The 115,343-nt window shown below is 34.2% G+C and carries 95 protein-coding genes, 1 tRNA gene and 6 pseudogenes (2 of these 102 cut by a window edge); 44 read left to right on the top strand and 58 right to left on the bottom strand.

Annotated features, from left to right (window positions below; translation table 11 throughout):
• The 20 genes from P8625_RS11625 to P8625_RS11530 form a co-directional block, all read right to left on the bottom strand.
• Positions 1–261: the 5' end (the start) of a DUF4837 family protein gene (locus P8625_RS11625; RefSeq protein ID WP_279650622.1), read on the bottom strand. It extends 729 nt beyond the left edge of the window; only the first 261 of its 990 coding nucleotides appear in the window; it begins with the start codon at positions 259–261; its stop codon lies off the left edge, out of view.
• A 24-nt stretch (positions 262–285) separates the two neighbouring features.
• The gene (locus P8625_RS11620; protein ID WP_279650621.1) at positions 286–1,803 is read right to left on the bottom strand and encodes a lytic transglycosylase domain-containing protein; all 1,518 of its coding nucleotides are present in this window, start codon (positions 1,801–1,803) and stop codon (positions 286–288) included.
• Between the two features lie 6 nt (positions 1,804–1,809).
• A complete protein-coding gene (locus P8625_RS11615) occupies positions 1,810–2,571 on the bottom strand; it encodes an exodeoxyribonuclease III (protein ID WP_279650620.1) in 762 nt (253 codons plus the stop codon).
• Positions 2,572–2,638: 67 nt separating this feature from the next.
• On the bottom strand, positions 2,639–3,292 hold the full coding sequence (locus P8625_RS11610) for a 3-oxoacid CoA-transferase subunit B (protein WP_279650619.1): 654 nt from the start codon (positions 3,290–3,292) through the stop codon (positions 2,639–2,641).
• A 59-nt stretch (positions 3,293–3,351) separates the two neighbouring features.
• Positions 3,352–3,696 carry a four helix bundle protein gene (locus P8625_RS11605; protein WP_279650618.1) on the bottom strand — a complete coding sequence of 115 codons (345 nt, stop codon included), beginning with the start codon at positions 3,694–3,696 and terminating at the stop codon, positions 3,352–3,354.
• 63 nt (positions 3,697–3,759) lie between these two features.
• Entirely contained in the window at positions 3,760–4,461 is a 702-nt protein-coding gene (locus P8625_RS11600; protein ID WP_279650617.1) for a CoA transferase subunit A, read from the bottom strand.
• Between the two features lie 69 nt (positions 4,462–4,530).
• Positions 4,531–6,825, bottom strand: a complete 2,295-nt coding sequence (locus P8625_RS11595; protein ID WP_279650616.1) for a penicillin-binding protein 1A — start codon at positions 6,823–6,825, stop codon at positions 4,531–4,533.
• The gene (locus tag P8625_RS11590; RefSeq protein ID WP_279650615.1) at positions 6,822–7,313 is read right to left on the bottom strand and encodes a gliding motility lipoprotein GldH; all 492 of its coding nucleotides are present in this window, start codon (positions 7,311–7,313) and stop codon (positions 6,822–6,824) included. The genes P8625_RS11595 and P8625_RS11590 overlap by 4 nt, the downstream gene beginning before the upstream one ends.
• Positions 7,303–8,799 carry a PSP1 domain-containing protein gene (gene ricT, locus P8625_RS11585; RefSeq protein WP_279650614.1) on the bottom strand — a complete coding sequence of 499 codons (1,497 nt, stop codon included), beginning with the start codon at positions 8,797–8,799 and terminating at the stop codon, positions 7,303–7,305. Before ricT ends, P8625_RS11590 begins: the two co-directional genes overlap by 11 nt.
• Positions 8,800–9,026: 227 nt before the next feature.
• Entirely contained in the window at positions 9,027–10,718 is a 1,692-nt protein-coding gene (locus P8625_RS11580; RefSeq protein WP_279650613.1) for a glutamine--tRNA ligase/YqeY domain fusion protein, read from the bottom strand.
• 216 nt (positions 10,719–10,934) lie between these two features.
• A complete protein-coding gene (locus P8625_RS11575) occupies positions 10,935–12,785 on the bottom strand; it encodes a M1 family metallopeptidase (RefSeq protein ID WP_279650612.1) in 1,851 nt (616 codons plus the stop codon).
• A gap of 1 nt (position 12,786) precedes the next feature.
• Positions 12,787–13,191, bottom strand: coding sequence for a hypothetical protein (locus P8625_RS11570; RefSeq protein ID WP_279650611.1), 405 nt, complete (start codon positions 13,189–13,191; stop codon positions 12,787–12,789).
• Positions 13,192–13,255: 64 nt separating this feature from the next.
• Complete coding sequence (locus P8625_RS11565) at positions 13,256–14,896, bottom strand: S8 family peptidase (protein WP_279650610.1); 1,641 nt, start codon at positions 14,894–14,896, stop codon at positions 13,256–13,258.
• 11 nt (positions 14,897–14,907) lie between these two features.
• Positions 14,908–15,753: an MBL fold metallo-hydrolase gene (locus tag P8625_RS11560; RefSeq protein ID WP_279650609.1), complete on the bottom strand. Its 846-nt coding sequence runs from the start codon at positions 15,751–15,753 to the stop codon at positions 14,908–14,910.
• A gap of 56 nt (positions 15,754–15,809) precedes the next feature.
• A complete protein-coding gene (locus P8625_RS11555) occupies positions 15,810–17,459 on the bottom strand; it encodes a S8 family serine peptidase (protein ID WP_279650608.1) in 1,650 nt (549 codons plus the stop codon).
• A gap of 465 nt (positions 17,460–17,924) precedes the next feature.
• Complete coding sequence (locus P8625_RS11550) at positions 17,925–19,580, bottom strand: S8 family serine peptidase (RefSeq protein ID WP_279650607.1); 1,656 nt, start codon at positions 19,578–19,580, stop codon at positions 17,925–17,927.
• Positions 19,581–19,688: 108 nt separating this feature from the next.
• Positions 19,689–19,759 (bottom strand) — tRNA-Cys (locus P8625_RS11545).
• Between the two features lie 55 nt (positions 19,760–19,814).
• Complete coding sequence (gene folB, locus P8625_RS11540) at positions 19,815–20,177, bottom strand: dihydroneopterin aldolase (protein ID WP_279650606.1); 363 nt, start codon at positions 20,175–20,177, stop codon at positions 19,815–19,817.
• A gap of 167 nt (positions 20,178–20,344) precedes the next feature.
• A complete protein-coding gene (gene tamL / locus P8625_RS11535; RefSeq protein ID WP_279650605.1) occupies positions 20,345–22,630 on the bottom strand; it encodes a translocation and assembly module lipoprotein TamL in 2,286 nt (761 codons plus the stop codon).
• A 13-nt stretch (positions 22,631–22,643) separates the two neighbouring features.
• On the bottom strand, positions 22,644–27,647 hold the full coding sequence (locus tag P8625_RS11530) for a translocation/assembly module TamB domain-containing protein (protein WP_279650604.1): 5,004 nt from the start codon (positions 27,645–27,647) through the stop codon (positions 22,644–22,646).
• 688 nt (positions 27,648–28,335) lie between these two features.
• Here P8625_RS11530 and P8625_RS11525 point away from each other — a divergent pair.
• The gene (locus P8625_RS11525; RefSeq protein ID WP_279650603.1) at positions 28,336–28,593 is read left to right on the top strand and encodes a hypothetical protein; all 258 of its coding nucleotides are present in this window, start codon (positions 28,336–28,338) and stop codon (positions 28,591–28,593) included.
• 15 nt (positions 28,594–28,608) lie between these two features.
• On the opposite strand, the gene P8625_RS11520 is transcribed toward P8625_RS11525, so the two are convergent.
• Complete coding sequence (locus P8625_RS11520) at positions 28,609–28,821, bottom strand: zinc ribbon domain-containing protein (protein WP_279650602.1); 213 nt, start codon at positions 28,819–28,821, stop codon at positions 28,609–28,611.
• 97 nt (positions 28,822–28,918) lie between these two features.
• On the bottom strand, positions 28,919–31,735 hold the full coding sequence (locus P8625_RS11515) for a VPS10 domain-containing protein (protein WP_279650601.1): 2,817 nt from the start codon (positions 31,733–31,735) through the stop codon (positions 28,919–28,921).
• Between the two features lie 302 nt (positions 31,736–32,037).
• On the opposite strand from P8625_RS11515, the gene P8625_RS11510 reads away from it, so the two are divergent.
• The 10 genes and pseudogenes from P8625_RS11510 to P8625_RS11465 all read left to right on the top strand — a co-directional run bounded on the left by P8625_RS11510 (position 32,038) and on the right by P8625_RS11465 (position 40,220).
• Positions 32,038–32,925: an ATP-grasp domain-containing protein gene (locus P8625_RS11510; RefSeq protein ID WP_279650600.1), complete on the top strand. Its 888-nt coding sequence runs from the start codon at positions 32,038–32,040 to the stop codon at positions 32,923–32,925.
• A complete protein-coding gene (locus P8625_RS11505; RefSeq protein ID WP_279650599.1) occupies positions 32,906–33,871 on the top strand; it encodes a succinylglutamate desuccinylase/aspartoacylase family protein in 966 nt (321 codons plus the stop codon). Before P8625_RS11510 ends, P8625_RS11505 begins: the two co-directional genes overlap by 20 nt.
• Before the next feature lie 77 nt (positions 33,872–33,948).
• Complete coding sequence (locus tag P8625_RS11500; RefSeq protein ID WP_279650598.1) at positions 33,949–34,197, top strand: hypothetical protein; 249 nt, start codon at positions 33,949–33,951, stop codon at positions 34,195–34,197.
• Between the two features lie 137 nt (positions 34,198–34,334).
• Positions 34,335–35,673, top strand: a pseudogene (locus tag P8625_RS11495) (DEAD/DEAH box helicase).
• A 260-nt stretch (positions 35,674–35,933) separates the two neighbouring features.
• Positions 35,934–36,713, top strand: a complete 780-nt coding sequence (locus tag P8625_RS11490) for a DUF4382 domain-containing protein (RefSeq protein WP_279650597.1) — start codon at positions 35,934–35,936, stop codon at positions 36,711–36,713.
• 83 nt (positions 36,714–36,796) lie between these two features.
• Positions 36,797–37,381 (top strand): Crp/Fnr family transcriptional regulator, encoded by a 585-nt coding sequence (locus P8625_RS11485; RefSeq protein ID WP_279650596.1) that lies wholly within the window; start codon positions 36,797–36,799, stop codon positions 37,379–37,381.
• Between the two features lie 73 nt (positions 37,382–37,454).
• Entirely contained in the window at positions 37,455–38,747 is a 1,293-nt protein-coding gene (locus tag P8625_RS11480; protein WP_279650595.1) for an aminopeptidase P family protein, read from the top strand.
• A gap of 215 nt (positions 38,748–38,962) precedes the next feature.
• The gene (locus tag P8625_RS11475) at positions 38,963–39,421 is read left to right on the top strand and encodes a Panacea domain-containing protein (RefSeq protein WP_279650594.1); all 459 of its coding nucleotides are present in this window, start codon (positions 38,963–38,965) and stop codon (positions 39,419–39,421) included.
• The gene (locus tag P8625_RS11470; RefSeq protein ID WP_279650593.1) at positions 39,422–39,769 is read left to right on the top strand and encodes a hypothetical protein; all 348 of its coding nucleotides are present in this window, start codon (positions 39,422–39,424) and stop codon (positions 39,767–39,769) included.
• Between the two features lie 28 nt (positions 39,770–39,797).
• Positions 39,798–40,220, top strand: coding sequence for a hypothetical protein (locus tag P8625_RS11465; protein WP_279650592.1), 423 nt, complete (start codon positions 39,798–39,800; stop codon positions 40,218–40,220).
• Between the two features lie 149 nt (positions 40,221–40,369).
• Here P8625_RS11465 and P8625_RS11460 read toward each other — a convergent pair whose 3' ends face one another.
• The 4 genes and pseudogenes from P8625_RS11460 to mutS form a co-directional block, all read right to left on the bottom strand.
• Positions 40,370–40,732 carry a cupredoxin domain-containing protein gene (locus tag P8625_RS11460; protein WP_279650591.1) on the bottom strand — a complete coding sequence of 121 codons (363 nt, stop codon included), beginning with the start codon at positions 40,730–40,732 and terminating at the stop codon, positions 40,370–40,372.
• Between the two features lie 108 nt (positions 40,733–40,840).
• Positions 40,841–41,398: a carboxymuconolactone decarboxylase family protein gene (locus tag P8625_RS11455; RefSeq protein ID WP_279650590.1), complete on the bottom strand. Its 558-nt coding sequence runs from the start codon at positions 41,396–41,398 to the stop codon at positions 40,841–40,843.
• A 345-nt stretch (positions 41,399–41,743) separates the two neighbouring features.
• Positions 41,744–42,595, bottom strand: coding sequence for an AraC family transcriptional regulator (locus P8625_RS11450; protein ID WP_279650589.1), 852 nt, complete (start codon positions 42,593–42,595; stop codon positions 41,744–41,746).
• A 243-nt stretch (positions 42,596–42,838) separates the two neighbouring features.
• Positions 42,839–45,447, bottom strand: a pseudogene (gene mutS / locus P8625_RS11445) (DNA mismatch repair protein MutS).
• Positions 45,448–45,551: 104 nt separating this feature from the next.
• Here mutS and P8625_RS11440 point away from each other — a divergent pair.
• Positions 45,552–46,082 (top strand): RNA methyltransferase, encoded by a 531-nt coding sequence (locus tag P8625_RS11440; protein WP_279650588.1) that lies wholly within the window; start codon positions 45,552–45,554, stop codon positions 46,080–46,082.
• A gap of 370 nt (positions 46,083–46,452) precedes the next feature.
• Positions 46,453–46,626: a PH domain-containing protein gene (locus P8625_RS16405; protein ID WP_407704738.1), complete on the top strand. Its 174-nt coding sequence runs from the start codon at positions 46,453–46,455 to the stop codon at positions 46,624–46,626.
• A gap of 89 nt (positions 46,627–46,715) precedes the next feature.
• Here the strand turns inward: P8625_RS16405 and P8625_RS11435 are convergent, their stop codons facing one another.
• From P8625_RS11435 to mutY, 5 genes are all read right to left on the bottom strand, one after another.
• Positions 46,716–47,627 (bottom strand): IS982 family transposase, encoded by a 912-nt coding sequence (locus P8625_RS11435; RefSeq protein ID WP_279650587.1) that lies wholly within the window; start codon positions 47,625–47,627, stop codon positions 46,716–46,718.
• Positions 47,628–47,737: 110 nt separating this feature from the next.
• On the bottom strand, positions 47,738–48,298 hold the full coding sequence (gene gldD, locus P8625_RS11430; RefSeq protein WP_279650586.1) for a gliding motility lipoprotein GldD: 561 nt from the start codon (positions 48,296–48,298) through the stop codon (positions 47,738–47,740).
• Complete coding sequence (gene gldE, locus P8625_RS11425) at positions 48,291–49,619, bottom strand: gliding motility-associated protein GldE (protein ID WP_279650585.1); 1,329 nt, start codon at positions 49,617–49,619, stop codon at positions 48,291–48,293. The genes gldD and gldE overlap by 8 nt, the downstream gene beginning before the upstream one ends.
• A 19-nt stretch (positions 49,620–49,638) precedes the next feature.
• The gene (locus P8625_RS11420; RefSeq protein WP_279650584.1) at positions 49,639–50,073 is read right to left on the bottom strand and encodes a single-stranded DNA-binding protein; all 435 of its coding nucleotides are present in this window, start codon (positions 50,071–50,073) and stop codon (positions 49,639–49,641) included.
• 37 nt (positions 50,074–50,110) lie between these two features.
• The gene (mutY, locus tag P8625_RS11415; protein WP_279650583.1) at positions 50,111–51,157 is read right to left on the bottom strand and encodes an A/G-specific adenine glycosylase; all 1,047 of its coding nucleotides are present in this window, start codon (positions 51,155–51,157) and stop codon (positions 50,111–50,113) included.
• A 135-nt stretch (positions 51,158–51,292) separates the two neighbouring features.
• Between mutY and P8625_RS11410 the strand changes: the two genes are divergently transcribed.
• Positions 51,293–51,583, top strand: coding sequence for an HU family DNA-binding protein (locus P8625_RS11410; protein WP_047787990.1), 291 nt, complete (start codon positions 51,293–51,295; stop codon positions 51,581–51,583).
• Positions 51,584–51,877: 294 nt separating this feature from the next.
• Complete coding sequence (locus P8625_RS11405; RefSeq protein ID WP_279650582.1) at positions 51,878–53,413, top strand: ribonuclease E/G; 1,536 nt, start codon at positions 51,878–51,880, stop codon at positions 53,411–53,413.
• A gap of 66 nt (positions 53,414–53,479) precedes the next feature.
• Here the strand turns inward: P8625_RS11405 and P8625_RS11400 are convergent, their stop codons facing one another.
• The 5 genes and pseudogenes from P8625_RS11400 to P8625_RS11380 all read right to left on the bottom strand — a co-directional run bounded on the left by P8625_RS11400 (position 53,480) and on the right by P8625_RS11380 (position 60,114).
• Positions 53,480–55,669, bottom strand: a complete 2,190-nt coding sequence (locus P8625_RS11400; RefSeq protein WP_279650581.1) for a patatin-like phospholipase family protein — start codon at positions 55,667–55,669, stop codon at positions 53,480–53,482.
• A 5-nt stretch (positions 55,670–55,674) separates the two neighbouring features.
• Positions 55,675–57,461: pseudogene (gene uvrC, locus P8625_RS11395) on the bottom strand (excinuclease ABC subunit UvrC).
• Between the two features lie 293 nt (positions 57,462–57,754).
• Positions 57,755–58,894, bottom strand: coding sequence for an endonuclease (locus P8625_RS11390; RefSeq protein ID WP_279650580.1), 1,140 nt, complete (start codon positions 58,892–58,894; stop codon positions 57,755–57,757).
• Positions 58,895–58,915: 21 nt separating this feature from the next.
• Complete coding sequence (locus P8625_RS11385) at positions 58,916–59,530, bottom strand: FAD-dependent oxidoreductase (protein WP_279650579.1); 615 nt, start codon at positions 59,528–59,530, stop codon at positions 58,916–58,918.
• 2 nt (positions 59,531–59,532) lie between these two features.
• Positions 59,533–60,114, bottom strand: coding sequence for a MarC family protein (locus P8625_RS11380; protein WP_279650578.1), 582 nt, complete (start codon positions 60,112–60,114; stop codon positions 59,533–59,535).
• A gap of 109 nt (positions 60,115–60,223) precedes the next feature.
• Here P8625_RS11380 and P8625_RS11375 point away from each other — a divergent pair, with 109 nt between their 5' ends.
• Positions 60,224–60,796 carry a DUF3109 family protein gene (locus tag P8625_RS11375; protein ID WP_279650577.1) on the top strand — a complete coding sequence of 191 codons (573 nt, stop codon included), beginning with the start codon at positions 60,224–60,226 and terminating at the stop codon, positions 60,794–60,796.
• A 67-nt stretch (positions 60,797–60,863) separates the two neighbouring features.
• Here P8625_RS11375 and P8625_RS11370 read toward each other — a convergent pair whose 3' ends face one another.
• From P8625_RS11370 to trxA, 6 genes are all read right to left on the bottom strand, one after another.
• Positions 60,864–61,568: a hypothetical protein gene (locus P8625_RS11370; protein WP_279650576.1), complete on the bottom strand. Its 705-nt coding sequence runs from the start codon at positions 61,566–61,568 to the stop codon at positions 60,864–60,866.
• The gene (locus tag P8625_RS11365; protein ID WP_279650575.1) at positions 61,568–65,296 is read right to left on the bottom strand and encodes a thrombospondin type 3 repeat-containing protein; all 3,729 of its coding nucleotides are present in this window, start codon (positions 65,294–65,296) and stop codon (positions 61,568–61,570) included. The genes P8625_RS11370 and P8625_RS11365 overlap by 1 nt, the downstream gene beginning before the upstream one ends.
• A gap of 333 nt (positions 65,297–65,629) precedes the next feature.
• Complete coding sequence (locus P8625_RS11360) at positions 65,630–66,967, bottom strand: deoxyguanosinetriphosphate triphosphohydrolase (RefSeq protein WP_279652953.1); 1,338 nt, start codon at positions 66,965–66,967, stop codon at positions 65,630–65,632.
• Positions 66,968–67,093: 126 nt separating this feature from the next.
• Positions 67,094–69,478: a ribonucleoside-diphosphate reductase subunit alpha gene (locus tag P8625_RS11355; RefSeq protein ID WP_279650574.1), complete on the bottom strand. Its 2,385-nt coding sequence runs from the start codon at positions 69,476–69,478 to the stop codon at positions 67,094–67,096.
• A gap of 190 nt (positions 69,479–69,668) precedes the next feature.
• Positions 69,669–70,640 (bottom strand): ribonucleotide-diphosphate reductase subunit beta, encoded by a 972-nt coding sequence (locus P8625_RS11350; protein WP_279650573.1) that lies wholly within the window; start codon positions 70,638–70,640, stop codon positions 69,669–69,671.
• A 304-nt stretch (positions 70,641–70,944) separates the two neighbouring features.
• Positions 70,945–71,304, bottom strand: a complete 360-nt coding sequence (trxA, locus tag P8625_RS11345) for a thioredoxin (protein WP_279650572.1) — start codon at positions 71,302–71,304, stop codon at positions 70,945–70,947.
• Positions 71,305–71,444: 140 nt separating this feature from the next.
• Between trxA and P8625_RS11340 the strand changes: the two genes are divergently transcribed.
• The 5 genes from P8625_RS11340 (at position 71,445) to P8625_RS11320 (ending at position 78,229) form a co-directional block, all read left to right on the top strand.
• Positions 71,445–73,604 (top strand): prolyl oligopeptidase family serine peptidase, encoded by a 2,160-nt coding sequence (locus P8625_RS11340; RefSeq protein WP_279650571.1) that lies wholly within the window; start codon positions 71,445–71,447, stop codon positions 73,602–73,604.
• A gap of 113 nt (positions 73,605–73,717) precedes the next feature.
• Positions 73,718–75,820 (top strand): M13 family metallopeptidase, encoded by a 2,103-nt coding sequence (locus tag P8625_RS11335; protein ID WP_279650570.1) that lies wholly within the window; start codon positions 73,718–73,720, stop codon positions 75,818–75,820.
• A 121-nt stretch (positions 75,821–75,941) separates the two neighbouring features.
• Entirely contained in the window at positions 75,942–76,361 is a 420-nt protein-coding gene (locus tag P8625_RS11330) for an ATP-dependent zinc protease family protein (protein ID WP_279650569.1), read from the top strand.
• Positions 76,358–77,230 (top strand): 30S ribosomal protein S6--L-glutamate ligase, encoded by an 873-nt coding sequence (gene rimK / locus P8625_RS11325; protein ID WP_279650568.1) that lies wholly within the window; start codon positions 76,358–76,360, stop codon positions 77,228–77,230. Before P8625_RS11330 ends, rimK begins: the two co-directional genes overlap by 4 nt.
• Before the next feature lie 63 nt (positions 77,231–77,293).
• Positions 77,294–78,229: an ABC transporter ATP-binding protein gene (locus P8625_RS11320; RefSeq protein ID WP_279650567.1), complete on the top strand. Its 936-nt coding sequence runs from the start codon at positions 77,294–77,296 to the stop codon at positions 78,227–78,229.
• A gap of 221 nt (positions 78,230–78,450) precedes the next feature.
• Here the strand turns inward: P8625_RS11320 and P8625_RS11315 are convergent.
• Positions 78,451–79,344 (bottom strand): annotated as a pseudogene (locus P8625_RS11315) (IS1595 family transposase).
• Between the two features lie 64 nt (positions 79,345–79,408).
• Here P8625_RS11315 and P8625_RS11310 point away from each other — a divergent pair.
• The 3 genes and pseudogenes from P8625_RS11310 to P8625_RS11300 all read left to right on the top strand — a co-directional run bounded on the left by P8625_RS11310 (position 79,409) and on the right by P8625_RS11300 (position 81,396).
• On the top strand, positions 79,409–79,615 hold the full coding sequence (locus P8625_RS11310) for a YrhB domain-containing protein (protein ID WP_279650566.1): 207 nt from the start codon (positions 79,409–79,411) through the stop codon (positions 79,613–79,615).
• Between the two features lie 108 nt (positions 79,616–79,723).
• Entirely contained in the window at positions 79,724–80,161 is a 438-nt protein-coding gene (locus tag P8625_RS11305; RefSeq protein ID WP_279650565.1) for a hypothetical protein, read from the top strand.
• 358 nt (positions 80,162–80,519) lie between these two features.
• Positions 80,520–81,396 (top strand): annotated as a pseudogene (locus P8625_RS11300) (IS982 family transposase).
• A gap of 12 nt (positions 81,397–81,408) precedes the next feature.
• Here the strand turns inward: P8625_RS11300 and P8625_RS11295 are convergent.
• On the bottom strand, positions 81,409–81,903 hold the full coding sequence (locus P8625_RS11295) for a cysteine peptidase family C39 domain-containing protein (RefSeq protein WP_279650564.1): 495 nt from the start codon (positions 81,901–81,903) through the stop codon (positions 81,409–81,411).
• Between the two features lie 243 nt (positions 81,904–82,146).
• On the opposite strand from P8625_RS11295, the gene P8625_RS11290 reads away from it, so the two are divergent.
• Positions 82,147–82,380 carry a hypothetical protein gene (locus tag P8625_RS11290; protein WP_279650563.1) on the top strand — a complete coding sequence of 78 codons (234 nt, stop codon included), beginning with the start codon at positions 82,147–82,149 and terminating at the stop codon, positions 82,378–82,380.
• Positions 82,381–82,387: 7 nt separating this feature from the next.
• On the opposite strand, the gene P8625_RS11285 is transcribed toward P8625_RS11290, so the two are convergent.
• The 10 genes from P8625_RS11285 to P8625_RS11240 form a co-directional block, all read right to left on the bottom strand.
• Positions 82,388–82,651, bottom strand: coding sequence for a helix-turn-helix domain-containing protein (locus P8625_RS11285; protein WP_279652952.1), 264 nt, complete (start codon positions 82,649–82,651; stop codon positions 82,388–82,390).
• Positions 82,652–82,738: 87 nt separating this feature from the next.
• On the bottom strand, positions 82,739–83,950 hold the full coding sequence (locus P8625_RS11280) for a tetratricopeptide repeat protein (protein ID WP_279650562.1): 1,212 nt from the start codon (positions 83,948–83,950) through the stop codon (positions 82,739–82,741).
• A 721-nt stretch (positions 83,951–84,671) separates the two neighbouring features.
• A complete protein-coding gene (locus tag P8625_RS11275; RefSeq protein WP_279650561.1) occupies positions 84,672–85,418 on the bottom strand; it encodes a succinate dehydrogenase/fumarate reductase iron-sulfur subunit in 747 nt (248 codons plus the stop codon).
• Positions 85,419–85,434: 16 nt separating this feature from the next.
• Positions 85,435–87,450 carry a fumarate reductase/succinate dehydrogenase flavoprotein subunit gene (locus tag P8625_RS11270; RefSeq protein ID WP_279650560.1) on the bottom strand — a complete coding sequence of 672 codons (2,016 nt, stop codon included), beginning with the start codon at positions 87,448–87,450 and terminating at the stop codon, positions 85,435–85,437.
• A gap of 15 nt (positions 87,451–87,465) precedes the next feature.
• A complete protein-coding gene (locus tag P8625_RS11265) occupies positions 87,466–88,143 on the bottom strand; it encodes a succinate dehydrogenase cytochrome b subunit (RefSeq protein ID WP_279650559.1) in 678 nt (225 codons plus the stop codon).
• 182 nt (positions 88,144–88,325) lie between these two features.
• Positions 88,326–88,910: an alpha-ketoglutarate-dependent dioxygenase AlkB gene (locus P8625_RS11260; protein WP_279650558.1), complete on the bottom strand. Its 585-nt coding sequence runs from the start codon at positions 88,908–88,910 to the stop codon at positions 88,326–88,328.
• Between the two features lie 16 nt (positions 88,911–88,926).
• The gene (locus P8625_RS11255; RefSeq protein ID WP_279650557.1) at positions 88,927–89,784 is read right to left on the bottom strand and encodes an alpha/beta fold hydrolase; all 858 of its coding nucleotides are present in this window, start codon (positions 89,782–89,784) and stop codon (positions 88,927–88,929) included.
• Between the two features lie 44 nt (positions 89,785–89,828).
• On the bottom strand, positions 89,829–90,509 hold the full coding sequence (locus tag P8625_RS11250) for an alpha/beta fold hydrolase (RefSeq protein ID WP_279650556.1): 681 nt from the start codon (positions 90,507–90,509) through the stop codon (positions 89,829–89,831).
• Entirely contained in the window at positions 90,510–91,130 is a 621-nt protein-coding gene (locus P8625_RS11245; protein ID WP_279650555.1) for a DUF6973 domain-containing protein, read from the bottom strand.
• 4 nt (positions 91,131–91,134) lie between these two features.
• Positions 91,135–91,935 (bottom strand): XRE family transcriptional regulator, encoded by an 801-nt coding sequence (locus P8625_RS11240; RefSeq protein ID WP_279650554.1) that lies wholly within the window; start codon positions 91,933–91,935, stop codon positions 91,135–91,137.
• Positions 91,936–92,248: 313 nt separating this feature from the next.
• Here P8625_RS11240 and P8625_RS11235 point away from each other — a divergent pair, with 313 nt between their 5' ends.
• The 19 genes from P8625_RS11235 to P8625_RS11145 all read left to right on the top strand — a co-directional run bounded on the left by P8625_RS11235 (position 92,249) and on the right by P8625_RS11145 (position 109,226).
• Entirely contained in the window at positions 92,249–95,818 is a 3,570-nt protein-coding gene (locus tag P8625_RS11235; RefSeq protein WP_279650553.1) for a hypothetical protein, read from the top strand.
• A gap of 313 nt (positions 95,819–96,131) precedes the next feature.
• Entirely contained in the window at positions 96,132–98,693 is a 2,562-nt protein-coding gene (locus tag P8625_RS11230) for a YwqJ-related putative deaminase (RefSeq protein ID WP_279650552.1), read from the top strand.
• Between the two features lie 11 nt (positions 98,694–98,704).
• Positions 98,705–99,169 carry an SUKH-3 domain-containing protein gene (locus P8625_RS11225; RefSeq protein ID WP_279650551.1) on the top strand — a complete coding sequence of 155 codons (465 nt, stop codon included), beginning with the start codon at positions 98,705–98,707 and terminating at the stop codon, positions 99,167–99,169.
• Positions 99,170–99,393: 224 nt separating this feature from the next.
• Positions 99,394–100,479: a hypothetical protein gene (locus P8625_RS11220; RefSeq protein ID WP_279650550.1), complete on the top strand. Its 1,086-nt coding sequence runs from the start codon at positions 99,394–99,396 to the stop codon at positions 100,477–100,479.
• 9 nt (positions 100,480–100,488) lie between these two features.
• Positions 100,489–100,884, top strand: a complete 396-nt coding sequence (locus tag P8625_RS11215) for a toxin-antitoxin system YwqK family antitoxin (RefSeq protein ID WP_279650549.1) — start codon at positions 100,489–100,491, stop codon at positions 100,882–100,884.
• Positions 100,859–101,386 carry an endonuclease V gene (locus P8625_RS11210; protein WP_279650548.1) on the top strand — a complete coding sequence of 176 codons (528 nt, stop codon included), beginning with the start codon at positions 100,859–100,861 and terminating at the stop codon, positions 101,384–101,386. Before P8625_RS11215 ends, P8625_RS11210 begins: the two co-directional genes overlap by 26 nt.
• A 283-nt stretch (positions 101,387–101,669) precedes the next feature.
• Positions 101,670–102,029: a hypothetical protein gene (locus tag P8625_RS11205; protein WP_279650547.1), complete on the top strand. Its 360-nt coding sequence runs from the start codon at positions 101,670–101,672 to the stop codon at positions 102,027–102,029.
• A 32-nt stretch (positions 102,030–102,061) separates the two neighbouring features.
• Complete coding sequence (locus P8625_RS11200; protein ID WP_279650546.1) at positions 102,062–102,691, top strand: hypothetical protein; 630 nt, start codon at positions 102,062–102,064, stop codon at positions 102,689–102,691.
• Between the two features lie 3 nt (positions 102,692–102,694).
• Positions 102,695–103,132: a hypothetical protein gene (locus tag P8625_RS11195; RefSeq protein WP_279650545.1), complete on the top strand. Its 438-nt coding sequence runs from the start codon at positions 102,695–102,697 to the stop codon at positions 103,130–103,132.
• A gap of 214 nt (positions 103,133–103,346) precedes the next feature.
• A complete protein-coding gene (locus P8625_RS11190; RefSeq protein WP_279650544.1) occupies positions 103,347–104,441 on the top strand; it encodes an HNH endonuclease in 1,095 nt (364 codons plus the stop codon).
• Between the two features lie 9 nt (positions 104,442–104,450).
• Positions 104,451–104,900, top strand: a complete 450-nt coding sequence (locus tag P8625_RS11185; protein WP_279650543.1) for an SMI1/KNR4 family protein — start codon at positions 104,451–104,453, stop codon at positions 104,898–104,900.
• Positions 104,901–105,115: 215 nt separating this feature from the next.
• Positions 105,116–105,562, top strand: coding sequence for an SMI1/KNR4 family protein (locus P8625_RS11180; RefSeq protein ID WP_322790521.1), 447 nt, complete (start codon positions 105,116–105,118; stop codon positions 105,560–105,562).
• An 81-nt stretch (positions 105,563–105,643) separates the two neighbouring features.
• On the top strand, positions 105,644–106,003 hold the full coding sequence (locus P8625_RS11175; protein ID WP_279650542.1) for an immunity 22 family protein: 360 nt from the start codon (positions 105,644–105,646) through the stop codon (positions 106,001–106,003).
• Positions 106,004–106,171: 168 nt separating this feature from the next.
• Positions 106,172–106,408 carry a hypothetical protein gene (locus P8625_RS11170; RefSeq protein WP_279650541.1) on the top strand — a complete coding sequence of 79 codons (237 nt, stop codon included), beginning with the start codon at positions 106,172–106,174 and terminating at the stop codon, positions 106,406–106,408.
• A gap of 32 nt (positions 106,409–106,440) precedes the next feature.
• A complete protein-coding gene (locus P8625_RS11165) occupies positions 106,441–106,914 on the top strand; it encodes a deaminase (protein ID WP_279650540.1) in 474 nt (157 codons plus the stop codon).
• 2 nt (positions 106,915–106,916) lie between these two features.
• Positions 106,917–107,309 carry a hypothetical protein gene (locus P8625_RS11160; RefSeq protein WP_279650539.1) on the top strand — a complete coding sequence of 131 codons (393 nt, stop codon included), beginning with the start codon at positions 106,917–106,919 and terminating at the stop codon, positions 107,307–107,309.
• Positions 107,306–107,782 (top strand): SMI1/KNR4 family protein, encoded by a 477-nt coding sequence (locus tag P8625_RS11155; RefSeq protein WP_279650538.1) that lies wholly within the window; start codon positions 107,306–107,308, stop codon positions 107,780–107,782. The genes P8625_RS11160 and P8625_RS11155 overlap by 4 nt, the downstream gene beginning before the upstream one ends.
• Positions 107,783–108,000: 218 nt before the next feature.
• Complete coding sequence (locus tag P8625_RS11150; protein ID WP_279650537.1) at positions 108,001–108,882, top strand: hypothetical protein; 882 nt, start codon at positions 108,001–108,003, stop codon at positions 108,880–108,882.
• 8 nt (positions 108,883–108,890) lie between these two features.
• A complete protein-coding gene (locus P8625_RS11145) occupies positions 108,891–109,226 on the top strand; it encodes a hypothetical protein (protein WP_279650536.1) in 336 nt (111 codons plus the stop codon).
• Positions 109,227–109,366: 140 nt separating this feature from the next.
• Here the strand turns inward: P8625_RS11145 and mfd are convergent.
• From mfd to P8625_RS11125, 4 genes and pseudogenes are all read right to left on the bottom strand, one after another.
• Positions 109,367–112,695: pseudogene (gene mfd / locus P8625_RS11140) on the bottom strand (transcription-repair coupling factor).
• Between the two features lie 459 nt (positions 112,696–113,154).
• Complete coding sequence (locus P8625_RS11135) at positions 113,155–113,331, bottom strand: hypothetical protein (protein WP_279650535.1); 177 nt, start codon at positions 113,329–113,331, stop codon at positions 113,155–113,157.
• Positions 113,332–113,333: 2 nt separating this feature from the next.
• A complete protein-coding gene (locus P8625_RS11130) occupies positions 113,334–113,843 on the bottom strand; it encodes a hypothetical protein (protein WP_279650534.1) in 510 nt (169 codons plus the stop codon).
• Between the two features lie 3 nt (positions 113,844–113,846).
• Positions 113,847–115,343 carry the 3' portion of an AAA family ATPase gene (locus P8625_RS11125; RefSeq protein ID WP_279650533.1) on the bottom strand. The gene runs 69 nt beyond the window's last position, so only the last 1,497 of its 1,566 coding nucleotides appear in the window; its start codon lies beyond the right edge, outside the window — the gene reads right to left on this strand; the stop codon is at positions 113,847–113,849.

Here is a 115,343-nt window from a genome sequence, read left to right as displayed (position 1 = left end):
TCTCATAAAACCTTTAAATCCTACTGGATCTATTTGACTTACCGATAGTAGGGTTTCTGGTTGCGGCAACCCTACTTGATGTTCTCCAAAAACAGAACGAATTTCATCTCCTACACTACCTTCCCAATCGTTTCCTTTAATAACTACCAATATTTTATTGGTGTTCCCTGTTGATGTTGGTAAAATATAATCGCCCTTACCTCCTGTTTTACAAGAAATGGTAATAAAAATAAAGGCACATAAAGCTATTAATTTATTCATAGTTCGTATTTTTTGGGCTAGTTGTTAACTTTTAAAAATTTTGAGTTTCATTCCGGGTTTCAAACTCTTAACACTCCAAATATTGTTCCACTTTTTAATTTCTTCTATAGAAACTGACGGGTATTTTTTTGAAATGGTCCACAGTGAGTCTCCTTCTTTAACAATATACACTTCGTGCTTTCCTTTTGGTACTTTATATTCCTTCGTAGATACTGCTTTTGGAATCGCCATTTTCTTAGGGTAAATACTTAAACGTTGCCCTATTTTTAGATGATGATTTCGCAAGCCGTTCCACCGCTTAATATCACTCACTCGTACCCCAAACTTATTGGCTATTTTACCTAGATAATCACCACTTCGTACTTTATAGCGAATGCGCTTGTCCATCTCGAAGTATTTAGGTAGCGGTTTTTCTCGCTTGGCATCGTCTTCATTTGCCAAAGCATAAATTTCTTCTTCCTTTTCTAAAAAATCTACCATGTTTCTTCGAGGTAATCGTACTGCATAGTTTTTTTCTTTAATATACGGAATAATATCTAGTTTATATGACGGATTTAAAAACGAGAGCAACTCTGTATCAATACCTGTTTTTTCGGAGATTTGATCGAAACTAATCGTTCTTTTTACACGTACTGTATCGGTTTCAAAGTTGAAAATTTTTGGTGCTTCTGGGTATAAATGATGTTTGTCGGCATATTCAAAAATATACATCGTTGCGTAAAACGCAGGTACATAGCCTGCGGTTTCTCGAGGTAAAAACGGACGAATATTCCAATAGTTTTTATAGCCGCCTGAACGTTTGATGGCTTTAGATACGTTTCCTGGTCCTGAATTATACGCTGCCAAAGCTAAATCCCAATCGCCAAAAATTTTATATAACTGACTCAAATACTGGCACGCTGCTTTGGTTGCTTTTACGGGGTCTTGACGTTCATCGACGTAGGAGTTTACTTTTAAATCAAACTGAATTCCTGTTCCATACATAAACTGCCACAAACCTGTGGCTCCTACCCTTGAGCGTGCGTCTGGTCGCAATGCAGATTCTACAATAGCCAAATATTTCATTTCTAACGGAATATCATACTGGTCTAAATACTGCTCAAACATTGGAAAATAATATTGAGCACGAGCCATCAACGCTGGATAATACTTCTTTCGATACTTTAAATATCCGTTAATTACCTTTTCTAGCGCTGGATTATACGCTAAATGAAAAGGGGTTTTTACGTCCAAATCACGTAGCCTTTTCTTTAGTAAATCTGTGGTAAGTATGGTGGTGGTATTTCCAAGAATATCTTTGTCGTTAATTACGTACTGAATGCTATCAAATAATGACGAGTTGAATTTTTCTTCTATCAATAAGCTATCAATCATTTTTAAATCGGCGGTAGAAAATAATGCTGGATTTTGTATTGGGTTGATAGAATCATTAACAATTGCAGTTATATTGATACTGTCTTTGGGTACCAAAAGACTGTCTATAGGTTCTTGTGCAATGATTGAGCTTGTAAAAAGTAGTAGTAGTATTTGTAATTTGTTCATGACGGTTTATACATCTAGTTCAACAGCTATTGGGCAATGGTCTGAATGTTTTGCTTCGGGTAAAATATAGGCTCTTGAAATTTTATTTTCTAGCGGTGCTGCTACCATATTATAATCGATACGCCAACCCTTGTTGTTGGCTCTGGCATTGGCTCGGTAACTCCACCACGAGTATTCTTGTTTTTCGGGGTGTAGGTAACGGAAACTATCGATAAATCCGCTATCGATAAATCTCCCTAGCCATTCGCGTTCTTCGGGTAAAAATCCGGATACTCCCTTCATTTTGGGATTGTGAATATCTATTTCTTCATGACAGATATTATAATCTCCACAGATTACTAAATTCGGAATTTCTTTTCTTAATTCGGTTGCATATTCTAGGATTTCGTCCATGTACTTAAATTTATATCCTAAGCGTGCATCGTTGGTTCCTGAGGGTAAATACATGCTCATAACCGAGAACTCATCGAAATCTACTCGTAAATTTCTTCCTTCAATATCCATCGACTCGATTCCTGTTCCATACTCGACATGATTGGGTTCTCTTTTACAAAAAATTGCTACAGATGAATAGCCTTTTTTTTCTGCTGAAAACCAATAATGGTAAGGGTATCCTGCCTGTTCAAATTCGGTTACATCTAGCTGTTCTTTATGTGCTTTGGTTTCTTGAATACAAATTACATCTGGATTTGCTGCTTGCAACCAGTCGATAAATCCTTTTTTTAATGCGGCTCTTATTCCGTTTACGTTGTATGAGATTATTTTCATCTGCTTATGTAAAATACAAAAACGTAAAGCAGGGAGCTTTACGTCTTTTTTTAGTCTTATAATTTTGTTAAATATCCATTTCTGGGATATCTCCTTCTACCACCAAAGTTCCCTCCGTCGCCGCTTTAATTTCTTCAACAGAAACTCCTGGGGCCCTTTCTAGCAAGTAGAACTTATTGTCTTTGACTTCTAATACTGCCAAGTTGGTTACAATTTTAGTAACGCACCCCACGCCTGTTAAGGGTAGCGAGCATCTTTTTAGCAGTTTCGATTCTCCTCGTTTGTTGGTATGCATCATGGCTACAATAATATTATCGGCTGATGCTACTAAATCCATAGCACCTCCCATACCTTTTACCATTTTTCCTGGAATTTTCCAGTTAGCAATATCGCCGTTTTCAGCAACTTCCATCGCTCCTAAAATGGTTAGGTGCACATGCTTACCACGAATCATTGAAAAACTCGTAGCTGAATCGAAGAAACTAGCTCCGGGTAACGTAGTGATGGTTTGTTTTCCTGCATTGATAATATCGGCATCTTCTTCTCCTTCAAAAGGGAAAGGCCCCATACCTAACACGCCGTTTTCTGACTGAAATTCTACTTCGATATCGTCGCGAACGAAGTTGGCTACCAAGGTCGGAATTCCAATACCAAGATTTACATAGTATCCGTTTTTTACTTCTTTTGCGATTCTTTTCGCTATTCCGTTTTTATCTAACATATTTTAATTTGAAAATTTAATAATGTAACAATGTACTAATGTAGCAGTGTAGTAATGGGTTACTTCTTGTTTTTAATACTTGTACTTAATATTTTGTATAAAATTAACCCAAGTTCGTTTATTTTTTCTGATAGAACTATATTTACAGGGTAACTTTTTGATTTTTCACAAAGAATCATCCAGTATTTCGTTTCTTCTAATTCTTTAGCAGCAATTTTTATTTTATGAATAAAATCTGACTTGCTTTCAGCATTTTGCGCTTCATGAATATTTGCTCCAATACTTGTTCCCGATTTCAATAGTTGACGAGCAATTACATATTTTTGTTCTTTTTCTAATTGCTCACAGTATTCAATAACCAACAGTGCAACTTCAATAGATTTATCGACAGCAGGTTTTTTCATAATTACCTATCTAAATTAACACATTGCTACATTGTTACACTGTTACACTTTTACATTGAAAAACTAGTCTCTTTTACGAACGGTTCGTTGTTCAATTCTTTTCTCGTATCGTTCTCCCTGAAAAATACGTTGTACAAATATTCCAGGAATATGAATTTGATTTGGGTCTAACGCTCCTACAGGAACTAATTCTTCAACCTCAGCTACTGTTATCGTCGCAGCACCACACATATTCGGGTTGAAGTTTCTTGAAGTTCCTTTAAAAATTAGGTTTCCTGCGGCATCACCTTTCCACGCTTTTACAAAGGCAAAGTCTGCTTTAAAGGCTGGTTCTAGTACGTACATTTTTCCGTCAAACTCACGTGTTTCTTTTCCTTCTGCTACTTCTGTTCCGTACCCTGCAGGAGTATAAAATGCTGGAAAGCCTGCTTGTGCTGCTCTACATTTTTCGGCTAGTGTTCCTTGTGGTGTTAGTTCTACTTCTAATTCTCCAGATAACATTTGACGTTCGAATTCATCGTTTTCTCCTACATAGGAAGAGATCATCTTTTTAATTTGACGATTTTGTAATAACAACCCCAAGCCAAAATCATCGACTCCTGCATTGTTAGAAATACAGATAACATCTTTTACCCCCATTTTTACTAACTCTGCAATCGCATTTTCAGGTATTCCGCACAAACCGAATCCTCCCAGCATAAGAGTCATCCCATCTTGTACGCCTTGTAATGCTTCTTGTACGTTATTTACTTTTTTATTTATCATTATAGTTGTTGTTTTAAAACTTCACTCTCTGTAACAATTTTAGTTACTTTTTATCAAAGATGAATCGTATTAAAAATCAGTATCATCAGGAGTATCTTCCTTATCTTCTCCTTCTTCTGCTTCTCCTTCTTGCTTAGAACAATCTAGATTGATACTTATCTTCTCGGGCTTTTCAAAATTTTCTTGACTAACGTTTAAGGTCTTATCTTCGTAACATTTTTTCATATATAGCGCCCAGGTAGGCAACGACATGGTGGCTCCTTGTCCGTATCGAATTCCTGCAAAGTGTGTTGCTCTATCTTCACCACCCGTCCATACTCCTGTGGCTAAGTTCGGAACAACCCCCATAAACCAACCATCGGATTGATTTTGAGTGGTTCCTGTTTTTCCAGCTATTGGATTGGTAAACTGATACGGAAAACCAGTAACGGCATCTCCTGAACTCGTATAACTAGAACGTAAACGAGCTCCCGACCCTGATTGGGTAACCCCTTTCATTAAATCTAAAATTACATAGGCAGACTCTTCGCTTAATACTTCTTTTGTTTGGGGTACAAATTCTGCTAACACTGTTCCGTTTTTATCTTCTATTCGGGTAATCATTAACGGACTTACACGCAAGCCTTTATTGGCAAAGGTCGAATAAGCACTTACCATTTCCATCAACGATAATTCTACGGCTCCTAAGGCAATCGACGGATTGGGTTCTATTTTCGATTGTATTCCTGCTGATTCAGCTAATCTTACTACGTTAATTGGTGATACTTTATCAATCAACTGTGCTGTGATTACATTTATAGAACCTGCTAGAGCTTCTTTTAATGTCATTTCACCTCCATACTTACTCATCGCGTTTTCAGGAGTCCAATCTTTCGGCATTCCATACTTTTCTTTCGGAATAGTGTAGGGGGTGTTGGGTAATTTGTAACACGGTGACATTTTTAGCTGGTTAATAGCTGTTGCATACACAAAAGGTTTAAATGTCGACCCTACTTGACGTTTTTGCTGCTCTACTGCATCGTACTTGAAGTACTTGTTGTTAACACCTCCTACCCAAGCTTTTACATGACCTGTTTGTGGCTCGATAGATACCAAACCAGAACGTAAAAATTGTTTATAATAACGAATGGAATCATACGGAGTCATTACGGTGTCTCGATCTCCTTTCCAGGTAAAAATACGCATATCGGTTGCCGTATTAAACACCTTATCGATCTCCTTCTCTGACTTTCCTTCTGCTTTCATTTGTTTATAACGGTCAGAGTTTTGTTTGGCTCTTCTTAATGTTCTATTTATTTCTTCTTTATCGATATCATAAAATGGAGCTGTTTTATTACTCTTTTGTTCTTTATCGAAGAAAGACTGCAAATTTGCCATGTGTTCTTTCACTGCTTCTTCGGCATATTGCTGCATTCGGGAATCAATCGTTGTATAAACTTTGAGTCCATCTCTATAAATATTATACTCTTCACCGTTGGGTTTCGGGTTTTTTTCCACCCATTCTTTCAGTACATTTCTTAAGTGCTCTCTAAAATAGGTTGCTAATCCATCGTTATGACTTTCGGGTGTGAAGTTGATTTTCAACGGAAGCTTTTGCAGCGAATCTTTCTCTTTTTGAGTTAACAATCCGTTTTTTGCCATTTGCGCAAATACTACATTTCGTCGCTGTAGTGATTTTTCTTGAGAAATTTTTCTATGCGGATTGTATTGTCTTGGATTCTTTAACATGGCAACCAAAATTGCCGATTCTTGTAGGTCGAGTTCTTTGGGTTCTTTACCGAAATAAATTCGTGACGCCGAACGAATACCTGTAGCATTGAATAAAAATCCTTGAGTGTTCAAATACATCGTCATTATTTCTTCTTTGGTATACTGACGTTCTAGCTTTACCGCTACCACCCATTCTTTTAACTTTTGAACAAGTCTTATTAATTTATTACTTGCCCCTCCTTTGTTAAAGAGGTTTTTGGCTAACTGCTGTGTAATGGTACTGGCTCCACCACCTGCTCCTAACTTTACAACTGCTCTTGCCGTTCCTTTAAAATCAATCCCTGAGTGTTCATAGAAACGTTCATCTTCAGTGGCTACTAAGGCTTTTATTAGATTTTCTGGTAAATCTTTGTATTTAATAGGTGTTCTATTGGCTTTGATATAGTATTTCCCTAATGTTTTACCGTCTGAAGAGATTACCTCTGTAGCTAAGTCGCTTTTAGGGTTTTCTAGTTCTTCAAACGTTGGGAGGGCTCCAAAAACTCCCCAAGAGGCAAGTAAAAACAAAAGGCATACGAAAAGAAATCCTCCTAAAATAATGCCCCAAAACCACTTAATGTACTTGCTAAAATTTGTTGTTGCTTTCTCTGTCATTCTTCTATTTTTTCTATTCTAAATCCTACATGGGTAATTCCTTCTAGCTCTTCGATGCCTGCTATTGCTCCATTTTTTCGCATTGCTTGTCGAACTTTAAAAGTGTATTCTCCTGTGTTAGGAAATATAATATTTTCTTTGTAAAAAAGTTTGTTTTCTTTAATATCTGAAAAACCTTCTCCTAAAAATTTCCCTGTAACATCAGCCATATCATACTCTAAGGTATCTGTAATTACATTCCCATCAGGAAAAATCATCTGGGTAATTAAAAAAAGATTACTGTATGCATAATCTTTGTTGTTTCTTACATTTATAAAGAGATTTTTCTTGTTAATAGAATCATTTATTGGAAATGTAAATTGCAAGGTGTTCTTTTTATTCCACGCACTATTTGGAAGTGCTAGGTAAGCATCAAAATCACTATTTGAATTACATGAAACAAGCCCTATTATAGCTACTAAAAAGAAAAGCCCAATGTTACTTCTCATTATTGGTGTTATTTTTACGGTCGCTGTTGTTTTTTTTACGTTGATTGTTATTCCTTCTTTGTTGGTTCTTGTTATTTTTAGGCTGACCTTTTTGTTTTTCAGCATTTTTACCTTCTGGTCTAGGTTTTCTATTTCTTGGGTTGTTTTTAGGTTTGGACTTCCTGTTATCAACTCTCTTGGTTTCTGTTTTTGATCCCGCTTCGGGTTTTACTGATTTTCTTTGAGGTTTTCTGTTTGGCCTTTGATTATTAGAAGGTGTTTGATTTGCGTCTTTCTTGTTTGTAGGTTTTTTGTTTGACCTTTGATTATTAGAAGGCGCTTGATTGGCTTCTTTCTTATTTATAGGTTTTCTTTTTCTGCGTCTACTATTTTTACGTCCTTTTTTGGGCGCATCGAAACGGGTTAAACTATCTTGTCCTACCACATTTTCAAAATTAACAGAAACCTCTTCAGTTATTTCGAATTCATACTCTTCTAACGGTAATGCGAGTTCATTATTTTTATTTAATTCTATAATTTCTTGAACTTGCTCTAACGATAGTTTATACCATTTAAAGCTTTCTTCTTTATACGTATACCAGAGTAATTTTTTGAAGATATCCATCTTTACAAAAACAGCTTCTCCTTTTTCTGTATTGAGCACTTTATCTTGCTTCGGAAAGCTTTGTAGTGCGTCTAAATAGGTGTCTAATTCGTAGTTTAAACAACATTTTAGTTTACCACATTGTCCTGCTAGTTTTAGTGGGTTTAATGATAATTGTTGGTAACGAGCAGCTGCTGTATTTACTTTTCTAAAATCGGTTAACCACGTAGAGCAGCATAGTTCTCTACCACAAGAACCTATTCCACCTAAACGGGCGGCTTCTTGACGCATTCCTACCTGACGCATTTCTACTCTGATTGAAAAAGCACTGGCTAAATCGCGAATTAACTGACGAAAATCTACACGCTCATCGGCAGTGTAGTAAAACGTAGCTTTGGTTCCGTCTCCTTGGTATTCAACATCAGAAAGTTTCATTTTTAAGCCTAAACGGCTAATAATTTCTCTTCCTTTTCGTTGAGTTTCTAGCTCCCTTCCTCTAGCTTCTTGCCACACATCGATATCTTTTTGAGAGGCTTTTCTGTAAATTTTCTTTACATCATCGCTATCAGCGGCAACTTTTCTTTTTTTCATTTGAACTTTTACAAGTTCTCCTGCTAACGAAACAATGCCTACATCGTGCCCTGAAGATCCTTCTACAGCAACCACATCTCCCATGGAAATGGTTAGGTTCTCAGAATTTTTATAAAAATGTTTTCGTCCATTTTTAAAACGGACTTCAACAATATTAAATGGTGCTTCACCTGAGGGTAAAGTCATATTTGATAACCAATCAAAAACAGCGAGCTTATTTCCACTTCCACATGTACCTGTAGCACAATTTCCGTTACTCTTACAGCCTTTTGGCACACCGCTTTTGTTAGTTGCGCAACTGCTACAACTCATACAATCTTATATTTTTTTGAACTATTTTTTAAACCTGTGGTATTTACAGTATCAAAAAATATTTTTATAATTTGATTTTCAGCTATATAAAATTTACTTTATAACAACTATCCTTAATCTGTAAAGATACATATTCTAATGAAAAGGGAAAATTGAATTTTTTGTTAAAAAAACGCTGCTTTTCAATTGAAAAGCAGCGTTTTTTATGGTGTTTATATTTTTAGAGATTACTTGTTCTTTTTTGCCCAAGTATCGCGTAGTCCAACCGTTTTATTAAATACTAAATTTTCAGGGGTTGAATCGTCATCTACATTAAAGTACCCTAAGCGTTGGAACTGAAAACGGTCTCCAATTTTTGCTGTTTGCAAGCTTGGCTCGACATACGCCGTAATTTTTTCTAATGAATTCGGATTTAAAAACTCCATAAAGTCTTTGTCTTTATGACTATCTGGTGCTTCGTCTAAAAACAGCCTATCATAGGCTCTTACCTCAGCTTTTACAGCATGTTTTACCGATACCCAATGCAAGGTTCCTTTTACTTTTCGCTTGCTTTCTTCGGTACCACTTCCTGATTTTGTTAAGGGGTCGTAGGTACAGTGAATTACGGTAATGTTTCCGTTTTCATCTTTTTCTACACTGTTAGCTGTGATGAAGTATGCGTTTTTTAAACGGACTTCTTTACCGATACTCAAACGGAAATATTTTCTGTTGGCTTCTTCTTTAAAATCGTCTCTTTCAATGTACAGTTCTCTTGAAAATGGTACTTCTCTTGTTCCTGCATTTTCATCTTCTGGGTTGTTTTCTGCAATGAGAATTTCTTCTTTATCTTCAGGATAATTGTCTATCACCACTTTAACAGGGTCTAAAACTGCCATTACACGATTGGCTGTTTTGTTCAAATCTTCACGGATTTTGAACTCTAACAACGCCACATCAATTACATTTTCTCTTTTAGAAACTCCTACGGTTTCTACAAAACTGCGAATAGCTGCTGGCGTGTACCCTCTTCGTCGTAGTCCTGAAATGGTTGGCATACGCGGATCGTCCCACCCAGAAACGATTCCTTCTTCAACCAACTTCATCAGTTTACGCTTACTCATTACTGTATAACTCAAATTTAAGCGTGAGAATTCACGTTGTTTTGGTGGTAATGGGTATGCTGATTTACTATACTCGTACACATGATCTCTAAACCAATTATACAGTTCACGGTGAGGTTTAAATTCTAATGAACATAACGAGTGCGATATTTGTTCGATATAATCACTTTCTCCGTGCGTCCAGTCGTACATCGGGTAAATTACCCAATCGTTCCCTGTACGGTGATGTTCTTTCTTTAAAATACGGTACATAATTGGGTCGCGCATTAGCATGTTAGGCGAGGTCATGTCTATTTTTGCACGTAGTACATGCGCTCCTTCATCAAACTCACCGTTTTTCATACGTGTAAATAAGTCTAGGTTCTCGGCTATACTTCTATCACGATACGGACTAGCGACTCCTGGTTGTGTGGGTGTTCCTTTTTGTATCGCCATTGCTTCAGAAGTTTGGCTATCTACATAGGCTTTTCCGTCTTTAATTAACAACACTGCCCAATCGTACAATTGCTGAAAATAATCGGAAGAATAACATTCGTTTTCCCATTGATATCCCAACCAAGCAACATCGTTCTTAATCGCATCTACATATTCTTGCTCTTCTTTTGCTGGGTTGGTATCGTCAAAACGGAGGTTTACGGGTGCATTGTATTGCTCTCCTAAACCAAAACTAATTCCTATGGCTTTGGTATGCCCAATATGTAGATATCCATTTGGTTCTGGTGGAAAACGAAAACGCAAATTTTCTTTTGACATTCCATTTGCCAAATCTTCTTCAATAATTTGCTCTATAAAATTCAATGATTTCTTTTCTTCTGACATCTTTATAAATTGTGTACGGTATTCTATTTACAACTTTTTTGCAGCTCTCTCTTAATACGTAATTATTAAAGAACTGCTTAAAAAGGTTTAAACGACAAAATTACATAGAATCTGTGAGATAATAACACAAAGTGAATTACGGATTAAATTTTGCACTAAAAAAACGGAAAACCTATATAGATTTTCCGTTTTTGGTATTTAATATATCGTCTGAATTTACTTCCCGTACGAGTTGTTTGCTTGATTGATATCTGCCATTAATTTTGATGGATCAATTTCAACCGATTTTACCTCTTTACTTGTGGTAAAAGTATAGGTTGGGTGTGCAAACGTCCAATCGGTAATAACCGTAGCACTCGTTGGTTTTTCTCCTCGCATCATGCGTAACGGAATATTGAATGCTTCTTTTGAACCGTTTGTATAGGTTACCTCAACATCTATGGGCATGGGCATTTTTCCGATACGCTCTAACGTGATTTCTTTTCCGTTCACGGATTTAATTCCGTAATCAATAGTATGCGTTGTTTGTGTCCACTCATTCAAATACCAATCTAACTGAAGTCCTGAAACTTTTTCAGCAGTACGTTTGAAATCATTAGGTGTTGGGTGTTTGAATGCAAAATCTTCAAAGTATTTCTTGAGTGTTTTTGCTACATTTTCCTTTCCGATTACATATTCTAACTGTGATAAGAATATGTTTCCTTTTGAATAACTCGCCACTCCGTAAGCCGTATTGGTATGGTACCTGTCTGCATGCGTCGTTAAGGGTTCTTCTAAATTGTTATTTACTACATAATTGTATCCTCGGTAAGAACCTGTATGTGGATTTTCTTTTCTTGCTCCTGAGATTTCATTTTCTGCTTTGTTTGAAATGTAGGTGGTAAATCCTTCATCCATCCACGGGTGTTTGCTTTCGTTCGTTGCTAATAAAAACTGAAACCAAGTATGTGCCATTTCATGGGCAGTAACTCCAAACAAACTACCCAATTTACGTTCACCTGTAATTAAGGTACACATGGCATACTCCATTCCGCCATCTCCTCCTTGAATAACTGAGTATTGCTTGTATGGATAGGCACCGATATGGGTACTGAAATACTTCATCAACTCCGCTGTTTTAGGTTGTAATTTTTTCCAGTTTTCTAAATATTCAGCCTCCATTGTTTTTTTATACAAGAAATGTAAATCGATTCCATTCTCCATGGTGTAGGTATCATGCATAAAATCTGGGTCGGCTCCCCAAGTAAAATCGTGTACGTTTGGGGCTGTAAACTTCCACGTTAACTTCTCTCCTGATGGAAGGTTTAACGGTTTTGTTTTGTCTTCATATCCATGCCCTACTTCTTGTGGGTTTTGCACATATCCCGTTCCTCCAACCACATAGTTTTTATCAATATGGAGAGTTACATCAAAATTACCCCAAACTCCGTGGAATTCTCTTCCTAAATATGGCGGGGTGTGCCACCCTTCAAAATCGTATTCTGCCATTTTAGGGTACCACTGTGCCATTGACAAAGCTACTCCTTCAGCATTGTTACGGCCCGAACGACGGATTTGTTTGGGTACTTGGGCATCAAATATCATATCGAAGGTTACACTTTCTCCTGGTTGAATTGGTTGGTTTAACGTAACTTCTAAAATGGTTCCGACAGTTTCGTGTTTTACTACCGCTCCGTTTTGTTTTAGTGAATTAACTTTAATGTATCCTATTTCTGATGGTGACAATTTACTAATACGGTCTCCTACTCTACTGTCTGGATCTTGTATGTTTCTAGAGCGAACGTCCATTTGAGAATTTGGCTGAAATGCATTAAAATACAGATGATAAAACACTTTGTTCAATACATCTGGTGAATTGTTGGTGTACACTAGTTTTTGTGTTCCTTTATACTGATATGTTTTTACATTCATATCAATATCCATCGTATAATCAACATGTTGCTGCCAATAGGCTTGGCTCAATTCTTTGTGAACTTTTGTTTTGGTTACAGTATTTTTTTGTGTGCTATTTACCGTAGCACAAGAAATAAGCGGAAACAACAAAAGGCTTGCAATTATTTTCTTCATATTAAATTGTTTTAATTCCCATTGAGATTAGTGTTTTCTTAAAATTAATTAGTTCTTCCTTATTTTTTAATGCAGGAAAACTTCGTCTTTTTCCATTATGTAGCTTTAGAAAAACTCGTTCTTTTCCGTAAAGATTTCTAGTTTCAACTCCTTCAATTTCTTTAAGCAAATATTTTGATTTCCAAGATCTTTTTAGAGCGTAATAACATATAACTACCAAAGAAACTATGGCAAGTAACAACATAAAAATAAAAAGAACTTCATTGTTTTTATAATTCATTGTATACAACTGAACTCCCATATTAATTCCATTAATTGCCATTAAACAGATAATTAACCATGAGTGCATTGGCACTTCGTCTTTAATAGTTAACTCTCTTGTATGCTTGTTGAATTCTAATTGCATAATGCTCGTTAAAACAAAAAAAGAGCATCTTATTAATGCTCTTTTTTTATTTGTTCTATTACTATTATTTTCTTCCGTTTATCATTCTATCAGCCATTCTAACTGCATTGTATGCATTTACCACACGTCCTGATACTGATAATTCTGAAAAAGGAACTTTTACAGGCGCAGTACCATATCTAGCTCCTGTTCCTGGTTTATTAACTTCTAAGTCTATCTTCGTTCCTGAATTCATTACAATATGCTTCACTTGACTCGCTGTTAACTCAGGATAGTAAGAACGTACTAATGCAGCAACTCCAGCAGTTGCTGGTGAAGCAAATGATGTTCCATCTAACTTTTTATATTCATTATCAGGAGTTGTCGAATATACTTGTACTCCTGGTGCAAATACATCTACATTCTTTTTACCATAATTAGAGAAGCTTGCTGGTAACTCTTCATTGTACTTAGCACTCATTGCCCCAACAGTTAATACATTGTCTGCTATTTCATCTACTAAGTTTGGTGCATCATTAGGGAAGGTTTTCTCTACGTCAATATTTTTACCATCGTTTCCTGCTGCATTTACAATAAGCACATCTTTAGATGCTGCATACTTAATTGCATCGTACACCCATTCTTTATTGGGAGAGAAACCTTTACCAAAGCTTGTATTAATTACTTTTGCTCCGTTATCAACTGCATAACGGATACCCAAGGCAACATCCTTATCATACTCATCTCCTTCAGAAACAGAACGCACTGCCATAATTTTTACATTATCTGCAACTCCATCCATTCCTTTGCCATTATTACGAGTAGCTCCTACAACCCCTGAAACATGTGATCCATGAAGCTCTCCTTTTTCAGAGTGACCTGTATTCCCGTTTCCATAGCCTGGCTTGTCGTTAATGTCATACGCATCGTCTCCCACAACCGTACGGTAATCTGTTTTTAAATTATCACCATCAATAGTTTTCTGAGCTTTTTTTATCCCTTTCTCAAAGTATTCTTCCGCTTCTTTTAATGTTTCAAAGTATCCAAACATTTGAGTAGCAAAGCCTTTTGCTTGACTTAACGCTGCATCGCTTGTGTTAATGGCTTCCACCTCTTCTTTCGTATATGAAGGCTTACCAAAATATTTTGCCAATAATTTATCAGATTCAATCGCTCCAGTTTTTAAGTTACCATAGCGATTTATGGTGTTCTTCGCTTCTTCAACCTTTTCTGCTTGATAGGCTTTTACTTCTGCCAAGGTTTCAGCATCTGCAATTTCTGGTCTCATTAAAATACGTTCGTATTCTAAATGTTCTGCATAAGAATCTCCTAAGAAGTTCCATCCGTTGATATCGTCTACATATCCATTTTTGTCATTGTCGATTCCGTCTCCTGCTACTTCTTTGGTATTTATCCAAGCAACATCAACTAAATCTTCATGTTTTAAATCGGTACCTGAATCAACTACACCTACCACTACTTCTACGCTCTTTTTTCCTTTTAAGAAATCGTAGGCTTTGTTCACACTCATCCCTGGAATGGTGTCGGTGGCTAAGTCTAAGTGTTGCCAGTTTTCTTGTTCGTAATCGGTTAATTCCGCTTTTTTTGCTGGAATATTCACTACAGTATTACTTCCTGCTGGCACAGGGATTTTGCTTATTGTTTTACAGCTAGCTAAGGTAGCTACTGCAATCGCCGAATACAATACGGGCTTTAAAACTCTCATAATCTCTATTCTTAATTAAAAATATCTGTAAATTTAAATGTTTCTTTTAAGCGAACTCCTTTTTCAGTGTGTTTTACGGTAATTACCTCGTTATAAGCATCGTGCTCTAAAAACAGGTAAAATTCGTTATCGGCAGCTTCTTTTAAAAACGCTTCTTTTTCTTTTAGAGTAAGTAAGGGTCTAGTATCGTATCCCATAACATAAGGTAGTGGAATATGTCCTGCCGTGGGCAATAAATCTGCCATAAAAACTACCGTTTTCCCTTGATATTGTATTTTCGGTAGCATTTGTTTTTCGGTATGTCCGTCTTTAAACAATACGTCAAAACCAACGTAATCTTTTGCGTTTAAGTGCAGAAAGTTAAGTTGCCCGCTTTCTTGAATTGGCAAAATATTTTCTTTTAAAAACGAGGCTTTTTCTCGTGCATTTGGGTGTATTGCCCAATCCCAATGACGTTGGTTACTCCAAAAACGGGCATTTTTAAAAGCGGGTTCGTATCCTGTTCTGTCTTTATTCCATTGAATTGCACCTCCGCAATGATCGAAGTGTAAGTGCGTTAAAAACACATCGGTAATGTCATCTCTATGGAAACCGTGTTTTGCTAAAGAGGTATCTAGTGAAAAGTCTCCGTATAGATAGTAATATCCAAAAAACTTATCGGATTGTTTATTTCCAATACCCGTGTCTATTAGGGTTAAACGATCGCCATCTTCAATAAGCATACAACGCATACCCATGGAGATCATATTATTTGCATCGGCAGGATTAGTTTTTTGCCAAATCGTTTTCGGAACGACACCAAACATAGCGCCTCCGTCTAATTTAAAGTTTCCTGTTTCTATCGGATAAATTCGCATAGCTACAAAGATGCAGATTTTTAACGAATTATTTTGTTAAGGAATGTAAAAAGTATTCAATTTATAGAAATACTATCTGCCATGATTAGTGCATTGTATGCGTTTAAAACTTTTCCTGATTTTGATAGTTGATTAAAGGGTGTGGTTTTGTTTTTATCTTCTTTGGTTGGGGTGCTTACTTCAAAAGTATATTCTAAACCAGAATCCATTAAAATATGCTTTACTTGAGAGGCTGTTAAGTTAGGGTAGTATGCATAAATTAATGCGGCAACCTTTGATGTTAATGCCGCTGAGATTGAAGTACCACTATCTATTTTTCTTTCTCCATCAGGAAATAAAGAATATACTTCATATCCGGGAGCAAAAAGGTCTACATATAATCTACTGTAATTTGAAAAGTATGCTTTTAAATTTTTATTTAAATTGTAAGTTGATGCTCCTACCAATAGGAAATTATCAGAAATTTCTTCTTCTCTATCTAATTTCTGATCATTTGGATATTTATAAAAATTTTCATTCAATTCTTTTCCATTATTACCAGAAGAGGATATAATTAACACATTTTTTTCCTCTGCGTATTTAATAGCTTTATGAACCATTTCTGGATACATCGAAAACTCTTTCCCAAAACTCATATTAATTACTTTTGCTCCATTATCAACAGCATAACGAATTCCCAATGCTATGTCCTTATCATGAGCATCTCCATGTGGTTCTACTACAACTGGCATTACATCTATTTCATCAGCTTGGTTGTTTACCATATTAAGAATAATACTAGTCATTCTAGTGCCATGGGTATAATTATTCGCTTTGTTAAAAAGAATTTCGTTACCATAGCTTCTATTACCAATTTCATCCAAGCTATCTTGTAAAATTCCACGTGCATTATAATTTATATTTAAACGATATTTTATATCATTTTTATAATCATTCAACACTCTTCTCATATTTTCCTCGGAATCGTTATAATCTAACAAGGATTTTATTTCTAAAACATGCTTAGACAAGCCATTCCCGATAGTATCTATCTCTTTCAATTTTTCATAAGTATATTTTCCTTCAGGAAAGTATTTCTTCAAAGCCTCTTTAGCATTTAAAAAATCTTGTAAGATTATTTCTCCAAATTTTACTCTTCTAGTTTTTTTAGTATACTCAGATTCAAGTGTAATCCTAGCTTTTTCATATTTTAGAAAGGTCGGTAATAGTTCTTGATCTATTTCTGATTCTTTTTTATTCCTAAATTGGTTATTATACTTTCTAACAATTCTTACATATTCGTAATTAGCATTTGTAATATTACTCCCTTTGGTATTCCCTAGAAAATTCCATCCATGAACATCATCAATATAGTTATTTCTATCATCATCAATATTATTCCCTAAAATTTCATTAGTGTTAGTCCAAATATGCCCCAAAAAACTCTTATTATTGATATCGACCTGGCTGTCTAAAACTGCAACAATAACCTTTTTAGGTTGTTTGTTTTTCAATATTGTTGTGTAGGCTTTTTCTAAACTAATTCCAGGCAGGGTATCAGTTTCTATGTCTTTGTATTCCCATTTATCTATAGTTTCTTTATCAATTTTTCCTTTCTCTTTCAAATTTGAAATACTAGAAATTTTTATTAGTGCATTTTTTTTGGTTGACAAACTACAAGACATAACAAAAAATATAATTGAAATCAAAAATATAAGTTTTTTCATTATCTATTTAACGTTTTAAAAAGAACACAAAGGAAGATATATCTTCCTTTGTAATTAAAGTCATACTCCTTTGGGTCTATCTAAACAAATTTTTGATGAAACTGGTAAAATAGTATCACCATCTGTACCTATACTCCCGCCAAAAATATGTGAAATATTCCTATTATTAAGTTTAGAAATTGTAAACTTTTAAATACCTAATTTTTTTCTTTTTGTTTTAAATCAATACTGATAAGTGAATTATAATCTTGATAAGTATAATTTAACAAAAATCGTTTACCTCGGTCTTTACACTTCTAATGTTCTTTCTTATTTTAAAAACCATTTCTAACAGTTTTCCCTTGACATTTCGGAGATAGCAATTTTTCCATGTCCTAATTTTCTACACTGCCAAATCGTTTTTCGTATAGCTACATGGATAGAGATTTTTAACGACTAATTTTGTTAAGGAATGTAAAAACTGTTTTAGTTTCTAGAAATACTATCTGCCATGATTAGTGCATTATATGCGTTTAAAACTTTTCCTGATTTTGATAGTTGATTAAAGGGTGTGGTTTTGTTTTTATCTTCTTTGGTTGGTGTGCTTACTTCAAAAGTATATTCTAAACCAGAGTCCATTAAAATATGCTTTATTTGAGAAGCTGTTAAGTTAGGGTAATACGAATAGATTAATGCTGCCACACCTGAAGTGATTGCTGCACCTGATGATGTTCCGCCCATATAACCATTTTCATTATTTGGATAAGTCGTATAAACTTTATATCCAGGAGCAAAAAGATCGACTTCTTTCTTTCCATAATTACTAGATGAATATTTCAACTTCTCATCTAAATAAACTCCTGATGCTCCTATTTTCAAGAAATTATCTGAAATTTCAACACTGCTGTTATGATCTTGGTCTGTTGGATAATTTTGATTTTCATTTAAGTTAAAGTCATCATTCCCTGCACAGTTAATAATTAAGACATTATTCTTTTCTGCATATCTTATAGCATCATCAACCCATTTTTTGTTCAAGATAAACGTTTTATAAAAACTCATATTAATGACTTTTGCTCCATTATTTACAGCGTACCTAATAGCTAAGGAGATATCTTTATCATGCTCATCACCATAAGCGGATATAGCTAAAGGAATTATTTTAATCTCTTTGTTTAGACCTATGTTGGTAATTATACCTGCAATTTTAGTTCCATGGTCTAGTAATGAGGTGTTAACATTAAAATTAGGTGTTCCATATTCAAGATCGTTTATATCTTCTGAATCATCTCCTTGGACTTTTCTGTCATCGAAATTGGTATTTAGTAGCTTGCTTATTCTGCTTTCTGCTTTTAACTTATAATCTTCAATATAATCATCTGTAAATCCGTATTTAATAAAATTAGATTTTCGATGTATTGCAGTTTGTAATTTATCATTTTTAGGATAGATATTTTTCAAGCTATCCAACCTTTCTAAAGTTTGCTTTTCAATAGTAATAAACTTTTCAACAGTATGCTCTGCCTCACTTTTCCATTTTGAAACATTAGTAATGTATGTTGAATCCTCTTTGGCATATTTTAATCTATTAGTATGAGCTTCGAGTGCTCTTTTGTATTTTACAAAAAGTAATGAATCTTCAGACCTAACCTCATTGATTGTTTTATTTTGAAATTTTGAATTATACTTTTTTAAAATCCGTGTGTATTCATAGTTTACAAATTCATTATTTTCTCCTGTTTTATTATTAAGGAAATTCCAACCATTGACGTCGTCAATATAACCATTATCATCATCATCTTTAGTATTATTTGGAATCTCATCAATGTTAACCCAAATATGATTTTCTAGTTCTTTGTGAGTTACATCTACAGCCATATCAATTATAGCGACGACGACTTCTTTTCCTCTTTTATGTATCAACAGGCTGTCATATGCTCTATTCAAACTTATACCAGAAATTGTATCGATAATGACATCCTTAAAATGCCAGTTTTTCAAATTATCTTTTTCTAACGGTTTTTGTTTGTTTGATATAGTGTAGGAAAGCTGAATTCTAGAATATTTCTTTTTTTCACATGAAAAAGCTAATAATATTACTAATACGAGAAAAGCAGTTCTTAAAAACTTTTGGAATTTCATTATACTTACAATTTATTGATGTACTAAATTACTTTAAAATAATATTTTATTTTAAAGTAATTCTATTTTTAACAAAAAAGCTCATCAACAATTGATGAGCTTTCTTTGAGGTGCCGAGCGGATTCGAACCGCTGTAGATGGTGTTGCAGACCACTGCCTAGCCACTCGGCCACGGCACCCTATACTAATAAGGACTGCAAATTTACAGTTTTTATCTTTTTTTGCAAGCTTTTTTTACTTTTTACGCACATCGGATAACACAATAACTACCTCAGCAACATTACCGCCTATAGGTGGATTGATTTTTGCCACGCTAACTTCCACCTCGTCAACGAGTTGTATTTCTTTAAAGATTCTATCTATAATCCGCTGTGCTACATGCTCTAAGAGTTTAGAGCGTATTGCCATTTCTTCTTTTACAATTTTATTCAGATGCACATAGTCTACCGTATCAACCAATTCGTCTGTTTCTGCCGACTTTTGTAAATCGGCTTTTACCTCTACATCTACTCGGTATTCAGAACCTATTTTCGCTTCTTCTTCTAAACATCCGTGATTGGTAAATAGTCGGATGTCGTTTACACGTATAATTCCCATACTACAAAAATAACAATGTTTGCTTAGATAAAAATAGCTATTACACGATATCTTTTTATGACTCTTCTGATATTTTTAGTTTTAAATAAACTACCCCAATGCAAGAAATTATTAAAGAATTTCGAGGCAAGCCTGAGTGAATTGAAAGCTTGGTTATCGACCCACAATTAAAACGAATACCCAATAGCAAAGTTAAGAACTGACTTATCTGCTTGAAAATCCCATCGTTCTTGTTTGGGTAAAGACGGATCGTGTAAAGGCACCGCCAAATCAAAACGAACCACAAAACCTTGCACGTCTATGCGCAATCCTGCACCTGCCCCAATACCTAGCTCATTTATAAAATTCGACGAAAAGGTGTCTTTTCCGTTAAACAACGGATTGGGCTTTGAATTCCATACATTCCCAGCATCTACAAAAAAGGCTCCTTTAAAAAAAGAAACTATAGGAAATCGGTATTCGGCATTAGCCTCCAAACGAATGTTTCCTGTTTGGTCGAAAAAAGTACCATCGCTTAGCTCATCTTCATTTTCATTGTAGGTTCCCGGTCCTAAAGATCGAATTCTAAAAGCTCGCACACTGTACGGACCTCCCGAAAAGTATTGTTTCACAAAAGGAACCACGTCAGAATTTCCGTAAGCCAATCCGTATCCTGCAAACAATCGAGTAGCAAGGGTTTGACGGTTATTCTTTCCAAAATTGAAATGAAGTCTAGCATCTACATCTAATTTAGCATACTGAGCATATTCCAACCCAAAAACTTGCTTCGGTTCTCCCTCATTTTTTTGCTTACTTAACAAGCTAATCGCATTTCCAGCAACGTCTAGAGTAGTCTGCAAATAAAACGGCGTTTGCTTATTTGCATCTATCATTTCGTTGTAGATATAGGAAAATGTCAATCCGAAAATAAATTGCTGCTCAAAACTTCGCTTTAAAAAAGGGTTATTCTCTAAAATAGTTTCAAACTCTTCGCTCGAATTCAATAAGCTGGTATAATTCAAAGATATTGGGTTGAATTCGTAGGTAGTATACCGATTGGCATCCCAAGTATACCCAAAGAGTGCGTTAGCAGAAAGCAGCTTATACAGTTTACTTCGACTTAGATAATCTAATCCCAAACTTGTTTTGGTTTTAGGTATTGCATACTTAAAAGCTGCATCGTTAATACCAAAGGGCTCTATGAGCCGAGGAAAAATAAGTTCTCCCTTTAAACCTAATTCGATACTGTTTAATCCCGCATCGCTACCACTAGCAAACTGAGTTTCATACCCAATATTGGTGCTTATATTTAGTGTTTCACCTCCTTTAAACAAATTGCGATTGCTGTACGTTAATGCCAAATTGGGACCTGTAAAATTATTAGATTTCGTTACCACTTGCAATTCTGCTTGCAGTGCTCTTTTGGTTAATGGTGATAAATAGATGTTGGCTTCAAGGCTAGCAATACTGTCGGTTAATAAACTATCTAATTCGTTGTACTGAATATTAACGTATTTGTAAGCACCTATAGAGGATAGTCGGCGTGCTGTGTTTTTAGAAATCTCTGGGTCGTACAACATTCCGTTTTTTAAGGTGATGAATTTATCAAGGTGCTTTGGTTTAAAAAACAAGCTGTTTTGAAAATAATTCTTCTCATGAAAGCGCTCCACTTGCATTTTAGTCGAGTCTTGAACGTTCTTGTTGGTGTATATATTGATGTTTTCTAAGCGATAAGGAATGATTGCTTTTTGGGGCGTTTTTGCCTTCAGCTTTAAAAACAAATCAAATTTTCTGTTGTCATACCGATTGGTGTCTGCTTCAAAAACGAGAAAATCAGGATTGAAATTATAATAGCCTTTCTTCATTAATTGACTATGAACACGCTTTCTTTCTTGTTTTAACGAAGACAAATCGAAACGCATCCCGTTTTTTATAGGTGAATTAACCAGAGCTTGCTTCACATCGTTATATATAGGTAAGGGTAAAGTATCTAACTGAAATGTTCCTATGGTATAGGGGGCTGGTACTTTAATCTTATAACTCACCTCAGCTTCTTTTTCTTGCTCTTGAAAAGAATTGGTAATACTACTGAAGAAAAAACCTCTGTTATACAATCGGTTTTGCAAAAGATCTTCAACCTCATACGTTTTAACATCTGATTGATATACTGGTTCTTCTCCGAATTTTTTATACAACCAACGATTGATAAATCCAGTTTTCTCTTGTTGATTTTTGTAATAATAAAACAAGCCTAGCCGCATACCTAAAAACGTTGAATTGGGCTCTGGTCGCAATACCTTTTCTAGTTCTGTTTTTAACTCATCTACTTTTTGTACGGTTGAGTCTGCTTCAATAGTAATAGCTGCCCCTGTATACAAACGTTCATTTTCGGGTATATACTTTTGTACACTACACGACCCTAAGAGTATCGCTAAGAAAACAGTTTGTAGATAATATGTGAGGTGTTTCTTCAAATTGAGTTGCGTTTTATTGTTTCGTGTTTGCGTTCTTTTCTTTTTTAGATTTGAAAAGGCTATTCCAAAGTTCTTTAAATTGATTAAATTCTTTGGTAAATAGCAAGCCTATGCCACTAACGATGGTTTGCCCATCAATTACATTTTCAAACTCATTTTTTCTAAAGCCTTTTAGGCGGTAAGTTCCATCTTCAGAAAGCATGTACTCCAAACTTACGTTACCAATAAGCGGCGTTGCTTCACCAGAGGGGTCGCTACCTTGTATATCTACCTCACTACCAACCCTAACAATGAGCCTATCGTCTAATAATTTTTTCTCAACGGCAATGTCTAACTGAGTCCGCTCGGTGGCGGTATTTCCTTGATAATCGGTATAACTGTCAATACCAAAGTCGAGTTCAATGCCCGATTTGCCTAGTAGTTTTTCAGAAAAGCGGTTGAGTTGCTGCGATATCGCATCGTTCACATTGTTGCGCGCCAAGGTTTCAAATCCGCCAGCACTACCATCGCTTACTGAGTTTGAATAAAACCTGTTGAATAATAATAAAGAAAATACCTGTTGATTGAGTTCTGCTTTTTGTTGATTCAGCTCCTGAACGCGTGCGTATATTTGACCACCGAGCGCACCGTGCTCTTCTTCTGGCATATCTAAACCAAATGAAATTTTTGGGCGCAATAGCTCACCGTCTATATTCAGGAATACATTAAATGGCAGTACTGTTTTATAGGTGTTTTGCACCGAAGATCCTGCACTAGAAACACGAGAAGCCATGAGTCCTGAAGCCGAAGCTTCTACATTATAGATAGCACTTACATCCAGTTTTGCACCAAAAGGATCGCCAAGCCAAGTCACTCGACTTCCCGGCGACATTAAAAATTTTCGCTTTACAATATTGTACAAATTAAGCTCATAATGCCCTTGTGATGCTTCATAAACTCCTGAAAGGTTGATAGCTCCATTAGGCGACATTTTTAGGTTTAAATCTCCCTCTCCTGCGACTTTAAAATTATCGCCTGTATCTTTGTTAATAATTACTGTTGCTGCTGCACCTCTATTGAGTTTTAATGCTGTCGCAATATCAAATCCTTTTACTGTTGCTGTTTCTTCTGTGGTTTGTGTAAGTATAGCGTCTGGGTTTTCTCGGTTTACAAATACCACTACCCCATCACGCTCTTCGATATTGGCTACTGTTGAAGGTAGTACGTAGGTAAGGTTTGTTCGCTCATCTACGGTGATATCGGCACGTAATTTCGGAATTTGTAAATCACCGCTTAGTGTTGCGTTTGCATCAAAAAATGCAGTACCATACAATGTATTGTTATCTTTTTTACTGGCATTGAGCACTTGAAAATCAGTTGCTTTCAATGTTAAGTCGAAGGTTGGATTCATAAAGCTCTCGGTTCCAATTTTTCCAGAGAGTACGAGCGTATTGCTATTGGCATCTTTTAGCGTAAAGTTCGTCATCGCAATACCACTATTGTCTATACTTAGGGTTTCGTCTTCCATTGTAAATGGGGTATTGAACGCAGTAAGTGTAAATCCGGCATCGCTAAACGCCAAAGTGCCTTCGTACTTCGGTGCAGATGTAGTACCCGAAATTTTGAACTTTCCTGAAAACTGACCATTACCCTCTTTAATTTTACCCAAAGACAAGCTATTGAGAGCTTTCATCTTAAAAGTATTGATGTTAACGTCTATATCTAGTTCTGATGCTTTCTTTTTGATGAAATAATCACCTGTCAAATCAAGATCAACATCTCCTTTTTTAAGCCCCGCGTTAAAGGTGTAATGATTTTCTGACCGTGGGTTTCCGCTAAGATTAAATTCACCTAGATTTGTGTTGAGTAGTTTAAAATTAGTGATGCCTACATCTGCTACAATACCTGTTCCTGATGAAGTGTTTTCGAGTACAAAACTACCATTTAACGCTCCCGTTGCGAGTTGAATTTTCGGATTGAAATAGTCAAGTAACTCACTGAGCTGAAATTTTTCAAAGGTTATGGCGGAATGCGGTTTCGTAATATTAGGTAGTTGGTTGGTTAATTCAATAGATTGCTTTCCTTTTGAAATTTTAAAATTATGAAATGATAACTGCTCGTTAGATAGTACTATTTCGTTATTTTTAGGTATGGTCCATTTATTTTTGTTGATGGTTAAGTTATCTGGATTTATATTCAACGCCAAACGTTTTCTATTACCTGTAATTTGAGCGTTAATTTCGGTAAGTTTTGCTTCTTCCGTATAGGCTAAAAATTTTAGGGCTAGTTCGTGATTGTTTTGTTCGCCTGTGATCTTTGTTGTAGGAATCTCAAATACGCCAGAAGTAACACCTTTGATTCCTAAGTTAAACTTAAAATCTTTTGGGTTGGTATCCATCGCAAACACCAAGCTGTCTAAAGAATTGTTACCATATTGTATGTGTGGTGCGGTGATATTGGTTTTAAAACGTCTCGCCTTTTCATCAAAATTTATAAAAACAGAAATGGTATCTAAGTCTTTTGCGTTTACGAAAAAAACATCTTTCAATACTGGTGATTGCGATAGTTTACCTTCTAATTGTAACTTTACAGGGTTTTTAACCGAATCTAATACTTCAACGTCTCTGTAAAAGTAACTTAAGATATGCCTTTTCAGTGCTTTGGTAAATGCTTGCGGATTGCTGTTCGATTTTAAATCTAAATTCAACATTTTATTCCGAACTAACACCGAAGTTGTGTCTTTTGTCGTATGAGCTCTTGCATTAAAATCGTCTAAAATATAGGTGTTGTTATCGTACACGATGGTACCATCGGTAATTTTTGTAGTGGCATCAAAAGCGTTTACGTTGCCTTTAAAATTGGCATGAATCTTCATCGCTGTTTTAACGTCTCTTTGCATTAATCCTAGCCTTTGTAAATTGGCTCCAATAAGGTTTAGCTCGGCTTTAATTTTTGGCGCTATACTGTCTAGTACCACAAAAGAATCTAGCGTAAAGTTGAGGTTTTTATCTTTGTATGTGGATGTTATCTTCCCTTTACCTCTTTTAATTTTTCCATTGATGGCAAGGTCTTTTATGCTGTAGTTATTCAGGGTTAGTTTCGAAATATTTGTGTCTAAAAATACATTGAGGTTATTTATGTTCTTTCCACTACCACTGGATTTTAAACTGAGGTCTAAAGCACCTATTTGTGGATTGTTGAAAAGCGTACCCAACTCTACATTATGAGTCGTAAGTGAAGCATCGTAACGAAAGGTATTTTGATTTGATAGTTTAGCAGTGGCATTGACTATACCTTGTGTAGTGGTTAGTGTTGCTTCTGTTACTACATTGTTCAGTGTTCCTTTTGCATTTGCTTTAAGAGAGATGCTATCTGGAAAACGAATATTCAACTTCTTTTCATCGGCAAACTGTAAAAAATCTGAACGTGTTGAAGAAATTTGTAAGGAAGGAATCGTAAATTCTAACTCCTTCGGTCTTATCATATTTTCTATGGTCGCAGAAGCTGTGATACGTGTGTTCTCTCCCCAATTTAATTGTGTGTTTTCTACATGCATCCTAAGAAGGTCTCCAGAAACTTCCAATTGTCCTGATAATGGCTTCTCGCTCAGCGTTTTTAAATAGTCGTTGTTTTTTAATTTGGGCTGCAATGCCAATACCTCTTCTATGTCTAGTCGGATAACAGGAACGGACAGCTTGTACATAGCTTTTTCTGGTACTTGCAAAAATGCTGAAACAGAGGGATATTTTACACCTGCTTTTCCTTCTATTACATTATTATTCATTTGCAATTTGAGGTTGTTTAGGTGTAAGTGGTTGTCATCCATATCTAAGCTTACACCGAACTGTTTTAAGTTAAGGCCCGAGGCTTCATTGAATCTAAATTTATTGAGTGCTAGTGACGCTTTTTTTTCTTTGAACAGCAAATCTGTGAGGTTCAGCGACAAATCACTTAACTTAATGTTATTAACATCAAAAGAGGGTGCTTTAGAAATCGTATTGGCTACACGATAGCTAAATTGGTTATTACTAAAATCAATCTTTGCAATGTTTAAGGTGATTTCTGGCCATGTAAAGGGTTGTGGATTTTCCGCTTTGGATGTAGTACTACTATCTTTAGTTGTGGCCGAGGTTTCTACATTGAATTGTGAATCTTTGAGTAGTATATCGTTTATAGTAATCTCCTTATCCTGTAAGTTTAAATTCGGTTGTATTATTTGAAAATCTGAAAAATTAAGAGCTGTACTAATTTTATCAGGCTGTGATTGGTAATACAACTCCGTGTTAGTTAATACAATACTTTCAGCTGAAAACTTGGGTAAAATGGTAGTTTTTGGACTCTCTTCTTTTTCATCATTTTGTCCTTTTTTGTTTTTAATAAGTTTCACTCGTGAATCGCTCAACACCATGTCCGAGGCTTTGAATACCATCTTTTCGATATCTGTCGTTTTAAAACGGGTTGCAAATTCCCCTACATAAATCTCACTATCAATACCTATAACGTCATCTTTAAATACAATGTTTATATCTGAAAATCGTAATTTACCAATGTTTACCTTAGGAGGGCTTTTAGAAATCGTGTCTTGCGCAACTACGATAGTATCTTTTGTTGTAAAAGCATCAATTAAAAATTGAAAATTGTACCCTTTCACCTTGTCTTTTCTAGTAATGTTCGCCTGTAAACCTTTCCAATGCAACATCTCAACACCTATTTCGCCGTTTTTTATTATTTTCCATAATTCTAAATCGGCTTCCAAGGATTTTGAAAACACAAGTGTATCGCCTTTTTGGTCTTTCAAGAAGAAGTTTTCCAACTGTAAATTGCCATCAAAAGTGATAAACAATCGGTCAATATCAATTTTGGCATCTGTTTTTTTAGCAATATAGTCACTAATCTTATCAACAATGAAACTTTGCCCCCATTGACTTTTCAGAAATAAAAGACTTAGAAAAATGATGAGAAGTAATCCCAAGATTACTCTTAAAATACGTCTTAACCAACGGTATTTTCTTTTCTCTTTTTTTGGTTTGTTTTCCATGTCATTAGACTCGTTCAGGACTTGAATTATCTGTTACTTTTTATTTATTCTCAGATGATATGCTTTTCTAAACTAAGGTACACGTACCTATCGTATAGGGTAACCTCACTTTCTTTCTGTAAGGTTTTACCTTATTTCGAATATGTGGTAATGATTTTGTGACCTTTAGTGAGGGAATTCTTACGGAAATAAATGCACCGCATTTTTTGAAACCTATCCCTTAAAGATTTCTTCTTCATTTTGCTAACATCGTGCATAAACAGGCTTTAACAAAAAAACTGACCTCCCCTTTTATGTATATTACACTTCGCACGCTTGCTACCATAAAATACTAGTGATGAAATGCTATACTTACCAAAGATATGAAAAATTCAAACCAAAGTCTTTGCTGTTAAACAATTGATTTTACTTCATTTGCTAAATGAAACTGCTCCGATACTAGGGTACTGGGTATTCAAAAAAATTATTGAAGAATTTCAAGGTAAACTTAGAGTAGTTAAACCCTTGTCTATTGGCTGCGATTAAAATAAGCGGTATCAACTTCTTTAACATAGCAGTTAAGCATTCACTAAAAAGCTAAATGAGATGTATATGGGTTACTACATAAGTTTTTGTGAGGTTTTTTAAAATTAGTTTTTGTCTGTAATTTATGTTCCACTTATTTTTTTACCTTTATCAAAAAAATACTATGAACAATCCTGAACAAATGATTTATTGCGAACAATGCAAAAACAGAAAACTAGATATTGCTACCAACATCGTTTTGTGTTCTTTAACTAATCAAAAACCTAATTTTGAACATGATTGCGATAAATTTATAGCTAATCCAGAAAATAAAACAGAATTAAAGAAAGAAAATAAAGTCCCCAAAAACTATTCTAGAGATATTATTGCAGTTATCATCTTTTTTGTTGCCTTGTACAGACTCATTCGTTTATTTTTTTGATATCAATGACTCATTTTAACTCGTAAAGAAATCAAAAATATTACTCAATGCCCCTGTTTTTGCCTTGTAAAACTCGGTATAACTACATCTTTTGCAGGTTACACTGGTAAATTTTTTGTTTTGAACATCAAAAATTTTAGACAAGGTACCTCCTGTAGCTCTCATTTCTGCTACTTCGTAGGTATTGTTATGACATTTCGGACAGGTGTAGTTTAATGGCTTATTCATAAATGACTCTTTGTTTTATGTATAAGAGTCTAAAAAATCAAAAATGTTACAGTTTGCCCGCTAAGTTAGGTTTAGTTTTCCGATACTTTTAACGAGTTTACTCTATTTCAAATGTTTGGTTAAATTCTCCCATCACTACTTTATAGATTCCTTTAGGTAAGTAGTATTGGTCGTTTTTTGCTTTTTTAATACTCGCGTCTTTGTGCGCTTTTAGGTACTCTTTTCTGCCTTTTTCTGAAAAAGTAACGTCGTATACTACTTCATTAAATCCTTTAGATGCTGCTGTTTTTACCGTGTTGACTAAAACATCTTCAGCATAAATTTTTAGTGTTACTTCTCTATTACTATTTACATAAAACGGAATGGTAAGTTTTGGCGTGTTGGGTTTTAACCATTTACTCCAAGTACTTCCCCAAGAAGCATTCTTTCTCATATTTTCGATGCTAAACAAGGCTTCTTTGTCTTTAAATTCTTGTAAAGCTGCAATGTTGGCTTTGTATAAACTGCGTCCGTGTGTGCCCACTATTAAATGTTTTGCGCTTGGTTGAATTACCAAATCGTGTACGGCAACATTGGGCAATCCGTTACTAAAAGCTTCCCATGTTGCCCCTTGGTTGAAAGACACATACAAACCGTTATCCGTTCCTACATACAGGATGTTTTCTTTTTCGGGGTCTTCTTTAATTACATTTACAGAAGACATTGGTATTGTGCTACTGATATTTTTCCATGTCTTTCCGTAATCATCAGAACGATACACATACGGCGTAAAGTCGTCAAAACGATATCCGTTTAGCGTCACGTACACGCGTTCTTTTTTATGTTTTGAAGCAATTACGCGACTTACCCACAAGTTTTGAGGTAAGGTATTTGAGATGTGCTCCCAGCTTCCACCCCCGTTTTTCGTTATATGCACCAATCCGTCATCAGAACCTACATAAATCAAACCAAATTGAAACGGACTTTCAGAAATGGTGGTTAAGGTTCCGTAGGCTACATTTCCTTTTTTTCCGCCTTGGGTTAAATCGTTAGAAATAGCTTCCCAATCGTTTCCTTGATTTAGAGAACGGTGTAATTTGTTTCCGCCTAAATACAAAATATCTTGATTGTGTTTCGATAAATGAATTGGGGTTTGCCAATTAAATCGGTACGGGGTCTCTCCTAGCTCATGTTTTGGTTGAATGTATGTACTTTTTCCTTTTTCCCTATCGATTCTGTAATAATTTCCGAATTGATATCCTGTATATACGATATTCGGATTTCTATCATCTACAGCTACTTGCATGCCATCACCGCCCATAATACTTTCGTAAGGGTTTTTTCCTGTTTGATGCCAACGCTTATCTATTTTCGCATTGTGATTCGCTACCCAAACTCCGTTATCTTGTAATCCGCCATACACTTTGTAGTTTTTTTGATTGTCGGCATATACCGAGTAAAATTGCCCTACTGCTGGTTGATTGAGCTTTATCCAACTCTCGCCGTCATCGTACGAAATATTTAATCCCCCATCATTTCCATCAATCAAATGTCCTTGTTTTGTAGCGTTTACCCACAATGCCTGATGATCGGCATGTACATTTTCTTTACTGATAGAGGTAAATGTTTTTCCGCCATCTTTCGATTTTAAGATAGGAACTCCCAATACGTAAATCCCGTTCTCGTCTTGTGGGTCTACACGAACCTCTCCGAAATAATATCCGTAAGAATAATATAAATCGTCTAAATAGCCTTGGTGTGTTTTTTTCCATGTTTTACCACCATTAGTGGTTTTAAAAACTTCTGCGCCTACTACGGGAGTATCAAATAATAAGGCGTTGGCATCTTCTAAATACTTTGCCAAATCGATAGGTTTTACCGTACCTGAACGGACCATTTGTTTCACATTTTCGGCACGATATTTTTCTTGAAAACCATTCATTTTTAAATAGCTATTCAGTTTTTTGTCTTGTAGGTTTAAAAACTCCGTTACCGACATGGTTTTAAAATCTTCCTTCGTTAACGCATTAGAATCGTCTTCTTTTTTGTCGTCTTTTTTTCTTCGGAATTGACTATCGTGAAAAGCATATACAGTATTTTCATCATACACTGCTAAGCCTATTCTTCCTACCCCATCTCCATTTGGAAATCCATTGTTTTCCGATATTTTTGTCCACGTAGTTCCTGCATCGTTAGATTTATAAATTGCTGAATTTTTTCCGTCTCCATCAAAATTCCAAGCTTTACGTTCACGCTCCCAAGCGGCTGCATACAATATGTTAAAATTATTGGGTGCGTATTGTACATCTATAATTCCTGTGTTTTCGTTAATAAATAAGGTGTTTGTCCATGTTTTTCCTCCATCGGTAGTTTTAAAAATTCCTCTTTCATTGTTTGCCGAGTACAGGTGTCCGATAACACCTACGATTACCTCATCAGAATTGTTGGGATTGATTAAGATACGACCAATATGATGTGAATCAGTTAAACCCATATTTTTCCAGGTCTTTCCTTTGTCTGTAGATTTTAAAATACCGATTCCTGCGTACGATGAACGAGAAGAATTGTTTTCTCCTGTGCCTACCCATAGCGTTCCTTTTTTCCAGTCTACCGCAATATCTCCTACATTTTGTGTAGGTGAACTGTCTAAAACGGGCGTAAATGTTGTTCCGTTATTGTTGGTATACCATAGCCCACCCGAAGCATATCCTACATAAAATTCGGTAGTGTTTTCTGGGTTTACATCAACATCCACCACACGACCACTCATGATGGTAGGCCCTATGCTTTCAAACGCAATATTTTTTACGGTAGAAGTTACTGTTAACTGCTCTTTTTGTTGCAATGCTTTGCGAATTTTTTCTGCGGATGTAGGTTGCTGTGCAATTACCGTAATTGGAAATAAAGCGATCAAAGCTTTGGTAAGAATTTTCATGGTTAGTTTTATTTTAGGCGAAGTGAAAATACTGTAAGTTAATGCTATTTCAAAAAAATTAACAAAATATTCAGATTCGTGTTTTAATAAGAATTATGTATTAGAACTTCGTTATAAGGGCTGTAAACGGAATAGATTTTCTAATACATCATGCAGTTTTCAAGACCAATTGCTTCTAAAAAAATTAAACAGGCATTCAGAAAAACATCTCTGAAAAGTTTCAATATGAACGATGTAGAAACATAAAAGCTCACTTAATGTATAAAAAATTAGTAGTTTTGTTTTACCTCAATTCTTAGTAGATGACTATTTTTATTCTTTCTGTTAGTGAACATATTTTTTCAACGCAAAGAATATACAAGGAAGCACGTCGTCGTGGACATGAGGTAGCGATTATAAACCCCTTAGAGTGTTCTGTAAAACTAAGTAATGGCAAGCCTGCCATTATATATCAAGGTAAAGATATTATTGACATTCCCGATGTTATTGTTCCTCGAATAGGTGTTTCTACCATGAAACACGGAACTGCGGTAGTACAACAGTTTGAAATGAATGGAAAGTATAGTACTGCTAGCTATTCAGGTATTGTAAATGCTCAAAACAAGGTTCGCACCTTACAAATAATGAGCCAGCACGGACTTCCGATTCCGCATACCGTCTTTTCTGTGAATACCGAAACTATTAGTGAGCAAATAGATTTGGTGGGCGGGGCACCTGTTATTATTAAGCTACAAGAAGGAACCCATGGTTCTGGGGTGATTTTAGCCGAAAGTAAAAAATCTGCTATCTCTATTATCGACACCATGCATAGCACCCGTAATAGCATTCTATTACAAGAGTTTATTAAAGAAAGTAATGGTGAAGATATTCGTGCTTTTGTAGTAGGAGATAATATTGTTTCGTGTATGAAACGCAAAGGGGTAGAAGGTGATTTTCGCTCTAACATTCACAAAGGAGGTAGTGGTTGTAAAATAAAGTTAACCCCAGAGGAAGAAGCAATTGCTATTCAAGCGACTAAGCATTTAAAGCTTGATGTTGCTGGTGTAGATATGATTCGTTCAAAACGAGGAGCTTTGTTAATTGAAGTCAACTCTACCCCGGGCTTACAAGGAATTGAAATGTATACAAAAGATAATGTTGCGAAAGCTATTGTTAAATTTTTAGAAAATAATGTTCGAACAAAACTTTAAAAATGAACGTATTGAAATTCGTGGGCAAAAAATTGGTTTGGGGGAATCTAAACTGATCAAAATACCCTTGGATAGATTGCCTACCGGAACCTTAATTGAAATTCCCGTTTATGTTTTTAATGGTAAAAAACTAGGCCCTACCATTTTATTACAGGGAGGTTTACACGGTGATGAGGTAAATGGTGTTGAATTAGTTCGTAGAATGTTAATTGACAAATCGTATAAAATTCGTAGAGGCTGTGTTATTGTCGTACCGTTATTGAATATTTTTGGGTTTTTAAACATGTCTCGCGATATGCATGGAAAAGACGTTAATCGTAGTTTTCCTGGTTCTAAAACAGGTTCATTGGCTAGTAGAATGGCGTATTACTTAATGAAAGAAATTACGAATAATGTAGATTTTGCTATTGATTTCCATACTGGTGGAGAGCAGCGAAACAATTTTCCGCAAATACGATATACACCAAAAGACGAACCAAGCGTACAACTGGCTCATGTTTTTAATGCTCCTTTTATATTTGGTTCTAATCTTATTCCAAAATCATTCAGAAATCAATGTTATAAAAACAACATTCCTGTAATTGTGTATGAAGGAGGGGAATCTTTACGTTTAGAAGAAAATGCTATTCAGCAAGGTATTAACGGAACACTTCGCATTTTAAAACATTTTAAAATGATTAACGACAAGGTAAAAGTGCCTGAAAATTCTTCTTCAATACACATTACGAAGAGAAAATGGATAAGAGCCAAGGTTGCAGGATTGTTTACCGCCAAGGTAAAAAATGGTGAAAAGGTAAGAAAAGGACAGGTTTTAGGGCATATCATGGACACCTATGGAGCAACTCATTTTTCTATAAAATCTCCTAGCGAAGGCTATATCATTGCTAAAAATAATTTCCCTATTATTAACATGGGAGATGCTCTTTTTCATTTAGGGCAAGTATAACAATTTGATTTTATTTGTTTTACCCATTATTTTTTACTTCCTTTAGGTTCTTATTAACTATTAAATATATATACATTATGGATTTATTAATTAGCTTATTAATTGGTGCTGTTGGAGGAAATTTAGCAGGTGCTTTGTTAAAAAAGTATTCTTTAGGTTTACTTTGGAATTCAGTAGTAGGAATTATAGGAGGTGGTCTTGGAGCCGAAGTATTAGGAATGTTAAATGTTGGCATTTCTGGTATTGTAGGTAGCATTTTAGCGAGCCTTGTTGGTGGAGCTCTTTTATTGATTATCGTTGGGCTTATTAAAAGTGCCGTAAAGTAAGCAACTAAAAAAATTAAAACGCTTAAAAGACATCTGTATACAGGTGTCTTTTTTAGTAATAAACATCTCCAATAAAATAGCCGTATCTTTACCAGCTTATAGAGATCTCTTTTTTAGAGATTACCGAAGAAAGATATATGACATTTACATCGTTAGGGTTATCGAAAGCTTTAGTAAAAGCGGTAACTGAAAAAGGGTATACAACACCCTCTCCTATTCAAGAAAAAGCAATTCCCGTTATTTTAGAAGGCAAAGACGTATTAGCTTCTGCACAAACAGGAACCGGAAAAACTGCAGGGTTTACTTTGCCTATTTTACAAAACATATCCGAAAAAAAATCCGAAATATCGTCCAATTAAAGCATTGATACTAACTCCAACAAGAGAGTTAGCTGCCCAGGTTTATGATAATGTACGCGAATACAGTACGCATTTGAATATTAAATCTACTGCTATTTTTGGTGGTGTAAAACCAAGTTCTCAAATAGCAACCCTTAAAAACGGAATTGATGTTTTGGTAGCTACCCCTGGTAGGTTAATTGATTTACACGAACAAAATAAACTTTCTTTAAAGCGTGTAGATATTTTAGTTTTAGATGAAGCCGACAGAATGCTCGATATGGGTTTTTTACGAGATATTAAAAAAATCATCTCTTTTTTACCTCAAAAACGTCAAAACTTATTGTTTTCGGCAACTTTTTCTAAAGAAATAAAAAAATTAGCACAAGGTATTTTACACAACCCTGTATGGGTTGAAGCGACTCCTGAAAACACTACTGCCGAAAAAGTAAACCAAAAGTTATACAAAGTTCCGAAGAGCAAAAAAACAGAACTGGTTGGTCAATTAATTTCAAAAGGAAACTGGAATCAGGTATTGATTTTTACCCGAACTAAACACGGTGCCAATAGGTTGGCTGAAAAACTGGTTAAACGAGGAATTTCTACCGCTGCCATTCACGGTAACAAAAGTCAAGGAGCAAGAACCAATGCTTTACAAGGTTTTAAAAACAATTCTATTCGAGTATTAGTAGCAACTGATATTGCTGCTCGTGGGTTGGATATTCCTTTGCTACCACATGTTATTAATTTTGAATTACCAAATGTTCCTGAAGATTATATACACCGAATTGGTAGAACAGGAAGAGCAGGTGCTAGCGGAGAAGCAATTTCTCTAGTAGCCCAAGAAGAGGAAACGTATTTAAGAAGTATCGAAAAATTAGTAGGACAGAAAATTACTATTTCTGAATTCGAAGATTTTGATGTATCTACCCTAAAAAATGAGGTAATTACAGAACGTTCAAAACCAACAAATTCTGAAAAAAACACCTCTAAGAAACCATTTAAATCGAAAAAAAGAAACCTACAACTACTTCAGAAAAAACAAAAAAACACAGCCGTAGAAAACGAAATAACCTTAATAGAAAGAATAATTATAAGACACCACAATAATAAACTTATCTCAATCTCATTAATATGATTTAAGAATACGATAGTATTGATTTTTAGTTTTCAAAACCATTTAAAAGTATTCTTCCCAACAAAGGGGGAAACCGTAAGGTTCAGCAACACTAAATCTTATTATTTAGATGTCTCATCACTCATACTTCATGCTATCGACATGACACACTATGAGTTTTTAGTTTATTTAATTTGATGTTGAGCTTATGTTCATTAAATAATACTATATCTTTTTATAAACCTTGTTATATTTACTGTCTATTACAAAAACCAATAATCATGAAAAAAAATGTTTTACTACTTGTTGTATTAGCAACTTTTTTCACGGCATTTGTTAGCTGTTCTAAAGACGATTCTCAAACCTCTCAAGTAAGAGTTCGCTTAGTAGATGCTGCTGGAGATTACGATGAAGTAAACATCGACGTACAAGACATAATGATGAACGTTGGAAACGAAGAAAATGGTCGGCAAAGCCTCGGAAATGTCGTTCCGCAAGTATATAACTTACTTGAATTAACTGGTGGTATTGATGCTTTGTTAGTAGATACTGAAATTCCTGCTGGTAAACTTAGTCAAATTCGCTTAGTTTTAGGTAAAAACAATTCGATTGTAGTAGATGGAAAAACCTTTCCATTAGCAACCCCTAGCGCACAACAATCAGGATTAAAATTAAACGTACATCAAGATTTAGTAGGTGGTGTAGCCTACACGTTTATTTTAGATTTTATTGTTGATAAATCAATCGTAGTTAAAGGTAACGGTACCTACAGTTTAAAACCTACTATTAGGGTTGCTACTGAAGCTACTTCTGGTGCTATTTCAGGAATGGTAAATCCATTTGAATATCAAGTAGAAGTAAGTGCTGTTTCTGAAACCAAAGAAGCAATCACTACCTTAACCAACGAGAAAGGTAAGTTTATGTTACACGGAGTGCCTACGGGTACTTATACCCTAACTTTTACTCCTGATAAAGCTTCTGGATTGAATGCTAAAACAGTTGAGGGAGTTACCGTAGCATTGGGTGAAAATACCGCTATGGGAACAGTTGAGTTGGAATAACTCACTGACATAAATTATTATAAAGGATGCTGTAAAAAGCATCCTTTTTTTTATACTTTTAAGCTAAAATTTATTCCGCAAAAATGGAAGCTTCCAAAAATATAGTAGCACAACAACTTCAAAAAATTATAAATGACGATAGCTTGGATAATCTTATTCCTGAGATTCTCGATTATTTTAAAGAGCTTTCTTTGTCAAAAAACCAATACTTTGTTGAAACAGGAGAGGTTTGCTCTTATTTCTGTTTTGTAGAAAGTGGTATTTTACAACATGCGGTTTCTGTTTCTGGAGAAGAAAAAACTACCTATTTGGCGTTAAAAAATAGTTGTACCTCATCGCTAAAAAGTTTTTTACAACAAACTCCTTCACCAAAAAGTATCAAAGCCTTAAGTGCGTGCAAGCTTTGGATTATTACCATTGATGATTTTAAATACTTAATGAAATACAACAATGCTTTTCATCAGTTTTATTACAATTTAGTAGAACAGCAAATTTTTTTAATTGATGATTACCGTATTGATTTGCTAACCTTAACTCCTGAAGAACGTTATAAAAAATTACTTGTAAATGAACCAAAGTTACTTCAAGAAGTTCCGCTACATTATTTAGCTTCATTTTTAGGAATTTCTACCCGCCACATGAGCAGAATTCGAAAAAATATAAATTAGTGCCAAATGGCTCATATTTCCACCATTTCTTTCCGTATTTTTGAAGGAATCTTATCCATTTAACTGAATTATTATGAAGTACGACGCAATAAACAGTCAATTATTTATAAAAAACCGTAAAAACTTTATGGCACAAATGAAGCCAAATAGTTTAGCTGTTTTTAACTCAAACGATATTTATCCTGTAAGTGCCGATAGCACTCTACCTTTTGAACAACACCGCGATATTTTCTTTTTAAGTGGAGTTGACCAAGAAGAAAGTGTTTTAATTTTATTTCCAGATTGTCCGAAAGAAAATTTGCGTGAAGTCTTGTTTTTACGTGAAACGAATGAGCATATCGCCGTTTGGGAAGGGGAAAAACTAACCAAAGAAAAAGCATTTGAAACTAGCGGAATTAAAAACGTACACTGGTTACAAGATTTAGAAAAAGTATTGGCTGAAATGATGGCGTTGGCAGATACTGTATACATCAATACCAACGAACACTATCGTGCTACTGTAGAAACTGAAACTCGCGAAGCACGTTTTACCAAATGGTTATTAAACAAATATCCTGCCCATTCAGTAGCAAAAAGTAATCCTATTTTACAACGCTTGCGTTCTGTAAAAGACCCTATAGAAATTGATTTAATTCAAACGGCTTGTAACATTACCGAAAAAGGATTTAGACGCGTATTGGGCTTTGTAAAACCTGGTGTTTGGGAATACGAAATTGAAGCAGAATACATTCACGAATTTATTAGAAACCGCTCTAAAAAATTCGCTTATACGCCAATTATCGCTTCGGGTAACAACGCCAACGTGTTGCATTATATTGAAAACAACCAACAATGTAAAGCTGGTGATTTACTATTAATGGATGTTGGTGCTGAATACGCTAACTATGCTTCTGATATGACGCGTACCATACCTGTTTCTGGTCGTTTCTCTGACCGACAAAAAGCCGTTTACAATGCGGTGAACCGTGTAAAAAATGACGCTACTAAAATGTTGATTCCAGGCACGCTTTGGGCTGAGTATCATGTAGAAGTTGGTAAGTTAATGACTTCGGAATTATTAGGCTTGGGCTTATTAGATAAAGCAGATGTACAAAACGAAGATCCTAACTGGCCAGCCTATAAAAAATATTTTATGCACGGTACTTCTCACCACATGGGCTTAGACACGCATGATTACGGATTGCTACACGAACCCATACAAGCGAACATGGTGTTTACGGTAGAGCCTGGTATTTATATTCCTGAAGAAGGTTTCGGTATTCGTTTAGAAGATGATGTAGTAGTTCAGGAAACAGGAGAACCATTTAACTTAATGCGCAACATACCGATTGAAGCAGAAGAAATAGAAGATATTATGAATATGTAGTATCATTTCCCATATTTAAAACGTCGTTAAACCTTCTTTTATAGAAATTTAATGGCGTTTTTTTGTTATATTTACTCCATGTAGTTATGAACTAAACCAGAGATTAAACACGCAATTAACTACTTTTATAATATATTAATAATATTTTGTAATTTTGTCGTAGATTGCTTATATTAAGGCGACTAAGAATTTTATATGTAAAACAAAGACTAATTATGGCTTACAGCCCTACAACCGTAGCAAATTATTTTGTACAAGAAAAAGCTAAATTTGGTAAATTAACCTCTATGAAGTTAATAAAACTAGTTTACTTAGCTTACAGCTGGTACATAACCTTAAATGGTCAGGAACAACCTTTAACTACTGAGAAACCCCAAGCTTGGAAATATGGTCCTGTCTTTCCCTCTCTTTATAAAATAATTAAAAAAGAAGGTAAGATTGAATTATCTGAACCCCTACCAAATGATGTAGAGGAGGTTATTTCTAATGAAGATACAGCGTTTTTAGAGAGAATTTGGGATTTATATGGAGAATACAATGGTATTCAGTTAAGCGCAATGACACATGCTGAAGGCACTCCTTGGAGAGAAGTTTATAGTATAGGGAATAACTCTGAAATTCCTGATGAATTTATAATCAATCATTACCAACCTAGATTAAAACCAGCATCGTAGTTGATTGATTTAAGTAGACTTCCTGATCAAAATCCAGATGAATATAAAGACGCAGACATTGATGAAGCTGTATCTGATATTAAAGATTGGAATAAAGATATTACACCTGAAGAAGAAAGATTTAGAGGAGAAACCAAACTACGAGAAAATTTAGCAGTTACATTTACCATTATTATAGCTTCCTGGTTATTATCTGTATTATTGTTGTTAGTTGGAAATGAAAATTACTATAAGTTAAGTGATGGGGTTTTAAAAACCCTTTTAATAACCACTACTGCCAATGTAATTGGAATGATGACCATTATACTTCGTAATCTCTTTCCAAAAAGAGACACAACAAAACAATAATCGAATTATTACATATAAAACTCCCTTCATGAAAAATCTATTGTATATAGTCGCTTTTGCACTGATTTCATGTGCTTCTAGCCAAATACAAAATATTAATAATTCTGATTTCGTTGGAATATGGAACTGGACCAGTACCGATGGTGGTTTTGGAAATCATATTCATAAAACTCCCGAAACATTGGGTAAAAAAGTACAACTTTCCTTACAAAAAAACGATCAGTTTTCTATTATTGAAAACGGTAAAGAGGTTTCAAAGGGCACCTATACTTTGACAATGAAAAAAGCAATTTATTCAAATACACAAGAACGATATATACAGCTTTCTAACGATGAGCATTATGATGGAATTGTACTTTCAGGAATTATCAGGCTTGTAAAACCAGCTACTTTAGAGATTTCTGATAATAATTATGACGGATTGGGAAGTAGCTTTGTAAAAGTGAACTAAACTACCCCGATGCAAGCATACTAGGCATTCAAAAAAAATAATAAAAATTTCGAGGTAAGCCTTCTAGAATTAAACCCTTGCCCATCGCCCCAAAACTAAAAAAGCCCTGGTGTAGGGCTTTTCTCATAAGTATTCGTCAATCTATATCTTTATTTTACCGTTAAAGTATATTCTGGTGTTGGGTTTAACGGACAAAAGTACACGTACTCTCCTTTGGTTAAGGTCACTTTTTTAGAGTTCGACTTGCTATTGTTTTTTACCAAAGAAGTAACATAGGCATTTTTTATATGGTGCTCCTCATCAGTCTTTCCTTTAGGTGCTAATACAAAACCTACATCGTGCCCTACATTGTTATTTGAAATTTCAAACACATAGGTTCCTTCAGAAAGAGTTAACGATTGTTGTGTAAACTTTCCTTTGGTTTGCTCTAAAGAAACCGTTTTTGTTTTTTGCGCATTTGCCGTAAATGCAAATCCTACGAATACTATTAAAATAGCTACTACTTTTTTCATGTTTATTAATTTTTATGGTTTTACTTTTTATGAAAAACAAAATAGCCTTGTAGCCAAAACAATCTCACAACTACATATCGTCATGCAGCTACAAAAGCTATTCGTTTTTTATGCGTTTTGTATGAACTTTCCTGCTTCTACTTTAGGAAAGTCAATTTCGGTTTCTGCAATATGGTTTACATAATTCGTTAAGGTATTCGCTACCACATTTAATACAATCTCTAAAATATCTCCATCTGTATATCCCGCTGCTTTTACCTGTGCCAATTCTTCAGAAGTTACATTCCCCCTATTTCTGGTAACACTTTGTGCAAATTGCAACCCTGCTTTGGTTTTTGCATTAGAAGCTTCTGCTTGTCTGTTTTGCTCAATTTCTTCTTCTGATAAACCACTGTTTTTTCCTATGGCTGTATGTGCAGATAAACAATAATTACACTCATTTTCTTCTGCAATAACCAACGCCAATTGCTCTCTAAACTTATTTGAAAAGTTGCCACTTCCGTTTAATTCTCCTATACTCAAATAAGATTGTAACAATGCAGGCGAGTTTCCCATTACTTTAATTAGATTGGGTATAAACCCTAATTTGTTTTGAACGGCGTCAAACAATTCTTTTGATTTTCCTGTCGTGGTTTCTGGGTTTAATGTTTCAATTCTTGTACTCATAATTGTAATATTTTCTAAATTATTTTTTCACAGTTACACAGCTCTCTTTCTGAGAACTGTTCGTCGTATTCTTGATATCCCCAACAATTAGGACATTGATTTACTTCTACTCTCATAATGTGTGATTCAAAATTCTGATACAAAGATGCGACAGAGATGCTCCTTGAAAAATGGACAAAAGTTCTTAACGTTTGGACAGTTTTGCATTTATTAACCTATGTTAACGCATTTCTTAACCTATGTTAATTACCTGATTTAAAACTAGATATATATTTGCAGCGTAGTTTAGATTAGTTTTTTGTATAATTCCCCTCGAATGAATAGCCCCCCATTAACTCGTAACAATTATTTGTTGCGAGTTTTTTCTTTTTGAAATTTTTTTGGAGACATTCCGGTACCTTTGGTAAAAAATCTTGAGAAGTAAGCAGGATCGTTAAACCCCAGATGAAAAGCAATGTACTTTACCGTTTCATTTGAATACAATAATTGCCTTTTGGCTTCTGTGAGCAAACGGTTTTTTATATAATCGCTAGGAGTTTGTGTTCCTAGTTTTTGAAAATGTTTGGTTAACGACTTTGGTGAAATTCCCAATCGATGTGCATAATCGGTAACACTGTGTAGTTTTTTAAAGTTCTGCTCTACCAGTACACTAAAATCTTTGAAAAGCTTCGTTTCAATATCTTCTTTTATCACATCCTTTTCTTTTTTAATACGAACAGTGTATACAATAAACTGTTTCAACAACGATTGCAACATATCGTATTGAGCAGTTGCCGCTAATTCAAACTCTTCGATGAGACTTTGCATGATAAAATCTAATTTCAATATTTCTTTTTCTGAAGGCACAACAAAAGGCGTTTCGTAGATATTGTTAAATAATACACCGTTACACGCTACCTCAGCATCGTGTGCTTGTATGCAATAAAAATCTCTAACAAAGCTTAGTTGGTAGGCTTCCTTAATTTTTTCAGAATCCACAGAAAAAACTTGTCCTGGCGATAAAAAAAACAAGACTCCATTTGCAAAAGAGTAGCTTTTAAAATCGACTTTATACACCCCTTTTCCTTCTTTTATCCAAAATATTTTGTACTGATTTATTTGTTGGGGTGTATTCACCACACACGATTTTTCAAACTGTACTGTTTGTAACGAAAAAATATTTTGAAAAGAATAGTGTTGAATATTTTGTACTGCCATGTATGCACCATTTTATGCTTCGTCGAAAAAAATAAAGAGAGTTAACAAGTTTTTTAGACGAATTCAATAGCGTATTTAGAAAATAACTCGGCTCTCTTTAAAGTACACATCTCTAAACTTGCCTTGTAAAGTGCCTCGATGCCTTATTGTTGCAAAAGCAAGGTGCTTTTAAGGTGTTGTCTCAAGCTTATTCGTAGCAATTTAGACGGACTTCTCTAGCTTTCAGTAGCGTTTCTAAAAGTCTTACTTCTTTGTTAACATTCGTTTAATTTCATTCAGCTTCATAAGCGCTTCAATAGGTGTTAGCGTATCGATATTCGTGGTTAAAATTTCTTCTCGAATATCTTCCAACAAGGGGTCGTCTAACTGAAAAAAGCTCATTTGCATGTCTTTATGCTGAGTTTCTTTCAAGGTTTCTTTTACCTCTTTGTGTGCATGTGAGTCTTCTAATTCTTTTAGAATTTTGTTTGCTCTATGAATTACCATGCTTGGCATTCCTGCCAATTTTGCTACATGAATTCCAAAACTATGGTTGCTTCCTCCTGCTACTAGTTTACGCAAGAAAATAATGCTACTATCTAACTCTTTTACCGATACGTTAAAATTCTTAATGCGTTCAAAAGTCGACGTCATTTCGTTCAATTCGTGGTAATGTGTGGCAAATAAGGTTTTTGCTTTTGATGGATGCTCGTGTAAGTATTCGGCAATAGCCCAAGCAATAGAAATTCCGTCGTAGGTCGATGTACCACGCCCAATTTCATCTAACAAAACCAAACTACGCTCAGAAATATTGTTTAAAATAGATGCTGTTTCGTTCATTTCTACCATAAAGGTCGATTCTCCCATCGAAATATTGTCACTTGCCCCCACTCTGGTAAAAATCTTATCTACCATACCTATACGAGCATTTTGTGCGGGTACATAACTTCCCATTTGTGCCAGTAATACAATTAAGGCGGTTTGACGTAAAATAGCTGATTTACCTGACATATTCGGACCTGTAATCATAATTATTTGCTGCTGATTACGGTTTAGCACGACATCATTGGCGATGTACTCTTCTCCAATAGGTAGTTGCTTTTCAATAACAGGGTGGCGCCCGTTTTTAATTTCAATATCGGTGCTCTCATCTAGTAACGGACGCACGTAATTGTTTTCAGTAGCTAAGGTTGCGAAAGATTGCAATACATCAATCTTGCCTACATTTTGTGCATTTTGTTGTACCAATGGTACAAATTTGATAATATCGCTGACTAGTTTGGCAAAAATCTCGTTTTCTAACTGTTGTATTTTTTCTTCTGCTCCTAATATCTTTGCTTCGTATTCTTTCAGTTCTTCAGTAATATAACGTTCGGCATTTACTAAGGTTTGCTTACGAATCCATTCTTCGGGAACTTTGTCTTTGTGTGTATTTCTAACTTCAATATAGTATCCGAATACATTGTTAAACGCGATTTTTAAACTCGGAATTCCTGTACGTTCGGTTTCTAGAGCGAGCATGGTATCTAAATATTCTTTTCCTGAGTTTGAAATCGTACGTAGTTCGTCTAACGCTTCTGAAACACCAGTAGCAATCGCGTTTCCTTTATTAATGTTTACAGGAGCTTCTTCTATAACAGTGTCGGTAATTTTAGCAATCAACACCTTACAATCGTGCAATTCTTTTCCGATTTGTTGTACCGATGTATTGGTGCTTTTTTCTGCGGAATCTTTTATAGGAAGAATGGCTTTTAGCGAGTTTTTTAACAAGATAACTTCGCGTGGAGAAACCTTACCTGTAGCTACTTTCGATATCAGGCGTTCGATATCAGAAATTTGTTTGAGTTGGTAGCTCACAGTTTCAGAAAAAGCGTCGTTATCGATTAAGTATTTTACCCACTCGTGTCGCTGTTGAATTTCTGCTACCTCTTTTAATGGAAGTGCTAACCAACGCTTTAACAAACGTCCTCCCATCGGAGAGATTGTTTTATCAATTATATCTAATAACGAAACTGAGTTTACCGAATTACCCCCGTATAATTCTAAGTTTTTTACGGTAAAGCGATCCATCCACACATACTTGTCTTCCGCAATTCTGCTAATAGATTGTATGTGTTCTATTTTGTTATGTTGGGTTTCCGACAAATAGTACATCGCTGCACCTCCGGCTACAATACCTTGTTCTAGCTCTTCAACACCAAATCCTTTAAGCGTTTTTACCTTAAAATGGTTTCGTAATAATTCCTCACCATAATCTTTTTGAAACACCCAATCATCTAGGTAAAACGTGTGAAAACGGTTGGTAAAAATTTCTAAAAATCGCTGTTTGAATTTTTTTCAACCAAAACTTCACTTGGCGAAAAGTTTTGCAAAAGTTTATCGATATACTCCTCATTTCCTTGTGCAATGAGAAACTCACCAGTTGATACATCTAAAAAAGAAACCCCCAATAATTTTTTTCCGAAATGAACGGCTGCTAAAAAATTGTTCGATTTCGATTGTAGTACCTCATCGTTTAAAGCTACCCCTGGCGTAACCAACTCCGTAACCCCACGTTTTACAATCTTTTTGGTCATTTTTGGGTCTTCCAACTGGTCGCAAATAGCCACTCGTAACCCCGATTTTACTAGTTTTGGAAGGTAGGTGTTTAGAGAGTGGTGCGGAAAACCTGCCAAGGCCGTTTCACTTTCGCTACCATTCCCCCGTTTCGTTAAAACAATGCCCAAAACTTCCGATGCTTTGATGGCATCTTCTCCAAAGGTTTCATAAAAATCACCTACCCTAAATAACAACATGGCATCGGGGTATTTTGCTTTAATCCCATTGTATTGTTGCATTAATGGAGTTACCTTTTTTGCCTTTGTTTTTGCCAAGTTTCTAGATTTTTTGGGTTAGTTTTGCGAAGATATAAAAGTTTAGAGTTTCTTTTGTTTCAAGTTATTCACAACTTTAAACTTTTGAACCTGAAAACCACTTTATGAGAAAATTAAGAAACAACGAACTCGGCAGAAAAACGGTTGAAGAATTTAAGCAAACTCAAAAAACACCTGTAATCGTAGTGTTAGATAATATTCGTAGCTTGAATAATGTGGGTTCGGTATTTAGAACTTCGGATGCTTTTTTAATTGAAAAAATTTATTTGTGTGGTATTACCGCCACCCCTCCTAACAAAGAAATTCACAAAACGGCTTTGGGTGCTACGGAATCGGTAGATTGGGAATACGTTGAGAATACATTACTTCTGATTGAAAAATTAAAAGATTCAAAAATTAAAGTACTAAGTATTGAACAGGCTGAAAATAGTACCATGTTAGATACGTTTGATCCTAAACCCAACCAAAAATATGCAGTGGTATTTGGCAACGAAGTAAAGGGAGTACAGCAAGCTGTAGTTTCTGCTTCTGACGGATGTATTGAAATTCCGCAATTGGGCACCAAACATTCCTTAAATATATCGGTAAGTTGCGGTGTGGTGTTGTGGGATTTTTTCACAAAACTAAAGAAGTGATATCGTTATGAAGGAAATACTGGATCAAGTAATTTATCTGTTGAAACTAAATACTTAAAGCTTCTTTCATTTACCACTTTTACTTCGCTCAGCATCCAATCGAAATTACGGGTGGCTACCGTCATTGCTTTTATACCGTCATTGCGAATGAAGCGAAGCAATCTTTCTATTCAGAGTTCCCAAGAAACAGATTACTTCGTCGTATCCTCCTCGTAATGAACTGTTCAATCTTTAAGCATTAGGATAAAGGGACAAGCATTTCGAACTGTTTTGGAAACTAATGACGGATTTTTGCCTTGTTCTTTATCCTTTCTACTAAAGTTTATAAATATATAAATTCAATAGAAAATCCTAACAATACAAACATAGGATGAACCATAGTCAAATTGAAGCAATATTTGTTAATCAAAGTATTCTTGGTCGTGTATTCAATTCAGGCTCAATAGAAATATCAGGTATAGGTGGAACTAGGGAACGGTTTCATCAAATCGCAAATCCATTAATATTTAGAAGAGTATTTCAAGAAACTACTTCAAACAATTAATTATGTTTTTTAGGAAAAAGAAAGTTATACATATAGAAAAAAATCTTAATTTAACCTAAAACCTATCTAAAAGAAAGGGGAATATTCAATTAATATCGATAACCTACAAAGAATATGAAACTATCCCGAACTAACGTGATATTAGGTTTAGTTGGATAAAACGAATAAGCGATTAACCCTGCGACTAAATTTAAGATAAAGTTATCGAAGCTTCTGTGTCTTGTGTGCTCTATTTGACATACGTTTTTCAAAATATCATTCACACTTTCAATAACAGCCCTTTTTCTAAGCATAATTTTATCATAGATATGCATAAGAGTATTTTTCATATTCTTTCTAATTTTTGTAACCAAATGTATTCCATCTACAAAAAGCTGTTCAAACAGTTCTTTACCTACATACCCTCTGTCGGCAAATATTTTTCCGAACACACGATTATGAAAGGCTTTATCTTTAAGTGGTTGCCTGTCATCTATATTACCTTGCGTAATTAAAAAGTCAACGATATCGCCCTTTTCATTGATAATAATATGAAGTTTAAAGCCAAAGAACCACCCCATGGTTCCTTTCCCTTTTTTTGCGGTGTTTTTAAAAACTTTGTTCTGCTTTTCTCTTTTATAATGACATACTTTAATAGTGGTAGAATCTAAAAAGGAGATCCCTGTACATTGACCTAAACAGTGCATTTGAAGAAACAGTATCATAGGCACTGAACAACGCTTTTTCAATTCAACAAATCGGTTATAGGAAACTAAATCTGGAAATTCTTTTGACAAGTGTTTGCTAACATATTCGATATAAAAGTGTTTAAAACACCTAAAACCACTAAAATGGAAAAGCACCATAATTGTGATTATTTCACTTTGGGTGAGTTTAGGCTTTCTTCGTCTAACTATCTTTGAACAGGTTTCTAAAGCATTTTTATCAATAACTTGATTAATTTCGGTACAAAAATCATCAATTAAACAGAAAAATTCAGTAATTTTAAAATCAGAAATCATAGTGGAAAATTTAGTTATACAATTAAAAATCAGTAATTTAATTTACTAAATTTTTCGCTTTTTTTCGTGTAATTAAAAAACTTTTTTATCCCGAACTCACGTTAATTAACTCACTCACTATCTTTCCACTCTAAAGTTTCCATCATGTGAATCATATCTTTTTTAATGTATTCAACAGCTGGTAAAATGGAGTCGTAATTAGGCTTGGTATAAAAAAACAACGAGCCTTTTAAAAAATGCTTCGTGCTATCGGTGGCATGAAATTGTACTTGAGAAGCAGCATTTCCGAGAATTTGATATAAACTTCCGTATACTTTTGTATTAGGATTGGCATACTCTACTGGGGCAGTAATTTGATCGGCTTTGATAGCGTGCTCAAACACTAATTTTTCAGACTCTATAAGCAGCTCTCTCAAATTTCCCTCTATAGCACGGTATGTAATATCTACTGATGCTTTTAGAGCAGGATATTCAACATTCATCCAGTTTTTCGGCAAGTCTTTAGATTTGGCAATATTATTTATTTCAAATATATAAGGCCTGTATAAGTTTATTTTTTTATAAGCTTTATCGGGGTATTCTAAACTTAAATATCCTTTAGGTTTTGGTAACGTTTCTTCCCCACAGCTTATTAAAAACAGGATTGATATCAATAAAAAGAATTTACGCATTTCGGGTAACTTTTACTTGTTTTATACGTTTTTTAGCCAAGGCTTCAATAGTAAACGTATAATTACTAAAGTTTATTTTTTCGCCCTTTTTAGGAAATTTTCCTGAGACTTCTAAAATAAAGCCTGCTATGGTTTCACTTTCTCCTTTAGCCTCTTCAAATTTTTCTTCGTCTTCATCTTCTAATACGCGACAAAAATCTTTAATGGTTATTTTTCCTTCAAAAATATAATTATTCTCATCTAGTTTTGAATAGGTTAGGTCTTCATCATCAAATTCATCGTTAATATCGCCTACAATTTCTTCTATGACGTCTTCTAAAGTTACAATTCCGCTGGTGCCTCCATATTCATCAACCACCACGGCTAAGTGTTTTTTCTTTTCCTGAAATTCTACTAATAAATCATCTAATTTTTTGTTTTCTGGCACAAAAAATGGTTCTCTTAGTAACTTTTGCCACTTAAACATTTTTTTGTTTAAATGCTCTAATAGATCCTTAGCATATAAAACCCCAACTATATTATCAATATTTTCATGGTATACGGGGTTTCTTGAATATCCGTTCTTTAAAATTGTTTTCAATACCTCTTCATAACTAGCATCGTCAGCAATCGCGCATACGTCGGTTCGAGGCTTCATAATTTGTACTGTTTCGGTATTTCCAAAGCTTACAATTCCCTCTAGTATTTTTTGTTCTTCTTTAGTCGTTGCATCATCAGAAGTAAGTTCTAATGCTTGCGACAAACGCTCTACAGAGAGGTTGTTATTTTTATTTCCTAATTTGTTTTCAACAATACTTGTAAGTTTAATAAGAGGTGAACTTAATGGAGTTAATACCGTGTTTAAAAACTGGATAGGTTTTGCCATGAATGTTGCAAACTGCAATGATTTTCGACTTGCGTATACTTTAGGAAGTACCTCGCCAAATAATAAAATTAAAAAGGTAATAAGTACTATTTCAGTTAAAAAAAGTACCGATACTTTAAAATATCGAAAATCTAAATCATAATCTAAATTTGTAAAAAGTACTTTACCAATACTCGCAAAAAGCAATACAATAAGAATGTTAATAAAGTTATTGGTAATTAAAATAGTTCCTAATAATTTCTTAGGATTTTCAAGTAGTTTTACTACGGTATTTTTTTCTTTTGAGTTCGTTGAAAGCTCGTGTAACTCGGTTTGTGAAATAGAAAAGAAGGCAACTTCTGTTCCTGAAACCAATGCCGAGCAAATTAATAATAACAATAAAAGCAAACAGTTGACGAAGGTCAACCAATCGAAACTTAATAATAATAAAAGTATAGGTTCAGGTTCTGGATCCAATTTTTAAAATTTAATTAAACTAAAATGGTAAATCGTCATCTTCTTCTTTGGCTATACTAGTAGGTGGTATAGAATTGTTTTGTGTTGCAGCTTCGCTAGATGACGTATTATTTGGGTCTTTTTTTGTTGATAAGAACGTCATGTCTTGTACCTGAATTTCTGTAGCATATCTTTTTTGCCCATCAACTTCGTACTGACGTGTTTTTATTCGCCCTTCACAATACACACGGTCTCCTTTGGTTAAATATTTTTCGCAGATTTCAGCCAACTTATTACGCACTACAATATTATGCCATTCAACATTCGTTATTCTTTCTCCTGTTTGTCGGCTGGTATACGTTTCATTAGTTGCCAAGGGAAAACGGCCTATAGAATTTCCTCCCTCAAAATAGTGCATTTTAACCTCATCTCCTAAGTGCCCTATTAAAATAACTTTGTTTATTGTTCCTGCCATAGCATTAAAATTTTGTGTACAACCAAATATACAAAAATTAAGATTTCTCGTTTAAGTATTCTTGTAAAAACTTATCAATAAGCACTGGTACTGGGTGTTTTTTAACCTCTGCCCAGTTTATCATTTCTTTGTTTACTATCTCCGTTTTCACAATCCAAAATCTCGTAATTAAATGTTGGTGAGATAATTTGTGAACAATGTCTTTGTTGTAAAATAAGGAAATGGTGGTTTCCTTCGGAAAAAGTGTCGTGAATTGTTTACTTTCTATCAATTCTTTTTCGCCTATTTTCTTAGTAGTTTCTATTAAAGGAAACTGATACAATCCTTGCCAAATACCCTTTCCTTTTCTTTCTTCTAAAACAGTTTCGTTCTGCGGTGTAACAGGTACTATATAATTAAAGTATCGTTTTTTTATTTTTATCGTTTTTTCTTTTACAGGAAGGTTTTTTACCTGATTTTTTGCCAACGCTACACAGCTGTCTGCGAGCGGACACTCATGACACAACGGATTTTGAGGTTTGCAATGCAATGCTCCGAAATCCATAATTGCCTGATTATATACGCCAGGTTGTGAGGTATCTATTAAGGTTTGTGCCAATTCTTTAAATTCCTTAACCCCTTTGTTGGAATTAATGGGGGTATCTATCCCAAAAAAGCGCGATAAAACTCTGTATACATTACCATCAACTACTGCTACGGGTTCATTATAGCATATAGAAGCTATGGCAGAAGCTGTATAATCTCCCACTCCTTTTAAAGTAAGCAACTCTTTATATGTTTTAGGAAATACCCCGTTTAATTCTTCTGCTACATACTTAGCTGTAAAATGAAGGTTTCTTGCTCTTGAATAATAGCCTAAACCTTGCCATAATTTTAGCACCTTGCTCTCGTTTGCTTTTGCTAAATCGAACACGGTCGGAAATTCTTTTGTAAACGCCAAAAAATAGGGCAATCCTTGGGCAACTCTTGTTTGTTGTAGCATAATTTCACTTAACCAAATATGATACGGATTCTTTGTTTTTCTCCAAGGAAGTTCTCTTTTATTTTTTAAATACCAATATATTAATTGCTTAGCTAAAACCATTTATGTAAATTGTGGCTGCAAACTTAGTACATTTAATTTAGATATTTTTGCTCTTATTTTTTTCGGAATAGATTAATTATCATATATTTGCACCCTCAATTTTTTAAAGAAAACAAACAAAAAAATATATTTAAAATGACAAAAGCAGATATCGTATCTAAAATTTCAGATAAAAGTGGAATTGAAAAAGCAGATGTTTTAGCGACTGTTGAAGCATTCATGGAAGAAGTAAAAGATGCATTAGAGAATGGAGATAATGTATATTTAAGAGGTTTTGGTAGCTTCATTATTAAAACCAGAGCAGAAAAAACTGGTAGAAATATTTCTAAGAATACAACTATCAAGATTCCTGCACACAATATCCCTGCTTTCAAGCCTTCAAAAGTGTTTACCGAAGGAGTGAAGACTAAGGTGGCTGTAAAGTAATTAAAAAAATATTAACCCAAAACCTTTATTTTTAAGGTTTTACAAAAACATTTTAACTATGCCAAGTGGTAAAAAAAGAAAGAGAGCTAAAATCTCTACACACAAAAGAAAAAAACGAGCGAGAGCAAACCGTCATAAGAAAAAGTAAGCAATAGCTTACTTTTTCGTTGCTTTTATAAGCTAAGTTCATTGACATTAAGGTTTTAACACCTTAAAATGGTATAAAATAATATACCTGTTTACAAATTTTAATCCGTCTTCGTAATTCTACGTTGGCACAAAACTATATTCAGAATGAAAACAGAATTAATAATTCGTTCCAATTCTTCTGATATTGATTTCGCCTTACTAAGAGATGGTAAACTTATTGAGTTAAACAAAGAAACAAGCGACAATAATTTTTCAGTCGGAGACATTTTTCTAGCTAAAATAGGAAAGGTAATGACTGGATTAAATGCTGCTTTTGTAAATGTTGGATATCCAAAAGATGGTTTTTTACACTATCACGATTTGGGACCGCAAGTGCAATCTTTAAACAAATTCATTAAGAAAGTAAGCACAGGTAATTACAAAGAATTCACTTTAAAAAACTTCCGATTTGAAGAAGACATCAACAAAGATGGAAGTATTAACGATGTACTAAAATCAGGTCAAAATTTACTAGTACAAATTGTAAAAGAACCCATATCTACCAAAGGTCCGCGCATTAGCTCAGAGCTTTCTATTGCAGGTAGATTTTTAGTTTTAGTTCCTTTTTCTAACCGTATATCGGTATCGCAAAAAATAGCAGATCCGAAAGAAAAGGAACGTTTAAAAAAATTAGCAAAAAGTATCAAACCAAAAGGGTTTGGACTTATTTTACGTACTGTTGCTGAAGGTAAAAAGGTAGCAGAACTTGATAAAGATTTACAAAATTCACTCGAGCGTTGGAAAACGATGTGCAAACGCATAGCCAACAACAATACACCAACTAAAATATTGAGCGAGTTAAACAGAGCATCGTCTATATTAAGAGATGTAATGAACGATTCTTTTACAAGTATAGTAACCAACGATGAAACCTTAAAGGTTGAAATTAAAGAGTATTTACAAGAGATTTATCCTGAAAAGGAAAAAATTGTAAAACACCACCGTTCTGATGTTCCTATTTTTGAAAAATATGGTATCGAACGACAAATAAAAACATCGTTTGGTAAAACAGTTTCGATGAGCAAAGGAGCTTATTTAGTTATTGAACATACCGAAGCTTTGCATGTTATCGATGTAAACAGTGGTAATCGTTCAAACAAATCCTTAAATCAAGAAGAAACAGCTTTAGAAGTCAATTTAATTGCTGCCAGTGAAATAGCTCGTCAATTACAGTTACGAGATATGGGCGGAATTATCGTAGTTGATTTTATCGATATGAAGTCTGCCGAAAACAGACAAAAGTTATATCAACATTTAAAAGAAGCGATGTCTTTAGATCGTACGAAGCATAAAATTTTACCTCCAAGTAAATTTGGTTTAGTACAAATTACAAGACAACGTGTACGACCTGAATTAGAGATAAAAACACGTGAACCAAACCCAAATAAAAATGGAGAAGTTGAGGCTCCTATCGTTTTATTAGATAAAATAGAAGCCGAACTAGAACGCATTTTAAACAATGGCAAAAACTATAAAGAGATTACGTTAAACGTACACCCATTTATAGCTGCTTATTTGACAAAAGGCGTGAACTCAATCCGTTTTAAATGGTTTGTACAACACAAAAAGTGGATTAAAATATTACCTAGAGATGCTTACCAATACTTACAGTACAAATTCTACTTAAAAAAGAAGGCATAAAGTAAGTAAGGCAATCTTATTATGAAACAAAAATCCCATATCGACTGATATGGGATTTTTTTATTTCTAAAACCAAAAACCCAAGTTAAATAACCAGTAGTTTTCGGTATGATCTGGCGACCAACTGTATTTTAATTCGATGGGGCCTAAGAAAGTTTCTAAACTATACCCAAGTGCATAACCAGATTTGGCGTTTTTAAGCAGGTTTACACCCTCGAAAACATCTTCTTCTACTCTCGCATAATTTGCAATGAACACTGCATAATGCTTTTTATAAAAATTGTAACGAAAATTAAATTCTGATCTTAAATACGATTGGTTGTTTAGTCCTCCTGTATCGTAACCATACATTGGAATAAAGTTGTTTATATAATTTTGATTATACCCTCCTAGGTGATAATCGAAAATTTCAGATTCTTTTTTTCCTAACGTATAGCCTATCTGCGAGGTGTATTGAAGCGTTAATTTATTAAAAAAGGTGGTTGCAAAACCAACACTACCTCCTATTTGAGAAAATTGTTGAAAAGAAGCACTGTTTTCTATTAATTCATCAAGCCTATTATTTCTATCAGACCACAAAAACCAGTTAAAACCTACGTCTACATAAAATCCTTTTGTAGGAAACATTTCTTTGTTATACGTATCTAACTTTATAAAAGAGTATGCATTTATATAGTTACTTTTATCAAAAAAATCTTCTTTTCCTTCTGCTGAAATATTTTGTGTACTCGCACTTATGTTTTTATGTTCGACACCAACTCCTACGGCAAATTTTTTATCATAGGTTGTTTGCAAGTATAGCGAGGTAGAAAAATCGGTGTATTCTCCATTTATGAAATCAGAACTATAAATAAAGTCGCTACTAAAAGTGTTGTATCGTGTTCTAAAACCATAGCTTGGTAACAAACCATTGTCTACAAAATACTCTAAATTATACCTAATCTTATCTCCTATGCCAATATCGAAAGAAAAATTGTCGTTTTGAAAAAGTAGTTTTTTATGGTTATAGTTTAGCAATACTGCCGATTTGTATAGTAAATCGTAATGTAAGCCTAATCTTAAATAAGAGTTTATCTCATCTTCTTTTACACTAATTTCTAACTTTCTACCTTGAAAAGATTTTTCAAAATGGTAATCAATTCTCTTAAAGTTTTTCGATGCTGTTAGGGTGTTAATTTTTTTAGAAATTTGTTTGTAAGACACGCTATCTCCCTCTCTTAGTTGTAATTTTCCTAAAATGTAATTATTGGTGTAATTTTTATTTCCTATAATGTTAATTCTATCTACAATAAATTTCTCTTCTTTAGGAGTTATTTTAGGCAACTTTTTCTTGTTAGGTTGCATTTTGGCAATACTATCAAAAACAGCTCTGTATGGCTTTGCTATTCTTTCTCCTTCTGCTAAAATTTCATCTTTTTTGTCGAAAGAAATCACACTATAATCAACAATATCAGGTCGAATATAAATATCTAATAGCTTTACTTGTTTATCAGATTTATCGTACATCTGAAAATTAATTATTTGTGATAAAAGTGCTGCTATAGAGGTTAATTCCTCTCTTTTTAACAGTTCTCCTTGAACACTAACCCCTATGATGATGTCAACCTCTTTTTCTTTCATTACATCGACTGGGAAGTTGTTTACAACGCCCCCATCTATTAACAGTTTATTACCTATTTCAACAGGGTTTAATAGTGATGGAAATGCAGCACTCGCTCTTACAGCTAGGGGCAATGACCCGCTTTTTAACACCTCTTCTTCTCCTGTTTCAATATTGGTTGCTATGCAGTAGAAGGGTATAGGCAATTTTGAAAAATCAGTAATATCGTCAACAGGTGCTAGGAGTTCTGTTAAGAAATTAAGCACATTTTGACCTTTCGATAGCCCCAAGGGGAGTCCTAAACTTCCATCTTTTATGGGTAAAGAAATTGCATATTTTTCTCCGTATTCTTTATTGAAAAACGGTTTTTCTCTTCTCGGAACTTTATCTTGTAATAGATACATAAAGTTTGTTTCAAGAATTTTTTCTTCAATTTGTGCTGCCGTATAACCCGATGCATACAAACCACCAATAACGGCACCCATACTTGTACCTCCGATATAATTTATTTCTACTCCCGCTTTTTCTATCTCTTTTAAGATACCTAAATGCGCAAATCCTTTAGCTCCGCCACCACTAAGTACCAAGCCTACTTTTGGTTGGTCTTGTGCCAGTATGAAAGCTGGAAACAGTAGTAAAAAAAGCAATTTTTTCATTTTTTTTATTTTTGATAATAGGTGTATATTTTTTGAGCTCTTGCATTTCCAACGACTTCTTTTAATTCTTCTAAACTGGCTGCTTTCACTCTTTTTGCTGATTTAAATTTACGCAATAAATTGGTAATTGTTTGCTTGCCAATATCAGGAATTTGTTCTAACTCCGATTGAATGGCACTCTTACTTCGTTTGTTTCTATGGAACGTAATTCCGAAACGGTGTGCTTCGTTACGTAAATATTGAATTATTTTAAGCGTTTCTGATTTTTTATCTAAATACAACGGAACTGGATCGCCTGGATAATAAATTTCTTCCAATCGTTTTGCAATACCTATAATGGCTATTTTTCCTCTTAAATTTAAGGCTTCTAAGCTTTTCAAAGCAGATGACAACTGCCCTTTCCCTCCATCAATTACAATTAGCTGAGGTAATGGTTTTTCTTCGTTTAGCAGTCGTTTGTATCGTCGGTATACGACTTCTTCCATCGAAGCAAAATCATCGGGGCCTTCTACGGTTTTAATATTAAAATGGCGATAATCTTTTTTACTGGGTTTTCCGTCTTTAAAAACTACACAGGCAGCTACAGGATTGGTTCCTTGAATGTTGGAGTTGTCAAAACACTCTATATGACGCGGTTCTTCTTTTAATCGTAAGTCTTTTTGCATCTGTGCCATAATTCGTTTTACATGACGGTCTGGGTCTACAATTTTTATTTGTTTAAATTGCTCTTGTCGGTAAAACTTCGCATTTCGCTCTGATAATTCAACAATTCTTTTTTTGTCTCCTAATTTAGGTACCGTAACTTTAACATCGTTTCCTACTTTTACTTTAAAAGGCACATAGATTTCTTTTGACAACGAGTGAAAACGCTGACGGGTTTCTATAATAAATAACTCTAACAGCTCTTTATCTGTTTCGTCTAATTTTTTCTTAATTTCTGTAGTGTACGACTGTACAATGGCACCGTTCATTACTTTAAAAAAGTTGGCATAGCCATGGGTTTCATCAGAAATAATTGAAAACACGTCTACGTTGTTAATTGATGGATTTACTATAGTTGATTTTGCTTGATAGTTTTGTAACGATGCTAATTTTTCTTTGATTTTTTGGGCTTCTTCAAACCGCATATCGGCTGCAAAATCGAGCATAATTTTTTCAAGTTGCTGTAAACTTTCTTTAAAATTTCCCTTAATAATGTTTCGGATTGCCTTAATATCTTCTAAATAATTTTCTTCCGTTTGGTATCCTTCACAAGGTCCTTTACAATTGCCTAAATGGTATTCTAGGCACACTTTGTATTTGCCTGTTGCAATCTTTTCTTGACTTAAATCATAATTACACGTTCGTAGCGGATACAACTCTTTAATAAGGTCTAACAGCGCATATACTGTTTTTACATTGGTATAGGGCCCAAAATATTCTGAACCGTCTTTGATAACTCTTCGTGTAGAAAATATTCGTGGAAATCGCTCTTTTTTAATGCAAATCCACGGATAGGATTTATCATCTTTTAAAAGTACATTGTACCGTGGTTGGTATTTTTTTATCAGGTTGTTTTCAAGTAGCAGTGCATCTGTTTCTGTGTCTACTACGATATGTTCTATTCGAACAATTTTTTTACCAACACTCGGGTTTTTCCATTTTCGTGATTTTTGGTAAAATATGAAGAAACTCGCTTTTTTAAGTTTTTTGCTTTCCCTACATAAATAATTACATCGTTTTTATCAAAATACTGATAAACGCCTGGTGAATTAGGTAATGTTTTTATTTGAAGTTCAAGTGATGTTGGCATATAACGAAAATACGGTTTTTTAAAACTATATTTTCGTGATCTTGTATATTTTGTTTTGTATAGGTTAGTAACCGATATAAATTAAACTGATTCCAAGGTTCTTTGTTTGTAATACATGATATAGTGACTGTAAAGAGGTTAAACCATACAATTCTCGAAGAGTTCTTCTATATGGTATTACTTAAACCTAATCTATACAGGCTGATACAAATGTTTCTATAGTATCGGCCATTTTAGTATGCTTAGAAAATAGCATAAGGTTTTAGAGGTTTCTGTTTAATTCTATTTGCACGCTATTTCCAAGTATTTTCTGCTTCGGTACCATTCCAAATTACGGTTGCTAAGTAAGGATTATCGATGAATGGATTTCTGTTTCCTTGGTCGTTCGCTACTACATTATTACGTTGTTTTTCTAAATCTGATACTGGATCTTCTGCATTCCATTCTAGTAACAAGCTAACCATATTACTATCAGACGCCACGGCAGATCCTACAGCAACATTTTTGGGCAAGCATTGGTTTCCGTAACGCAAATACATATACATCATCATACGAGCTACATCGCCTTTCCATTCATCGCCTGGATACCAGTTTCCAGAGACGTCTCCAGCATTTCCTGAGCCCGCCGCAAACAACTTACTTCCTCTTTGAGAATTAAAAGTTACATCTGATGGTCTTAAATGGTGTGCATCTGCTCCTGGACCAGAAGTTCCTAAATTAGGATTCCCCAATGATTTAGGGTATACATGTTCTCTATTCCAATCTGTTCCTGCTGTGCCTCCATTAGCATCTTTACTACGGGTTCTATCAGTTACATAGTTTCCGTCAGTATCATCATATCCATAAATTAAAACAACTTTACTATTATCCGTAATATCAAGGTCCGATTGTTTTAAGGTATTCCAAACACCTGGCGTATAGTCTAAAAAAGTGGTATGTGTGCCAATTACTGTTGTTGCTAACATATCTTTTAAAGAGCTTCCTGTTAATGTAAAATCAACATTTTTATAATAGGCTGAAATTTCCGAAGGAATTGAAAAACTCCCTGGGTTACCTGTGGTTGTTGCTTTTACAGTAATTACTACGGTTGCTGTAGCACAACTATTAGTATCAATAGTACTGCAAATTGTATACTTAAAAGAATCTGCGCCTACAAAGTCTTTTGCTGGCGTATATGTAAACACATCGTTGTTTCTTACAATAGTTCCGTTTCTAGCTGAGGTTGTCTCAAACGTTACTTTTACCTTTCCTGAGGTATAGGTATCATTTGCTAAAAAACTTGGCAATGCTGTTTCTGTATTCTCGTTTACTTCAAAAGAATCGTTAACAGCAACTACTTTATCTTCTTCAACAGGGGGTACTACTTCGCTATCACTACCACCACAATTCATAAACAATACTAACATTGCCATGAGTCCAATTACTTTTTTCATAATCTTGTTTTTAATAAATACTTATTCTGTTTTATGTTTATCATGCACTTTAGTCGGTACATGTTCATTCCATATTGTTAAAATATCGGTTGCAACACTGGCTCCACTTCCTGCTGCAATAGCAAATTGACTTCTCCAACCTGCTAACGTTCCGCAAACATAGAGTCCTTCTTTAATTAAGTGGTTAAAGTTACGCAACTGTATTCTGTCTTTCATAGCGTTTGCTCGAATATGACGTTCTACATATTGTTCTAAACCAGCAATATCAAAGGGCTTTGAATAGTTGAGTGCTATAACTACTTTTTTACTATGATACTCTTCTTTGTTACTCACTATTTTATACCCTTCATTTTCGTCTAATACCGCAAGAACTTTTTCGTTCTCTATCTGAACTACTTTTGGATATAATTGTTTTAACTGTTTTTTACCTTGCACTAAAATATCTTTTCCTAAGGTTCCGGGAGCTAAGCCTAGAACATTATTAAATAGTGCATCTTGTAAATGTGAGGAGCGTTGGTGCAGTATGATGCCTATTTTTTTTCCTTTAGCGTATGTTTTAGAAAGTGCAGAGCCTAAAACTAAGGCACATTGCATGCCTGAAACGCCTCCTCCAACAATAAGCACATCATAAACCATACTTAGTTAATTAACATTTTAAAATTAGCGGCAAACAGTTTTACTGCAATTGCCAATAAAATTACACCAAATACTTTTCTTATGATTTTAATTCCGTTAGGACCTATGGCTCTTTCTATTCTAGAAGATGTTTTTAAAACGATATAAATTACGATTACGTTTAGCAACACTGCTATGATGATATTTTCTAATTTAAACTCTGCTCGAAGCGAAAGTAATGTTGTTAAGCTACCAGGACCTGCTATTAATGGAAAAGCTAATGGAAAAACGGTTGCGCTTAGCGCTTCTTCTTCATCTTCTTTATACAGCGTTACTCCTAAAATCATTTCCAAGGCGATGAAAAATAAAATAAACGATCCTGCAACCGCAAAAGAATGCACATCGATACCAATTAAGTTTAATAATCGCTGACCAACAAATAAAAACAAAATCATAATAAAACCAGCTATAACTGCAGCTTTTTCTGACTGTATGTGTCCTGCCTTTTTTCGTAAATCAATGATAATGGGAATATTTCCAACAATATCAATTACAGCGAATAATACCATAAAGGCTGTAAAAATCTCTTTAAAGTTAAAATCCATAATTGTTTTATTTTCGCCTGCAAAATTATATAAGTAATGTTACAATCTACTACTTTTGCAATCAAATTTACATGAAGTTACAGCAAACTTCAAAATTTAACTACAATTTATGTTTCAATTAGGTAAAACAATCGTATCTGAAGATATACTAGAAAAAGAGTTTGTATGTAATTTATCAGCCTGCAAAGGTGCTTGTTGTATAGATGGTGATGCAGGTGCTCCTCTTGAAAAAGAGGAAACAACGATTTTAGAAGAAATCTACCCAAAAATAAAGCCGTTTTTGCGAAAAGAGGGAGTAGAAGCTATTGAAAATCAAGGAACTTGGGTAACCAGTGATTTTGGTGAGCTAGAAACTCCTTTAATTAATGATGCCGATTGTGCTTATGTTATTTTTGATGATAAAGGCACTGCCTTATGTGCGATTGAAGAAGCTTATAATCAAGGCATTGTTGATTGGAAAAAACCTATTTCTTGTCATTTATACCCTGTTCGAGTAAAAGATTTTAGCGAATTTGCCGCTGTAAATTACCATAAATGGGAAATTTGTGACGATGCTTGTTCTTTAGGGAAGGAATTACAAGTTCCTGTGTACAAATTTGTAAAGCAAGCTCTTGTGAGAAAATTTGGTCAAAATTGGTACGATGAATTGGAAAAAGTGGCTGAAAAGCAATTAAACAAATAGTTTTATAAAACCAAAAAGCGATGCTGAATAAGCATCGCTTTTTTACGTTAAATTTTTGTGTATTTCTTTAATTTACGGTAAAACTCCAAATTTGTCCTATTGATTTTGCTCCAAAGTTATCTTTGGTATTAACTTTCCAATAGTAGGTTTTACCTGTTTCAACAGATACCTCAAGAGTATTCGTGTTTAGGTTTTCTTGTTTTAACGTAGTTGGATTCGCTTCTTCACCAAAGTATACATCGTACGTTAATGTATCACTGGTATTTGAGTCTGCTCCTTTCCACTCGAGAATTATTGTAGCTCCAGATATCGTTCCTTCATCTTCAGGTTTTACCAATTCGGCTGTAAAGGGGGCTATATTTGTTTCTCCTTCACCTTTTGTATAAAAAGCAAATACTTCTGATGGAGCTCCTTCTTTTCCCTTGCTATCTACTGCTGTAACCCTCCAGTAATGAGCTTTCCCTTTGTCCAAGAGAATCGTTGCTGTCGAGGTCGTCGACGTTTGAGATTTAACGATATTTGTTAGTTCTCTATTGGTTGCTATTTCAACTTTATAGCTTATATTATCTTGATTTGGATCAGTAGCATCGCTCCAGTCAAAAGGAATCGTATTATCAATACACAACAGATTTTGTGTAGGATAAGTTAAGGTAACTTTGCTTGGTGCTTCGTTAACAACTTCTTCATTTCCTCCATTACCACTTCCTCCTCCACAATTAAATAAAAGTACTGTTGTAGAGAACAACCCTACTATTTTGAGTATTCTTTTCATTATTTTATTATTTTAAATGTAGTTGTTTCTTCTGTTCCTAATTTCAAAATGTAAATTCCTGATTTGAATTGACTGAAAGGAATAGATAATTCATTCCCTTGCGTATTCATCTTATCTTTTATCACCATTTTTCCTGTAACATCATACACCGTAATTTCTATAGATAATGTTGTATCATTAGGAACTAATAAGTCAATAGATTCTGAAACAGGGTTTTTCTTAAGGAAAATATTATCGATAATCGTTTCGAATTTTCCTTCACATTCTTTCGCTGTCTTAACTTCTAAAATACCGCCTCCTTGAACATTGATGTCGAATGTTGAGGTATGATATGTATCAATCCATTTCCCGTTTAAATACACGTTGTAAGGTGCTGTACCCGAGGTAACATTGATTGTATATCCTTTAGACGCATTGTTTTTAGCAACTTTTAAAGAAACTGGGCTAGATGCTGCTATCGTAACCTCAAAGCATTGAATATAGTCATCTCTGTCATTTACCTTTACACATACCTCGTATGTTCCTGGTGTTAAGTCTGAAAATGTTGTTGACGCAGTTGTTAATTGCTCAGATACCTCTGTTGATGCTCCTTTTAGTGTTACTGTATAACTAACAAAGGTTTGCTTCACATTTACTGTTATTTTTCCATCATTTTCATCTGTACAAGTTTCCGAAGTCGTTGTGATAGAAATATTATCTGGATTTTTATAACTTGTATCGCAAACATCGCCTACTCCATCGTTATTTCCATCTGCCTGATCTGGGTTCGCTGTGTTCGGGCAGTTATCAACATTATCCATTACTCCATCTCCATCAGTATCTTGACAAGCATCTCCTATTTTATTTCCGTCTGCATCTGCCTGGTCTGGATTTGAGGTAGTAGGGCAGTTATCGTTGATATCTAAAATACCATCTTCATCGGTGTCTTGACATACATCGCCAATTCCATTATTATCAACATCTGCTTGATCTGGGTTTGCAGTAGTAGGGCAATTGTCTACTCCATTTAAAATACCATCTCCATCTTCATCGCCATTTGCATCGAAGGTAAATTTTCCTGAGAAGACCCCTCTTCCATAAGTAGCAGCAAAAACGGTATTATCGTCTCTTAAATCTAAATCTAACACCGGTACGTTACTCATTCCGTTATACGATTGACTCCAGTTAGGAGAAGTGGTATTAAAATTATTGGTTTTCCAAACCCCTAGGTCAGTTCCTATGATTACTTCATTTTTACTCAACGGATTTTGCAGGATTGCTTTTACTGGAATATCTGGCAAATCACCTTCTTTATTCACCCAGTTTAGACCTCCATCATTAGAGTACCAAACATTTTTTACACCATAATTGTGCATGGTAACAAAAATTTGATTTTCTGTTTCTCCAAACTCTATATCTGATATTGAACCAACAAAATCAGCACCTGTAATATCAGACCATGTTCCTACCCCTACATTCGCATTTTCTACTTTTAAAAGTTTTCCGTTTTTTAATCCTACAAATAATGTACTGGAAGTTGTAGTATGAGGAGAAACTTTTAAGGCTGAAGGTTCGGCATTCATTAATACATTGGTTAATAATGCTTTTTCTACTGAACCATCTACTAATATATTTGAATACCTTCTTATCCCTTGAGTTATCGAAGCAGAATAGTTTGAATACAAAATGTTGAGGTTAGAGTCTAATTCTTCTTGATTAATGAAATCTCCATTGGCAGAGTTCTCATCGTTAATAGTAACCCATTGATTGGTTGCATAATTATATAAATAAATACTTTGATTGTACACATAATTTGTGATAAAATAAGTATCGGTTCCGTCAGTGTCAAAAAAACTAGCTGCTCCATCACCCGGTGCTACTTTTAATGAGCTATTTATTCCTTCAGATGCTTCTTGGATTAACTGAGTTCCATTATCTTGTGCCCCTGCTAAAAAATATTCTTTTCCTTTAAAAGCAGTCGTCGGAGCCACCCCAAGCGTGTAAAATTGTACTGTATTATAGTTGTTATTTCTGGCACTTATAGCAGATCCTGAATTATCAGAAAAATACACTCCACCGTCGTTACCAAATACCATTTTATTAGAAGAAGCAAACGCTAACCCATGCTGGTCGGAATGTACTAAAGGAACTGCTAAAGATGATAGAAGGTTATTGTTCGACCATTTTGATATTTGTTGCCATGTTTTTGCTCCATCTATAGACTTGAATAAATCTATCCCTCCTACATAAAGGGTATTTTCATCATTAGGGTCTACTTTTAGTAGCAAATTAAAAAAAGTTTGTCCTCTCGTAAAATCATTAGCTGGTATGCCGGTATCTGCATCATCAGGTAATGCCGTTTCAGCTACTGTGGTAAATCCATCGGTGGTTTTTAAAATTTTTACAGGAGTATTGGAATCGTTAATGTCTACTAGTACATATACAACATCTGGATTGGTAGGTGATGTGGCAATTTCTGTTCTGAGTCCTTTTACTACAGAATAAACTACGTTAAAATTCTCTCCATCGGTTGATTTTAAAATAGTTCCTCCTCCATCTCCAAAAGTAAAACTTCTTGCTGTACTTAAATAGATAGCGTTGTCTGAAGTAAGTTCTAAGTTGTTGGGTTCGTATGGATTACCTCCTAAAGTTTTTGGAAGATTCAATTTCGTAAAGTTTGTGCCATCTACCGATTTATATACTCCTATGCTCTTTCCTCCTAAAGAGGAAGCTGTTAATCCTGCTATATGCATTGATTCTGCAGCAGCTACATATACTTCAGATATGCCTCCATTATTTCTTACTATTACATCATTAATATGTTGTATACCTGGAACTAAATATGATCCTGTAGCACCTTCTTCTCCTTTAGTTAAGTTAACATTTACTCTTTCAGAAGACAACGTGTTTATTATTGACTCTCCTAAACTTTTTGTAATCATTAAAACAGGAATTTTAATTGTTGAATCAGATCCATTTATTCTGACAGGGTTTCCTGCTTCATTATTAACAATAATAACTGCGATGGCTCCAGCATTTTGTGCTTTTTTTGCCTTTGACGTATACTCACACAAACCTCTTCTTATAACTGCTATTTTTCCTGTTATTTCTGAAGTGTTAATAATTTCTTCACATGCATTGTCTGCAGGCTCTTTGCCATCATCAACAAGAGCCAAATCTCCTGTAACAGGAGTTTCCAAACCTCCTCCCCAAGCGATAGACAACAAAGCTGAGTAATCTCCTACTAATCCTATTGGTGAATTGATTGTTAATCTAGAGTTAAAATCTACAAAACTTTCTCCTGTGACTCCTCCGAATACTTTTGCCCACGAGTTCCCTCCATCGGTTGATTTCCACAAACCATCGCCATTTACATCGCCATTTACGTACGATTCTCCTGTACCTACATAAAAAGTTTTAGAGTCGTTGGGGTCAACTGCAATACACGACACTGCTAAGTTCTCAGGTATTCCAACACGAACCCATTTTGATTCTGAATTTGAGATATTTGTATTTTTCCATAAACCTCCACTAACGCCTCCTGCAAAAACTGTTTCTTTGGTAGCATCATTGGGGTCAAAAATAACTGCCCTTGTTCTTCCTCCTACATTATCAGGACCTCTCTCTACCCAAGCGTTATCTGCTTCTCCTGGCACTTTCTGTGCTGCTCTTTGTTTGCTTAATTGCTCTTGGATTTTGTAAACGTTTTCTTTGTGTGTTCGTCCTGTACTAGGATTGATTTCACTCAAGTACTTTTGCTCAAAATAAGCATTGGGCGGCAACCCTTGTGCTTTTCTTTCTTTTTTAGGAAGTTTTCTTGTTTTTTGAAAAGGGTGTTCTCTTAAAAATTTTGCGTGCTGCTCTCGTAACCTATCGGTTTTTGTTCCGTTAGTTATATAAGCTTTGAGAACAATACCACAAATAGCTATAATTAAAACGCTAAAAAAAATATTTTTTTATTCATGTTAAAAAGTAATTGATACATATTATAACAGGTAATTTACGATTTACCCTAACTACCTTATCTAAAGGTACAATAAACGACTTGTTTTTTAGGAAGTTGTGTGTTTTTTTAACATTTTCTAAGTGATATTTCCCATGAGTTTTCTGTGTAAACGGATAGCATACCCATCTGATAATCCTGCAATGTAACTCGACACCTGCATGATTCTGTCATACAACTTTTCTTGTTCTTGCTGATATTCTTCTGGTAATAAGTTTAATACTAATTTGTCGTAATTAGATTGACTCCCTTCAAACTTAGTGTTCAAAGCGCTTACAAAAACATCTAACAAATCTGCAATAATTTTATAACCTGCAACTTCTTTTTCAACCACTTCTTTACTTCTATAAATTTTATCGACACTTATTTTTATAATATCGTTAATTTGTGCTTCATACTTGCACTTATCTAACAATCCTTTATCGAATTTTCCTTCTAAAATAGCGTCTTCATTTTCTAAAAAAATAGCTACTGCTTCGTTAATTAGTACTCCTATAGCCAACGCTCGTAAATAGCTTACACGATCTTTGGTGTGTTGTAATGAATGGTATTTTTTACTATCAATTACATCTTTTACCAGTTTAATCATGTACTCCAAGGCATAATCTTCCTCTATTAGTCCTAAATTAATACCATCTTCAAAGTCGATAATGGTATAGCAAATATCGTCTGCTGCTTCTACCAAATAAGCTAACGGATGTCGGTAGTAAGAAACTCCTTCAGCCTGCTTTTTTAATAAGCCTAAATCTTGTACTACATCTAAAAAGGCTTCTTTTTCTGACTGAAAAAAGCCGTATTTCTTATCTACTATGTGGTTGGTTGGTTTCTTTGGAAGACTTTCTTTAGGGTACTTTAAAAAAGCTCCTAGTGTAGCATACGACAAACGCAATCCTCCTTGAATTCCTTCTCTATTTTCTGTAAGAACTTTAAATCCATTTGCATTTCCTTCAAAATCTATTAAGTCTTGGTATTCTAAGTCGGTTAATTGATTTTTATACTGGTGTCCTTTTCCTGTTTTAAAGTATTCTCCAATAGCTTTTTCTCCTGAGTGGCCGAACGGTGGGTTCCCAATATCGTGCATTACTGATGCAGCCGCTACTATGGCTCCAAAATCGTTAAACGTATATCCTAATTCCTTTAAGTTTGGATGACGCTCTAACAGCTCTTTACCTACTCTACGCCCCAAGGTACGTCCTACCACAGATACTTCTAAACTGTGTGTTAAACGCGTATGCACGAAATCGGTTTTTGAGAGTGGAATTACCTGTGTTTTGTCTTGTAGGCTACGAAAAGCAGACGAAAATATAATTCTATCAAAATCTACCTCGAAACCTAAGCGAGTTTCGTCTTGTTCTGCACGTAAACGTTTTTGGGTATCGCCAAAACGTTTTAAAGAAAGGAGTTGTTCCCAGTTCATCATCCGTTAATAAAATTTTGTCGAAAATACTAAAAAGAGAAGCCTTTCGACTTCTCTTTATCACTTTTAATTTTGCTTCGACTATGCTCAGCAATCATTTAGATAATAAATAATTAAAACTAATTTTTAAGATCCACACATTAAACAATCGTCTGGACCTGCATTTTTAGAAGCGTCAACCATTGCCTTAAATTCTTCTGGGCTCATTGGTTTGTCTTCTTCTTTCTTTTCTACGTTTAGTGTAAATTGCTTGGCATTTACGGCAGATTTTGTTCGTAAGTAGTACATTCCTGTTTTTAATCCAGATTTCCATGCATAGAAGTGCATAGAGGTTAACTTCGCATAGTCAGGATCTTTCATAAATAAGTTTAGCGATTGAGATTGGTCGATAAAGTAACCTCTATGGCGTGCCATATCGATAATATCTTTCATACTCATCTCCCATACCGTTTTGTATAGATCTTTTAACTCTTGTGGAATGGCTTCAATATGTTGAATAGATCCGTTTGCACGCATAATATCTTCTTTCATATTATTGTCCCACAAGCCTAATTCTACCAAATCTTCTAGTAGGTGTTTATTCACAACAATAAATTCTCCTGATAATACTCTACGTGTATAAATGTTTGAGGTATAAGGTTCAAATGCTTCGTTGTTTCCTAAAATTTGAGAGGTAGATGCTGTAGGCATCGGTGCTACTAATAATGAGTTTCGAACACCGTGTTTTTTAACATTCTTACGAAGTTTTTCCCAGTCCCATCGTCCGCTTAATTCTTCATCTTTTATTCCCCACATATTGTGTTGGAATTCTCCTTGTGACATTGGAGACCCTTCAAAAGTTGAGTAGGCTCCTTTTGCTTTAGCAACTTCCATTGATGAGGTTACCGCAGCAAAATATAGGGTTTCAAAAATTTCTTGGTTTAGTTTCTTCGCTTCATCTGAAGTAAATGGTAAACGCAACATAATAAAAGCATCTGCTAGACCTTGAATTCCTAAACCTACTGGTCGATGACGGAAGTTTGAATTTTCTGCTTCTTTTATTGGGTAATAGTTACGATCGATTACTGTATCTAAATTTCGTACTACCTTTTTAGTTACTTTGAATAGTTTTTTATGGTCAAAAAACTTATTTCCGTTTTCGTCTTCTGCTACAAACATGGGTATTGCAATCGATGCTAAGTTACATACGGCTACTTCATCTTCAGCAGTATATTCCATGATTTCTGTACATAAGTTTGAAGAGCGAATCGTACCTAAGTTCTTTTGATTTGACTTGCGGTTGGCTGCATCTTTATACAACATGTATGGCGTACCTGTTTCTATTTGCGATTCTAAGATTTTCTCCCATAAATCACGTGCTTTGATGGTTTTTCTTCCTTTACCCGCTGCCTCGTAGCTTGTATACAAACGTTCAAACTCTTCACCATAGGTGTCGTATAAGTGAGGACATTCGTGCGGGCACATCAACGTCCAATCTCCATCTTCTTGCACGCGCTTCATAAACAAGTCAGAAATCCACATAGCATAGAATAAATCACGCGCACGCATTTCTTCTTTACCATGGTTTTTCTTTAAATCTAAAAAGTCGTAAATATCGGCATGCCAAGGCTCTAAATACATGGCAAAAGAGCCTTTACGTTTTCCTCCTCCTTGATCTACGTAACGTGCTGTATCGTTAAACACACGTAACATCGGTACGATTCCGTTAGAGGTTCCGTTCGTTCCTGCAATATAACTCCCTGTAGCACGGATGTTATGAATAGACAACCCTATTCCTCCTGCCGATTGTGAAATTTTTGCTGTTTGCTTTAAGGTATCGTATATTCCATCAATACTATCGTCTTGCATTTGTAATAAGAAACAAGATGACATTTGTGGTTTTGGTGTACCTGAGTTAAACAAGGTAGGTGTAGCATGAGTAAAATATTTCTTACTCATTAACTCGTAAGTGGCAATGGCTTCGTCGATATCTTCTTTATGAATTCCTATAGCAACACGCATTAACATTTGTTGCGGACGCTCAACAATATTTCCGTTCAATTTTAATAAATAAGAGCGCTCTAAGGTTTTAAAGCCAAAATAATCGTAGTTAAAATCACGGCTATAGATAATGGTTGAATCTAGCTTATCAGCATTATCCATAATAATCTTGTAGACATCATCTGCTAATAATGGTGATTTTTTTTCGGTTCTTGGGTTGATGTACTCGTATAAATCGGTCATCGTTTCCGAAAACGACTTTTTGGTGTTTTTATGTAAGTTTGATACGGCAATTCGAGCGGCTAATTTCGCATAATCTGGGTGTGCTGTTGTCATGGTTGCAGCAATCTCAGCGGCTAAATTATCTAATTCAGACGTAGTTACTCCATCGTACAATCCCTCAATAACACGCATAGCTACTTTTACTGGATCAACAATGCTGTTTAATCCATAACACATTTTTCTAACCCTTGCTGTGATTTTATCGAACATCACAGGCTCTTTTCTGCCGTCTCTTTTTACTACATACATATTTGATCTTATTTTTTTGGTTAATGGTGTCGTAGAAACATAGTTGTTTCTTAGACAACATGAAAATGTTACTGTTTATTTTGTTGTTTCTTTTTTTGAAACAGATTATAACAATAAAACACTACTCTTACTTACTGTTTGGTGTTTTAAAGTAATTACTGCATGTAGGGGAATAGCAGTTTATTAGGTCCTAGAAATCTGCATCAAAGCTGATGCTTCCTGTACCTCCAGATTTTACTCCAGCCTTTTGATATTCTGATACTCTCTTTTCGAAGAAATTCGTTTTTCCTTCTAACGAGATCATTTCCATGAAATCAAATGGGTTGGTAGACCCGTATTCTTTTTCACATTCAAACTCTAAAAGTAATCTGTCGGTAACATACTCTAAATATTGTGTCATTAACGTAGCATTCATACCTATTAAACTCACAGGTAATGACTCTGTAATAAACTCTCTTTCAATATCTAAAGCTGAAATAATTATTTCTCTAATTCTTTCTTTAGGCACTTTATTTACTAAATGATTATTGTGCAGGTGTACTGCAAAATCACAATGCATTCCTTCATCACGAGAAATCAACTCATTTGAAAAAGTTAATCCTGGTAGCAATCCTCTCTTTTTTAGCCAAAAAATAGAACAGAAAGACCCTGAGAAGAAAATTCCTTCTACAGCAGCAAAAGCAATTAGTCGTTCGGCAAACGAATCTGATTCAATCCATTTTAATGCCCAATCTGCCTTCTTTTTAATGGCAGGAAAAACTTCAATGGCTCTAAACAATTTGTCTTTTTCTTCTTCATTTTTAATGTAAGTATCAATTAGTAATGAATACGTTTCAGAATGGATATTTTCCATCATGATTTGAAATCCATAGAAGAATTTTGCTTCTGAATACTGAACTTCGTTTACAAAATTTTCTGCTAAATTTTCGTTTACAATTCCATCAGATGCCGCAAAAAAGGCTAAAATGTGTTTTATAAAATAACGCTCATCATCTGTTAGCTTAGAATTCCAGTCTGTTAAGTCTGAATGTAAATCAATTTCTTCTGCAGTCCAAAAACAAGCTTGCTGTTTTTTATACCACTCCCATAAATCGTTATGTTGAATTGGAAAAATTACAAATCTGTCTTTGTTTTCTTGTAAAATTGGTTCAATCGATGCCATGCTTTTTGAGCTCTTTTTAATGTTCTTTTTGTACCTGCGTGAGGGTGAAACAAAGATTGGAAAAAATGCTAAATTTTAAAAGCTATACTTATTCACAAATCCCTTGAAGTTTTTAACAAATTGCTTTTTTATGTCGAGATTATAAAAATTTTGGCTTTTTGTAAAAAATTTAAAATCAATAGTTTAAAAAACTGAAAATAGCTTGACAAGTGATATTCACTGAGTTTCTTGTTTCGTGTCTTTTTATAAAAAAAGTGACACTTTTTATGTCACTTTTTAACAGTCAATTTATTGGGTTTAGACACTATTTTTTTACCTTTAAAACATCTTCAATAATTTGTTCAATTTGTTTTTTTGGCAATGCCCCATGAGCCATTTGAGGTTCTTCGTTAACTGGGCAAAATAACATAGATGGAATACTTCTAATGCCGAAGGCTGCAGCTAATTCTTGCTCTGCTTCAGTATCTATTTTATAAATCGTTACTTTTCCTTCATATTCATTACTCAATTCTTCTAAAATAGGAGCAAGCATTTTACAGGGGCCACACCAATCGGCATAAAAATCAATTACAGCCGGTAGCTCTCCTTCAAACTTCCATTCTTTATGTTCTTCATAATTGAACACTTTTTTTAAAAAAGCTTCTTTATTTAGATTCTCTGTCATGTTTACATATATTTAATTGTATAAATGTAGTCGTTTTATTTCAATGGCTTTACAAACGTGTTTTTGTTAAAATCGTCTTAAAATAATTAATCATCGGTGTTTTTCTTCTAACTTTGATAAAATTAACCAATTTTTTAATCATGAGAAAAATACTTCTTCCTATTATTTGTGCAGGAACGATCTTCGTTTCTTGTAAAGAAGAACAACAACCTAAAAAAAATATTAGTGTGAATTACCCAGAAACAACCAAAAAGCCTGTTGTAGATGATTATTTTGGCACCAAAGTAACCGACAATTATCGTTGGTTAGAAGATGATAGAAGTACCGAAACCGAAGCGTGGGTAAAAGCAGAGAATGAAGTTACCTTCGATTACTTAGACAAAATTCCTTACCGTGAACAATTAAAAAATCGTTTATCAGAATTATGGAACTACGAAAAAATAGGAACGCCATTTAAAGAAGGTGATTATACTTATTTTTATAAAAATAACGGATTACAAAACCAGTATGTTTTATACAGAAAAGATAAAGAAGGTAACGAAGAAGTTTTTTTAGATCCTAATACCTTTGCCGAAGATGGAACGACCTCATTAGGTTCTGTAAATTTTACTAAAGATGGAAAAACTGTAGCCTATGCTATTTCTGAAGGAGGAAGCGATTGGAGAAAGGTGATTGTAATGGATGCTGAAACGAAAGAAATTAAAGGAGATACGCTAGTAGACGTAAAGTTTTCTGGAATTTCTTGGAAAGGAAACGAAGGTTTTTACTACTCTAGTTACGATAAGCCTAAAGGAAGTGAATTGTCGGCGAAAACAGACCAACACAAATTATACTTTCATAAATTAGGAACTCCTCAAAGTGCTGACAACGTTATTTTTGGAGCTACGCCAGAAGAAAAACATCGTTATGTTCGTGGATATTTAACAGAGGATAACAACTATTTAATAGTATCTGCTTCCACCTCAACTTCAGGAAACAAATTGTTTATTAAAGATATAACCAACCCAAACAGTAAATTAACCCCTGTTATTGATAACTTTGATAGCGATACCTATGTAATTGATAATAGAGGAAGTAAACTGTATTTAGTAACGAACTTAAATGCACCGAACAAAAAAATAGTTACTGTAGATGCGGCGAATCCAACTCCAGAAAACTGGGTAGATTTTATTCCTGAAACAGAAAATGTATTATCTCCATCAACAGGCGCAGGGTATTTCTTTGCAGAATATATGGTTGATGCCGTTTCAAAAATATTACAATACGATTTTGACGGAAAATTAATCCGTGAAGTAAAATTACCAGGAGTAGGCTCTGCTGGTGGTTTTGGAGGAAAAACCGAGGCAAAAGAGTTGTACTTTTCTTTTACAAACTACAACACGCCTGGTTCTTCATATAAATTTAATCCGAAAGATGGAACCTATGAATTATACTGGAAACCAGCTATTTCTTTCAATTCAGAGGCTTATGAAAGCAAGCAAGTATTTTATACTTCAAAAGACGGAACCAAAGTTCCTATGATTATTACCTATAAAAAAGGATTAGAATTAAACGGTAAAAATCCAACTATTTTATATGGTTATGGTGGGTTCAACATCAGCTTAACGCCTAGTTTTAGCATTGCTAATGCTGTTTGGATGGAACAAGGAGGCGTGTATGCAGTACCTAACTTACGTGGGGGTGGTGAATATGGTAAAAAATGGCACGATGCAGGAACACAGTTAAAGAAACAAAATGTATTCGACGACTTTATTGCTGCTGCTGAATATCTAATTAAAGAGAATTATACGTCATCTGATTATTTAGCCATTAGAGGAGGATCAAATGGTGGTTTATTAGTTGGTGCAACCATGACGCAGCGTCCTGACTTAATGAAAGTAGCGTTGCCTGCTGTTGGCGTATTAGATATGTTACGTTACCACACATTTACAGCTGGAGCTGGTTGGGCTTATGACTACGGAACTTCTGAGCAAAGTAAAGAAATGTTTGAATATCTTAAAGGGTATTCTCCTGTTCACAACGTAAAAGAAGGAGTGCAATACCCTGCAACTATGGTTACCACAGGAGATCATGACGACCGTGTAGTGCCTGCACACAGTTTTAAATTTGCTGCCGAATTACAGGAAAAGCAACAAGGAAACAATCCTGTATTAATTAGAATCGAAACCAATGCTGGTCACGGAGCAGGAACTCCTGTAGCAAAAACTATTGAGCAGTACGCTGATATTTTTGGATTCACCCTATTTAATATGGGATTTGAAGCATTACCAAACTCAACAAAATCTAAAATTAAGAGTTAAAAACTGTAACATTTCTGTAAAAACAGGCTCTTATTAAAGTAATATAAACTACCTCGAGGTAAAACCCTCGAGGTAGTGTGTTAAAAACTAACATTCATTTAAAAAATAATAAAATGAAAACCATTCACAAAATGTTGTTTACTACTGCAGTTGCCTCTTTGGGGGTTATCGCATGTAAAACAGATAAAAAGCCTGAAGAAAAAGTACAGGCAATTGTTTTAGAAAACATGGATACTTCAGTAAAACCTACCGATGACTTCTTTAGGTATGTTAACGGTTCTTGGGTTGATAATACTGAAATTCCTGCCGATGAAACGTCTTGGGGAGGATTTAATGAATTGAGAAAAACGACCACAAAAGACGTGTTGACTATTTTAAACAAAGCTATCGAAGAAGGAAACTTCCCAAAAATAAAAGATGCCGAAGGAAACGAAATAGATTCTGACCAAGAAAAAGCGGTAAACTACTACGAAACCATTATGGATACTGTAGCTAGAAACAAAACGGGTAATGCACCTGTTCAACCTTTTCTTCAAAAAATAGAAGAAATTAAAGATTTAAACGACGTACAAACATTTATTACCAACATGGCTCCTTATGGTGGTGCTGGTTTTTATGGTTTTGGCGTCTACAACGACCTTAAAAATAGTAGTATGAATACTGGTTATATGGGAGCTGGCGGACTTGGTTTATCAAGAGATTACTACGTCGATGAAAAAGTGAAAGACAAACTTGAAAAATACGAGGTGTTTGTAGCTAAAATGTTACAAGAGTTTGGTGATGATGAAGCAACCGCCAAAGAAAATGCAGCCACTATTGTTGCTTTTGAAAAGAGTTTAGCTGAGCCTAGAATGACCAAAGAAGAGCGTAGAGATACTCGTAAAATTTACAACCCAATGACTCTTGCTGAATTAACTGAACTAGCTCCTATAATTGATTGGGAAGCTCATTTAAAAGGAATTGGTGTTGATCTTGAAGGACTAGATGATGCCAAAGGTCTTGATAAGATTATTGTTACAGACCCAGGGTATTTCAAAGCAATGAATGACATCCTTAAAAATAGCCCTATTGAAACGGTTAAATTGTCATTACGTTGGAATGCTATTAACAACTCATTAGGTTTATTATCAACCGATTTAGAAAAAGCTAATTGGGAGTTTTATAGTAAAGAAATGCGCGGAGCTAAACAACAACGCCCAAGAGACGAGCGCGCTTTGGCAAACTTAAATGGAGCTATTGGTGAAGCTTTAGGTAAGTTATATGTAGATGAAAAATTTCCGCCAGAAGCAAAACAAAAAGCTAAGGAGATGATTGATAACGTTATGTTAGGTTTTGAAAAACGTATTGCACAATTACCTTGGATGAGTCCTGAAACTAAAGAAAAAGCGTTGGAAAAATTACATAAACTTACGGTTAAAATTGCGTATCCTGATAAATGGAAAGACTACTCAACTTTACTTGTAAAAGGATTAGATGAGGGTGGTACGTATTTTGACAATGCTGTAAATGTTAGTAAATGGAACTTTGAAAAAAACATAGCTAAATTAGGTAAAGAGGTAGATAGAACTGAGTGGGGAATGTCTCCTCAAACAGTAAACGCTTACTTTAATCCTGTAAACAACGAAATCGTATTCCCAGCAGCTATTTTACAACCTCCTTTTTATAATTACAAAGCCGATGAAGCTGTAAATTATGGAGGAATTGGTGCCGTTATAGGGCATGAAATTTCACACAGTTTTGACGATTCTGGATCTCGTTTCGACGGTGATGGAAACTTAAAAAACTGGTGGACTGAAGAAGATTCAGAAAAATTTAAAGAAGCAGGTGCTAAATTAATAAAACAATACAGTGATATTGTTGCTATCGATAGTATGCACTTAAATGGAGAATATACGCTAGGAGAAAACATTGGTGATTTAGGAGGTGTGCAAGCTGCTTATGAAGGATTGCAAATTTTCTTAGAAAAAAATGGTCGTCCTGAAAAAATTGACGGATATACACCAGAACAACGTTTCTTCCTTTCTTGGGGAACTATATGGAGAACAAAAATGCGCGATGAAGCATTAAAAAACCGTATTATGACAGATACACACGCTCCTGGAATGTACAGAGCTTATATGCCACTTAAAAATGTAGACGCTTTTTATGAAGCTTTTGAGGTTAAAGAAGGTGATGAAATGTACCTAAAACCAGAAGACCGCGTTAGAATTTGGTAAGTTATAATAAAAATAAGTACCTTTAAACCAGCGTATATACGCTGGTTTTTTATTTTTAAAACAGGTATTGTATATTTCAAAAAATAGTAAGTAATTCGCTCTCCTTAACTTTTAAAATAAAATGAAATTAATTGGAAGAGTTGAAAAAATATCCTTTTTAAGATGGGATATTGAAGATTTACCTGCTAAAATAGATACAGGTGCATATACTTCTGCAATACATTGTAAACATATTGAAGAAAATGATGGGCTGCTGAGCTTTATACTCTTATGTCCAAAAACAGAAAAATACAATAACAAATTGCTACAAACAACCAATTATGAGGTAAAAAAAATACGAAGCTCTAATGGTAAAAAACAAAAACGATATGTTGTCTCTACCTCAGCTGTTTTTTACGATAAAAAATATAAAATAAAGCTATCTTTATCAGATAGAGGTAAAATGAATTATCCTGTTTTGATTGGCAGAAAATTTTTAAACAAAAAATTTATAGTTGATGTTTCACAGAAAAACATCGCTTCAAAAGAAATAAAAAAATGAAAATCGTTATTCTTTCTAGAAACTCAAAATTATACTCAACCAAGCGCTTAGTTGAAGCAGGAAAAAAAAGAGGGCATGAAATGCTCGTATTAGATCATACCAAATGCGATCTTATTATCGAAAAAAGGAGGCCTGCTATCGTGTATAATCATGAGCTTGTAACCGATGTTGATGCCATCATTCCACGAATAGGTGCTTCTGTTACATTTTATGGTACCGCTGTAGTTCGTCAATTTGAAATGATGAAAGTGTTTTCTGCCGTAGAATCTCAAGCTTTGGTTCGTTCTAGAGATAAATTAAGTAGCTTACAAGTGCTTTCAAGAGCAAATTTAGGGTTGCCAAAAACGGTTTTTACAAACTACTCAAAAGATACTTCAGAAATTATTAAAAAAGTAGGAGGTGCGCCTCTGATTGTGAAACTTTTAGAAGGAACACAAGGCTTGGGTGTTGTTTTAGCTGAAACCAAAAAAGCTGCTGAATCTGTAATAGAAGCTTTTAATGGTTTACAAGCCCGTGTAATTGTTCAAGAATATATTAAAGAAGCCAAAGGCGCAGATATTCGTGTTTTTGTAGTAGATGGCGTGGTAGTTGGTGCTATGAAACGCCAAGGTAAAGAAGGAGAGTTTAGATCAAACCTCCATAGAGGAGGAACTTCTGAAATTATAGAATTAACAGACGAAGAAGAAAATGCTGCTTTAAAAGCTGTTAAGGTAATGAAGCTGGGTGTTGCTGGGGTAGATATGTTACAGTCTGACAGAGGTCCGTTAATTTTAGAAGTAAATTCCTCTCCTGGTTTAGAAGGAATAGAAAAAGCCACAGGAAAAGATGTGGCTAAAAGTATTATACGTTATGTAGAAAGAAGTGCTTAAAAACAAAACCGATGCATTGAGTATCGGTTTTTTGTTTCTCTCAAAACAGTTATTTTTGTTGCTATGCTACATGTAAATAATATTTCATTCACTTATCCTTCAAAAGAAAAAACGCTAGAAAATATTCAGTTTACAATGCAAAAAGGCGAACACCTTTGTATTATGGGTGAAAGTGGCTGCGGAAAATCTACCCTTTTAAAAATAGTGTACGGTTTGCTCGATGTTGATAGTGGTGATTTGTATTGGAACAACACGCAAATTTTAGGACCAAAACACAACCTCGTTCCTGGTGTTGCGTTTTTTAAATATGTGGCTCAAGACTTCGACTTAATGCCATTTACCTCGGTAAGTGAAAATATAAAAAAATTCTTGTCGCGATTCTATCCAGAAGAAGCAGAAAACAGAACTCAAGAATTGCTTGAAGTTATTGAAATGACCGAACTTGCTCATGTGAAAGTTAAAAACTTAAGCGGGGGGCAACAGCAACGAGTAGCGATTGCTAGAGCCCTGGCAAAAGAACCTGAATTGTTGTTGTTAGACGAACCGTTTAGTCAAATAGATAATTTTAAAAAAAACGCATTAAGAAGACGCTTATTTACCTATTTAAAAAAGAAAAATATTGCTTGTATAGTTGCCACACACGACGGAAATGATGCGCTTTCTTTTGCTGATATGATGATGGTAATTCGTAACCATCAAATCATTGCATACAACAGTCCATCAAACCTGTATAAAAATCCGAAGCAGAAGTATATTGCCTCTTTATTTGATGATGTAAATGAACTCACGATTAACGAACAAACATTACTACTATACCCTAGTTTGCTTGAGATTACTCAGCAACCATCAAAATTCAAAGGAACTGTTTTAAAATCTTATTTTAAAGGAGGGTATTGGTTACTAGAAATTGCTTACAATAATCGATCTGTTTTTATAAATCATTTTGAAAACATTGAGTATAAAAAAACAGTCTCTTTTAAATTAAAAAAGACTGTTTAAAACCAATAATAACTATCTCAATTATTATTATTTAATTATATTACAATAAACACATTTATAAAAAAATACACTCTCATCGTCTAAACACCAAAAGATAAAAGTGTATTAATAGGTTCTTTTTCTAAATGGTTATAACAACCTTTCCTTACTATATAAACAGTTATCTTTTTGTTTACCCTACCTATTTTATAGAATTTTTTTAATTTTATAGAGGTCAGTAGTTAGTTACTTATAATTTTGGACAGATAAATTTTATCACTATTGACCATTCTGGTTATTAAGTTATTGAATATTGAGTTCTTACTTTGAGAACGGTTCATTCTAAAACAAAACTCATTGAAATAGCGATTAACATTAAAATCACTTACCCAAGAATGAGTTGTTCTTATCCATGATTTTAGTTGATGTATCATTGTATGGATAGCCTTGAAGTTAAGTCCCTTGTTGCTTTCTACTTGTGTAATATTATATGCCTTTGCAATGGGTCTGTAACCTCTCCATTTGTCCGTTGTAACAGTTGCTTCTCTGTTAATATGGTTTACAAAAATATACTGTAGTGACCTTGCTGAAAAATCCTCAATGCGCATAGTGTACATACGTTTTATCTTGCCATCATCTGTTAGTTGCACGGCTGTGACCGCTTTCTTTTTCTTGGCATCGTAACTACGTCCTATTTTACCTTGTTCATGACCTCCCAATACGAACTCGTCAACATGAACATTGCCGTCCATAGGGTTGTTTCCGCTAGAGGACATGGCCTCTCGTACCTTAAGCATAAACAAACGTGCTGTCTTTTCTGTAACTCCATAGCGAACGCCCATATAGCTAGCTGAAAGACTCTTAGTACTTGTCGCCATCTCAAAGCAGATAAAAAATGCTTTACGGACTCCAAACTTGACCTTGTGGAAAAGCGTGTTTGCCGTAGCTCACTCTATATGATGACAGATATTACATTGCCTTGAAAAATCCTTGCGAACTTGACATGCTTTATGCCCACATTTTAAACAACTGTAGGCTGTATTTGCTTTTAAATAAGCCAGATATTCTTTGCAATCTTAGTCCGTTTTAAACCGTTCAGCAAACTCTAGAAGATTTTGACCCTTAAATATTTTCATAAGAACCTTATATTTCCTGAAATCTAATATACGTATTTATCTACTGACCTCTATAAATTTAAATTTGGTAATTTCAGATAATGTAGAAAAAACTGATTATGGTATCATTTTCTTTTACAATAGTAAAAAGCATATAGAAGCTGGGGAGATAAGATATGCTCTTGCAGGAAATGCTCCTTTTCTAGTAGAAAAAGAAACTGAAAAAATAGTGGAGTTTGGTACAGCACTTCCTTTGGAAGAGTACATCAAAGAATATCAGGCAAATCTATAGTAGATATTAAAAACCCATATTCAAAAAGTGAGCATACACTTGTAAAAAGTCGTTATTTCGGTAACGGCTTTTTTGTTTGCTACGTTTTGGCAAAATATATTAAAAGGAGTGGAATATGCTGTAGATATTGTAAGTACACTTTCAGGGGTAGGAAACCTTCTTAAATCAGGGCGTTTGGTACGCTTACTAAAAAATGGCAAAACCTTACTCTTCAAAACCAAACAGCTTACTACAGCCATTACAGCGACAAAAGCTGCAGTAGGTTTTATAGAAACAAGTGCAGGGAAGGTAAACATCTTGTTTAAGCTTACAGGCATTGAAGATACCGAACTAGGTAAAACCATTACCAAATACCTGTTTTACCTAGAAATGGCATATTTAGCAGGGGAGGTTTCGGTGTTTTTAAAAGATAAACTGGCTAAAACAGCGAAAGAAATTGTAGATAACCCTAAATTTACAAAAGCGTTGGATAATTTGGTTGAAAAAGGGGAACTTGATGAATATGGTAAAAAAAGAATAAATGAGAAAATTAATGGAATTGCTTGAGATATACACCTCTCATCTAAAGCAACTATAGACCCCGTAAAGGTAAAGGCATTTGAAGAAGGGTTGAAAAAGCTTTCTAAAATTAAGCCTGAAGAAGCGTTACCTTATTTTAACCATAAAGTTTTACATGGAGAAATAGTACAGGTTTCAGAAACGAATTGTGTAAATATAGTCCAAGTATTGGAAGATTTTTTAAGAACAGGGAAAATCAAATTAGCAGAATCTTTGGGTTTACAAAGTATGGACATATTAAAAAACGTGAGTTCGGGATAAAAAAGTTTTTTAATTACACGAAAAAAAGCGAAAAATTTAGTAAATTAAAGTACTGATTTTTAATTGTATAACTAAATTTTCCACTATGATTTCTGATTTTAAAATTACTGAATTTTTCTGTTTAATTGATGATTTTTGTACCGAAATTAATCAAGTTATTGATAAAAATGCTTTAGAAACCTGTTCAAAGATAGTTAGACGAAGAAAGCCTAAACTCACCCAAAGTGAAATAATCACAATTATGGTGCTTTTCCATTTTAGTGGTTTTAGGTGTTTTAAACACTTTTATATCGAATATGTTAGCAAACACTTGTCAAAAGAATTTCCAGATTTAGTTTCCTATAACCGATTTGTTGAATTGAAAAAACGTTGTTCAGTGCCTATAATACTGTTTAGGTCAATGTACAGGGATCTCCTTTTTAGATTCTACCACTATTAAAGTATGTCATTATAAAAGAGAAAAGCAGAACAAAGTTTTTAAAAACACCGCAAAAAAAGGGAAAGGAACCATGGGGTGGTTCTTTGGCTTTAAACTTCATATTATTATCAATGAAAAGGGCGATATCGTTGACTTTTTAATTACGCAAGGTAATATAGATGACAGGCAACCACTTAAAGATAAAGCCTTTCATAATCGTGTGTTCGGAAAAATATTTGCCGACAGGGGGTATGTAGGTAAAGAACTGTTTGAACAGCTTTTTGTAGATGGAATACATTTGGTTACAAAAATTAGAAAGAATATGAAAAATACTCTTATGCATATCTATGATAAAATTATGCTTAGAAAAAGGGCTGTTATTGAAAGTGTGAATGATATTTTGAAAAACGTATGTCAAATAGAGCATACAAGACACAGAAGCTTCGATAATTTTATCTTAAATTTATTCGCAGGGTTAATCGCTTATTCGTTTTATCCAACTAAACCTAATATCAATATCGATAACTTACAAAGAATAGGATAAACTATCCCGAACTCACGTTAATGTATATAAATGTATCGTGTTTTGATATAATACAATCCCCATTAACCCAATCAATAGACTAAAAATTATGGGTTTGATAAAATTTGATTTTCTTTCAATTACTATTTTTTCTTCATCTTTTTCAACAGCGACGATAATACCCGTGAATATTTCTAAAAATTTCTCTTCAGAGTATTTTTCTTTTTTATGGTTAGCGTCGTAAACGAAATAGGCTAGCTTACTTCTTTGAACAACCACTAAATCTTTCCCTTTATCTGTATTTATTTGAGCTAGAAAACAATCTGGTAATTGTATAAGAGTAGAGTTGTTTACGGGTACATCTGCAGCAATATTTTCGATATTAAAGTAATCTAGCACGCCTGTGATAGCATGTAAACTAGGATATGAAGGATGGCTTTGAATTTGAAAATCCAGCTCTTCTTTATCAAAAGAGATGCTGTTGTTTTTAAGTAGTCTTTGTACTGAATTGTTTAATGCTTGTTTCAAAATTAAGGTAAATTAGAAGCACAAATCTTCAATATAAAAAGCAATAAAAAAAGGGAATGAGGTTGCCGTTTATAAATCGAGGGGGGCGTAATTTTAAAATTGCGACCCTTTAATTGAATAGTTAACAAATTGACTTATAGAATTTTATAATTATTGTTAACGGTTTTAAAATAACCCTAAAGTAATCTTTTCATTAAAAGATATAATTTAGCCAAACATTAACTTTATTAAAACTATAAAATTATGAAACAATCAATTGAAGCATTGAGATATATGGAGATGACAAAAGTAGAACAACTAAATGTTATGGCTAAAGGAGGAGGAGTAGTTGGTAAACATGATACAGATGGAGAGGAAAATTGTAAAAAACTACAACCTTTTAACTCTGGTGAGTATTCTAAAGAAAAGTTACGAAATTGGCTAGAACAGTGTATTGATATTGATTTACCTCTTCATCTTCCAGTTGTTAAGTTTTAGTTAACCTTTAAATACTATTCTCCTTACTAATTTTTTCTATAAATTGGTAAGGAGTTATTCCTGTATAGTTTTTAAAAATACGAATAAACGATTTTGCATTTTTGTATCCTCCTATTTCACCTATTGCCTGTGTGGTATATGCTCTTATTTTTCTTTCTTCACTTAACCTACTAATAATATAATTTATTCTAAGTTCATTTGTATATTCACTAAAGCTCATTTGCTTCCACTCCTTTATTCCTTTTGATAGGTAAGTAGTATTGGTTCCTATCTTTTTAGCTACATTATATAAATTGAAATCGTCTTTTAGAAAGTCTAAATTTTCTTCAATTTTTAATAACCCTTTTACAATCTGTTCTTACTTTTCAGTTCTAATTTTAATAGTGTTCATACTAATAGTTGAAAAATCTTTTTCTTTTTTAGAAACTTTAATCAGTAGCTCTTCCAGTCTCTTTTTTGCTTTCTTTTTTTCATTTTTGTTTTTTACAACTAAGAAAATTATAAGTATAAGACTTATAATTAGACTAATAACCGCAATGTTATAATAATAAGATTTTTTACTAATATTGGTGTTTAACGTGTTGATTTTCTTGTTAAAATCAACTTCTTTATCAATTTTGTAAATATCCTTAAATTCTTGTCTTTCTCTTTCAGATATTCTATTATATGCGTTTAAAAAAACATTCAAATAATATGCTGCCGAATCACTCTTTTTTTCATTAGAATAAATTTTAGCTAAGAAATTATGTATGTTTATATAGTTATAATCTAAAAGAGTATCATTTTTTATGTTAAGGGCTTCTAAAAAACTATTTTTTGCATTTTTAAAATCATTTACCATATAGTAGTTTACCCCTATGTTGTAATACCCTTTGTATAAATGAGATTGCAGCTTGTTTTCTTCGAAAATTTTTAAACTTTTTTCAAGAAAAAGATTTCCTTTAGTATAGTCTTTTTTCAAACTATATAGGGTTCCTAAGCTGTAATAAACTCTACCTAAATTATATGAATTCTCTTTATACTTATTATTATTAAGTACTGAGTTATAGTAATACATAGATGAGTCTGCATAATTATATTTTCCAGTATCACTCTTATATAATGTAGCATAAATAGCACCAATATTTAAAGAAGTTTTATTTTTATGAATTAAATATTTGGCTCCTAGTCGTTCTTTATTTTCTTCAAGAATAGAATCTTTTTGTTTCATTTTATATATAGCTTCATTTAACTCATTTATGTCTTGATAAATTAATGCTATATTTCCTTTTATCTTGATAATCCGTTCAATGTCTTTTGCCTTAATAGCATAATTTTCTGCCTTAATGTAATGAAGTAGGGCCGATTTCATTAAACCTCTTCTTTTATTTGTATTTCCTAAAATAATATGGATATCAAATAAAATAGTATCGTTTTCTGGTGTTTTACCTATCTTAGGAAGGTATTTTGTAATACTATCTTTAAAAAAAGCAATATCTACAGGTTGTTTTTCTCTCGTTTTTAAATACTCTATCGCTGTGTAGGCAAACGTTTTATATGCTACTGCATCCGTATTTACCAGTCTGTGCATGTAGTACAATGAACTATCAACTCCAATTTTTCGATTTGCGTAAAATTTTTTTATACTCTTCTAATTCAGCCTTGTTAAGGTTTTGGTTATAACAAGGAATCTTTATAAAAAAGAAGATAAAAAAAGAAGTAGAAATATTTTGACATATACTTTTTGAAGTTAGAGTATAATTACATCAAAGATATAAAATATTTAAAAGAAGACTTATTACATACTTTTCAATGGGTTTTCCATAAACTTATCGCAGATAATTTTAGCTAAAAACCAAGACTTTAGTCTACTTAAAGTCTAACCTTCCTTTACTAATGTAATAGCACTCAACATTGAACTGTAAAACACCTCCTGAAAAAGAATTAGAGATTAGAATTGGTAAGTAAGGTTTAAACAGCAATCACCCAAGCAGGTGCTTATGGACTAAGACCATTGCAAAAGCTGTGTTTTTTAGGGTACTGTCTCAGGATGTTTTTTACGTGTTTATTTTTGCAATAGAAAAGAAAAGCCTAAGTTTTAAAACAACCTAGGCTTATTTATTTCACCCTATAAGGTGATTTGATTAATTTACGATAGTCCCCCACAGATTATCATATGCAACAAATATAATTAACCTGCTACCATCTTTTGTATTAAAAGGCATAAGTGTAGTATGATTGAGCATGAGAGGTAAAAATAAAAACCGAAGCTTAAGACTTCGGTTTTTTTTAATATGTATAAGACTTTATTTTTATCCTTTAAAACTTGCTTTTAAAAACTCAGAGTTCATACGAGCAATGTTTTCTAAAGAGATTCCTTTCGGACATTCAACCTCACAAGCTCCTGTATTGGTACAGTTACCAAAACCTTCTAAATCCATTTGCGCAACCATGTTTTTAACACGCTCTGTAGCCTCTAATCGTCCTTGAGGTAATAAAGCATATTGAGATACTTTTGCTCCTACAAATAACATTGCAGATGAGTTTTTACAAGTAGCAACACAAGCACCACAACCAATACAAGTTGCCGCATCCATAGCTTTATCTGCATTTTCTTTAGGAATTAAAATGGCATTCGCATCTGTGGTGTTTCCAGAAGTATTTACTGAAATGTACCCCCCTGCTTGTTGAATTCTTTCAAAAGAACTTCTATCAACAACTAAATCTTTAATTACTGGAAAGGCAGCAGCTCTAAATGGCTCAATCGTAATGGTATCACCATCGTTAAACATGCGCATATGTAATTGACAAGTTGTGATACCACGATCGGGCCCGTGTGCTTCACCATTAATATACATAGAACACATACCGCAAATTCCTTCACGACAATCGTGGTCGAATGCTACGGGTTCTTCACCTTTATTTACTAGTTGTTCATTTAGTACGTCCATCATTTCTAAGAAAGACATATGTTCAGAAATATCGGTCACTTTGTATTCGACCATTTTTCCTTTATCACTTGCGTTTTTTTGACGCCAAATTTTCAGTGTTAAATTCATATTCATAATCCTCTTCTTATTTGTATGAACGTTGTTTCAATTCAATATCGTTAAACTCTAATTCTTCTTTGTGTAAAACCGCATCGCCTGGTTCACCTTTGTATTCCCAAGCAGCTACGTAAGCAAAGTTTTCATCATCTCTTTTTGCTTCTCCTTTTTGAGGTCCGTCTAATTCAACAGATTCTTCTCTAAAATGTCCTCCACAAGATTCTGTTCTGTTTAGAGCATCTTTTGCAAATAATTCTCCTAATTCTAAGAAATCGGCAACTCTACCTGCTTTTTCTAACTCTGGGTTCATTTCATTAGCACCGCCAGGTACCGTAACATTTTTCCAGAAATCTTCTCGTAATTCTTTAATTTCAGCCATGGCTTCTTTTAAGCCTTGTTCGTTACGAGACATACCACATTTGTTCCACATGATATTTCCTAATTTCTTATGGTAGTAATCTACCGAATGCGTTCCTTTATTGTTAACAAAGAAATCAATGCGATCTTTTACTTCTTTTTCGGCTTCATCAAACTCAGGGGTATTTGTCGGAATCTTGCCTGTACGAATATCATCAGCTAAATAGTCACCAATGGTATAGGGTAATACAAAATACCCGTCTGCTAAACCTTGCATTAATGCAGAAGCCCCTAAACGGTTCGCTCCGTGGTCAGAGAAATTAGCTTCTCCAATAGCATACAGCCCAGGTACTGTAGTCATTAAGTTATAGTCTACCCATACACCTCCCATAGTATAATGTACTGCTGGGTAAATCATCATAGGCGTTTCATACGGGTTTTCATCCACAATCTTCTCGTACATCTGGAATAAGTTTCCGTATTTGTTCTTAATAACTTCCTTTCCTAATTTTTTTACTAAACTAGTATCATTTACATCTAAGCCTTTAATTGTTGCTTGCTCTTTTCCATAACGTTCGATGGATGCAGCAAAATCTAAATACACGGCTTCACCTGTAGCGTTTACACCAAAACCAGCATCACAACGCTCTTTAGCAGCACGAGAAGCTACATCACGAGGTACTAAGTTACCAAAGGCAGGATACCTTCTTTCTAAGTAATAATCTCTATCTTCTTCAGCAATTTGAGTTGGTTTTAATTTACCCTCTCTAATTGCCAGCACATCTTCCATTTTCTTCGGAACCCAAATACGACCATCGTTACGTAACGATTCAGACATTAAGGTTAGTTTAGATTGATAATCACCTGAACGAGGTATACAAGTAGGATGAATTTGTGTGTAACAAGGATTTGCGAAAAACGCTCCTTTTTTATGAATTTTCCAAGCAGCGGTTACATTAGAACCCATAGCATTTGTTGATAAGAAATATACATTTCCATACCCCCCAGATGCTATGACTACAGCATGTGCTGAATGACGTTCAATCTCTCCAGTAACCATATCACGGGCAATAATACCACGTGCTTTTCCATCGACAATAACTACGTCTAACATTTCATGGCGATTGAACATTTCAATTTTACCACGAGCTATTTGACGGTTCATTGCTGAATAAGCTCCTAACAATAACTGTTGCCCTGTTTGACCTTTCGCATAGAATGTACGAGATACAAGTACCCCACCAAACGAACGGTTATCTAACTGCCCACCATAATCACGAGCAAAAGGAACTCCTTGCGCAACACATTGGTCGATAATATTAGAAGAAACTTCTGCCAAACGATACACGTTTGCCTCACGAGAACGGTAATCTCCCCCTTTTACAGTATCGTAAAATAAACGGTAAAAAGAGTCACCATCTCCTTGGTAGTTCTTTGCTGCGTTAATACCTCCTTGTGCTGCAATAGAGTGCGCACGACGAGGTGAATCTTGGTAAGCAAAGGCTTTTACGTTGTATCCTAATTCTGCTAACGTTGCAGAGGCAGAACCACCTGCCAAACCAGTACCCACTACAATTACGTCAATTAAACGCTTGTTAGCAGGGTTAACCAAGTCAATTTTATCTTTATAAGTTGTCCATTTATCTTTTAACGGACCTTTTGGAATTTTTGAATCTAAAGTTGCCATACTTGTTGTTGCGTATTAATGATTGAAATGATGAAATAATGCAATAATTACGAATCCTAACGGAATTAAGATTGCGTAAAGCTTACCAAAAGTTTTCAATCCTTTAGTATATCTATTATTTGCTCCTACTGATTGGAAAGCAGAATCAAATCCGTGTAGTAAATGCAATGCTAAGAACACAAAAGCAATTACGTAAGCACCAACTCTAACGGGGCTTAAGAACTTGTGTTGCAACTCATGGAAGTATCTAAACTCACCATCGTGTAACCCACTCCAATCTCCTTGAATAAATTTGGTATTGATTTCTGGAAACCAAAAATCAATAAAGTGTAATACAATAAATGCTAAAATAGCAGCTCCGGTCCAAATCATGTTTCTACTCATCCAAGTAGAGTTTGCAGCTCCATTATTTTTAGCATAACTAACTTTACGTGCACTGTTGTTTTTAATTTCTAAGACGAATCCCATTACAAAGTGAAACACTACCCCAAAAATTAATATGGGTTGCATTACATATTGAATTAATGGATTTGTTCCCATAAAGTGCGACACTTTGTTAAATGTAGCTCCGTTATCTGGAAAAATCGAAGTAAGGTTAATAGCAAAATGTTGTAATAAGAAAAACATCAGGAAGAATGCCGAAAGTGCCATGGCAAACTTTCTTCCGATAGAAGATTTTAGTAATCCGCTCATTATTTTGTTTGTTGATTAAATAGTACCACAAATTTAAGAGTAACACAGTACTTGAACAAACTTTACGAATTGTTTTCTTAAATATTTAGAATGGGTTTAAATAAAGAGCAGAAAAGCCTTTTTCTAGTAGGTAAAACTATACAAAATGCTGTTTGTTTAAAAGTTAGATACGATTGAGGATATTAAAAACCGTATTTTCTAAAAGTTAGATTAATTCTTGGGTTTACATAGATAGAATTTTTTGGTAAACTGTGTTCAAAGTATTCTTGGCAACCTTTTTTCATTAGTAACAAACTTCCATGTTTTAAAAGGAATTGTGTTTCTTTTTTTGTGCTGTTTTCTCTTACACAAAAAACACGTTCTTCTCCTAAACTTATGGAGGGAATAACATCAGTGTCTCCAAAAGCTATTTTATCTGAGTGATAACCGACACCAGAGTTCCCGTCGGGGTAATAAATACAAACACAAGTTTTAAATTCACAACCTGTAAATTCTTCAATTTTCTTTTTTAACGGCAGTATAAATGCTGGCCATTCTGTAGTATTTCCCCATAGTGCTTTTGGAAAAGCATTTTTTTCTATTAAATCGCGGTCTAAGAACATCAACTTACCAAAATTGTAGGTAATAGTATCTGCTTGGGGAACTTTATTTTTATGCATATTAATAAGTTCAGGAAACTGCATTAATTTTTGAAATAGTTTAGTAGCTTCCTCTAAGCTTAAAAAGTTTTGATTATACCGAATAACGTGGCTTATTTTAGTAGACATTTTACAGAAGAATGAGTTAACTTGTTTTGAATTTATGTAAATGGTGCAAGATGGCAGCTTCTATCTTTTTATATGCTGTTTGTATTAACCAATGTCCATCATCTAATGCTATAAATTCATAATATCCCTTTACATATTCGTGTCCTTCTTCTACGGCATAACTACCAATTGCCATGTCTTTTTTCCCCCAAATAAATAATGTGGGAACAGTAATAGTACCAAGTATGTTACTTGTTGTCGCCTTTTTAAATAAAGCATAATTACTTCTGTAATAGCTTATTGCAGCAGTAAGTTGTTTTTTGTTTTTGAAAATAGATAGATAATTTGCAACCTCATCAGCATCACTATGTACCCAAAGTTTTTTGAACAAGGCAAAATTATTCTTTCTAATTTTAAGTTCAGGAAGAAAAGGGAGTTGAAAATTTTTTATGTATTGACTCTTTTGTTGTTGTTCGGCATCGTTAAAAATGGCAAAACAAAAAGCTTGTATGTGCGGAACAGAGAGCGCTGTCCAGCTTATAATAAAATCTTTATAATCATGCGCTACTTTCCAACCAATTGCTGCTCCCCAATCGTGACCAATTAAATGAAATTTAGCAGTGCTAAAGTGCTTGGCAATACCTACAACATCAGATACTAATTTGGTTAGCGTATAGTGTTTTTTTCCTTTAGGGCACGCATTTTTGCTATACCCTCTTAAATTTGGAGCAACACAATAAAACCCATTGTTAGCAAGTACTTTCATTAAATCTCTCCACATATAAGAAGACTCTGGAAAACCATGTAAAAGTACAACTAGTTCGTTTTTTTTATCTCCTTCGATTAAACAATCAAATGTTAATTGATTAACAGTAACGGTTGTAGTTTGTTGCATAGTAAAGATATTTTAAACCAAGTTATTGAAAAAGAGTGGTAACATCAAATTAAGTTTAGTAAAGAAGTCAACTCCTTATGTTTTTCTAACGGAATCATGTGTCCGCAATTTTTAATCATTGTGAATTTTCCTTTTTTAGTTTTGTTGGCAAAATCTTTAAGTTTTTTAGGATTTACAAGCACATCGTTTTCGGCAGCAATAAAAAATATAGGAATAGTAAGTTCTAAGATTTTTTGTGAAATATTCAGTCTAGATGAAGTTGCTTTTAATTGACGAAGCAATACTTGTTTTCCTAAATCGGCATCCATTTTTTTTATGACAGCAACAATTTCAGAATTGTTATAAGCATCTGGATGAAGAAACTGTTGAATTCGTGCTTGTGAAATTCCTTTATACGAATGTTTTTCTAAAAAATCAATAGTGCTTTTTCGCAATTTAATTTCCGAGTCACTCAGTCCGTCGGTATTGGCAGCTATGACAACTAATTTTTTTACTTTTTCAGGATAATGAATCGCAAAATTCATTGCAGAAAATCCGCCTAAAGAAAACCCGAGAAGTATTGCAGGTTCTTCAATATGATTCAGTATAATTTGATTGATTTCCTCGAAAGAAGCCGCTGGAGCAATATCGATATGAATAGGAAATATAGTATTCAACTTAGGAAAAACAAATTGCCATAAATCTACGGTACACATCGTACCTGAAAGCACATATACCTTTTGCATTTATGGGTTGTAGTTAGAATCGACTAAACATTTATCATTTTCCCATGTTCCAATAAGTGTTTTTTCAGGAATAAGTTTACCGCTACAGGTTAAAAAGCGCCCCAAAGTATCTTTTTTAATTACTTTTAACTTTCCTTGATGTAGGGCGTTAATTACCCTGTAAATTAATCCGTTTTTTGGAAGATTACCCCCTTCCTTAGAAAGAGACAGTCCAACTTCGTTATTAAACAAATCCATTTTCGAAGAAATTTGATCGGGAACAACACCGTCTTCTCGTTTTTGTTCTTTATACGTTTTGTAATTGTCTTTTTCATGCGCTTTCCCAAGCGAGCGAGCTGCTTTTTCTCCTATTTCTTGTTGTAGCAAGGCCATCCAAAAGGCATGACGAAAGGCATCAACTTTCCCTCCAGCTGCATCTCCGTCTAGTAGGGGAGAAACTTTTAGAGAGTCACTTATTCTAGACACTTCAAGTGAAAGTGCATAGGCTTTTTTCGCTTTAAAAGGATGCAGTAAAACCCACGTTTTTTGAGCTCCTTGTAGTTTTTTAAATGCTTGCCAGTTCGATTGGGCATTTAGGCAAGCAGGAAGTATAAGAACTCCAAGCAGTAATTTTTGAAGCATACAACTAATTTTTACTGCTAATTTGTTCTTCCAATTCAACAATTTTACTCTCTAAATCGTGAAGCCTATCGTAAACATCAATCGGTTCGGGCATTTGCTTAGAAGCAAACATGGTTACATACCAAACCTCCATAATTTCTTCTGCATTAATGGTATAGGTAGGGTAGTTGCCGTCTTTATTATCACTTTTTAAAATAAGCTTTCCTCGTTCTTCAATTCTATTAATAACACGTTTTAAGACAATACCATCATTTTTACTCACAATTATATATACCCGACCATCTTTAATATCGCGGAGGTCTTCTACATACTTTCCAAACACCAAATCTCCATCAAAAAACGTACGCACCATAGAGTTTCCTTGTACTTCAAAACAACGAAACGTACCGTTGGTAAGATGCGGCATGTGAAAAGAAGGCAATTGTTCTATATAATTCGAATCACCATACCCATTCAAATACCCGGCTCTTGCCTGTATGGGTACATATACCACATTTTCATTTCCTGAAGGATTGACAGAAACTACCTGAGGTACTCCAGAATATGTTTGAATATTTGCGGTTTCTGATTGTAACATCACGTCACTCTTTCCAAATAAATAATCGGGATTGATGTTAAATTCATTAATAATTGCTGTAAGCACATCGTACCCTGGTTTGGTTCTTTTTCTACTGCCATCAGGCTGCGGCCTACCATTAACAATGCTATCTACTGTGGTTCCTGTAACACCAATTCGCTTTGAGAACGAAAAATTATTCAAATTAAAAGCATCTCTAATCGCTGCTATTTTTTCAGATATTCCCATAATTACTTGTTTTTTACATATTGCAAAAAATATTCAACTTTTGTTTGTTTTATATTGTAATATGTTATATATTTGTCCCGTTAATGAATGGCTAATATACAAAAAAATTGTGATTATCAAACATTTGTGTAGTTTTAGCGATTGCGTTTTTAAGATTTCGACTTGAATTTCTTCACTTTTTTGAAATCTATACTCGTTTATTCAAACATTTTTTTGAATAAAACCAAACATCAAGAAAAAAAGAACTGTTAGAAAAGCATTACAACAGGGCTCTTTTTGAGCTTGATTAAGAATTAATTAAAATTTTATAACGATGAGTAAAAAACCAATCAAATCAAACCTTTTTAGGTTTGTAACATTGCGTAGTCCGCAATTAATTGAAGACAAAGAAATGGGATTTGTTTCCATTCCAGAAGAAAAGAAAGCACAAAGTTTAGCGTTTCAATCGGTAACAGGCGTTACCACCGATGCTGAAAGAAAAACAGCCTTAAAAGGAGCGTACAGCACTAGCACTGGTTTTACCCCAATAGCGAGCAGATTTGAACTTAAAAGCATGCACCCAGCATTGTATACTTTTTCGAGTTGGTTACAACGTAACAAAGCAGTGTTGTCGTATGCAAGCATTGAGGCTAACCTAGCAGGAGCTCAAGAACTTACCACCGATGAAGAATTTGTATTGTGGGAAAATTTATTTTACCAAACAATTGACAAACAGTCGGTAGCTGTAAGAGAAGCCTTAATTCAGGTATTGGTAGCCAATAAGTTTTTAAAAGCATTTAATGTGTTCACCAATAGCTTTTCAGCAGGTACTGAGGGAGAAATTGTATTTACCGAAGAAAACGAAACAGCATTTGTACGCTTAGCCAATGCAAGTGTGATTGTACCGAAAGAAGTAATTATTGCTGCGCAAAATGAGTTTTCGTATACGGCTCCTACAGTATCTAAAACGTCTCAAGACTATATGCAAGCGCAGTTGGATGTAGCTCTGGCAAAAGATAGAATTCAATTACACGAAGCTGCATTGAAAGATTTAGAATATGCAGAGACGGTATATAGAAAGGCTGAAAGCCTACGATATGAAACAGCGTTGAAGGCGTACGATGCGAGTATTGAACAACTGCAACAAGAGGCAGTGCCTGAAGTTCAAAGAATTATTAACGAAGACGGTTTTTCAAAAGAATTAGTTGTTTACCCTGATTTACAGTTACCGAAATTTGAATTTGAAAGTGCTCTAGAAATTGACAGAGACGTAGCAACTACAAGCTTATCTACAGAAACATTGAACCTGTTAAATACTAATAGCTTAAGCGTGTACGACACCTACAACGAAATAAAGCCAGTTTTAAGAGATCGAATTAAAAAAGATTACCAGTTTATATACGATACGACACCGCAAGAAACTCAAAAAATTAGTGTAGGAGATACGACTGTAACCCTTAGTGCAATGAAAGGAGCACAGTTATATTCGTATTCGGGAAGCATACAATCCGCTACTTTAATAGATCGTTTTGTAATTTCTATGGGTATCCATGTAGGTTATTCAAATGCCTTTGTAAAATCGGCAACTTATACCTTGCAAGATGCGCTTGGAAATACCATGACAGGAAGTACTGTAAAAAGATTGGCAAGCGCTGACAATCTTTTAAACCTTCAGTTTTTCTCTCAAGGAGAAGTTTTTACATTGGGAGACCATACCTTTTCAGGAGAATTAACATTGAATAATGGTGTAACCGTACAGTTTAGTTCGTCGTTATATATTACAGGAAATTCACCGAGTTTTGAAGACAGGTACTTTAACCCTATAGAATTAGGAGATTTGGAACGCCGAGGGGTGTATTCAGGAGTTGCTACTAAAACAGGAGATACCTCTACAGGAGGAACTGGTGAAGGAGCTACAACAGAGGAAACTACCAATACTACAGAAACTGAAAACACAGTGTTATACGGAGTTTCTCAGTTGGGAATTGCCGATTTTAGACGGGTAGAACAAGAAGTATGTTGTTATGTGCCAGGCGAAGTATCGCATATCGAAAACATTATGGCACGCGAATACAAAGAGCGTTCAACGAAGGTTAAAGAATTATCTGAGCAAACTACGGAAAGAACTTCAGAAAAAGAAGTAGAAAACCTAACCGATACCACTTCTACTGAGCGCAATGAATTGCAAAATGAAGCGTCGTCTATTGTAAATAGCGACCATGCGACCAGTTTTGGGGGCAATGCAAGTATTACTAGTAAATTAGGGTTTGGAACGTTGACAGCAGGTACAAACTTTAACTCTTCTTCTGCCAATTCCACCTCTAATTCTAACCTACAAGCGCAAACCTATGCACAGGAGGTTACCGAACGAGCGTTGGAGCGCGTGGTACAAAAAATCAGTACCAAACGTAGCTCACGTGTCTTACGAGAATACGAAGAAAACAATACCCATGGCTTTGACAATCGTAAAGGAGACAAGCACGTTACGGGGGTGTATCGTTGGGTAGATAAAATTTACAAAAACAAGTTAATCAATTACGGAAAACGCTTGATGTATGAATTTGCCTTACCCGAACCCGCCAAGTTTTATATAAAATCGTATTTTGAAAAGATAGAAAATGACGATAAAACTTCAGAGGGATTAATTATTCCAAAAAAACCAGTTCATCCTGAAGATTTGATTAATGGTAGAGTTAGTAATGCTAGAGAAATAAATGAAAGCAATTACCAAAGAATATCGTCTATTTATGGAGCAAATGTTAATGCGCCTATTGAAAGTAATATAAAAATAGGTAGGGCTTTTAAAAAGGATGACAAGGATTATACATCTACAGGATTTTCCTCAAATGAGATAAAGATACCGAAAGATTATGCCGCATATAGAGGAACAGTGTATTGGGCTATTACTCATAAAGTAAAAGAAAGCACATCATTGACTATTGGGTTAGGAGATTCTTTAAAAAAGGTAGTAGGAGATAGTTCAAATAAAACTGCTGACTATGACTTTTCAGATAAATATGTAGAATCTGTTCCATTTTCATATCGTGCGTGGGAGATACATTCAGGGAGTTTTAATGTGACTATTCATTGTCAAAGAACAGATGAAGCCTATCAAAAATGGCAAAATGAAACCTATAAAGCGATTATGAATGCTTATCATGAACGTTTACAGGAGTATAATAATTTTATTGCCAATCAAAACATAGGAGGTGAACCATCTGAAAAGAAAAAAGAATTGAGTTCTCAAATTAACCGTAGCATAGAAAAGCGTGAGTTAAAGCGTATTGCAATTCAGTTAATGAAGCATGAAGGTGTTGAAACCGCTCGTGATAACTACGATGGTGAAAGTTCAAAAGATATTGCAAAAAATTCCAAGTTTCAAGAACATGCTGAAACAGTTAAATTCTTTGAACAAGCCTTTGATTGGGAAATTATGGCGTATACTTTCTATCCATATTTCTATGGAGCTGAAGATAGTTGGGATGCTAATTTTGAGTACAACGAAGGTAGCGACCCTATTTTCCAAGCCTTTTTACAAAGTGGGATGGCAAGAGCTGTGGTACCTGTACGTCCTGGTTTTGAAGAAATGGTAAACTGGTATATGAAAACTGGTGAGATTTGGTACGGACAAGGCATGGTGACCGATATGGACAATGATTTATATGTTTCAATTGCTGAAGAAATGCAAACCATTGAAGGCGAAGTTGAAGGTACTTGGGAAACGCGTGTACCTACCACGTTAACGGTATTGCAAGCAGATTCGGTAGTGTTGAATGAAGGTGGCTTACCGTGCAATCCAGATTGTGAAGGGCAAGGTTTATTTGATGTCAGCACCTATAAAATTGGTGACGGACCAGATGGAGTAGATTACGATATTGTGGGTGATACCAACAACGTAGCATAAGTGCAGTAAGAGACTGTACCTAAAAACCAGCCAATTATTTTTTAAGCATTCAGGATAATCGCTTTTTTAGGCAGTCTCTTCTTTACACACAGTCACAAATCTTTCCCGTAAAATTCAACGAACATTTTTACGATGTTTTTATCCCCTCCTCTTGGTGTTGTGAGGAGGGTTGGGAAAGGTTTGTTTTTAATCGCAAGGCGATAGCCAAGAATTTAACTATCAAAGGCTTGCCTTGAAATTCTTAACTAATTTTTTTGAATACCCAGTATGCTTGCATCGGGGTAGTTCATGTAACACGTAAAACACAAAAATTATGCATGCCCATGAATACGGAAGCAAACACTTTAAACACAAAACCAATTTTGAAGGTTTGGTGGTGTTTTCAGATGTTCAGCAACAAAAAATAAAGGAAACAGAAAATCCGAGTCCCAATATCTATGTAGAAATAGAAAAAGGAGTACAAAATCCCAACAAGTGGTTTTTACATATCAACAGCACTTTATCAGGAGAGTATGGCGATTTCTTTTTGCAAGAGAATCCGCAACCTGTAGGTGAAATCGTTAATGACTTTGATTATGATATCAGTCCAGAGAACACAGCTTTTATAGAATCATATTACGATTTTAATCTAGGAGTCATTTCCTATTATAAAATCCATGAAAAGTTTTATATAAAGCTTTGGGGAGACATCCTTAAAGAAGAAACTTTTTTCGAGATTCAGAACAGCTCAAAGTCAAAAACGAAAGAAGAAATCAGTATCGAATACGATGCGTTTATTACCCTATTTGTATCCGATAATGGTGCAAAGCTAGAAAGGGCATATCAACGCATTACCAAAGTCAATCCACACCAAATAGTCGTGTTTATAGAGTCTGGTGGGGGCACCAATGCCTTGGGTACTGTATTTAGAATTCACAAAGGAAAAAACGTACAAACCTTACCCGAAGTAGATAGGTTTACCCTTGCCAAAGTAGCGCGTGCTTTTGGAGTAGAAGTACAAGCCAATGACTTTTCTGAAATGGTACGAGAAGAGTTAGCAACAAAAGACAGCCTATTTTATTTGTTGGTCACCAAAAAGTTCCTCAAAGGAGGAAAAATTATACGATGGTCTGCTAATGAGGTTTTTACCGACATCTCAGGTGATTTAAAAAATACCAGTAGGCAAATAAACGAACTTAAATTAAAGGAACAACGTTGGAATACCGCTTTTAAAGATAAATCAGGCGCTGCCTACGATCCGTTACTACCCAAATTACGAGGAAAAGATCGTTTGTTTGATGCAGAAAAATTTAGCAACGAGGTGTACAAAACACACCTACAACCAGTAGCTACACAAGCTAGCTCTATAGCAAAGTTGTTGCTTACCAAAAGACAATTTGCTAAGTTGATACCGTTTGATATCAGCAAGTTTATAGAAGTATTAGATGCCATTCCTAAACTATTGCAAGATTTTTTTAAGGAAGTATCGAACTATTTAGTAGATTTATATGAGTATATTAACGGACTCATCGTTGGACTCATTAATAGCATTATTGAGTTTATTAAATCGTTTGTTGATATTTTAGCCATGCTGTTCGATGTGCTCAACGCAGCCATACAAAGCAGTACGTTCTTTGAAAATCCAGCGAGTTACCTAAGTCTTTTTGCAGAGAGTTTTGAAAACCTTATCGATGGTTTTGTAGCGCTGTTTAGTTTAGAGAATCTAAAGGCGGTTGTTGGCTTTTTAGCCAGTGTACCTATAGAAACGGCTAAACTTTTAGTACGCTTTTTAGCGTCTGATACAAAAGTACGTATAGACCCCGGTGCTTTAGGCTATTACATCGGATTGATAGCAGGGTTTATTGCTTCAGAGATAGCCATGTTCTTTTTAACAGGAGGTACAGGAACGATTGCAAAAGCGGTCAAAGAAACCTTACGCTCGTACAAAGCCCTAGCTGAAATACCCGCAAAAGTGGCTGACAATGTTGGCAAGTTAATAGAAAAGACATTTAAGTTTGGTATCGATACTTTTGTAAAACTGGCAGAGGTGATTGCCGATTTTATAAAAAATATTCCCAAACATTTAAGCGACCTTAAAAAATGGATAGGGGAGTTTTTTGAAGGCTTGTCTAAAGCAGTCAGAACTTTTTCGGATGAGGTCTATACTATTTTTGAAAAGTTAGGTGTAACGATTAAAAAAGTACCCCAACCACCTGTCTTAGCAAGTGGGATTCCTGTACCTATAGGAGACAATGTGTATGCTTTAGTAAAAGACGGTAAAGAACTTTTTAGAGGCACTAAAAAGGAAGTAGAGGAATTTTCAAAGCTTTTAGATAAGATTGATGAGAAAAAACAAAATAAACTCATTAAGAGGGTTTTACAAAAAGCAAAAAAATCCATTAAAATAAGTAAACAAGGACTTTTAAAACTTGATATATTTGTTGATGAAGCTTTGCAAATTCATATAGATAGAAGACCTGGAGCTGCTGCAATTTTAGAGGGAACAATTAATGGGAAATTAAAAACTATTGTAAGTTATTCATCTAAAGGATTGAGTAGAAAAGAAATAAGAAATAGTAGACATAAACTAGTGGATGAATGGTTAGAAGTAATTGCTAAAAGTAAGTACCCAAAAATATATAAAAGGAAAAACCATGGGAGATGTGCAGAGCCGAATAATATTTCTGAATGGTTATTTCAAGTAGAAAAATCATTAGGAATTAAAAATAATAGTATATCGATAGAACAAGCAAGAGTTGCTTTTGCCGATGTGGTTTCTAAAGCAAAAAGGATATATAATTCAGAGAAAAGTAAATTAGCGCACGGGTTACATAAAAGTGCTTGTGACTCTTGTAATCCTCTCTTAGAATATTTTAACATTAAAGAAATTTTTTAAAAATAAAAATTATGAAGTTTAAAAAAGAAGTGCAAGAATTATTTAAAAAAGCTGGTTGGTATGAAGGTAGAAATGTACAAGAAACTTTCGACAAAATACCAAGATTTAACGAGTACCCAGAATTTTTAAAGGAGTTTTTATATGAATACGGAGATTTAAAAGTAGAGACTGATACTGAATTTGCAAAAGCATTTTTAGATTTTACGGTTATCCCTTCAGGCTTTTATGAGATAGAGGAAAGTTTAGATAATCCAAGATATTATGGTGATATTATGACTTTTCCTTTAGCGGATTATCATTTAGATTCAGCAGCATTAGAGTGTGACTTGGAAGGAAAAGTATATATGGTAGGAGACTTTCCTACATTAATGTCAGAGGATTTTAAAACAGGTATAGAAAAAGTAATTATGGAAGATTATTCTGATACTAAAGAATGGCATCCAGATGTCAAAGAATGGAGAGAAGAACCGTATTAATTATTATTTAGAAGCACCCGATAGTGCGGATTTGTAATCCGTGCCAAGGATGATAAGCAAAACAAGACTAAACTTAAAAACTACCTTAGTATAAAAATTAAGGTAGTTTTTTGTTGCTTTTGAAAGCAATTGTTTTTTCTTAAACGATAGGCACAGTAACGATTGCAAAAGCGGTCAAAGAAACCTTACGCTCGTACAAAGCCCTAGCTGAACTACCCGCAAAAGTGGCTGACAATGTTGGCAAGTTAATAGAAAAGACATTTAAGTTTGGTATCGATACTTTTGTAAAACTGGCAGAGGTGATTGCCGATTTTATAAAAAATATTCCCAAACATTTAAACGACCTTAAAAAATGGATAGGGGAGTTTTTTGAAGGCTTGTCTAAAGCAGTCAGAACTTTTTCGGAGGAGGCCTATACTATTTTTGAAAAGTTAGGCGTAACCCTTAAAAAAGTACCCCAACCACCTGTCTTAGCAAGTGGGATTCCTGTACCTATAGGAGACAATGTGTATGCTTTAGTAAAAGACGGTAAAGAACTTTTTAGAGGCACTAAAAAAGAAGTTGAAGAGCTTGCTGAAAAACTAAAAAACCTAAGTGATACCGATGCAAGAAAGTATTTGGATGAGTTAAGTAATGTGTTAATTACTTTAGAAGAAGCGTATAAAAAAGGATATAAATACAGAAAACCTTTTTTGCTCGAAATTGATGAAATAAGACTTTTATTTGGCGAAAAAGGAGTAGATTTATATAGTAAAGTTACAAGACGAGTAAGAGGTATTAGAAATACTACATCTTCTAATAATAAACTTAGAGATATAGTTTTGGTTTCTGGGATAAGAAGTAAAAAGCATATTAAAGAGGTTATATTACACACGAATTTTCCAAATAAAAAGTTAGAAAAGTTTTTATCAAAAAACAATATAAATAGACAGAAATCTTCTTTGGAGGATATTAAAAAAATTTATAAGTATTTTCTTTCAGAAGGACACATCAAATATGATATGCACCCGTTTATAGAAAAAAGACTAAGTATACATTTTGAAAAATTAGGAGATTTTCACAACGGAATAAAGCATTCTGCAAACTACAGATGGAGAAGAACAGGAGACTTACCAGGAATTCATGCTGAAGTGTTATCTTTGAATGAACTTTTATGGAAGATGGAAGCGAAGGGGCATAAGATTAGTAATGATATATTAAAAGAACTGATAGGGTTTAATAGGAATTTATTGTATAATGATGTAATGGTTAGATGTGGAGATTGTAATTTTATTACTCATGGTATCAGGTTTTTAGAAAAATTTATTTAAAAAAGTATTATGAATCAAGAATTAAAAAGATCAGAAAAAACAAGGATGTTTTATGAAGACTTAGAAGCTAAGGGGTCTGGAAAGTATACGGGAGTGGAGTTTTGGTACAAAGGGAGACCTTTTACAGGGTTTGTAGTGTTTGCTTACCATGATAATGGATTTGTAGCTTCTGAACAGGAATATGTAGATGGGCAAACCATGGGTTGGGCGGTAGATTATCACGAAAACGGAAAAATAGAATACGAATCTTTAAGGTATGGAGCTTCTTCGGTAGTTTTTTACGAATATGATGACAAAGGAGAACAAACCGATGGAGGTTTTGTGAATACAAAAGCCTTATATAACTCAGTTGCTCGTTGTACAGGAATGCCAACAATAGATGAATATGGATATACCGATGAGTAAAGAGTTATTACTAGCCATAGATGTTTATTATTATGAGCAAAGCGCCAAGGTAGTTGGTGCTTTGTTTTCATGGCAAGACAAAACTCCAAAAGAGATAATTATAACGATTAAAGAGGAAGTAGAGGCATACCAATCAGGAAGTTTTTACAAACGAGAACTTCCTTGTATTTTAAAGCTGTTAACCTTAGTCGATATGAATAACTTAGAGGCTATTATAGTTGATGGGCATTGCTATACAAATAACCAAAAAGAGCTGGGTTTGGGTGGATATTTATGGAAAGCGTTGGGAGAAAAAGTCCCTGTTATCGGCGTTGCAAAAAACAAATTTCACAATACCGAAAAGGTCTCTTTTCCCATTTACAGAGGAGAAAGTAAGAAACCATTATACGTTTCATCTATTGGTTACGATATTGACAAAGCAAAAAACAACATTCTTACAATGAAAGGAAACTATAGAATCCCCGATATTTTAAAAATAGTAGACCAAAAAACGAGAAATTAATAGCGACATTAAAAGCTATCTTTTTGATAAAATATTATGAATAATAAAAAAGTAGATATCCATTATTTAATGATACCCGATAGCTCGGATTTGTAATCGGTGCCAAGGATGATAAGCAAAACAAGACTAAACTTAAAAACTACCTTAGTATAAAAATTAAGGTAGTTTTTTGTTGCTTTTGAAAACAATTGTTTTTTCTTAAACGATAGGCACAGAAACGATTGCAAAAGCGGTAAAAGAAAACTTACGCTCGTACAAAGCCCTAGCTGAAATACCCGCAAAAGTGGCTAACAATGCTGGCAAGTTAATAGAAAAGACATTTAAGTTTGGTATCGATACTTTTGTAAAACTGGCAGAGGTGATTGCCGATTTTATAAAAAATATTCCCAAACATTTAAACGACCTTAAAAAATGGATAGGGGAGTTTTTTGAAGGCTTGTCTAAAGCAGTCAGAACTTTTTCGGATGAGGTCTATACTATTTTTGAAAAATTAGGTGTAACGATTAAAAAAGTACCCCAACCACCTGTCTTAGCAAGTGGGATTCCTGTACCTATAGGAGACAATGTGTATGCTTTAGTAAAAGACGGTAAAGAACTTTTAGAGGCACTAAAAAAGAAGTTGAAGAGCTTGCTGAAAAACTAAAAAACCTAAGTGATACCGATGCAAGAAAGTATTTGGATGAGTTAATTAAATTATCTAAAAGGGAAAAATTAAACGTTTCAAACATAGATGATTTAGGTAAGTTAGGAAAAAATGGAGCTCCTGTAAAGTTAAGTTTAGTAAATACTTTAGGTAAAAAAGTTGGAGAATTAACGAGAAACCTTAAAAACAATAATTTAATTTACTCCTTGAAATTGAATAACAATAAAAGAAATGTTCATTTAGAAGTTTCGTTATTTGAAAAATCTAACCCCTATAATCTACCTGTAAAAGAAGGAGAAAAAATACTATACGGAGACTTATTTATTCCAACAAAAATTACCGATGAAGTGACTGGAATTGGAAAAATAGTATTAGACGACTCTTTAGCATTTTTTAAAAACCACTCTAATTTTGGTAAGGTAGATGGTAATTTTGGTGTATGGTTAAAAGATGATGATTTGTATAAGACCTATGGTGGAGAATCGATTAATTTGAAAAAGTTTTGGCAAGCGATGTCTAAAAACAATAATAATGTAGAAATATCAGCTTTCGAAACATTTACAGGGAAATGGGCAAAGGAAAATGGGTTTACTAAAGTTTGGTATAGACCTACACAGGATATTACTCCTGATGAAGTAATAATAAAGTTTTTAAAAGAATAAGTTATGAGTGAAGTATTAATAAGTAATGTTAGTTTTTATGATAAGGATTATTTTAATGAGTTTTTGAAAAATAATAATAAACATTTTTCAATAGGAAGTCCTGCAGATTTTTGGGTTTCCTTCTATAAAGATTTACTAAGAGAGGTTATAAACGATGAAGTAGATGAAAGTTTTAGAGATAGAGAATTGGGTAATAAACAAATTAAACAGATTCAAAAAGTTTTTGAAAGGGAGTTAGAGAACAAACTTCCAGATATTGAGAGTATTCCTGAAGCAGGAGGTCCGATAAATGAAGTAATTGAATGGAAAGGACAAGAATATCGTTTATGTCTTTCTTTAACAAAGCCTATAAGTAGGCAAGTGTCAGATTTTTATAAAATAATTTCTATATGTAAAGAGTGTTTATTAGAGAGCAAGCCGATGTACTTGTCTATAGAGTGAAAACACGCGATAGCTCGGATTTGTAATCCGCGCCAAGGATAAGTAGGCAAAACAAGGCTAAACTTAAATACTACCTTAGTATAAAAATTAAGGTAGTTTTTTGTTGCTTTTGAAAGTAATGGTTTTCTCTTAACCGAGAGGCACAGGGACGATTGCAAAAGCGGTCAAAGAAACCTTACGCTCGTACAAAGCCCTAGCTGAAATACCCGCAAAAGTGGCTGACAATGTTGGCAAGTTAATAGAAAAGACGTTTAAGTTTGGTATCGATACTTTTGTAAAACTGGCAGAGGTGATTGCCGATTTTATAAAAAATATTCCCAAACATTTAAACGACCTTAAAAAATGGATAGGGGAGTTTATAGCTAGTTTAAAAGGTTTTGTAAATCAGATTTTTAAAGGTTTAGAAGCGACCCTTGATTTATTATATGATTTAGGAGTTATTATTACTCAAAAAATTGACCCTAACACAGATAAAGTAATTACTCAAGGTGCTGATGGAGTTATTTATACCATTAAACAAGGCGATAAAACCATTCTTGAAGGAACGGAAGATGCCATTCGAAAATTTGCTCAAAAAATTGATGAAATTCGTTCTAGTGGAGGGAATACTCGAAAAAAAGTTCAGAGTTATTTGGATGAGTTGGCGGAGAGTTTGAGTTTAAAATATAGTGACGTTCTTGAGTTTAGAAGTTTAAAAGTAATAAAAGAAAAAGGAGCTAGGTCTAATATTTCAGTTTTAGATAAGGAGGGAGATGTTGTAATGAAAGGAAAGCAAAACGACATTGAACTATATCTTCAAATGATGAGGAAAAGTGATAAGGAAATATTATCAAAATACGATGAGCTTCTGGAGTTGGCAGTAAGAACAGACAATAAACGTTTTAATCCTTTTAAAGAGGCTTTGGAAGAATTTAGGAGAGCTGGAATTAATATTTTGCCTAGTGGAAAAAAAGGAGGTGTTATCGGAGGAAAAGGACTTGTTCCTGATTATCTGCATAATCCTGAGTTCTTATTCAACAAAGATAAAAGGTTCGGTTCAATAAAAATTAAAGTTACAGGGGTTGACAGAGATGATTTTAAATTATGTAATGAGATTGCAGAAAAAATTAGCCCGGGGTTTAAAAGTAAAATAAGTAAAGGAGCGGATAAGCCAGATGGATATGCCTGGCACCATATGGATGATTATAACCCGTTGACTGGTGAGTGTACTATGCAGTTAGTTTTATCAGATGTTCATACTTCATGCTTTCCGCATAAAGGAGCACCTGGTTTAATTGAACTATTATTTGGGATTAAAAGAATTAAATAAGATATAATTATGAAAGAATTAACTATTAGAAAAAGTGAAAAACCAATAACTAGAGAAGAATTAAATTTGTTTATTGATACATATAATTTAAAATTACCTAATTCGTACATTGAGTTTATACTAAAAAACAATGGAGGGTATTCTTCGGAATCACTATTTGGTTCTTCTATTGAAGAAGGGGTTGTTATAGATTCATTTTTTTCAATACGTCCAAATCTAGGAGATTTTTCTAATAATCTTGGTAGATTGGTCAATGTAAAGAAAATTCTAGAAAATAATATTAAAGATAAAGATTTACCTTTTGATATTTATCCTTTTGGAGATGGAGGAGGAGGTACTTTTTTATGTATTTCAATGAATAATGAGAGCTTGGGAAAGATTTATAAATATTACTGGGATGGTAGTGGGCTGCAGTATGTTTGTGATTCCTTTGAGGAATTTATAGAAGGATTAGAATAGTTTATCAATTAAATATTGAGAAAAGTATAGTTTTTTTATCGGCGCTCATATAAAGTGAGCGCCTTTATATTTTAGTTACAGGTGACTTATTAGATAAAATTATGATTAGTAAATTGAGACCTCATAGATAATTATAATACAATAACTGGTGAATGTACTATGCAGTTAGTTTTTAAAGCAACTTATAAGCATTTTGGTTCAGCAGGGCAGTCTGTATTTTCAATATTATTAACAAAATATTTAACATGATTAGTTTTATTTTAGCAGAGAAAAGTATCAAAAGTGAAGATTTAGTAGCTTTTGAAAAGAAATTTGAACTCATTTTACCTGAAAGATACAAGGAACATATGTTGAAATTTAATGGAGGTTTCCCCGATAAGGATTATTATAAAGGCGTAAATATAGCTCATTTCAATCCAATCAAATATGGAGATGATACCCTAGAACATAATATTTTAGATTTACAGGATGTTTTACCTGTCGGTTATCTTCCCTTTGCATATGACCTTGGGGGAAATCAAATATGTATGGATTTAAATGAGGGAGAAAATTACGGCAAGGTGTATTACCTACCTATGGATATGGGAGATATAAGGTCAGAGTTTCTCTCAGATTCCTTTGAAATTTTTTTAAATGGACTTTCAGAAGAAAATGATTATTAAAAAACAAGATACCCACTTTAAAGAGTACCTTTTAGTCTTAATTACAAACTTTTAGAAAGGTTAAGTGAATATTTAATAACAATGGAAAAACAAGGAAAAGTATCTCTTTGGGTTGGAAAGTTTGACTCAAGAGAGGTTTTAGATAGTTTCTTAAATGAGACATATGATGAAGATGGAGAGTTATCTTCTGATTTCATGAATGAATTTGAAATTGATTTTATTGATAATCAATTTCAAGAGGTTTATTTTTATGAAGGAATATCTGATAAAAAAGAAATTTTTGATGGATTTTCGTATATAGATTCATTTATTAAGAATATACCTGACATGAACTGGGCAGAGAAAAATACTATCTTATTGCTATATAATTTTGAATACTCTAAAAAGATAGATGATAAAAAAATAGAGTTTATTGATTGTTATGATTTTATTGAAGATTAATTTTTTTAATATTACAAAGATTTCAAAACCACCGAAATTTCGGTGGTTTTCCTTTAGAAAACATTCCGATTTCCATGATAAAAACAAGTAAAAAAGAATAAAATTTAAGCAACAGTTTTCACGTAAGGCTGTTGCTTTTTAATTACAGCACAGACTCTATGAATAAGTTTGTTTAGGATAGGGGAGTTTTTTGAAGGCTTGTCTAAAGCATTCAGAACTTTTTCGGATGAAGTCTATACTATTTTTGAAAAATTAGGTGTAACGATTAAAAAAGTACCCCAACCACCTGTTTTAGCAAGCGGTATTCCAGTCTCTGTAGGAGACAATGTGTATGCTTTAGTAAAAGACGGTAAAGAACTTTTAGAGGCACTAAAAAAGAAGTTGAAGAGCTTGCTGAAAAGCTAAAAAAACCTGAGTGATACCGATGCGAAAAGTATTTGGATGAAATACTAGATGTAAAAAAAATCACAAAAAACTTTGAAGAGTTAGATAATTTTAGAATAAATAGAAAGCTTCCAAAGTATAGCATCAAAGATGGAACAACAGGAACTACTGCAAAAGTTGAAGTTAATAATCAATCATTTTTTGGAATTAATTCTTCATTTGTTCCTGAAAGTTTGGATTTGCGAAGAAAATGGTTTAATAAAATAAAATGGGTACCACCCAAAAAGAAACAACCAAAGCATTTAGGGCAGGCACAAGCTTTAACACATGCAGAAGCTCATTCTTTAATGAATGCACATGAAAAATTCGGAAAATTACCTAAAAAAATAGTTATGTATGTAGATAGACCGACTTGTAATATGTGTAAAGGAGAATTACCAGCATTAATGAAAACAATGGGAATAGATGAATTAATAATATTTAGTGGAGATAAAAAAATCCCTCTAATTTTAAAAGTAAATTTTTAATTATGAAATATATTTTAACAGATAATTACGGTAAAGAAAAAGAAGAAAATGACATCAGCGTACTTAATGACTTTTTAAACCAACCTTTCGAATATTGGCAAGAAGGAACAGGAGACTCCTCTATTTCAATTAAAAAAGATGAAATGATAATTTTCTTTAAAGTTGAGTCAGGTGTTTTTTTAATGCAGCATCCTGATTATTTAGCACCATTGATTGATAATGAAAATGATGGTGAAATAACGCATTATGTTGGAGGACAAGAGATGATCATACCTAAAAAGTTTATTATTAGTGATGTTGAAACATCATTTAAAATCCTAAAAAGGTATATTAATGAAGGGCTTTTTTCAAATAAGTATGAATGGAAAGATATTTATGAGGAAGAAATAAAATGAAAGATATAAAAATAACAGAAAGTGCAAAACCTGTTAGTTTAGATGAGTTTAATAGTTTTATCAATAAATATAACCTTAAACTACCTGAGACCTATAAGAGTTTTATTTTGAAATACAATGGAGGTTATCCTAAACTATCAGCTTACGGAAACCCCTATGAAGACGGTTCTGAAATTGATAGCTTTTACAGTGTAACTTTGAAGGATAATAATGAAATTGATGATTTAATTATTTCATCAAGAGATGTGATTAAAAGTCATCAAATAATGGAAGATAATATACCTTCTCATTTTTATCCTTTTGCCGATGATTCAGGAGGAGCGAAGTTTTGTTTATCAATGAGACAGGAGGATTTTGGGAAAATATACTTAGTGTTTTTAGATGGAACTTCGAATGAACCAACTTTAATATGTGATTCTTTTGAAGAATTTATTAACGGATTAGAAGATATAGAAAAGTATGAAGAAGATTAGTTTTTTTAAAGAAAAACCCAATAGCGCGGATTTATAATCCGTGTCAGGCATAATATGCATAGCAATACTAAATTTAAAAGCTACCTTAATGATATATTGAGGTAGTTTTTTGTTTTGTAATTTCTGAAGCAGCTACTTTCTTTTTAAAAGGAGGAATTGGAACGACTGCAAAAGCGGTAACGCTAACCGTAGAAACCTTTTTTGCGGTAATTAGAAAATTGAAAGAGTTTGCTAAAAGTTTACCGAAACACTTAAAGGACCTTAAAAAATGGATACGAGAGTTTTTTGCAAAACTAGAGGCGAAAGCTTTGGTAATAGATAATGCAGCGTATTCTTTTACAGACCCAATAACAGCTTTAGGAAAAACCTTTTTCGATATTGTAAGAAAGAATGCTTGGAAAAAGCTCAATAAGCTTGGAGTAAACATGCTAAAAAATGAAGAAGGGTTGTATTCATTTACTTATAATGGCAAAAAAATAGAAGATAATTTGTCTATTAAGGAAGCTCGTGAATTTCTAGAGGAATTACTAGGGGATGTGAATACATATTCTAGAGAAAGTATGCTTGAATATTTAGATGAATTAATTGAGGTAGCTAAAAAATCTAGAATAAGTGGATTTAAGTTAAAACCCATGTTAAGAAAGTATTTAGGGGAAGATATTGGAATTCATCCTTATACGGGAAAGCCGAGTGAGTTTAGCCCATTCAAAGTCAGTTATTTGAATAAAAAAGATTTAATAAAGTATGAAATAAAGGTAAAAAATGGTAAGTTGGTAGATTACAAAGGAGAATTGTTTGATTCTATGGATGTGTCAAACATAACAAACAATGGAAAAGCAATTTTTGTAATGGATGAAGTAGGTAAAATTTATGCTTCAAAATATCCTTGGATGGGAGAATTCCATCATTCTAGTTTTTTAGGAGGAGGTCCAGTTGTAATGGCTGGCGAACTAGCAGTTTTTAATGGTTTATTAATAAAAATAACAAATAGTACAGGTCATTATAAAACAAAAGAACGTCATTTGAACCAATTTCTAGAAGTACTAAAGAAATTAGGTGTAGACACAAAAATAGTAGATCTTAGTGAAATATTTAAATAACGAATAAAATGAAAGAAAATGAAAATTTATTAATGTCCCCATTGTGGATACTTCATAATAAAAAAAAGGAGGAAAAATTAGATAGGAATATTGCAGAGCAATTTAAAGATATACATGAATTGAAAATCAGAAAGATGATTTATGATTCTTTAAAATGGGCAGAAAAAAATGCTTCCTATGAGTTTTCTAAAATTTTCGAAAGAATGCCGAACATAATTAAAACGAAATATGATAATGCTTTTATATATAATTACCTGATAAGGTTTAAAGGGTTTATGGAAAACGAAGAGTATGGTTTGTTAACAGATGACAGACCTACTAATAAACCCTGGGAGCAGGAATAATTTATATGATAAACCCACCGAAATTTCGGTGGGTTTTCTTTTGAAAGCCTTTCCAAACATTTAGATACACTAAAAGGTTGGATTGATGAGTTTCTGACAAACAGCTTGCTTCGCTCGTTCCTCGCTCGCAATGACATTTTTTATATTTTCTGCAACGTTTCTAACGCCTTGTGTACACTATCAATTTTTATAAAGGTGATGAGTAAACGCAATCCGTTTTTGGTTTTCTTTTCTTTCATTACACAACGTTGAGGATGTTGCTGTACATACTTCAACATCTTCGTAAATGCTTCGGTTTGATAAAAAGCACTTTGCTGATCAGACACAAAATACCCAATCATGCGTTTTTGCTTTAAAATCACCTTTTCTAAGCCCAGTTCTTTCGCTAACCATTTTATGCGAACGCTGTCTAATAAATCGGCAACTTGGGTAGGATATTCCCCAAAACGGTCGATAATTTCTCGTTCAAAATTTTGCAATTCCTCTTCGGTGGTTAAAGTGCCTAATTTGTTGTACAAACTCAAGCGTTCGGTAACAGAATTTACATAATCGTCTGGAAACAGAATTTCAAAATCGGTATCAATCTGCACCTCTTTTACATACTCTTTTGGCGCATTTTCATCCGTAGGATATAAGTCTTTAAACTCATTCTCTTTCAGTTCTTCAATAGCTTCCTGTAAGATTTTCTGGTAGGTATCAAATCCAATATCGTTGATAAATCCACTTTGTTCCCCTCCTAACAAATCTCCTGCACCACGAATTTCTAGGTCTTTCATGGCAATGTTCAATCCGCTACCCAGATCAGAAAACAGTTCCAACGCCTGAATTCTTTTGCGGGCATCGTCGGTCATATGATGATAGGGTGGCGTGATAAAATAACAGAACGCCTTTTTATTCGAACGTCCTACACGACCTCGCATTTGGTGCAAATCCGACAGTCCGAAATTATTGGCATTGTTGATAAAAATGGTGTTGGCATTCGGTACATCCAAGCCACTTTCCACAATCGTGGTCGACACCAATACATCGAACTCATTATTCATAAAACCAAGCATGAGTTCTTCTAACTTTTTTCCGTCCATTTGTCCGTGCCCAATTCCAATTTTTGCACTGGGCAACAAGCGTTGTAGCAATCCGGCTACTTCTTTGATATTTTCAATACGATTATGGATAAAAAATACCTGTCCCCCCTAGAAATCTCGTACGAAATGGCATCGCGAATGGTTTCTTCGCTAAAGCGAATCACATGGGTTTCTATCGGATGACGGTTGGGTGGCGGCGTTTTAATGACCGATAAATCTCGCGCTGCCATCAAACTAAATTGCAAGGTACGCGGAATCGGAGTTGCCGTTAAGGTAAGGGTATCTACATTCTCCTTAATCGTTTTTAGTTTGTCTTTTGCCGCGACCCCAAATTTTTGTTCCTCATCAATAATGAGCAGTCCTAAATCTTTAAACTGAACGGCTTTATTCGTTAACTGATGCGTTCCTATGACGATATCAATACTTCCATCGGCGACGCCTTCTAAAACAATTTTACGCTGTTTTGCGGTCTTAAAACGGTTGAGGTAGTCAATCGTGACCGGAAAGTCTTTTAAACGCTTAGAAAAGGTTTTAAAATGCTGAAATGCCAAAATCGTGGTGGGTACCAACACGGCGACTTGTTTTCCATTATCCACCGCTTTAAAGGCAGCTCTAATGGCGATTTCTGTTTTTCCGAAGCCTACGTCACCACACACCAAACGGTCCATGGGTTGTTCTTTTTCCATATCGGCTTTTACCTCTTGGGTAGAAGAAAACTGATCGGGTGTGTCTTCGTATAAGAAACTCGCTTCCAACTCGTGTTGCATGTGCGTATCGGGTCCGAACGCAAATCCTTTTTGAAGTTTGCGTTTGGCGTATAGCTGAATAAGGTTAAAGGCAATATGCTTGACACGGGCTTTGGTTTTTTGCTTGACTTTTTTCCAAGCATTTGAACCCAGTTTGTATATTTTAGGCGGCTTGCCGTCTTTTCCGTTGAATTTAGATATTTTGTGTAGCGAGTGAATGCTCACATACAAAATATCACGGTCGCCATAAATTAACTTGATGGCTTCTTGCTTTTTGCCTTCTACATCAATTTTTTGGAGTCCGCCAAACTTTCCAATTCCGTGGTCGATATGGGTTACGTAATCGCCTACCTCTAATTTGGTAAGTTCTTGTAGGGTGATGGATTGCTTTTTGGCATAACCGTTTTTGAGTCGGAATTTGTAATATCGTTCAAAAATTTGATGGTCGGTATAGCACACGATTTTGTTGTCGATATCTACAAAGCCTTGGTACAACGGAAACACGATGGTTTCATAAGATACTTCTTGTTCTCCATCGTCAAGAATATCGTGAAATCGTTGTGCTTGCTGCTCGTTAGAGCATAAAATATAATTGGTAAATCCTTTTGCTGAAAATTCGTTGAAATTCTCAATCAACAAATCGAATTTTTTGTTGAAAGAGGGTTGAGGGTGGGTGTTGAAGTTAATACTTACGATACTTTCATTGGTGAGATTTAGCTTCGCTGAACCTTGCGGTTTCTCACCACGTTCGGAATGACGGTTGTTACCAATGTCGATAGTGGTGAATTCTTGTAATTGATTTCGAATCAGCTCGCCGTTGCAAAACAATTCTTCGGGTGTGGCGTGTTTGATTTCGGTGGATAATTTGCTAAAAGACTCCTCGGCTTTTTGGTAGAATTTGTCCAGCGAATCGCTTAATAAATCTATATTCTTAACAAAAACAGCCGTTTTAGACCAAATGTATTTTAAAAAACTTTCTCGGTTTTCTTGTAACGCTTTGTTTTCTACATTGGGCAGAATGCTTACTTTCTTTAGTTTTTCTTTCGATAGCTGCGTTTCTACATCAAACGTTCGGATGCTGTCTACCTCATCGCCAAAAAACTCAATGCGATAGGGTTCGTCGTGAGAAAATGAAAATACGTCAATAATACCCCCACGTACCGAAAACTCGCCCGGTTCGGTCACAAAATCGACCCGTTTGAATTGGTATTCGAACAGCACTTCGTTGACAAAATCGAGCGATACTTGCTCGCCCACTACCAGTTTTAGCGTGTTTTTTTCCAACTCTTTTTTGGTCACTACTTTTTCAAATAGCGCCGTAGGGTAGGTGACAATAATCGCTGGTTTTTTACGAGAATTGATACGGTTTAACACCTCTGAACGCAAGAGTACATTGGCATTGTCGGTTTCTTCTATCTGGTAGGGTCTGCGATACGACCCCGGATAAAACAGCACATTTTTATCGCCCAACAACTGCTCTAAATCGTTGAGATAATAGGCAGCTTCTTCCTTGTCATTACAGATGAACAAGTAGGGTTTATCGGCTTGTTTAAAGGTTTCGGAAATGACAAAAGACAACGCAGAACCGACCAAATTCGTTATTTGAAAATGGTTCTGTTCCTGTTGAAGCTGTGTAACAATCTGTTTTACCTGCTCAGATTGTTGGTAGTGGTTTACAATAGCTTGCTTGCTCAACGTACAAAAATTTTGTGCAAAGGTACGAAGGTTTATTTTTTTGTGTGGGGAGCGTTTAACAGATATGTTTCGAACATATCTTTAAAAACCCCTTTTTCACTCCATTTCCGATAATAATAGTAAACCGTTTTGCAAGAAAATAGCAACTTACAACACTCTATATCAATAAATAAGAAGCTCCATTGGTAACCAGTCTTGAGTTTGTGAACGATACATTTGAAAATATCAACCATATCAAAACTACTGGAAATCCTCTCTTATTTTTTGGAATAAAGCATAAAATGTGTTTTTCTATTAGCTCTTTTTGTAAATTTGTGTACTTACAATTCGATGAATTGTAATTGATTGGTTATCAACTCTAAATTACTAATTTTAAACTGCTTGTTTTTTTATAAAAAGTTTAAATTACTTCATTAAATAAGTAGTGAATATATACGAACCAATCAATGATGAAATAACTCCAACAATAAAACTTATAATTATAGTTTCTTTTCTTCTTTTACTAACTGTATAATCATTATTTGAGTTTTCAATTTTGCTATTTCCTTTAGCTACTTGTGAGCCTTTTATCTTGTCACCCATTATTATTCATTTTTTGATTTATTAATTGTTGAATTTTCTTTAGCTACTTGAGAATTAGTGATTATATCTCCATTAACTACTGTTTTATTACTAATAAGTTTTTTTGCTGTATCTCTATCCAATATTTCGATATCAATTCCATCTACTTCTAAAGTGTTGGATTGTAGTTCAAATTTCTTAATGTTTTGTAAAGAATATACTACCATTTTACGCTCTCCGTTTGTGTTTTTACATAATTCAACGAAAAAACTTTCATTGCAATCAATACCATCAAGATCTACATCAATTTTTTCAAATGATGAAGGTGAGAATGACATTAAGTCTAACCAAACTTTTACATATTCAAGATTTTCTTTTATGTTCTCATATTTTTCAATAACTAAACTTTTTTTATCTTTCGTTACTTTATGGTCATTGGTTTTACTTGTGAATACCATTAATAAATCAGAAAAATATATAAGTTCATCTTTCTCTATATTTTCTAACAAGTCAGAAGAAATTGTACAAACCATAGTTTATTGATTCTTTAAAAATTCAGTAGTGTCTTTAAGAAGTTCTCCGCCATAAAATTCTAATGGCCATTCAAAAAAGCCTTTCTTTTCTATCTCTAAGTTTTCGATGTAAGCTGGTTTGTCTTCTGAAAAAGGATGAAACAAGCATATACTAACATCATTTGATGATATTTTGCCCTCTGAAATTCTTCTTCTAAGTCTTTTCAGTAAATATTCACTATGAGTTTCAATAACTAATTTTTTCTCTCTATTATTTTTAATTATATCAATAAACAAGTCGGCTAGTTCTGCTTGTATTTTGGGATGAAGATGTATTTCTGGTTGTTCAATAATAGTGGTAGAGTCATTAGAAGAAAGGAAGCCTTGTATAATTACAGGTAAAAGTTGAGAAATTCCAAAACCTACATCAGTGATATCTAAATCTAAATTATTCTGTTTTATTTTTAAGTGATGAATTACCTCTTTAAACTCTTCAACGTTAACTTGAAGTTTAAACTTTTCCAACCAATTGTTTACTTTCTTTTTTATGTTTGAATTATCTTTTAATACATCAGCAATTGCATCACCATCAAGTGTATCAAGAGTTACATTTATTTTATCCTTATCTAACATATAATATCTTTTTGGATGAGCTCTTAAAGGACTTACATAATTTATTTTTGACTCTGTAAACTCCTCTCCAAGTTCTTTTAAAGAATAATTCAAGACTTCTATCAAAACTTGAGCCAACGATGAATGTATAATTTCACTTCTTCTAAAATTAAAAATTGAAAAAATAGTATTGTAAGGATTAAAAACTTCTTTTATTTCTTTAATAACAAAATCATCTATTTTGATAAGATCTGATGTAATGTTAAATTCTTCTTTATTTTTTATTGAAATTAATACTATATCCTTTTGCTTTAGAATTAAATCACTGACATAAAAATTATTATCACTATGCGTGATTTTAATTGAAATATCAAAAGTTTCTATTTTAGAATTTTTTGAGAGTAGGTTCAAAAATTCATATGTATTGATTAAATCGTTTTTTGTTTTTCTATTAATATTACCAATTCTGTAAAATGAGCGATTATCTAATAACCATTTTACTTCCTCTATAAAGTCTTTAGCGTTTTGATTTTCTAAGAGTTTAATAAAAGCATCTATAAAAAATTTTAAGTCATCTACTGAATTGATTTTCTTGTTTCTGATGTCTTTAAAAGCTGTAACAGGAATATATCTTGGAATTGACTCAAAATTATCTACAAAACTTTCTAATAATGCTTTGCCAAAAATATTTTTGAGCTTCTTGCTTCTTAGTTCAAATTCCAGTTTAATATCACTCTTTTTATCTTTATTGTGTATTAAGTTTATTGAATCCCCAAGATTCACATAACCACCGTAAAGTTTAAGTGCAGATTTATAAGATTTTAAGCTCTCTTTGCCTGTTTGTTGCAATAAAAGAAGTAATTGTATAATAGAACTTTTCCCAACACTATTAGCTCCCAGTAAGATAGT

This window comes from Tenacibaculum tangerinum, assembly GCF_029853675.1.
Lineage (GTDB): Bacteria > Bacteroidota > Bacteroidia > Flavobacteriales > Flavobacteriaceae > Polaribacter > Polaribacter tangerinum_A.
Note: the sequence above shows the minus strand (reverse complement) of the source record. Positions and strands in the feature narration are given on the sequence as shown.

What these genes read in the sequence shown, in the direction of transcription:
- P8625_RS11620 (WP_279650621.1), bottom strand. Translation starts at nt 1,803, where the DNA reads ATGAACAAATTACAAATACTACTACTACTTTTTACAAGCTCAATCATT.
- P8625_RS11615 (WP_279650620.1), bottom strand. Translation starts at nt 2,571, where the DNA reads ATGAAAATAATCTCATACAACGTAAACGGAATAAGAGCCGCATTAAAA.
- P8625_RS11610 (WP_279650619.1), bottom strand. Translation starts at nt 3,292, where the DNA reads ATGTTAGATAAAAACGGAATAGCGAAAAGAATCGCAAAAGAAGTAAAA.
- P8625_RS11605 (WP_279650618.1), bottom strand. Translation starts at nt 3,696, where the DNA reads ATGAAAAAACCTGCTGTCGATAAATCTATTGAAGTTGCACTGTTGGTT.
- P8625_RS11600 (WP_279650617.1), bottom strand. Translation starts at nt 4,461, where the DNA reads ATGATAAATAAAAAAGTAAATAACGTACAAGAAGCATTACAAGGCGTA.
- P8625_RS11595 (WP_279650616.1), bottom strand. Translation starts at nt 6,825, where the DNA reads ATGACAGAGAAAGCAACAACAAATTTTAGCAAGTACATTAAGTGGTTT.
- P8625_RS11590 (WP_279650615.1), bottom strand. Translation starts at nt 7,313, where the DNA reads ATGAGAAGTAACATTGGGCTTTTCTTTTTAGTAGCTATAATAGGGCTT.
- ricT (WP_279650614.1), bottom strand. Translation starts at nt 8,799, where the DNA reads ATGAGTTGTAGCAGTTGCGCAACTAACAAAAGCGGTGTGCCAAAAGGC.
- P8625_RS11580 (WP_279650613.1), bottom strand. Translation starts at nt 10,718, where the DNA reads ATGTCAGAAGAAAAGAAATCATTGAATTTTATAGAGCAAATTATTGAA.
- P8625_RS11575 (WP_279650612.1), bottom strand. Translation starts at nt 12,785, where the DNA reads ATGAAGAAAATAATTGCAAGCCTTTTGTTGTTTCCGCTTATTTCTTGT.
- P8625_RS11570 (WP_279650611.1), bottom strand. Translation starts at nt 13,191, where the DNA reads ATGCAATTAGAATTCAACAAGCATACAAGAGAGTTAACTATTAAAGAC.
- P8625_RS11565 (WP_279650610.1), bottom strand. Translation starts at nt 14,896, where the DNA reads ATGAGAGTTTTAAAGCCCGTATTGTATTCGGCGATTGCAGTAGCTACC.
- P8625_RS11560 (WP_279650609.1), bottom strand. Translation starts at nt 15,753, where the DNA reads ATGCGAATTTATCCGATAGAAACAGGAAACTTTAAATTAGACGGAGGC.
- P8625_RS11555 (WP_279650608.1), bottom strand. Translation starts at nt 17,459, where the DNA reads ATGAAAAAACTTATATTTTTGATTTCAATTATATTTTTTGTTATGTCT.
- P8625_RS11550 (WP_279650607.1), bottom strand. Translation starts at nt 19,580, where the DNA reads ATGAAATTCCAAAAGTTTTTAAGAACTGCTTTTCTCGTATTAGTAATA.
- folB (WP_279650606.1), bottom strand. Translation starts at nt 20,177, where the DNA reads ATGGGAATTATACGTGTAAACGACATCCGACTATTTACCAATCACGGA.
- P8625_RS11530 (WP_279650604.1), bottom strand. Translation starts at nt 27,647, where the DNA reads ATGGAAAACAAACCAAAAAAAGAGAAAAGAAAATACCGTTGGTTAAGA.
- P8625_RS11525 (WP_279650603.1), top strand. Translation starts at nt 28,336, where the DNA reads ATGAACAATCCTGAACAAATGATTTATTGCGAACAATGCAAAAACAGA.
- P8625_RS11520 (WP_279650602.1), bottom strand. Translation starts at nt 28,821, where the DNA reads ATGAATAAGCCATTAAACTACACCTGTCCGAAATGTCATAACAATACC.
- P8625_RS11515 (WP_279650601.1), bottom strand. Translation starts at nt 31,735, where the DNA reads ATGAAAATTCTTACCAAAGCTTTGATCGCTTTATTTCCAATTACGGTA.
- P8625_RS11510 (WP_279650600.1), top strand. Translation starts at nt 32,038, where the DNA reads ATGACTATTTTTATTCTTTCTGTTAGTGAACATATTTTTTCAACGCAA.
- P8625_RS11505 (WP_279650599.1), top strand. Translation starts at nt 32,906, where the DNA reads ATGTTCGAACAAAACTTTAAAAATGAACGTATTGAAATTCGTGGGCAA.
- P8625_RS11500 (WP_279650598.1), top strand. Translation starts at nt 33,949, where the DNA reads ATGGATTTATTAATTAGCTTATTAATTGGTGCTGTTGGAGGAAATTTA.
- P8625_RS11490 (WP_279650597.1), top strand. Translation starts at nt 35,934, where the DNA reads ATGAAAAAAAATGTTTTACTACTTGTTGTATTAGCAACTTTTTTCACG.
- P8625_RS11485 (WP_279650596.1), top strand. Translation starts at nt 36,797, where the DNA reads ATGGAAGCTTCCAAAAATATAGTAGCACAACAACTTCAAAAAATTATA.
- P8625_RS11480 (WP_279650595.1), top strand. Translation starts at nt 37,455, where the DNA reads ATGAAGTACGACGCAATAAACAGTCAATTATTTATAAAAAACCGTAAA.
- P8625_RS11475 (WP_279650594.1), top strand. Translation starts at nt 38,963, where the DNA reads ATGGCTTACAGCCCTACAACCGTAGCAAATTATTTTGTACAAGAAAAA.
- P8625_RS11465 (WP_279650592.1), top strand. Translation starts at nt 39,798, where the DNA reads ATGAAAAATCTATTGTATATAGTCGCTTTTGCACTGATTTCATGTGCT.
- P8625_RS11460 (WP_279650591.1), bottom strand. Translation starts at nt 40,732, where the DNA reads ATGAAAAAAGTAGTAGCTATTTTAATAGTATTCGTAGGATTTGCATTT.
- P8625_RS11455 (WP_279650590.1), bottom strand. Translation starts at nt 41,398, where the DNA reads ATGAGTACAAGAATTGAAACATTAAACCCAGAAACCACGACAGGAAAA.
- P8625_RS11450 (WP_279650589.1), bottom strand. Translation starts at nt 42,595, where the DNA reads ATGGCAGTACAAAATATTCAACACTATTCTTTTCAAAATATTTTTTCG.
- P8625_RS11440 (WP_279650588.1), top strand. Translation starts at nt 45,552, where the DNA reads ATGAGAAAATTAAGAAACAACGAACTCGGCAGAAAAACGGTTGAAGAA.
- P8625_RS16405 (WP_407704738.1), top strand. Translation starts at nt 46,453, where the DNA reads ATGAACCATAGTCAAATTGAAGCAATATTTGTTAATCAAAGTATTCTT.
- P8625_RS11435 (WP_279650587.1), bottom strand. Translation starts at nt 47,627, where the DNA reads ATGATTTCTGATTTTAAAATTACTGAATTTTTCTGTTTAATTGATGAT.
- gldD (WP_279650586.1), bottom strand. Translation starts at nt 48,298, where the DNA reads ATGCGTAAATTCTTTTTATTGATATCAATCCTGTTTTTAATAAGCTGT.
- P8625_RS11420 (WP_279650584.1), bottom strand. Translation starts at nt 50,073, where the DNA reads ATGGCAGGAACAATAAACAAAGTTATTTTAATAGGGCACTTAGGAGAT.
- mutY (WP_279650583.1), bottom strand. Translation starts at nt 51,157, where the DNA reads ATGGTTTTAGCTAAGCAATTAATATATTGGTATTTAAAAAATAAAAGA.
- P8625_RS11410 (WP_047787990.1), top strand. Translation starts at nt 51,293, where the DNA reads ATGACAAAAGCAGATATCGTATCTAAAATTTCAGATAAAAGTGGAATT.
- P8625_RS11405 (WP_279650582.1), top strand. Translation starts at nt 51,878, where the DNA reads ATGAAAACAGAATTAATAATTCGTTCCAATTCTTCTGATATTGATTTC.
- P8625_RS11400 (WP_279650581.1), bottom strand. Translation starts at nt 55,669, where the DNA reads ATGAAAAAATTGCTTTTTTTACTACTGTTTCCAGCTTTCATACTGGCA.
- P8625_RS11390 (WP_279650580.1), bottom strand. Translation starts at nt 58,894, where the DNA reads ATGAAAAAAGTAATTGGACTCATGGCAATGTTAGTATTGTTTATGAAT.
- P8625_RS11385 (WP_279650579.1), bottom strand. Translation starts at nt 59,530, where the DNA reads ATGGTTTATGATGTGCTTATTGTTGGAGGAGGCGTTTCAGGCATGCAA.
- P8625_RS11380 (WP_279650578.1), bottom strand. Translation starts at nt 60,114, where the DNA reads ATGGATTTTAACTTTAAAGAGATTTTTACAGCCTTTATGGTATTATTC.
- P8625_RS11375 (WP_279650577.1), top strand. Translation starts at nt 60,224, where the DNA reads ATGTTTCAATTAGGTAAAACAATCGTATCTGAAGATATACTAGAAAAA.
- P8625_RS11370 (WP_279650576.1), bottom strand. Translation starts at nt 61,568, where the DNA reads ATGAAAAGAATACTCAAAATAGTAGGGTTGTTCTCTACAACAGTACTT.
- P8625_RS11360 (WP_279652953.1), bottom strand. Translation starts at nt 66,967, where the DNA reads ATGAACTGGGAACAACTCCTTTCTTTAAAACGTTTTGGCGATACCCAA.
- P8625_RS11355 (WP_279650574.1), bottom strand. Translation starts at nt 69,478, where the DNA reads ATGTATGTAGTAAAAAGAGACGGCAGAAAAGAGCCTGTGATGTTCGAT.
- P8625_RS11350 (WP_279650573.1), bottom strand. Translation starts at nt 70,640, where the DNA reads ATGGCATCGATTGAACCAATTTTACAAGAAAACAAAGACAGATTTGTA.
- trxA (WP_279650572.1), bottom strand. Translation starts at nt 71,304, where the DNA reads ATGACAGAGAATCTAAATAAAGAAGCTTTTTTAAAAAAAGTGTTCAAT.
- P8625_RS11340 (WP_279650571.1), top strand. Translation starts at nt 71,445, where the DNA reads ATGAGAAAAATACTTCTTCCTATTATTTGTGCAGGAACGATCTTCGTT.
- P8625_RS11335 (WP_279650570.1), top strand. Translation starts at nt 73,718, where the DNA reads ATGAAAACCATTCACAAAATGTTGTTTACTACTGCAGTTGCCTCTTTG.
- P8625_RS11330 (WP_279650569.1), top strand. Translation starts at nt 75,942, where the DNA reads ATGAAATTAATTGGAAGAGTTGAAAAAATATCCTTTTTAAGATGGGAT.
- rimK (WP_279650568.1), top strand. Translation starts at nt 76,358, where the DNA reads ATGAAAATCGTTATTCTTTCTAGAAACTCAAAATTATACTCAACCAAG.
- P8625_RS11320 (WP_279650567.1), top strand. Translation starts at nt 77,294, where the DNA reads ATGCTACATGTAAATAATATTTCATTCACTTATCCTTCAAAAGAAAAA.
- P8625_RS11290 (WP_279650563.1), top strand. Translation starts at nt 82,147, where the DNA reads ATGAAACAATCAATTGAAGCATTGAGATATATGGAGATGACAAAAGTA.
- P8625_RS11280 (WP_279650562.1), bottom strand. Translation starts at nt 83,950, where the DNA reads ATGCACAGACTGGTAAATACGGATGCAGTAGCATATAAAACGTTTGCC.
- P8625_RS11275 (WP_279650561.1), bottom strand. Translation starts at nt 85,418, where the DNA reads ATGAATTTAACACTGAAAATTTGGCGTCAAAAAAACGCAAGTGATAAA.
- P8625_RS11270 (WP_279650560.1), bottom strand. Translation starts at nt 87,450, where the DNA reads ATGGCAACTTTAGATTCAAAAATTCCAAAAGGTCCGTTAAAAGATAAA.
- P8625_RS11265 (WP_279650559.1), bottom strand. Translation starts at nt 88,143, where the DNA reads ATGAGCGGATTACTAAAATCTTCTATCGGAAGAAAGTTTGCCATGGCA.
- P8625_RS11260 (WP_279650558.1), bottom strand. Translation starts at nt 88,910, where the DNA reads ATGTCTACTAAAATAAGCCACGTTATTCGGTATAATCAAAACTTTTTA.
- P8625_RS11255 (WP_279650557.1), bottom strand. Translation starts at nt 89,784, where the DNA reads ATGCAACAAACTACAACCGTTACTGTTAATCAATTAACATTTGATTGT.
- P8625_RS11250 (WP_279650556.1), bottom strand. Translation starts at nt 90,509, where the DNA reads ATGCAAAAGGTATATGTGCTTTCAGGTACGATGTGTACCGTAGATTTA.
- P8625_RS11245 (WP_279650555.1), bottom strand. Translation starts at nt 91,130, where the DNA reads ATGCTTCAAAAATTACTGCTTGGAGTTCTTATACTTCCTGCTTGCCTA.
- P8625_RS11240 (WP_279650554.1), bottom strand. Translation starts at nt 91,935, where the DNA reads ATGGGAATATCTGAAAAAATAGCAGCGATTAGAGATGCTTTTAATTTG.
- P8625_RS11235 (WP_279650553.1), top strand. Translation starts at nt 92,249, where the DNA reads ATGAGTAAAAAACCAATCAAATCAAACCTTTTTAGGTTTGTAACATTG.
- P8625_RS11230 (WP_279650552.1), top strand. Translation starts at nt 96,132, where the DNA reads ATGCATGCCCATGAATACGGAAGCAAACACTTTAAACACAAAACCAAT.
- P8625_RS11225 (WP_279650551.1), top strand. Translation starts at nt 98,705, where the DNA reads ATGAAGTTTAAAAAAGAAGTGCAAGAATTATTTAAAAAAGCTGGTTGG.
- P8625_RS11215 (WP_279650549.1), top strand. Translation starts at nt 100,489, where the DNA reads ATGAATCAAGAATTAAAAAGATCAGAAAAAACAAGGATGTTTTATGAA.
- P8625_RS11210 (WP_279650548.1), top strand. Translation starts at nt 100,859, where the DNA reads ATGAATATGGATATACCGATGAGTAAAGAGTTATTACTAGCCATAGAT.
- P8625_RS11195 (WP_279650545.1), top strand. Translation starts at nt 102,695, where the DNA reads ATGAGTGAAGTATTAATAAGTAATGTTAGTTTTTATGATAAGGATTAT.
- P8625_RS11185 (WP_279650543.1), top strand. Translation starts at nt 104,451, where the DNA reads ATGAAAGAATTAACTATTAGAAAAAGTGAAAAACCAATAACTAGAGAA.
- P8625_RS11175 (WP_279650542.1), top strand. Translation starts at nt 105,644, where the DNA reads ATGGAAAAACAAGGAAAAGTATCTCTTTGGGTTGGAAAGTTTGACTCA.
- P8625_RS11160 (WP_279650539.1), top strand. Translation starts at nt 106,917, where the DNA reads ATGAAATATATTTTAACAGATAATTACGGTAAAGAAAAAGAAGAAAAT.
- P8625_RS11155 (WP_279650538.1), top strand. Translation starts at nt 107,306, where the DNA reads ATGAAAGATATAAAAATAACAGAAAGTGCAAAACCTGTTAGTTTAGAT.
- P8625_RS11145 (WP_279650536.1), top strand. Translation starts at nt 108,891, where the DNA reads ATGAAAGAAAATGAAAATTTATTAATGTCCCCATTGTGGATACTTCAT.
- P8625_RS11135 (WP_279650535.1), bottom strand. Translation starts at nt 113,331, where the DNA reads ATGGGTGACAAGATAAAAGGCTCACAAGTAGCTAAAGGAAATAGCAAA.
- P8625_RS11130 (WP_279650534.1), bottom strand. Translation starts at nt 113,843, where the DNA reads ATGGTTTGTACAATTTCTTCTGACTTGTTAGAAAATATAGAGAAAGAT.